This is a genomic window from Streptomyces lincolnensis (assembly GCF_021173675.1).
Classification (GTDB): Bacteria; Actinomycetota; Actinomycetes; order Streptomycetales; family Streptomycetaceae; genus Streptomyces; species Streptomyces lincolnensis_B.
Map to the genome: position 1 here is coordinate 400,957 of NZ_JAIHON010000005.1, position 113,061 is coordinate 514,017.

The window sequence follows — 113,061 nt, forward strand, 5'->3', positions numbered from 1 at the left end:
CGTCATCGACGGCGGCATGGTCAAAGCCCTCTGATCCTCCGTCACCAACTTCGCGTCCCGAACTGCCCCTCACTTAGCACCACTCCACCTGGAGCCTCGTCATGTCCCAAACCTCCGACAACACGCTTGGAACAGCCAGAGCGTCCGCCCTCCCGCCCGTCAACTCATCACATCGCCATCGCTGGTGGATCCTCACCGTCATCTGCGCGGCCCAGCTCATGGTGGTCCTGGACGCGACCATCGTGAACATCGCCCTCCCCTCGGCACAGCAGGACCTGGGCTTCTCCGACGGCAACCGGCAGTGGGTCGTCACCGCCTACGCGCTCGCCTTCGGTAGCCTGCTCCTGCTCGGCGGCCGCATCGCCGACCTCTTCGGCCGCAAAGCGACCTTCCTGGCCGGGCTGGTCGGCTTCGGCGGAGCATCCGCCCTGGGAGGTGCCGCGACCAGCTTCGAGATGCTCGTCGTCGCGCGAGCCGGGCAGGGCCTGTTCGGTGCCCTGCTCGCCCCGGCCGCACTGTCCCTGCTGACCACGACCTTCACCGACGCCAAGGAACGCGCCAAGGCGTTCGGCGTCTTCGGCGCCATCGCCGGGGCCGGCGGCGCCGTCGGCCTGCTGCTCGGCGGCCTGCTCACCGAGTACATGGACTGGCGCTGGACCCTCTACGTCAACCTCGCCTTCGCCGCCGTGGCCTTCGTCGGCGGCGTGATCCTGCTGCAGCGCACCACCCGCGACAAGAGCGCCACCATCGACATCCCCGGTGCCGTACTCGTCAGCGCCGGCCTGTTCGCCCTGGTCTACGGCTTCTCCAACGCCGAGACCCACGATTGGAGTTCTGCGGCCACCTGGGGCTTCCTGACCGGCGGTGTCGTCCTGCTCGGCGTGTTCGCCTGGTGGCAGACCCGCTCCACCCACCCCCTGCTGCCCCTGCGCGTCCTGCTCGACCGCAACCGCGGCGCCTCCTTCCTCACCATCCTGATCACCGCTATCGGCATCTACGGCGTCTTCCTCTTCCTCACCTACTACCTGCAGCAGAGCCTCGGCTACACCCCCATCAAGACCGGACTGGCCTTCCTGCCTCTGGTAATCGGACTCGGCGCCGCAGCGTCCCTCGCCTCCACCGTGCTGATCCCCCGCATCGGCCCCAAGGCAACCGTGCCGCTGGGCATGGGCACCTCCGTCGCCGCCATGGTCTGGCTGACCACTCTCGACCTCCACAGCAGCTACCCGACCGACATCATGCTCCCGCTGCTCGTCGCCGGACTCGGCCTCGGCCTGCTCATCGCCCCGGGACTGGCCCTGGCCACCGCCGGCGTGGGAGCCGAGGACTCCGGTGCCGCCTCCGCCGCCGTCAACACCATGCAGCAGGTCGGCGGCTCCCTGGGAACCGCACTTCTCAACACCCTCGCCACCAGCGCCGCCACCGACTACCTCGACGGCCACGACCCCAAGGACCCCGCTGTCCTCGCCCAGTCCAGCCTGGAGGCCTACTCCACCGCCTATTGGTGGTCCGCCGCCTTCTTCACGGCCGGCCTGATCGTCACCGCCGTCCTCTACCGGCGTGGCGTACCGGCCACCGACACCGACGCGGCCCCCGTCGTGCACATGTGAGGGTCCTGCTCAGGGACGGCGCCCATCGTTCGATTCGCCGGCCCCACCCAGCCTGGCGAGCGCCCTGTCTCGTACGGGGCTGGGTGCGACTCCTTCGCCCGGCGCTGCACCCGGACGCCGGAGACACCCACAGCAAGGCCCGCATGCGGGTGAGGGAACTGATTCCAGAGCGACGACCAGCCATGTGGACGTGAGAACCCGTGACGTGACGCCACGCCTCCTCGGACATCGCTACGACGCGCTCGGCACCGTCCACGGCGGCGTTCTGGCAACCTCGCCGACAATCCGCTGGGCGCTTCACCCGCTTCCCCGCCGGAACCGGCTACACCACGCAGGCCTCACCATCACCTTCCCGCGCCCGGTCAGCATCGACACGAGCCGCATCCGCTGCGAAGCCACCCCAGTGCATGTCGGCCGGCGCACCGCGCACGCGACCGCCGCCATCGCCGATCCCGCCGGCAGACTGCTCGCCCACGCAACCACCACCTGCCCGATCTTCCCGGCTTGCGGCCGGCAGCCTGCGCGCACCAGCCACCACGCTGCCCACGTCAGCCCGACCGCCTGATCCATCACTGACCAACAGTCAGTCACGGTTACCGCCGCAAGTCGACCAGCACTTCCTTCCCCTTTCATCACCTGCACCAAAGGGGCCACACGAGAGGGTCGAGCAACCCACCTGGGCCGTTTCCTCTTCGGGCAGTTCCCTTGGCCCTCGGTCACCGCCGGGAAGCTCTCTCAACAGCGACAGGCTCCACAGCACAGACAGCAGCCGACGTCGCCCTACCCGCGTCCCCACACCCGCCGCGCCGGTATCAGCACTGCTTCCGCCGCCGACCCGGTACCCAGCTGACCGCCCTGTAGATGGCTGCCCCAGCCGCGCAACCGTCAAATGGGACAACGAATCGATCTCGAGACACCGTCGGTCTGGACACATCTGCGCCATCCCGGCCCCTGGGTCTTGGCATCGCCCCTCAGGGCAGCCGCCCGGACCACGAGCGACAACCCTCGCGCGGTGACCGTGGCCGTCTCCCGACACCCAAGGTCACCGGGCAGCACTTCCGGATCCTCATGTCCAGCCAGCGTCCAGAATTCGACGTCCAGACGCTTGCGCAGCCCACCCACGACACCATCCTCCAGCCGTGGGCTGATACGTCTGTGCAGGTCAGAGTGACGTCAACTAACTCTGTTGGCAGCGGAGCCGAACTCACGAGCAGCGGATTCAGCCCCGTAAACCAACGCCCTGAATCCGCACCCCAGATGAGACGTTTCCGCAGGTCACAGGGGTGCGCAGTGGGGCGGGTGGGACTCGAACCCACGGCCGACGGATTATGAGTCCGCTGCTCTAACCGGCTGAGCTACCGCCCCATAGCGGCGTGTCGCGTACATGTGTGCGCGCCGTCTGCCGCAGCATAGCCGCTCATACGATCTCCTGCTTCGGGTGGTCGACTTCGCACGGCGTGCACGACCTTGAGGACTGCACCCCGTCGCGCGCGGTTCCGCCGGACACGAAAAAGGACCCTCAAGGGGTCCTCGTTCGTCCTGCTCTCCCGACTGGACTCGAACCAGTAACCTGCCGGTTAACAGCCGGCTGCTCTGCCAATTGAGCTACGGAAGATCGAAGCTCCCCCGACTGGACTCGAACCAGTAACCTGCCGGTTAACAGCCGGCTGCTCTGCCAATTGAGCTACGGAGGATCGCCTCGTCGCATCGAACGTACCTCCCTGGGTATTCGCCAGGGGGCGGGCGTTCGCTGCGACACATACATTAGCGCAAGCAGGGGGGTGCTCCGCCAATCGGTTCCCCCCGGCACCGACGCCGCACCGCAGACCTACGCAAGGAAAGGGTGACCGCCATGCGCTACAAGCTCACGTTCGTGGTGGGGCTGGCTCTGGGGTACGTGCTGGGCACGCGTGCCGGGCGCGAGCGCTACGAGCAGCTGAAGAAGTCCGCACGCCAGGTCGCGCAGAACCCCGCCGTCCGCAACACCGCCGAGTCCGCCGCCCAGCAGGGCCGCCAGTTCGCCGGCAAGGCCTACCACTCGGTCACGGAGAAAGTCGGCGACCGAGTCCCCGACTCCGTCACCCAACGCGTCCGCAACCTCCGCGAACGCAACACCAACGGCACGGCAGGCGACGACTGGGGCACCAGCAACACCTAGCGGTACTCCTCACACACCGGCCAAGCCCCCAACCTCAGGGGCGCGGGGCTGTATCGATGTGCGGCTCCGCCGCGTGGGCGCGACCAGCCACAACGGACCCACACCCGAAGCACCACCCGCACCCCAACGACGCCCACGGCCCAAGCAAGCGCAGCGCTACGGCAGAATTCGAGCCATGGGGATAGTCGCCGGGTTGGACAGTGCACCCGATTTCACTCGCATCGTGGTCTGCGACACGGACACGGGTGCCGTGCTCAGGCAGGGGTACGCACCGCATCCGATCGAGGGCGCCGAAGGCACCGCGCGGCCTTCGGACGTCGACCCGCAGGCCTGGCTGCTGTCCCTGGGCGAGGCCGCGGGCGGCGGGCTGCTGGAAGGCGTGCAGGCGATCGGGGTCTCGGCCCAGCAGAACGCCCTCGTGCCGCTGGACGCGCAGGGCAACACCGTGCGCCCGGCGATGGTCGGCGGGGACAAGCGGGCGCAGGTCGCGGCCGCCGATCTGGTGGACGCGCTCGGCGGGCGCGAGGCATGGGCGCAGGCGGTGGGGTGTGTTCCGCAGGCCGCGCAGCCGGTGACCAAGCTGCGCTGGCTGGCCAAGACCGAGCCGGAGGCCGCGCAGCGCACCGCCGTGCTGCTCCAGGCGCACGACTGGCTGGTGTGGCAGCTGCTCGGGCGGCCGGTCCGGCGGACCACCGACCGGGGCGGCGCCTCGGGGACCGGGTACTGGTCGGCGGCGACCGGCGGCTACCGCCCGGACCTGGTCGAGCTGGCGCTCGGGCGGCAGGCGATGCTGCCCGAGGTGATCGGCCCCTCGGACGCCTCCGGTACGACACCGGAGGGGCTGCTGATCTCGGCGGGCACCGGCGAGACGATGGCCGCCGCGTTCGGGCTGGGGATCGGGCTCGGCGACGCCGTGGTGTCGCTCGGGGCCTCCGGGTCCGTGATGGCCGTGCATCCCGAGGCGCTGGTGGACCAGAGCGGGATGATCACCTCCCTGGCGGACGCGACCGGCATGCACCTGCCGGTCGTGACCACGCTGAACGCCGTACGGACCCTGCGCGGGGCGGCCGAGATGCTCGGGGTGAGTGATCTGCAGGGGCTGTCCGACCTGGCGATGAAGTCGACGCCGGGGGCGCACGGGCTGGTACTGCTGCCCTATCTGGAGGGTGAGCGCACCCCCCATCTGCCGCACACCGCGGGCTCCCTGGTCGGGCTCAGGCGGGAGTCGATGAAGCCGGAGCATCTGGCGCGGGCCGCGTTCGAGGGCATGCTGTGCGGGCTCGCGGACGCGCTGGACGTGCTGCGCGGCCGGGGCGTGGAGGTGCGGCGGATCTTCCTGCTGGGGGCCGCCGCCGAGCTGCCCGCCGTGCAGGCCGCGGCGCCCGCGCTGTTCGGGACGCAGGTCGTCGTACCGCAGCCGGCGGACTACGCGGCGATCGGTGCCGCCCGGCAGGCCGCTTGGGCGCTGGGGGTCTCGCAGGGCATGCTCGACCCGCGCACCCCGCCGGCCTGGCAGGGCGCGGCGGCGCAGGTCCTGGAGCCGGGCGAGGAACTGGCGGTGGGGCAGGCGGTGCGCCAGCAGTTCGTGTCGGTCCGGGAGCAGACCCACCCGGGGGCGTTCCGCGTGTAGCCGCCGCCCGCCCGGGTGTTCCGGGCGAAGCGGAATGTGAGACGCCGGTAGGAATCCGCGCCCAGAAGGACCCGTAAGGCCGTACGAAGCACTGCTCTCGGCTTAATCGGTTGAGGTAACGCGGGTGGAGTGTCCGACGATAGGGGCCAGGGGCAACCAATGGCCCCGTCGTCGACTCCGAGAGACGTAGCGTGCTCATACGACTTCTGCGGACCTATCTCAGGCCCTACAAGAAACCCATCTGGCTGCTGGTGCTGCTCCAGTTCCTCCAGACCTGCGCCACGCTGTATCTGCCCACGCTCAACGCGGACATCATCGACAACGGCGTCGTGAACGGGGACACCGGCTACATCCTCGGCTACGGCGCCCTGATGATCGGCATCTCCCTGGTGCAGGTCGTGTGCAACATCGGTGCCGTGTACTACGGCGCCAGGACCGCCTCGGCGGTCGGCCGGGACCTGCGGGCGGCCGTCTTCGACCGGGTGCAGTCCTTCTCGGCGCGCGAGGTGGGCCAGTTCGGCGCGCCCTCGCTGATCACCCGTACGACCAATGACGTGCAGCAGGTTCAGATGCTGGCCCTGATGACGTTCACCCTGTTGGTGTCGGCGCCCATCATGTGCGTGGGCGGCATCGTGCTGGCGCTCGGCCTGGACGTGCCGCTGTCCGCGGTGCTGGTGGCCGTGGTGCCGACGCTGGGCATCTGCGTGACGTTGATCGTACGGCGGCTGCGCCCGCTGTTCCGGTCCATGCAGGTGAAGCTGGACACCGTGAACCGGGTGCTGCGCGAGCAGATCACCGGCAACCGGGTGATCCGCGCCTTCGTGCGGGACGGCTACGAGGAGGAGCGCTTCCGGAAGTCCAACACCGACCTCACCGACGTCGCGCTGAAGACCGGCAACCTGCTCGCGCTGATGTTCCCGATCGTCATGACGGTGGTGAACCTGTCGTCGATCGCGGTGGTGTGGTTCGGTGCCCACCGGATCGACAGCGGCGGGATGCAGATCGGTGGTCTGACCGCGTTCCTCGCCTATCTGATGCAGATCGTCATGTCCGTGATGATGGCCACCTTCATGTTCATGATGGTGCCGCGCGCGGAGGTGTGCGCCGAGCGCATCCAGGAGGTGCTGGACACCTCGTCGTCCGTGGTGCCGCCGGTGGCGCCGGTCCGGGAGCTGCGGCGGCACGGGCATCTGGAGATCCGCGGGGCCGGGTTCTGCTATCCGGGTGCCGAGGAGCCGGTGCTCAAGGCGATCGACCTGGTGGCCCGGCCCGGTGAGGTGACCGCCGTGATCGGCTCGACCGGCAGCGGCAAGTCCACCCTCCTCGGGCTGGTGCCCCGGCTGTTCGACGCGACCGACGGCGAGGTGCTCGTCGACGGGGTGCCGGTGGCGGACGTCGACCCCGAGCTGCTGGCGAAGACCGTCGGACTCGTCCCGCAGAAGCCGTACCTGTTCGCGGGCACGGTGGCGACCAATCTGCGCTACGGCAATCCCGACGCCACCGACGAGGAGCTGTGGCACGCGCTGGAAGTGGCGCAGGCCAAGGGCTTCGTCAGCGGGCTGGAGAACGGCCTCGACTCGCCCGTCGCGCAGGGCGGCACCAACGTCTCCGGCGGTCAGCGGCAGCGGCTCGCGATCGCCCGGACGCTCGTGCAGCGCCCGGAGATCTACCTCTTCGACGACTCCTTCTCCGCCCTGGACTACGCGACCGACGCGGCCCTGAGGGCGGCGCTGGCCGCCGAGACCTCGGAGGCGACCGTCGTGATCGTCGCCCAGCGGGTGGCCACCATCCGGGACGCCGACCGGATCGTCGTCCTCGACGAGGGCCGGGTCGTCGGCACCGGCAGCCACCACGAACTGATGGCGGACAACGAGACCTACCGGGAGATCGTGCTCTCCCAGCTCACGGAAGCGGAGGCCGCCTGATGGCCGGGCCCATGGGGCGCATGATGGCGGGCACCGGCCCGGAGAACCGCTCGCTGGACTTCAAGGTGTCCGGCAAACGGCTGCTCACCCACTTCCGGCCGGAGCGGTTCACCCTCTACGCGATGCTGGTCTGCGTGGTGCTGAGCGTCGGCCTGAACGTGATCGGGCCGAAGATCCTCGGCAAGGCCACCGACCTGGTCTTCGCGGGCATCGTCGGACGGCAGATGCCGGAGGGTGCCAGCAAGGAGCAGGTCCTCGAATCCATGCGCGAGCGCGGCGACGGCTCCGCCGCGGACATGCTCAGGAGCACCGACTTCACGCCCGGCAAGGGCATCGACTTCACCGCCGTAGGACATGTCCTGCTGTTCGCGCTCGGGGTGTTCCTCGTCGCCGGGCTGTTGATGGCGGTGGCGACGCGGCTGGTCAACCGGGCCGTCAACCGCACGATGTTCCGGATGCGGGAGGACGTGCAGACGAAGCTGTCGCGGCTGCCGCTGTCGTACTTCGACAAGCGCCAGCGCGGCGAGGTGCTGTCCCGGGCGACCAACGACATCGACAACATCGGCCAGACCCTCCAGCAGTCGCTGGGCCAGCTCATCAACTCGCTGCTGACGATCATCGGCGTGCTCGCGGTGATGTTCTGGGTCTCCTGGCTGCTCGCCCTGGTCGCGCTGGTCACCGTGCCGCTGTCGGCGGTCGTCGCGACGCGGGTCGGCAAGCGGTCGCAGCCGCACTTCGTGCAGCAGTGGCGTTCGACCGGGAAGCTCAACGCCCACATCGAGGAGATGTACACCGGGCACACGCTGGTGAAGGTGTTCGGGCGCCAGGAGGAGTCGGCCGCGCAGTTCGCCGAGCAGAACGAGGCGCTGTACGAGGCGGGCTTCAGGGCGCAGTTCAACAGCGGGGTGATGCAGCCGCTGATGATGTTCGTGTCGAACATCAACTACGTGCTGGTGGCCGTCGTCGGCGGCCTGCGGGTCGCGTCGGGGTCGCTGTCGATCGGTGACGTGCAGGCCTTCATCCAGTACTCCCGCCAGTTCTCGATGCCGCTGACCCAGGTCGCGTCCATGGCGAACCTCGTGCAGTCGGGCGTCGCCTCCGCCGAGCGGATCTTCGAACTCCTCGACGCGGAGGAGCAGCAGGCGGATCCGGTGCCGGGCGTGCGGCCCGAGGAACTGCGCGGGCGGGTGGCGCTGGAGCACGTCTCCTTCCGCTACGACCCCGACAAGCCGCTCATCGAGGACCTCTCCCTGACGGTGGAGCCGGGACACACGGTCGCGATCGTCGGCCCGACGGGCGCCGGCAAGACCACCCTCGTGAACCTCCTCATGCGGTTCTACGACGTCTCCGGCGGGCGTATCACCCTCGACGGCGTCGACGTCGCGAAGATGTCCCGGGACGAACTGCGCGCCGGGATCGGCATGGTCCTCCAGGACACCTGGCTGTTCGGCGGCACGATCGCGGAGAACATCGCGTACGGGGCCTCCCGGGAGGTGACCCGGGGCGAGATCGAGGAGGCCGCGCGGGCCGCCCACGCCGACCGCTTCATCCGCACCCTGCCCGACGGCTACGACACCGTCATCGACGACGAGGGCAGCGGGGTGAGCGCGGGCGAGAAGCAGCTCATCACCATCGCGCGGGCCTTCCTGTCCGACCCGGTGATCCTGGTCCTGGACGAGGCGACGTCGTCCGTGGACACGCGTACGGAGGTGTTGATCCAGAAGGCGATGGCCAAACTCGCGCACGGGCGCACGTCGTTCGTCATCGCACACCGGCTCTCGACGATCCGGGACGCGGACACGATCCTGGTGATGGAGAACGGGGCGATCGTGGAACAGGGCACGCACACGGACCTGCTGACGGCCGACGGGGCGTACGCACGGCTGTACCAGGCGCAGTTCGCGCAGGCGGTGGCGGAGGTGGACTGAGGGTTGTCTGCCGGGTGCGGCCCGGTGGGTGCTGGTCGCGCCCACGCGGCGAAGCCGCAAATCGATACAGCCCCGCGCCCCTAGGTGGGGTGCAGCTGGGCGGACGTGACTGCACCGACCTCAGGGGCGCGGGGAACTGCGCGACCAGCCCCCACAACCGCACCCGGCATCAGTCCAGATAACCCCGCAGCTGGTCCGCGAAGGCGTGGTCCCGGAGCTTGTTCAGCGTCTTGGACTCGATCTGCCTTATCCGCTCCCGCGTGACGCCGAAGATCCGTCCGATCTCCTCCAGGGTGCGGGGGCGGCCGTCGGCGAGGCCGTACCGGAGTTGGACGACCTTCCGTTCCCGCTCCCCCAGGGTCGACAGCACCGCTTCCAGGTGCTCCCTGAGCAGCAGGAACGCCGCCGACTCGACGGGGGACGCCGCGTCGCCGTCCTCGATGAGGTCACCGAGGGCGACGTCGTCCTCCTCGCCGACGGGCGCGTGCAACGACACCGGCTCCTGGGCCAGCCGCAGGACCTCGCTCACGCGTTCCGGCGCGAGGTCGAGGTGGGCGGCGACCTCGTCCGGCGTGGGTTCGTACCCGCGTTCCTGGAGCATCCGCCGCTGCACCCGCACCACGCGGTTGATCAGCTCGACGACGTGGACCGGGACGCGGATCGTCCGGGCCTGGTCGGCGAGGGCCCGGGACATGGCCTGGCGGATCCACCAGGTGGCGTAGGTCGAGAACTTGTAGCCGCGGGCGTAGTCGAACTTCTCGACGGCCCGGATGAGGCCGAGGTTGCCCTCCTGGACCAGGTCGAGCATGGTCAGGCCGCGGCCGACGTACCGTTTGGCGACGGAGACGACGAGCCGCAGGTTGGCCTCGATGAGGCGGCGCTTGGCCATCCGGCCCATCACGACCAGCCGGTCGAGGTCCAGGGCCAACTGGCTGTCCAGGTCGGGGGTGTTGCTCAACTTCTCCTCGGCGAAGAGTCCGGCCTCCACCCGACGGGCGAGCTCGACCTCCTCGGCCGCGGTGAGCAGCGGGATGCGGCCGATCTCGCGCAGGTACTGGCGGAACAGGTCCGAGGAGGGGCTGCCGGTGTCGGCGCGGGCGCGCACGGGTTCCACCGGCTCGGGAGCCTCGGTCTCCAGCGCCTCGGCGGGCGGCTCGGCCGGCTCGGGCGAGGCCTCGGGCTCCGCTTCGGGATGGTGCGCGACACGGTTCTGCGGGGGGACCGCGACCAGTACGTCGGTCTCGGCGTCCGGCTCTGTGCTGTCCGCGCCGGCGGCGGTCCTGCTGTCGGTCTGTGTCAGGGTCTGGGTCTGCACGGGGGCGACCTCCAGGATGATCGCTGCTGAGGTGTGCGGCAGCGCTGCTTCGGGGGCGGAGTCGGCGGCCTCGCCGCTGTCCGTCCCGTACGCGATGAGCGGAACCGCGGGGGTGTGGGACCCGCTGGGGACGGATCGGCCGCGCTCCGAGGACTCAGGCACCGGAACCCAGTGTGGAGTACGACACATCACCGCCACGAGGGGCGTGCGGTGACTTTTTGAGTCCGGTCCGTGACCGCGTGGTTACCGTCACCAAAAACCCGGATGCTCGTCCCGGCCCTGATCTGCTGTGTGGTCGACCACGGCCGGCCTGGTCGCGTCTCCGGCCGCGGGCTCACCTGTCGGGTCCCCGGTCGGGCGCGAGGAAATCCCTCCGGGCCCGACAAGTCGCAACCCGGCGCCCCCGCCCTGCCCGCAGGGGTCAGAGCGCCGCGGTGCCGAGTTCGCGGAGGGCCTGGCCGTACTGCTGGAGGGTCCAGAGTTCGTTCTGGACGGCGGCGAGGTGGGCCGGGTCGCCGGAGGTGCCGAGGCGGATGAGGGTGCCCTGGATTTCCTGGATGCGGCGGTCGACGGCGCGGCGGCGGACGGTGACCAGCTGGTCGCCCGCGTAGTTCTCGTCGACCGTCTTGCGCATGATCGCCTCGACGGCCAGCTCCGTGACCATCGCGCGGACCGCGTCGTCGGGGGCGGCCTCGCGGACGCGGACGAGGTAGTCCTGGGCGTCCTGGACGCCGTACTCGGCGCCGCCCGCGTCCATGATGGCCTGGCGTACGGCGGCGTAGGGCGGGGCGGTGAACTCGTCGATGCCGTACGCGTCGAAGGCCGGGGAGACCAGCTCGGGGCGCTGGAGGGCGAGCTTGAGCAGTTCGCGTTCGGTGGCGTAGACGGGGTTGCGCAGGGTGAGGGCGGGGCCGGTGACGGCGGGGCGGTGGGCCGCGTCGTACGACGGCTGCTGCGGGCCGCGGCCCGCCGGGGCCGGGCCCCTGCCGCCGCGGTCGCGGGCCCAACGGGCCAGTTGGGCCACGCGTTTGACCACGAACTGGGTGTCGAGGATGCCGAGCATGCCGGCGAGCTGGACGGCGACCTCGTGCTGGGCGCCGGAGTTCTTGATGCGGGCGACGATGGGGGCGGCCTCGTCCAGGGCGGCGGCGCGGCCGGCCGGGGTGTCCAGGTCGTAGCGGACGACGATCTGGCGGAGGGCGAACTCGAAGAGCGGGGTGCGGGGTTCGACCAGGTCGGCGACCGCCTCGTCGCCCTTGTTCAGGCGCAGGTCGCAGGGGTCCATGCCGTCGGGGGCGATGGCGATGTACGTCTCGGCGGCGAACTTCTGGTCGTCCTCGAAGGCGCGCAGCGCGGCCTTCTGGCCGGCCGCGTCGCCGTCGAAGGTGAAGATCACGCGGGCCGAGCCGTTGTCCATCAGCAGCCGGCGGAGGATCTTGATGTGGTCGGTGCCGAAGGCGGTGCCGCAGGTCGCGATGGCCGTGGTCACTCCGGCGAGGTGGCAGGCCATGACGTCGGTGTAGCCCTCGACCACGACCGCGCGGCTGGACTTGGCGATGTCCTTCTTCGCGAGGTCGATGCCGTAGAGGACCTGCGACTTCTTGTAGATCGCGGTCTCGGGCGTGTTGAGGTACTTGGGGCCGTTGTCCGCCTCGTAGAGCTTGCGGGCGCCGAAGCCGACGACCTCGCCGCCGATGTCGCGGATGGGCCACATCAGGCGGCCGCGGAAGCGGTCGATGGGGCCGCGGCGGCCCTCCTGCGACAACCCCGACAGCAGGAGTTCCTTGTCGGTGAAGCCCTTGCCTCGCAGGTAGCGGGTGAGGTGGTCCCAGCCCTGGGGGCTGTAGCCGACGGAGAAGTGCTGGGCGGCGCCCTGGTCGAAGCCGCGCTCGGCGAGGAACTGGCGGCCGGTGTCGGCCTCCGGGCTCATCGCGAGCTGTTCCATGTACCAGTCGGCGGCGATCTTGTGTGCCTCGACCAGCCGGATGCGCTCGCCGCGCTGGTGGGAGGGGTTGTAGCCGCCCTCCTCGTACCGCAGGGTGATGCCGGCCTGGGCGGCCAGGCGCTCGACCACCTCGGAGAAGGAGAGGTGGTCGACCTTCATCACGAACGTGATGGTGTCGCCGCCCTCCTGGCAGCCGAAGCAGTGGAAGAGTCCCTTGCTCGGGCTGACCTGGAAGGACGGCGACTTCTCGTCGTGGAACGGGCACAGTCCCTTGAGGTTGCCGCCGCCCGCGTTGCGCAGCTGGAGGTACTCGGAGACCACGGCGTCGATCGGGACCGCGTCCCGTACCGCCTTCACGTCCTCGTCGTTGATCCGTCCTGCCACGCGTGAATTCTACGGGGACGGTGTGACAGTGGAGTGCCGCCGTCGGGTCAGGAGCCCAGGCTGTCCAGCGGAACGTGCGGGTCCGCGAGCGCCTCGGTGTCCACGGGAGCCTTGGTACGAATCAGCCGCTGGATGGGCTCTGTGACGTCCCACACGTTCACGTTCATCCCGGCCAGCACCCGGTTCTCCTTCACCCAGAACGCGATGAACTCCCGCTTGCCCGCGTCTCCCCGGATCACCACTTCGTCGTAGCTGCCCGGGGGCGCCCAGCCCGAGTACTCCATGCCCATGTCGTACTGGTCGGAGAAGAAATAGGGCACACGGTCGTAGGTGACGTCCCGGCCGAGCATCGCGCGCGCCGCGGCCGGCCCGCCGTTCAGGGCGTTGGCCCAGTGCTCGACGCGCAGCCGGGCGTCGAACAGGGCGTGGTGGAAGGAGGCCACGTCACCGGCCGCGTAGACGTCGGGGTCGGAGGTGCGCAGCCGCTCGTCGACCACGACCCCGCCGCCGTGCGCCCGGTCGGCGATCTCCAGGCCGGCCGCCTCCGCGAGCGCGATGCGGGGGGCCGCCCCGACCGCCGCGAGGACGTCGTGCGCCGGGTGCTCCTCGCCGTCGTCGGTACGGGCCGCCAGGACCATGCCGTCCTGGCCGACGATCTCGGTCAGCCGTGCGCCGAAGTGGAAGCGGACGCCATGGTCGCGGTGCAACTCGGCGAAGAGCGCGCCCAGTTCGGGGCCGAGGACCGAGTGCAGCGGGGTCGGCAGCGGCTCGACGACGGTCACCTCGGCGCCGTACTCACGGGCCGCCGCCGCGACCTCCAGGCCGATCCAGCCGGCGCCCGCGATCACGATGTGGCCGTTGTCCCTGCCCAGGGCGGCCAGGACGCCCTTGAGGCGTTCGGCGTGGGCGAGGCGGCGCAGATGGTGGACGCCCGCGAGGTCCGTGCCGGGGATGTCCAGGCGGCGGGGCTCTGCACCGGTGGCCAGCAGCAGCTTGTCGTAGCGGACGACGGTGCCGTCCTCGCCGAAGCGGACCGTCTTCGCCGTACGGTCGACGGCGTCCACGGTCTGGCCGAGGTGCAGCTCGATGTCGTTGCGCGCGTACCAGGCGGGTTCGTGCACGAAGACGCTGTCGCGCTCCTCCTTGCCCAGGAGGTAGCCCTTGGACAGCGGCGGGCGCTCGTAGGGATGGTCGCGCTCGTCGCAGATCAGTATCACGCGGCCGGTGAAGCCCTCCGCTCGGAGCGTCTCGGCCGCCTTCGCGCCGGCGAGACCGCCTCCGACAATCACGAACGTCTGATCAGCGTCGACCACTTGATGCCTCCTGCCAGGGGTCCGGGGGGTGTCGCCCCGGAAAACACTGCGGGTGCCGCCACATGGGAGCGTCCCGCACGGAGTGTGATGGGGGAAGAGGGAGTGGCCCGATCAGGCCACGGAGTGTCACATTCGGGCGCGATTCATGTCACGGGGGCCTCCTCCGCCTCACGCCTTCCCCGTCAAGCGTGCGTGAAGCGAACGGGCGGACGCGTCGGTGAGGGAGGCGATCTGGTCGACGATCACCCGCTTGCGCGCACGGTCGTCCGCCGCCCGGTCGAAGAGCGCGCGGAACTGCGGATCCAGGCCGTCCGGGGCGCGCGCGGTGAGCGCCTCGGCGAGTTCGGCGACCACGATCCGCTGGTCGGCGCGGAGCAGCTCCTGCTCGGCGCGCTGCATGACGTACCGGTCGGCGACGGCCTTGAGGACCGCGCACTCCAGCCGCGTCGGACGGGGTACGACGAGTTCGGCGTCGTAGCGCGTCAGCCGCCCGGTGCCGTACGCGGCGCGGGTGGCCGCCTCGGCGGCGAGGCAGAAGCGGCCGATGAGCTGGCTGGTGGCGTCCTTCAGGCGGGCCTGGGCGACCGCCGAGCCGTCGTAGCCGTGCGGCCACCAGGGCTGGTCCTGGAGCCGGTCCAGGGCCTCCGCCAGTTCCGCGGGATCGGTGTCCTCGGGGACGTAGCGGCCCAGGGCGACCGCGAAGACCGCCTGGCGTTCCGGTTCGGCGTGCAGGCAGTTGGGGTCGATGTGGCCGGCGTGCAGGCCGTCCTCGACGTCGTGCACGGAGTACGCCACGTCGTCGGACCAGTCCATGACCTGGGCCTCGAAGGTGGTGCGGGTGCCGGGAGCGTCCTTGCGGACCCAGTCGAAGACGGGGCGGTCGTCCTCGTAGACCCCGAACTTGGGGGAGCCGGGGTCCGTGGGGTGCGCGCCGCGCGGCCAGGGGTACTTGGTGGCGGCGTCCAGGGCGGCTCTGGTGAGGTTGAGGCCGACCGAGCCCTCCGGGGTGAAGCGTTTGGGTTCGATGCGGGTGAGGAGTCTGAGGGACTGGGCGTTGCCCTCGAAACCGCCGCAGTCCTCGGCGAATTCGTTCAGCGCCTGTTCGCCGTTGTGACCGAAGGGCGGGTGGCCGAGGTCGTGGGAGAGACAGGCGGCTTCGACCAGATCCGGGTCGCAGCCGAGGGCCGCGCCGAGTTCGCGACCGACCTGGGCGCACTCCAGGGAGTGGGTGAGTCGGGTGCGGGGGCTGGCGTCCCACGCGGAGGCGCTGCGCTCGCCCGGGGTGACGACCTGGGTTTTTCCGGCGAGCCTTCTGAGCGCGGAGGAGTGGAGGACGCGGGCGCGGTCGCGTTGGAAGGCGGTGCGGCCGGGGCGTTTGTCCGGCTCCGGGGCCCAGCGTTCGGTTGAGGACAGGTCGTACGGCATGTCTCGACAGTAAGGGCAGGGACTGACAATTCGCCTGTACGACCGCCGAGATGTGTTGAGCGGCTAGGCGGCTGTCGTCACCCGGACCGCCATGGCCTGGTCGTAGCGGTGGAGGAGCAGGTCGGCCATCGCGGGGTGGGTGCCCAGGGGGGCCGAGGCGATCCACGGGGCCTTCTCGGCGCACTGGGTCGCGAACAGGCCCGGGGCCGTGAAGTACGACGCCACCGCCACCCGGTGACGGCCGCGGGCCGCCAGGGCGCGCACCGCCGTGTCGACCGTGGGGGTCGCCGCGGAGGCGTAGGCCGGGACGACCGGGACTCCCAGGCGGGCGGACAGGAGCTGGGCCGTGCGGCGGGTGTCCACCGCCGCCTCGGGGTCGCGGGAGCCGGCCGCGGCGAGGACGACCGCGCTGGTGCGGCGGGTCTCCTCGTCCATCCCGGTGCGCCAGCCGGCCTCCACCAGACGGGCGTACAGGGTTTCCACCAGCAGGGGGTGCGGGCCCAGCGGCGCCGCCACGCGGGTGCGGGCCGGGGAGGCCGCCGCCATCTCGGGGATGTCGCGCTTGACGTGGTAGCCGCGGCTCAGCAGAAGCGGGACGAGGACGGCCTCCGCGTCGCCCAGGGACGCCAGCGTGTCCGGGAGCAGGGGCGCGTTGAGCTCGATGTGACCCAGGTGCACGGACAGGCCGGGGCGCTGCTCACGGACACGGTCCAGGAGCCGGTGGACCGTGCTCAGGGTGCGCGGGTCCCGGCTGCCGTGGGCCACGACGACGAGCGCGGGCCGGTCGGCGCGCCGGGTGCCGTCGAGCGAGACGAGGCTGAGCTGGGTGGAGAGCTGGCTGCTGATCCGGTTCATGAGATGCGCCGTACTGTCGAGGTGGTCGCGAGGAGCTTCCGACTTGCCCGTCTTACTCGTCGCCGTCATGCACCGATCGTGACGGGGGCAGGTTGCCTCCCCATTGCACAGGAATGACGGGTCTTTTCCGAGGGTTCACGGTGGGGTGCAGGGGGTCTGTGAGGTGGAGTGACCTGCGGTTTCGCCGGGGGAAGTGAAGCTGGTCACGCTATGGACGGTGAACCGCGGGGCTGTACGGGACGTCTCTGGCTGTCGAAGCGACCGACCGGGGAGGGACCGTCCGATGCGCCTACCGAAGCCCCGCAGACCCCGTCTGCCCCGCACGCGCGCGGGGCGGCGGCGGCTGGTGCAGGCGGTGATGGCCGGGTGCGTGCTCGCCCTGCTGCCGGCGACCTGGATGTACGTCGTGACCGGCGACCGGCTGCGGACGGCCGAGGACGTGCCGCGCACCGAGGTCGCGGTGGTCTTCGGCGCCGGACTGTGGGCCGGTGAGCCCTCGCCGTACCTCGCCCACCGGCTGGACGCGGCGGCGAGGCTGTACCGGGAGGGGCGGGTCGAGGTCGTGCTCGTCACCGGGGACAACAGCCGCAGGGACTACGACGAGCCGGACGCCATGCGGACCTATCTGACCCGGCACGGCGTGCCGGACCGGCGGATCGTCAGCGACTACGCGGGCTTCGACACCTGGGACTCCTGCGTCCGCGCGAAGAAGATCTTCGGCGTCGACGAGGCCGTACTGATCAGCCAGGGCTTCCACATCCGGCGCGCGGTCGCGCTCTGCCAGGAGGCGGGAGTGTCGTCGTACGGCGTCGGCGTCGACGCCCGGCACGACGCCACCTGGTACTACGGGGGCGCCCGGGAGATCCTCGCGGCGGGCAAGGCCGCGCTGGACGTGCTCTTCGAGCCGGACCCCCGGTTCCTGGGCCCGAAGGAGACGGGCGTGGCAAAGGCCCTCGCGGACGCCCGGTGAGCACCGGGGCCGGAGGGCCGACCGTCACATGATCCGTCCTACAGGTCAGGCCTGACCGCAGGACCAGCGGCCGAACAGACCCCACTCGCCGGAGCTGTACTCGCCCATGCCGGCCTGGATGCACACGTTCGTGCCCTCGGCGTAGTTCTTGTTCACTTCCTTCGTGGAGCCGTTGCCACCCGGGTTCCAGATGGTGAAGTCGTAGCCTCCACCGCTCTGGTAGGGGGCCACGTCCACCTTGATGACCGCGGACATGTTGTCGGCGCAGACGTCCTTGACGTAGAACCAGTCACCCTCGTCCTCGAAGGTGCCGATCGAACTGCTGTCGCATGTGGGCTTGCTGCTCTGGCCCCACGACGTGGCGTTCGTGCCCGCCGAGGCGGGCGAGTTGGCCAGCATGACCATCGCCGCCGCCGCGACGACGATTCCTCCGGTACGGAACCTGCTCATGAGATGCCCCCCAGGACCTTGATCTGGAACGGGTCGTGCGACCCGCTCGGCTCAAGTGTGGAGTCGTCGTCCCGGCGGAACCACGGTGCACAGTGGCCACTTTCGTCCCTGGGGTGTGCACGGTGATCAGTGGCGGTCAGCGCGTGCACGACGTCGTGAAGGCCGGAGGCGGTCGTCAACAGGTCGCGGTTGAGGAGGCGTTCCGCGGTGCGGAGGCGGGCCCGTACCGTGTTGCGGCTGAGACCGAGGGCCTGGGCGGTCCGCTGGGCGTCCGCGTCGTGGTCGACCCAGGTCCGCACGGTCGTGTGCAGGTCGCGGTGGCGGGCGCCGTGGAGCGGCTGGAGGAAGGCCGTCGCCCAGTCGACGACGGACGCGTCGCGCAGGAGGTGGCCGAGGGACGGCGGGGCGTGGTGGGCCTCGTGTCCGGGTTCGGGCGGGAGGCCGACAAGAGAGAGGGCGAGGTCCAGTTCGGCGCGGTCGCGGACGTCACCGAGGTCTGCGCCCAGCGCTCGTTCGGCCCGGCCGCAGTGTGCCGCGACGGTGGTGCGGCTGATGCCGAGCAGTCGGGCCACGGCGACTCGGGGGAAGCTCACGGCGAGGCGGACGACCTCACGGGTGAGTTTGGGTTCCGCGAGCAGCGGCTCGACGTGGGCGCGGGCCCAGGCGAGGGCCGCCGGTCGCGGCAGCACGGGGATGAGGGAGGTGTGGCCGTGGTAGACGGCCAGACGGTCCGGGGAGTTCCGGGCCACGGCGAGGGCGTGGACGGCCTCGCCGTAGGCCGTGGCGGTGGCGGCGATCGGGTGCGGTCTGCTGACGCCGAGCGAGTAGCCGGGGTTCTCGCGCACCAGCTGTCGCAGCACTCCCGCCAGCCGGTCCCGCGGGGTGTCGGCGCCGGTGTCGCCGCCGCTGTCCTCCCGCTCGGCGATCGGGCAGATCAGGTGGTCGAGGTAGGCCGGGCAGTGCACCATCAGGCCGGCACCGTGGTAACCCGAGACGTCCTGGAAGGTGCTGGCCAGCCGGTCGCGGTCGGCGGGCGGGGCAGTGCAGGAGGTGGACGCGGACACGCTCGGCGTCCAGGAGGGGCGGGACATCCCGATGAGTCATCCGGCGGGCCATGGGGACGTCCCCGGCCATCAGGGCGGTCAGTACCGCGAAGCGCAGGACCCGCGCCTTCTCCTCGTGGCCGCGGACGCTGTGGTCGGCTCGACGCACCTCTTCGAGCAGGTGTAACACCCCGCCGGCACGGGAGACGAGGGCCGCGGCCTCGCGGGACAGGCCGGCCGCGCCGACGGTGGCGAGTACCGGGCGCGGCACGCGCCGACCGCAGGCTTCGAGGCGTACCTCCCAGTCGTCCAGGCGGGTGGTGACCGCGCCGAGCCGGCCGTCGGCGAGGCGCTCGACCTGCTTCCCCAGCGCCTCGGGGGCCTCCCAGGGAAAGCCTGCGGTGGCCAGGTCGATCCCGCCGCCCGGACCGATCCAGGCCACTTCTGTCCCCGTTCGTCGCCCGAGCCATTCCAGCGCCTCCTCCGGACGACCACCCCGCCGCACGATCCGCAGCAGGTCGTCCAGCCCCTCGTCCCGCCCGGGTTCCCCCACCGCCGCCCCTCACCCTCCACGTTTCGCTCACGCGTTCGCGCGTTTCAGCGCAGGAAAGCACAGATCCACCTGGCGTACAGCTTTTCCCTTCCGGCCCGAAGTCCCCTTGAAGCGCCCGGTGTTGCGCCGCCGGGCCTGCTCTAGCTCCCCGTGAGATGCAGCGCACGCTCCAGGGCGTGGGGCGCGGGCTCGTCGATGCGGCCGAGGTGTTCGAGTTCGCCGTCGGGGGTCCAGCGGCCCAGGGCTCCGGTGCGGGCCATGCGGCGGTCGCCGCCGAGGAAGGGGTCGGGGGCGTAGGGGCCGGTGCCGAGGTCGTCGGGGGTGTCGAGGCCGGCGTGGGGGCGGAGGGCCGCCGGGACGCAGTCGCCGCCGGTCCACAGTTCGCCGGTCTCGCCGATGGGGAGGGGTCGGCGGCCGGCGTCGAGGACGTACACCGTGTTGTTGGGGGTCGGGCGGCCGAGGGTGAGCAGGGGGGCGGCCGGGTCGTGGCGGTGCGGGGTGGCGGCGGCGGGTGTCCCCGTCGGGCCCCAGCAGTGCAGGAGGTCGGTCCGGCGGGCCCAGCGGTCGGCGAGCGGGCGCGGACAGGGCGCCCCGGTGTCCGCCGCGACGGCGACCGTGCGGACCCGGGGGCAGGTCGCGGGGTCCAGGCCGGACAGGACGGCCGGGGTGGCGACGATCACGTCGGCCGTGCGGGCCGCCGCGGTGTCCTCGCCGCCGATGACGAGGGTGCCGCCGTGGGCGAGGCAGCCGAGGATCTCCCAGGCGGCCGTGGCGGAGGCGAGGTCCAGGAGCTGGGCGACGCGGTCGCCGGGGCGGATGCCGAGGCCGCCGACTCCGGTGAGCAGCAGGTTGGCGATGTTGCGGTGGGTGACCTTGACGGGGTGCGGGCGGCCGTCGGCACCGTCGGTGAAGTGGATGTGGCAGCCGTCGTCCGGGCTCACCCCCGGGCGCGGGGTGCCGCGTCGCGGGTCTCGGGGCAGGGGGCCGTCGAGGGCGATCAGGCGGTGGCCGGCGGGCAGCGGCACGCGGTGGGCGTGTTGCTCGACGGTGAGGACGACCCGGGTGCCGGCCGCGTGGACCACGTGGGCGAGCCGGGTCCGGGGAGCGCGGCCGATGTCCTGCGGGACGTAGGCGGCGCCGCTCTTCAGGATGCCGAGCAGTCCGACGAGCATCGGGATCGAACGGCGTACGAAGAGTCCGACGTGGTCGCCGGGGCGGACGCCCTCCCTGGCCAGGCGGACGGCGAGGGCGTCGGCGTAGCGGTTGAGCTCACCGTAGGTGATGGTCCCGCCCAGGTGTTCGGCGGCGACGGTGTGGGGGGCCTGGGTGGCGTGGCGTTCCACGGCGTGGTGGACGAGGGGGTCGGGGAGGGGGACGGCGGGGCCGTGGCCGTACTGGCGGAAGAGGCGCTGGTCGTGGGGGCTCAGGTCGCGCAGGGGCATGGCTGGGGGACCTCCTGGCTGGCTGTTCCGAGGGACGGGGTGCCACATGGGGCGCAGCCGCACGGGCGGCTGCCGGGGTGAGCGGCGGGCATGCCCGGTATGCCGAACGCCGTGCGGGGTGGGCGGCGGTCGTGCCGTGCTGGATGTCGGCTCGACTGTAGTCCTGGTGTTTCCACTCTCAACAAGGCGTGATCGGCCAACGACGCGACGGAATGAGCCACATGTGGCGTCTTTCACGCCAGGGGCAACTCCCCTCCCCTCCGGCGGCGACCTAGGGGTTGGGCAGCCCCGCGCCTCACGGTCGCCGACCGGCCGCCGGGAGGTCCCCGCACCGGGCGCGTAACAGACAGCCCCCGTCGGCGTAACACGGCCGAAGCACGCTGAGAGGCATGCCGAACTCCGCGACGCCCACGCACTGCCCGTACTGCGCCCTGCAGTGCGGGATGAATCTGACGCCCGTCGAAGGCGGGACCGTCGAGGTGAGCGAGCGCGCGGACTTCCCGGTGAACCGGGGCGCGCTGTGCGGCAAGGGCCGTACGGCGCCGGCGGTGCTCTCGTCCCGGGTGCGCCTCACCTCCCCGCTGGTGCGCTCCGGGGGCACGCTCGTGCCCGCCTCCTGGGACGAGGCACTCGACCGGATCGCCGCGGAGTTGTCCCGCACGCGCGCGGAACATGGCCCGGACGCGTGCGGGGTCTTCGGCGGCGGCGGTCTGACGAACGAGAAGGCGTACACGCTCGGCAAGTTCGCCCGGATCGTGCTCGGCACCTCGCAGATCGACTACAACGGACGGTTCTGCATGTCGTCCGCGGCGGCCGGGGGCATCAAGGCGTTCGGCCTGGACCGGGGGCTGCCCTTCCCGCTGGAGGACATCCCGCGGACGGGGTGTGTGATCCTCGTCGGCTCCAACCCCGCGGAGACCATGCCGCCGTCGCTGCGGTACTTCACCGAACTGCGCGAGAACGGCGGCACGCTGATCGTCATCGATCCGCGCCGCACGAAGACGGCCGAGCAGGCCGACCTGCATCTGGCGCCCCGCCCCGGCACCGACCTCGCGCTCGCGCTCGGCCTGCTGCACCTGGTCGTCGCCGAGGGGCGGGTGGACGAGGAGTACGTCCGTGAGCGCACGGTCGGCTGGGAGGAGGCCCGGGCGGCAGCGATGGCCCACTGGCCGGAGTACGTGGAGCGGATCACGGGGGTGTCCGTGCCCCAACTGCGGGAGACGGTACGGATGTTCTGCGAGCCGGAGGCCGCGATGGTGCTGACCGCGCGCGGGCCCGAGCAGCAGTCCAAGGGCACCGACACCGTGGGCGCCTGGATCAACCTGTGCCTGGCGACCGGCCGCGCGGGGCGCCCGCTGTCCGGGTACGGCTGCCTGACCGGGCAGGGCAACGGGCAGGGCGGGCGCGAACACGGCCAGAAGGCCGACCAGTTGCCCGGCTACCGCAAGCTGGACGACCCGGCGGCACGGCGGCACGTGGCCGAGGTGTGGGGCGTGGACCCGGACAGCCTCCCCGGGCCGGGACGCAGTGCCTACGAACTTCTGGACGCCCTCGGTACGGACATCAGGTCACTGCTGCTGATGGGGTCCAACCCGGTGGTGTCGGCGCCGCACGCCGCGCACATCGAGGAGCGGATCAAGTCCCTCGACTTCCTCGCCGTGTGTGACGTCGTGCTGTCGGAGACCGCCGCGCTCGCGGACGTCGTCCTGCCGGTCACGCAGTGGGCGGAGGAGACGGGCACGACGACCAACCTGGAGGGCCGCGTGCTGCTGCGGCGCCAGGCGATCACCCCGCCCGAGGGCGTCCGCAGCGACCTGGAGATCATGCACGAACTGGCCGACCGGCTCGGCGTGGAGAAGGGCTTCCCGACCGACCCCGAGGAGGTCTTCGAGGAACTGCGACGCGCGAGCGCGGGCGGGGCGGCGGACTACTCCGGCATCACCTACCGCCGCCTGGCCGAGGAGAACGGCGTGTTCTGGCCGTGCCCGGCACCGGAGGCGGGCCTCGCGGACATCGGGGGCACGGCGGACACCGAGGGCGCCCAGGACCTCGGGGACCTCGGGGATGTCGGGGATGTCGGGGGCACCGCGGACACCCGGGGCGCCCGGGACAGCGGGAACGGCGAGGTCCATCCGGGCACCCCGCGCCTCTTCCTCGACCGGTTCGCGACGCCGGACGGGCGGGCCCGGTTCGTGCCCGTCTCGCACCGGGCGTCCGCGGAGGAACCCGACGCCGAGTACCCGGTGCTGCTGACGACGGGGCGGGTGGTGGCGCAGTACCAGTCCGGCGCCCAGACCCGCCGCGTGGACGAGCTCAACGCCGCCGCGCCCGGCCCGTTCGTCGAACTGCACCCGCGTCTCGCGGAACGGCTGGGCGCGACCGAGGGCGACCCGGTGGCCGTGGTCTCCCGGCGCGGCCGCGCCGTGGCACCGGCCCGCATCACCACCGCGATCCGCCCGGACACCGTCTTCATGCCCTTCCACTGGTACGGCGAGGGCCGGGCCAACTCCCTCACCAACCCGGCCCTCGACCCGACCTCCCGCATGCCCGAGTTCAAGACATGCGCGGTACGACTGGAAACGGTGAAGCGGTAGAACACGCGCCGCGATCCCGAACTACCTGACGCCATCGGGCCGGTGCGGCGACTCCGCCCCGGCGTGGGACGTCGGAGGGCGCCGCAAAGCCCTGCTCGCGGCCGAACGGGGTTATCGCGCCCGGGACTTGTCAGGTCGGCGCCCGTGCCGCTCCGCTACATCAGGTCGTGGGACTGCCAGTCGCCGCCGGCGATCGGTGTGCCGTGGGTGCGTAGGTGGATGGTGAGGGTGGGGGCGGCGAGGTACACCCAGGCGGGTGTGCGGTGGCCGTTGGGGAGGAGGGTGACCTTGCGCTCGACGCGTTCGTAGAGGTTGTGGGTGTCGCCCGGGGTGTACTCCTCCAGGCGGTCCAGCGCGGCCAGCAGCTCCGTGTAGGTCTCGGGGAGGGCGGTGACGAGGTCGCCGTGCACGACGGCCCCGGGCTGCTCCACGGCGTAGGGATAGCCGGGACCGTCGTAGAGCATCGCGTCGGGGAGGCGGGCGGGGAGTTCGGAGAGGGTGCGGCCGCGCAGGAAGAGGTCGTGGTTGACCTCGCCGGGGCGGAGGGTGCCGTAGACGAAGAAGGGGAGCCGGGGAGCCGTCACAGAAACGATTCTCTCCCCTCACACACCTCCTCAGACGCGCCCTGGACATGACATGTCCGGAGCACCTTGACTCGTCGTCACCAGCATCAGCGCCGCGCCCTCGCGCCTCCGGGCGCCCTCCTTAGGAGATCGATGAGTCGGATACGGCCGTATGTCCGAGGTTCCCGTCTCGCCACCGCCGGTGTGGCACTCACCGGCGCCACCCTGGTGGCCGCCGCGCTCTCCCCCACCGCCGACGCGGCCGACCGGCCGACCCGGGCCACCGCTGTCGACAACGCCGCCGCGGTGCTCGTGGAGCGGGCCGCGCAGCTCGGTCTCACCTCCGCCCAGGGGACGAAGGTCCGGGACGTCGTCGTCGACAAGGACGGCACCCAGCACGTCCGCTACGACCGGACCTACCGTCACCTGCCCGTGCTCGGCGGTGACTTCGTGGTCCACCTGGCCCCGGACGGCTCGTACCGCGGCGCCGACCGCGCGACGAGGAGCGCGGTGTCCCTGCCCGACGTCACTCCCGCGCTGTCGGCACCGAAGGCCGCCGATCTCGCGGTCAACGCCCTCAAGGCCGTGAACCTCGGCGAGACCCTGAAGCGGCTGACGGCCAGGCCCCGGCTGGTCGTGGACGCCCTGCACGGCGCCCCGAAGCTGGCCTGGCGGACCGACGCCGTCGCCCAGGACTCCCACGGCAACCCGGTCGCCCGCACGGTCCTGACCGACGCCGGCACCGGCGGCCAGATCGACGCCTGGGACTCCGTCGAGACGGCGACGGGCGACGGCAGGTCCCTGTACGGCGGCACGGTCCCGCTGGAGACGACCCTGTCGGGATCGACGTACCAGTTGAAGGACGCGACGCGCGGGAACACGTACACCGGTGACGCGGCCAACAAGACCGACCTGTGCCTGCTGACCGTGTGCCTCAACCGTGCGCCCTCGACGGTCTTCACCGACGCGGACAACCACTGGGGCACGGGGTCCACCGCGGACCGCGCCACCGCCGCCGTCGACGCGCAGTACGGCACCGACGTCACCTGGGACTACTACAAGGACGTCCACGGCCGCAACGGCATCGCGGGCGACGGCAAGGGCTCCTACAACCGCGTCCACTACGGCACCAACTACAACAACGCCTTCTGGGACGACACCTGCTTCTGCATGACCTACGGCGACGGCGACGGCACCCAGCTGGGCCCGCTGGTGTCGCTGGACGTGGCGGGCCACGAGATGACACACGGCGTGACCTCGAAGACGGCCGCGCTGACCTACTCGGGCGAGTCAGGCGGCCTGAACGAGGCCACCTCCGACATCTTCGGCACCCTGGTGGAGTTCCACGCCGACAACGCCTCCGACCCCGGCGACTACCTCATCGGCGAGAAGGTCGTCCGCTCCGGCTTCGCGCGGGACGCCCTGCGGTACATGGACAAGCCCTCCAGGGACGGCAGCTCGGCCGACTACTGGAGCGGTTCGCTGGGCGACCTCGACGTCCACTACTCCTCGGGCGTCGCGAACCACTTCGCCTACCTGCTGGCGGAGGGCAGCGGACCGAAGACCGTCAACGGGGTCGCCTATGACTCCCCCACCCACGACGGCTCCACGGTCGAGGGCATCGGGCGGGACAAGCTCGGCGCCATCTGGTACCGGGCTCTCACGGTCTACATGACGTCCTCGACGAACTACACGGGAGCGCGTACGGCGACGCTGAGCGCGGCGAAGGACCTGTACGGGGCGGGCAGCACCGAGTACGGCGCGGTGGCGGCGGCCTGGAGCGCGGTCAACGTGAAGTGAGCGGGCGCGGGCCTCCCTGGTTTCGTCGGGGAGGCCCGCCGCGCTACCGGTCCGCGCCGAAGTCCGGCAGGGTGACCGTGCCGTCCTCGGCCAGCGGGAAGGCCGGGTTGTGGGCGACCTCCCAGGCGTGGCCGTCGGGGTCGGTGAAGGCGCTGGAGTAGAAGCCGATGGCGTTGACCGCCGGGGGCTTGGTGACGGTCCCGCCGGCCTTCTCCACCAGCGCGAGCAGGGCGTCGACCTCCGCGTCCGAGCGGACGTTGTGCGCGAGGGCGATCCCCCCGAAGCCGCTCGGCGGCGGCCCGGCCTCCAGGCCGCAGTCCGCGGCCAGCTTCTCACGGCTCCACAGGACCAGTCCCAGGCCGCCCGCCTGGAAGAAGACGGTCTCCTGGACCTCTTGTCCCCGCCAGCCGAGGGCCTCGTAGAAGGCCTTGGAGCGGGCGAGATCGGACACTCCCAGCGTGATCAACGTGATGCGCTGCTCCATGGAAACACCGTACTGCGGGGCCCCGCTCCCGGCAGGGCGTCACCCGTTCACACCCCCGCCCGGCACCCTTCGGACCCACTTTTCCGGGGCACCCTCCAGACCTTGGTGACCTGCTGAAACACCGCGCGGACCACCCCTGGGCGCCTGTTTCCTGACACCCATTCATCCTATTTCTGACGCTCTCTCAGGGAGCGCTTCGGGCCCGCTGCCACTTACCTCGGAAGGGCAGCCCCACCGAGAGCCAGAGGGAGCACCGATGCGCCGTACCGCCCGCCTGCTGACCACTGCCGTGTGCGCCGTGGCCGTCGCGGGCCCGGCCGCCGCGCCCGCGTACGGCGGTGACACCGGGACGCTGGAGGTGTACCCCTCCACGGTCGTGCCGGGCGGGCAGGTCACGGTGAACACGGCGGCGTGCGGGAACGGCGGCACGGTGGCGGGCGACGCCAGCGCGGTGGGCGCGGGCGCGTTCACGCTGGCGCCGAGCGCGCGCGACGGCGAGGCGATCGGGCGGTTCCGGGTGCCGCCGAGCGCGCAGCCGGGGACGTACGAGATCGCCGGGACCTGCGCGGAGAGCGGTCGGCGGGTCGCGGGCGACCTGGTGGTCACGCTCACGTCCGCACGGCAGCAGGTGTCTCCCCGGGGCAGTGTGAAGACGGGGGTCGGCGGCGCTCTGGGCCCCGATCCCGTGCAGACCGCGGCCGGCGTGGCGGCTCTCGCCGTCGCCGCCGCGGGCGGTACCTGGCTCCTGCATCGCCGGGCGAGAGGCGACGGGATCTGACGGACACCCTCCGCTGTCCGTCCGCCGGTACCGCATGTCCCCTCCCCCTCCGGGTCCGACGCCCCTCGCGGCCCGGAGGGGGAAGGAGGGCGCGGCCGAAGTCACCATGCCCGGGTCGGGAGAGGGTCGCCATGCGCAGGTTCGGCAACACCGCCATAGCGGGCGTGACCGTGGTGGCCCTGTGTTCCGGGGCGTGGCTGTTGCGCAGTGGTGCCGAGACGCACGCGCCGCCGCAGCCGTCCGCCGCGCAGGCGCACGTCGGCCGGGACGACGGCCCGGCGCGGTCCGCACGGTACGAGCGCTCCGCACCGGCCCTGCCGCCCTCCCCGCCCGACCGGATCCGCATCCCCTCGATCCGGGTGGACGCCCCGCTGACGGGGCTGGGGCTGACCGGGACCGGCAGTCTCGACGTGCCGCCGGCGCGGCACGAGAACCTCGCGGGCTGGTACGAGGCCGGGACCACTCCCGGTGAGACGGGCACCGCGATCGTCGCCGGGCATGTCGACAACGCCGACGGGCCCGCCGTCTTCTACGCCCTCGGCGCCCTGAAGAAGGGCGATGCCATCGAGGTGGACCGTCGGGACGGCGGGGTCGCGGTGTTCACGGTGGACGCGGTGGAGGTGTACAAGGCCACCGGCTTTCCCGACGCGAAGGTGTACGGGGCGGCCGCGCGGCCCGAGCTCCGGGTGATCACCTGCGGGGGCGGCTACTCACGGACGACCGGCTATCAGGGGAACGTCGTCGTCTTCGCGCACCTGACGGGGAGCAGCCGCTGACGCCGGAGCCTCCGGTGTTCCGCCGGCTCCGAGGACGTTCTCCCGGCCCCACGCCCCCAGCGGCGCCAGCGCCTCGTTGAGCGTGGCCCCCCGTGGTGTGAGGGAGTACTCCACGCGTGGCGGCACCTCGTCGTACGCCTCCCGGTGCACGATGCCGTCCGCCTCCAGCTCCCGCAGGTGCGCCGCCAGCACCTTCTCCGTCACCCCCGGCAGCTCCCTGCGCAGCTCGCCGAAGCGGCACGGGCGCACGTGCAGCGCCCACAGGATCAGCACCTTCCACTTGCCGCCGATCACGTCCATCGCCGCGTCGATCCCGCAGACGTACGCTCCCGGCCGTCGTCCGGTCACCCCTGCCACCCCGGTCACCCCTCCCCTGCCTGGATCCTTTCCCGGCGGTAACCACCCACTCCGAAGTGCGTACTTGAGCAGGTCGTTCACCACCGACGAGCCTAAACGCCATGACTGACAACGCACCCGTATCAAGCACCCGCACGCCCCGGACCCCGCTCACCCTCCTCGGCACCGGTGCCATGGGCACCGCCCTGGCCCGCGCCTGGCTCGCCGCCGGGCACCCCGTCACCGTCTGGAACCGCACTCCCGCCCGCGCCGAGGCACTCGCGGCCGAGGGCGCGACGGTCGCCGCGAGCGCCGCCGGGGCGGTGGCCGCGAACCGTCTCGTGATCGCCTGCCTGCTCGACGACGCCTCCGTGGGCGAGGCCCTCGACGGAGCCGACCTCACCGGCCGCGACCTGGTGAACCTGACCACCGGCACGCCCGCGCAGGGCCGGGCCCGGGCCGCCTGGGCCGAGGAGCGCGGCGCGCGTTTCCTGGACGCCGGGATCATGGCCGTACCGCCGATGATCGGGGCCGCCGATTCAGGGGCGTACGTCTTCTACAGCGGTTCCGCCGCGCTCTTCGAGGAGCACCGGGACACCCTCGCGGTGCCCGCCGGGACGTCCTACGTCGGGGCGGACCCGGGGTTCGCCGCGCTGCACGACGTGGCGCTGCTGAGCGCGATGGAGGGGATGTTCGCGGGCATCACGCACGCCTTCGCGCTGATCCGCCGTGAGGACATCGCGCCGAAGGACTTCGCCCCGCTGCTCCAGGGCTGGCTCACCGCGATGGCGCCCATGGTCCACACCGCCGCCGACCAGCTGGAGAGCGGCGACTACGGCAAGGGGGTCGTCTCCAACCTGGCCATGCAGGTCGCGGGCAACGCCACCCTGCTGCGCACGGCCGAGGAGCAGGGTGTGAGCCCCGAGCTGCTGACGCCGTACATGGCCCTGATGGAGCGCCGTCTCGCGGCCGGGAACGGCCACGAGGACACCAGCGGACTGGTCGACCTGCTCACCACCGGGTCCTAGGCCAGCCACTGCTCGTACGCCAGGTTCGCCACCAGCGCGAACACCACCGTCAGCAGGACGACACGGACGAATCCGCTGCCCTTCTTCAGGGCGGTGTGGGCGCCGAGCATGCCGCCCGCGAGGTTGAACAGGGCCATGAGGGCGGCGAGTTTCCACAGGACGGTGCCCTGCCAGGCGAACGTGGCCAGGGCGCCCGCGTTGGTGCAGCAGTTGACGATCTTGGCGGTGGCGGAGGCGGTGACCAGGTCGAGGTGGAGGACGGCGGTGAGGGCGAGCACCAGGAACGTGCCGGTGCCGGGGCCGATGAGACCGTCGTAGAAGCCGATGCCGATGCCCGCGAGTCCGATCGCGGCGAGGATCTGGCGGCGGGTGGCGGGGCCGGTCGCGGGGGCCGTGCCGAAGGCGGGGCGCAGGATCACGAAGGCGGCGACCGCGAGCAGCACCACCATGATGAGCGGCTTGAGGACGTCCGTGCTCATCCCGGCCGCGAAGAACGCCCCCGCCGAGGACCCGGCGAGGGCCGCGAGGCCGATGCGTACGGCCAGCCGTACGTCCACGGGGGCCTTGCGGGCGTACGTCACCGCCGCGCCCGAGGTGCCGACGATGGCGACCGCCTTGTTGGTGCCGAGGGCGTAGGCGGCCGGGGTGTTCGCCGGCAGCCCGAGGAGCAGCACGGGCAGGAGCAGCAGGCCTCCGCCGCCGACCACGGCGTCGATCCAGCCGGCCGCCAGGGCGGCGAGGCAGAGGGCGACGACCATGGTCAGCGATATGTCGGGCATGATCGCGACCCTAAGGACGGGATAAGTGGCCTGTCCAATGACCTGAGCATCCTCTGAGGGTCCTCTGAGGGGTTCCTCCGCTCGGGGTGTGCCGCCCCCTGTCGTAGACGATGCCGTCTGCACGGAAACCCGAGGTGCGGGTGGGTGTCGCCCGAGGTGCGGGCCGGGATGCCCGCTTCCGCCTCACAGCGCGCCCCCGAGGCCCGTCACGAACCCTCACATTCACCCGCCGGCTCCGAAGAGGGCAGCGTTCCTCGCGGGAAACAGAGGTGATGCCACCGGGTAACACCGAGCACGCACGCTCCTGAACATGACCTCGAATACGCGTGTGGTGGTGATCGGCGCCGGACTCGCGGGCGTCCGTCTCGCCCGGCGGCTCGGAGAGCTCGGCACGGCCGTGACGCTCATCGGCGACGAGGAGCACCGCCCGTACAACAGGGTGCTCCTCGCCGAGGTGCTGGCCGGCCGCTACAGCCCCGAGGTGATCGCGCTCCCGGCGCCCGCCGACCTGGTCCGCGCCCGGGTCACCGGCATCGACCGCGCGAAGCGGACCGTCGAGTGCGCCGACGGCACCAAGATCGCATACGACACCCTGGTCCTGGCCACCGGCTCCAACCCGGTGCTGCCACCGCTGCGCGGTCTGTTCGCGAACGCGTACCTCGCACCGGCACATCGGGCAGGCGGTCCGACCCGTTCTTCCGGCCGGGGGTCCGGGGGTCGTCCCCCGGGAAGGCACAGCACCCCCGACCACGTCCTGCCGGACGGCGTCCACGCCTTCCGCACGATGGACGACTGCCTGGGCCTGTCCGAAGCGGTCCGGCCGGGTGTGCGGGCGGTCGTCATCGGCGGCGGCCTGCTCGGGGTCTCCGCGGCCCGCGCGCTCGCCCTGCGCGGCGCCCAGGTCGTCCTCGCCCAGCAGTCCGAGCGGCTGATGGAACGGCAGCTCGACCCGGGCGCCTCCAAGCTGGTCCGGCGGCACCTGACGGACCTCGGCGTCGAGATCCACACCCACCTGCGCGTGCGGGACGTGCGCTGCGTCGGCGGCACGGTCCGCTCGGTGGAGATGGCCGACGGATACGCCATGGACGCCGACCTCGTGGTCCTGGCCTGCGGGGTCCACCCGCGAGTGGGTCTGGCCCAGGTCGCCGGCCTCGACGTCCGCAAGGGCATCGTCGTGGACGACGAGCTGCGCACCTCCGACCCGCACATCCGGGCCCTCGGCGACTGCGCGCAGCACGACGGCACGGTGTACGGGCTGGCCACCCCGGCGCTCGAACAGGCCGACGTGCTGGCCGAGTTGCTGGCGAGCGAGGCGGGCGCCGCGGGCGACCCGGCCGCCCGTTACACCGGCACCCGGTCGCTGACCCGGCTGACGCTGGCCGGTGAGGGCTTCTTCGACCTCGCCGCGTTCGGCGAGACCGAGGCGCTCCCCGGCGACGACGTGGTTCAGCTCGCCGACGCCACCCGCGGCACCTACCGCAAGGTCGTCGTCCGCGACGACCGTCTGGTCGGCGGGGTCCTCGTCGGCGAACTGGGCACCGTCGGCGCACTCGCCCGCGCCTGGGAGGGAGCAGAGCCGCTCCCCGCCGACGGTGCCCCTCTGCTCCACCTGCTCACCAACGATGGAGGCTCCTGATGACCGCCACCCCGGAGGCCACGGAGGCCACCCCCACGATCGTCCTCGTCGGCCACGGCATGGTCGGCCAGCGCTTCCTGGAGGCGCTCGCCGAGCGCGGCCTGACCGCCACGCACCGCGTGGTCGTGCTGTGCGAGGAGCCCCGTCCGGCGTATGACCGCGTGGCGCTGACCTCGTACTTCTCGGGCAAGACGCCCGAGGACCTGTCGATGACCGACATGGCGTTCATCGAGACGCACGGCATCGAGCTGTACGTCGGCGACCCGGCCGAGACCGTCGACCGCGAGGCCCGCAAGGTCACCGCGCGCTCCGGTCAGGTCTTCGAGTACGACGTCCTCGTCCTCGCCACCGGCTCGTACCCCTTCGTGCCGCCGGTGCCCAACAAGGACGCCGAGGGCTGCTTCGTCTACCGCACGATCGAGGACCTGCTCGCGATCGAGGCGTACGCGAAGTCGAAGGCGACCACCGGTGCCGTGGTCGGCGGCGGTCTGCTGGGGCTGGAGGCCGCGGGCGCGCTGAAGGGCCTGGGCGTCGAGGCGCACATCGTGGAGTTCGCGCCGCGCCTGATGCCGGTGCAGGTCGACGACGGCGGTGGCGCGGCCCTGCTGCGGACCATCGAGGAGATGGGCCTGAGCGTCCACACGGGCGTCGGTACGCAGGAGATCGTGGTCGGTTCCGACGGCGCGGTCACCGGTATGAAGCTGTCCGACGGTTCCGAACTCGCCACCGACATGGTGGTGTTCAGCGCCGGTGTCCGCCCCCGCGACCAGCTCGCCCGCGACTGCGGTCTGACGGTCGGCGAGCGCGGCGGCATCTCCGTCGACGAGCAGTGCCGTACGGTCTCCGACCCGCACGTCTTCGCCATCGGCGAGTGCGCGCTGGCCTCCGACGGCCGGGTCTACGGCCTGGTCGCCCCCGGCTACGAGCAGGCCGAGACGGCCGCCGCGACGATCGCCGCCGACGAGGCCGAGGAGCTGACGTTCACCGGCGCCGACCTGTCCACCAAGCTGAAGCTGCTCGGCGTGGACGTGGCGTCCTTCGGCGACGCGCACGGCACCGCCGAGGACTGCCTGGACGTCGTCTACTCCGACTCCCGCTCCGGCCTGTACAAGAAGCTGGTCATCGGCCGCGACGGCACGCTGCTCGGCGGCATCCTGGTCGGCGACGCGGAGGCGTACGGCACGCTGAAGGCGTTCACCGGCTCGGTCCCGCCGGTCTCGCCCGAGTCGCTGGTGCTGCCGGCCGGTGCCGGGGAGTCCGTCCAGCTCGGCCCGACCGCGCTGCCGGACGACGCGATCATCTGCTCCTGCAACAACGTCCGCAAGGGCACGATCCGCGCCGCGGTCACCGACCACCAGTGCACCACCGTGCCCGAGGTGAAGAAGTGCACCAAGGCCGGTACCACCTGCGGCAGTTGCGTCAAGGTCCTCGGCCAGCTGGTCACCGCCGAGCTGGAGGCGTCCGGCGTCGAGGTCGACAAGGGCCTGTGCGGCTGCTTCTCGCAGACCCGCGAGGAGCTGTACGAGATCGTCCTCGCCCTGCGCATCAACTCCTACCAGGACCTGCTGGACCGCTACGGCCGCGACGGCGCCAAGGGCGGCGACGGCTGCGAGATCTGCAAGCCGGCGGTCGGCTCGATCATCGCCTCCCTCGCCCCGACGATCGGCGCGAGCAACTACGTCCTGGACGGCGAGCAGGCGGCCCTCCAGGACTCCAACGACCACTTCCTGGCCAACCTCCAGAAGAACGGCTCGTACTCGGTCGTCCCGCGCATCCCCGGTGGTGAGATCACCCCCGAGGGCCTGATCGTGATCGGCGAGATCGCCCGCGACTTCGGCCTCTACACGAAGATCACCGGCGGCCAGCGGATCGACATGTTCGGCGCGCGGGTGGAACAACTCCCGCTGATCTGGACGAGGTTGGTGGACGCCGGCTTCGAGTCGGGACACGCCTACGGAAAGTCCCTCCGTACGGTGAAGTCCTGCGTCGGCCAGACCTGGTGCCGCTACGGCGTCCAGGACTCCGTCCGCATGGCGATCGACCTGGAGCTGCGGTACCGGGGGCTCAGGTCCCCCCACAAGCTCAAGTCCGCGGTGTCGGGCTGCGCCCGCGAGTGCGCCGAGGCCCAGTCCAAGGACTTCGGCGTGATCGCCACCTCGGGCGGCTGGAACCTCTACGTCGGCGGCAACGGCGGCGCCACCCCGCGCCACGCGGACCTGCTCGCCCAGGACCTGTCCGACGCCGAACTGATCAAGCTGATCGACCGGTTCCTGATGTTCTACATCCGCACCGCGGACCGCCTGGAGCGCACCTCGACCTGGCTGGAGCGGATCCCCGGCGGCCTGGACCACGTGCGCGACGTGGTCGTGGAGGACTCCCTCGGCATCTGCGAGGAGCTGGAGTCCCTGATGACGGCCCATGTCGCCCACTACGCCGACGAGTGGGCGACGACCATCAACGACCCCGAGAAGCTCGCCCGGTTCGTGTCCTTCGTGAACGCCCCCGACACCCCCGACCCGGTCGTCGGGTTCGTCCCCGAGCGCGACCAGATCAAGCCCGACCTGCCGCTGCTGACCATCGGCCACCGCCCCCTGGAAGGAAGCGCCCAGCGATGACCCTGGCACCCGAGACCACCGACCTCAAGATCCAACTCCAGCTGGAGGACGGCTGGTTCACGGTCTGCGAGCTGGACCGGCTGCTCCCCGGCCGGGGCGTGGCGGCACTGCTGCCCGACGGCCGCCAGGCCGCCCTGTTCCGCGACCGCCACGGCAAGCTGTACGCCGTCGACAACCGTGACCCCTTCGGCGGCGCGGCCGTCCTCTCCCGCGGCCTGACCGGCACCCACCAGGGCCGCCCGTTCGTCGCCTCGCCCCTGCTGAAGCAGCGGTTCGACCTGGAGACGGGGCAGTGCCTGGACGAGGAGTCGGTGCGGATCGCGACGTACGAGGTACGGGTGGCGTAATCCGGTTTCTTGACCGTTCGTTCTGGATGGGCCTAGGCTGCGGTACATGGCCAGGACCAAGGAGTTCGATCCGGACGCCGCGCTCCAGTCAGCCCTTGAGCTGTTCTGGCGGCGCGGCTACGAGGCGACGTCGATGTCCGACCTCGTCGAGCACCTCGGCATCGGGCGGGCCAGCATCTACGCCACCTTCGGCAACAAGCACGAGCTGTATCTGCGGGCGCTGGACCGCTACCAGGAGTCCTGCGACCCGCAGTTGCTGCGGGAGCTGTCGCAACCGGGCCCGGCGCTGCCCTCCGTCCGGTCGGTGATCCGCCGTTTCGCGGCGGAGTCGGCGGACGCGGGTCGGCGCCTGAACGGCTGTTTCGTGGTCAACACGGCCGCCGAACTCGCCCCGCACGACCCGGCCGCGGCCCGGCGGGTCGAGCACAGCTGGGACCACTTCGAGACCCTGCTGCACTCGGCGCTGACGCGCGCGCAGGCCCAGGGCGAACTGGGCGAGGACCGCGATCCGCGCGCCCTCGCCCGCATGCTGCTGGTCCTGATGCAGGGCATGCGGGTCGTCGGCAAGGCGTCGGCGGACCCGGCCCGGGTGCGGGACGCGGCGGAGCAGGCGCTGACCTTGCTCGACTGAACCGGCCCCTGCCCCGGCAGGGGCTTTTCCCCTGCCCTCATATTGAACCGATCGGTCAAATAAGGGAGACCATGATCATGCCCGACACCACACGCACCACCCGCTTCACCGGCCGTACCGCCCTCGTCACCGGCGCGGGGTCCGGCCTCGGGCGGGGCATCGCGCTCGCGTTCGCCGCCGAGGGCGCGAACGTCGTCGTCGCCGGACGCCGACGCGAACCCCTCGACGCGACCAAGGCCCTCGTCGAGCAGGCGGGCGGCAAGGCACTGGCCGTCACCGCCGACGTGACCAGCGCCGACGACCTGCGGGCGCTCGTCCAGGCCGCTGTGGACCACTTCGGCTCACTGGACATCGCGGTCAACAACGCGGGCGTCCTGGAGGGCGCCGGCCTGCCTCTCGCGGACGTGGACGAGGACGCCTGGCGCCGGATGCTCGACATCAACGTCACGGGCGTCCTGCTCGCCCTCCAGGCCGAGGTCCGCCAGATGCGCACCCAGCCCGGCGGCGGCGCGATCGTCAACATCGCCTCGCGGATCGGCGTCCACGGACGCATCCCCGGCACCACCGCCTACGGCGCCACCAAGGCGGCCGTCTCGATCCTCACCCGCGGCGCGGCCCTGGACCACATCGCGGACGGGGTGCGCGTCAACGCCGTCAGCCCGGGCGCCAGCGCGACGAGCATGTCCCTCCAGCCGGGCGAGACGGAGGCCGGGCGCGCCGAGCGGATGAGGACCGCGGTGCCCCTCGGCCGCGTCTCCACCGTCGAGGAGGTGGCGGCCGCGGTGCTGTACCTGTCCTCGGACGAGGCGGCCTCGGTGGTGGGGACGGACCTGGTGGTGGACGGCGGTTCCACGGCCTGAGAAAACCACTGGAGGCGGGATCCCCGACGTGCTTGCATGACGGCCATGGTGTCCACCGACCGTCTTCTCGCCTTCGCCGCGATGTCGTTCCTGCTGATCGTGGTCCCCGGACCCAGCGTGCTGTTCGTGATCGGGCGGGCGCTCGCCCAGGGCAGGCGCGCCGCGCTGACCACGGTGGCGGGGAACACGGCCGGCGCCTATGTGCTGGTCCTGGCCGTCGCGTTCGGGGTCGGCTCGATCGTGGAGCGCTCGGTCCTGGTGTTCACCGCGCTCAAGCTCGCCGGTGCCGCCTATCTCGTGTACCTGGGCGTCAGGGCGTGGCGGGGACGCGGGTCGCTGCGGGAGGCCTTCGCCGAGGACGTGTCGGGGGCCGGGTCGGGGCCCGGCGGGCTGCGCACCTTCTGGGAGGGGTTCGCGGTCGGGGTGACCAACCCCAAGACGATCGTGTTCTTCGCCGCCGTGCTGCCGCAGTTCGTGGACCGCGCCCAAGGGCATGTGGCCGCGCAGATGCTGCTGCTCGGGCTGGTGTTCAACGTCATCGCGCTGGCGTCCGACGCCGTGTGGGGCCTGGTCGCGGCGACCGCGCGGGGCTGGTTCGCGCGCTCGCCGCGACGCCTGTCCCTGGTGGGCGGGGTCGGCGGGCTCACCATGATCGGGCTGGGTGTGACGGTGGCCGCGACCGGCCGCAAGGACTGACAGATCCTGGGGGCCTTCTGGGCTACACCTTCAAGGCCTGGTACGTCACTCCCGTCAGTCGCTCCGACGCCTCCCACAGCAGCTCCCCCGCCCGGTCGTCGCGCGTCCACGGCGCCCGCCAGGAGGGTTTCGGCGCTCCACGCCACCCTCCGAAGGCCGGCCCGATGAACGCGTCGGGGCGTACGTCGGGTGCCGTCGCCGCGTAGAGCGTGGGCAGCGCGCCCGCGTCCGCGGACTGCGCGAAGAAGCGGTTGCCGATCCGCATGAACCGCTCGCTGCCCTTGCGGCCGGACATCCGGGGGCCCGCGGTCTGGAGGTTGGTCGCCGCGTACCCCGGGTGGGCCGCCGCCGCGATCACGTCCGAGTCGTGTGCCGCCAGCCGGCGCGCCAGCTCGTGGGTGAAGAGCAGGTTGGCGGTCTTGGACCGGGCGTAGGCCGTCCAACGGCGGTACCGGCGCTCGCTGTTGAGGTCGTCGATGTCGATGTTCGCCAGTACGTGGGTCGTACTGGAGACGGTCACCACCCGGGCTCCCCCGGTGGCCAGCAGCGGGGACAGCAGCAGTCCGGTGAGCGCGAAGTGCCCCAGGTGGTTGACGCCGAACTGCGTCTCGAACCCGTCCGCCGTCGTCCCGTACGGCAGCGCCATCACGCCCGCGTTGTTGACGAGCAGGTCGAGACGGTCGTACGAGAATGCCTGCGCGAACTGCCGGACGGAGACCAGGTCCCCGAGGTCCAGGCGGGTGAACTCCACCTCCGCGCCCGGGACTTCGGCGGCCAGCCGGTCACCGGCCGCGTTGCCCCGCGCCTCGCTGCGGCAGGCGAGCACCACCCGGGCGCCGCCGCGCGCCAGCTCCCGCGCGGCGGCGTACCCGATGCCGCTGTTGGCCCCGGTGACCACGGCGACGCGGCCGCTCTGGTCGGGGATGTCCTTCTCGCTCCAGCCGGACATGGCCGGCCTCCCTCCGCCGAAGGGTGCGGTTCAGAGGGTTCAGCGTACGAGCGGCGGGCGCTGGGCGTAATCGTCCGGGAGGGGCCGGGTGTCCAGGTAGAACCATTCGGCGGTGGGGCCGGGGGCACCGGTGTCCAGGGCGGGGTCCCGCGTCTCCGGCTCGGGGAGGTCCGGCACGGTCGTCGCCGTCCTCGCCGGTCCCGGCATCAGCAGCTCCACCCGCAGCCCCATCCCCCGCTGCTGGGCGGTGAACTCCTCGACCTGGTTGCGGCAGGCGTGGTCCAGGTGGGTCACGCCGGTCAGGTCGAGGCGGATACGGGGCTTGCCTGCGGCGGCCGCGGCCTCCAGGGCCTCGATGACCTTGGGCAGCCGCAGGAAGGTGGCGTTGCCGGCCATGACGACCTTGGCGGTGTCCTCCTCGACGTGCTGGCGGACCACGGTCTGGGACATCCGCAGCGCGGCCAGCACGATCCCGGCGGCGAGCCCGATCAGTACGCCTTCGAGCAGCGCGGTCGCCACGATGACCAGCGTGGTCGTCGTCATCACCACGAACTCGCCCCGGTCCTGGCGCCACATCTTGGGGAACTCCTCGGGCGCGAACAGCTTCCAGCCGCTGTGCACCAGGACACCGGCGAGCACCGAGATCGGGATCAGCGCGAGCACCTGCGGCAGCAGCAGCGCGAACGCCAGCAGCCACAGGCCGTGCAGGGTCCGCGAGAGCCGGGTCTTCGCACCGGCCTGGACGTTCGCCGAACTCCGGGCCACCACGGCCGTGATGGGCAGCGAGCCGAGGATGCCGGCCACCGTGTTGCCGGCGCCCTGGGCGATCAGCTCAGTGTTGTAGCGGGTGCGCGGTCCGCTGTGCATACGGTCCACCGCGGCCGCCGTGAACAGGCTCTCCGCGGACGCGATCACCGTGAAGGTGAGGATCGAGGTGATGATCGCGGCGTCCGCGAGCCCCGCGAACTGCTCCCCGCCCGGCACCTGTACGGCCGCCAGCAGATCGCCGACCTGGAGCGTCTTCACGTCCGCGCCGGGCAGTGCGGCGACCCCGATGCCGATGGCCACGGCGACGAGGGCCGCCGGGACCTTCTTGACCGGACCCGGCACCTTCTTCCACAGGAAGCTCAGCACGACGGTGACGACACCGAGCAGTGTGGCGATCATCGCCTGCCGGTCGGTGAGGATGTCGGCGAGCAGCCCGGGGACCCCGGCCATGTTCTCGATCGGGGTGCCGGGCGCCTTGCCGTCGGCCATCGGGTACAGCTGGCTGAACATCAGCGGGAGCCCGATGCCGGCCAGCATGCCCTGGACCACGGCGAGCGAGATCGCCTGGAACATCCGGCCCAGCCGTACGACACCGAGGACGATCTGAAGGATCCCCGAGCCCAGGACGATCACGCCCAGCATCGCCACGCCGTGTTCGGCGACGGTCTCCGCGACGAGCGCGGCGAGTCCGGCGGCGGGGCCGCTGACCTGGAGCGTGCTCCCCCGCACCGCGCCCACCACCAGCCCGCCGATCACCCCGGAGATGATCCCCAGCTCGGCCGGCACCCCCGAGGCGACGGCGACGCCGATGCACAGCGGGAGGGCGACGAGGAAGACGACGAGGGAGGCGGTGATCTCGGTGCCGAGGTCGGACTTGGGGGGCTTGGGGCCACCGGCGGTTGTGACGGTCCCGGCGATTTTGATGGTCCCGGCGGTTTTGACGCCGCCGGCGGACTTGACGGTCCCGGCGGCCTTGACGCTCCCGACGATCTTGGAGGCCCTCGCCCCCCGCGCGTGCGCCCCGCTCATGCGGCGTGCACCCGGAAGCCGCCGTCGTCGTCCAGCTCGTACACCCGCCCGGTGTCGACCTCGTAGTACCAGCCGTGCAGTCGCAGCCGCCCGTCCCGCACCCGCTGCCGCACACTCGGGTAACTGCGCACCGCGGCAAGCTGGTTGACGACGTTGTGCTGGGCCACGTCGGCCAGGGACGGGTCGTCGTCCGCGCCGGTGAGGACGGGGGTGAGCTCGGGGCGGGCGATGCCCAGCCAGGCGTCCACACCCGGCAGCGCGGTGAGGTCGTCACCGGACTTCAGCGCGCCCATCGCTCCGCAGTGTGAGTGACCGCACACGACGACGTCCTGAACCCCGAGCACCTCCAGTGCGTATTCGAGGGTGGCCGCTTCACCCGAGGCCCCATGCCGCCCGTAAGGCGGCACGATATTGCCCGCGTTCCGCAGCTCGAATATCTCTCCGGGCCGCGCTCCGGTAATGAGCGCCGGTATCACCCGTGAGTCCGAGCAGGTAATGAACAGGGCCTCCGGGTATTGCCCCTCTGCCAGTTTCCGGAATTCTCCGAGATCGTCCTCGACCCGCTGTGTGAACGCACGGGCACGGTCCAGCAATGCCTTCAACGGTGGCTCCTCGGTGGGGAGTTCGGCCAGGTCACCTCACCGTAGAGGGGTCCGGGCCAGAGGAAGGTTAAGTGAAAGCCAGAGCCCGGACAGGAATTGAACATTCTTTGCCCCATTACCCGGACGCGGGATCATCTTGTAACGTGTCGAGTCCAATTCACGGAGAGACAGGACGTATGGGCATACGCATACTGCTCATCGAGGACGACGAAACGATCGCCGAACCACTCACCGAGGCGCTGGGCCACTTCGGGCTGACGGTGGATCACGTCGCCACCGGCACCGACGGGCTGAGAGGTCCGTACGGCGATGTCGTCCTGCTGGACCTCGGGCTGCCGGACATGGACGGCATCGACGTCTGCCGGGGCATCCGGCAGGTCTCCGACGTCCCCATCCTCATCCTCAGCGCGCGTGGGGAGGAGGCCGACCGGGTACTGGGGCTGGAGCTCGGCGCCGACGACTATCTCGCGAAGCCGTTCAGCGTACGGGAGTTGGTGGCGCGGGTCAGGGCGGTGACGCGGCGGAGCGGACGGGCGCGGGGGGTGTCAGCGCCGGGTGCCTCGCCGCTCTCGGGTGCCTCGGCGGCCTCACCGCTCCCCTCACCCGATCCGTCGGCTTCTCTGGCGTACGACCCGGAGCCCGCGGTGCCGCCGCAGTCCCCGTCCCCGTCCCCGTCCCCGTCGCCGTACGAGACTCAGCCCTTCCCCTCCTACGAGGCGACGGCGCCCCCCGTCGCCGAGCCCGGTCCGCTGGTGGTCGACCGCCGTACCCGTCAGGTGTGGGTGGGAGAGGCCCAAGTGCCGCTCACGCCCAAGGAGTTCGACCTGCTGGCGCTGCTCACCGAGGATCCTGGCGCGGTGCGTTCCCGGCAGGAGATCCTCGACCGGGTGTGGGATCCGCACTACGAGGGACCGACGAAGACGCTGGACGTCCATGTCGCTGCGCTGCGGCGGAAGTTGGGGCACCCGGGGTGGATCCAGACGCTGCGCGGGGTCGGCTTCCGGCTGGCGGTGCACACCGGGCCGGGCGTACGTGCCGGGTCGGGCGGGGCGGGTGCGCGCAGTGGGCCGAACGCGCACACCGGGCCGGGCGCGCGGCCATGACCCGTCGTCTGCTGCTCAGTTACCTGGGCCTGGCCGCGCTGCTCCTGCTCTGTCTGGAGATCCCGCTCGGCTTCGTGTACTCGCGGGGCGAGCGGGAGCGAGTGGTCAACGCGGCGAAGGACGAGGCCGAGTCGGTCTCGGCGTACGCCGCGCTGTCGCTGGCCGCGGGCCGGGCGGAGCGGGACCTGCCCGGCCGGGTGGCGCACTGCGCGGCGCGGATCGGCGGGAAGGTGGTGATCGTCGACGGTTCGGGCACGCCGCTGGCCACCTCGCATCCGCTGACGCCCGACGCCTCCCGTGCCCTCGCCTCCCGTCCGGGGATCGTGGCCGCGCTCCGGGGCACCTCCACGGCGGACGTCCGGACCTCCACCATCGGCGGGGTCCAGTACCTGTCGGTGGCCGCGCCCGTCGGCCAGGGAGCCCGGCCGGAGGGGGCCGTGTGGCTGACCGTGCCCACCGAGATGGTGCACGAACGCGTGCACCACGTCTGGCTGTTGCTCGCCCTGGGCGGACTCGGCGTCCTCACCGGGGTCACCTTCGTGGCGTTCGCCGTCGCCCGCTGGACCGGCCGCCCGATCCGCGAACTGGAGCGCGCGACACACGAGTTGGCGGAGGGCGGCCGGGCCGCGCCGGTGACGGTGACGAAGGGCCCGCCCGAAGTGCGCAGCCTGGCGGCGACGTTCAACCGCACGGCCGCCCGGCTGGCCCATCTCCTCGCCTCCCAGCGCGCGTTCGCCGGTGAGGCCTCGCACCAGCTCAAGACCCCGCTGGCCGCCTTGCGCCTGCGGCTGGAGAACCTGGAACCCAATGTCTCCGCCCGCGGCCGGGCCAGCCTCACCGCCGCCGTCACGGAGACCGACCGTCTGGCCCGGATGGTCGAGGGCCTGCTGGCGATGGCCCGGCTGGAGGAGAACGCGGCCACCCCGGGCCCGGTCGACATCGGCGCGATCTGCGCCGAACGGCACCGCACCTGGTCCGCGCTCTTCGCCCGACAGGACGTCTCCCTGGTCCTGTTCGCGGGCAGCGTGGGCCCGGTGCTCGCCGTCCCCGGGGCGATCGAACAGATCCTGGACAACCTCCTGTCCAACGCCCTGCGCGCCTCCCCGCCCGCCACCACGGTCACCATCGACCTGCGCCTGCACGCCCCGGCCCGCCGCGCCCTGCGCGACGCCCGCCCCTGCTGGGTCGACCTGCACGTCACCGACGAGGGTCCCGGTATGACGGCCGAGCAGCGCACCCGCGCCTTCGACCGCTTCTGGCGCGCCCCCGGCGCCCCCAAGGGCGGCACCGGTCTCGGCCTGCCCCTCGTCCAACGCCTGGCCCACGCCAGCGGCGGCGAGGCGAGTCTGCACCCGGCCACCACGGGCGGCCTGGACGCCGTCATCCGCCTCCCGTCCGCGGAAGCGGGTCCCCGCCGGCGGGAGGTGCCGGTGCTTCCGGTACGGCATGCCTCCGGCGGCCATGCGAACCGTACGGCCACGTCACGCCTTGTCCATGACACGTCAACCCCACAGGTCTAGGGTCCGTGACCGCGCGTCCCTGTCACCGATCGGTGGCAGGCGGTCACGACTCACCTTGGAGCAAGCGTGGAACGTCGTAGCCCCAACCGCCCGACCCCTCTCCGAACCCCCCTCGGCGTGGAGCGCCGCGCCTTCCTCCGCGCGGCCGTGATCGGCGGTTCCGCCGCCGCCTTCGGCGGAACCCTGTGGCGCGGCGCCGCGTACGCCGCCCCCGCCCAGCCCGGCGCCGGCCCCTACGGGTCGCTCGGCGCGGCCGACGCCAATGGCATCAGACTCCCGGCCGGCTTCACCAGCCGCGTGATCGCCCGCTCCGGCCGGACGGTCGCCGGAACGTCGTACACCTGGCACAACGCCCCGGACGGCGGCGCCTGTTACGCCGACGGCACGGGCTGGATCTACGTCTCCAACTCGGAGATCAACCCGTCGGGCGGCGCGAGCGCGGTGCGCTTCTCGTCGAACGGGACGATCACGTCGGCGTACCGGATCCTGTCGAACACCCGCACCAACTGCGCGGGTGGGAAGACCCCTTGGAACACCTGGCTGTCCTGCGAGGAGGTGGACCGCGGCTACGTCTACGAGACGGACCCGTGGGGCGTCACGGCCGCGGTCCGCCGGGACGCGATGGGCCGCTTCAAGCACGAGGCCGCCGCCGCGGATCCGGTCCGCCGGGTCATCTACCTGACCGAGGACGAGTCCAACGGCCGCCTGTACCGCTTCGTCCCCACCACCTGGGGCGACCTCTCCGCCGGCACCCTCCAGGTCCTGGTCGCGGGCACCGCCACGTCCGGCTCCTTCACCTGGACCACCGTCCCCGACCCCGACGGCTCCCCCACCTCCACCCGCACCCAGGTCTCCGGCTCCAAGTCCTTCAACGGCGGCGAGGGGTGCCACTACGCCGACGACAAGGTCTGGTTCACGACCAAGGGCGACAACCGGGTCTGGCAGCTCAACCTCACGTCCAACACCTACGAGTTGGCCTACGACGACTCCCTGGTCACCTCCGGCACCGCCCCGCTCACCGGCGTCGACAACATCACCGGCTCCTCCTCCGGCGACCTCTTCGTCGCCGAGGACGGCGGCTCCATGGACATCTGCGTGATCACCCCCGACGACGTGATCGCCCCCTTCCTCCGCATCGACGGCCAGTCCGGCTCCGAGATCACCGGCCCGGCCTTCTCCCCGGACGGCACCCGGCTCTACTTCTCCAGCCAGCGGGGGACGAGCGGGAGTTCATCGGGCGGGATCACGTACGAGGTGACGGGGCCGTTCCGCCAGTAGCACCCCGCGGACAGGGCGCCAGGGATTGCACGCCGGGCACCGGACGCCGGACTTACGGAGAGCTACCTTCCGGTCACGTCACAGTCACATCACAGGTCCTTCATATCTCCACCACACCTTCCGCCCCTCAATAGGTTCGTCACCTCATTTCCGGCCGATCGCCCATCAGTGATCAGCCACATGGTTTTCACCACGAACCGCGAACCTGGAAGGACCAGTTGTGAACCTGCTCCCGCTCCGTAAGCCCGGCGCCATCGCCGTAGCCGCGCTCGCCCTGGCCGCCCTCCCGGCCACCGCCTCGGCCCACGACGGCAACCACCCCTTCACCAACTGCACCGAGGCCTACTCCAGCGGCTACGCCAACATCTCCGCGGGCGACGAGCACTACGGCAAGCACCTGGACCGCGACGGCGACGGCATCGGCTGCGACAGCCCACCCCCGGGCTTCGAACAGGCCGACGACGACAAGACGGACACCGGGAACACCGGGAACACCGAGACGACCGACCCCGCCACCCCCCAGACCCCGGACCTCGCCGAAACCGGCGGCAGCGACACCACCGTCTACCTCGCCACCGGCGGCTCGGTCGCCCTCCTCGCGGGCGGCGCGGTCCTCATGGCGGCCCGCAGGCGCCGGACGGACCGCTGACACACGGCAAAGGGGCGGCACCCCTTCCAGGATGCCGCCCCGAGCACCACACCCCGCGCGACCCTCAGTCCCTCCGGATCAACTCGGGATCGATCCGCCGCCCCACCAACGGCAACGCCACCTGCACCGCCCGCAACGGGCGGACTCAGCCACGGCCGGGCCTGTACTGGTAGGCGTAGCGCTGCGTGGGCGAGCAGTTGTCCGGGCGCGGTGGTCGCAGCCGCCGATGATCACGGAATGCAATGCACCGAAAGCGCAGAGAAACGATCGCTCTGCCTCATCACCACCGCATCAGGTGACACCGGCTCACCTGCGCGAAGCTCAACCGTCGCGTCTCCCAGATCAGCTCAGCCGCGTCGATGAGCATCGGTCCAGGGGCCGACTCTCCGGGGAGGGGGAGATCGGCCAGGGCTGCCAGGTGACCGGCGGGGATGCCGAGGGTGTGGGCGGAGGCCACCAGGAAGTCAGGGGTGATGGGTAGCCGGCCGTGGCCCATCTGCCCGACGGTGGCTGCGGACAGGTAGAGGCCCGACATCGAGTACAGCGCGCGGGCGCCGCCCGACCAGGTCAGGTTCCGGTTGGCCAGCATCCGTACCAGCACGGCTCCGAAGCTCGGTTCGTAGCGTTCGTAGGGGCGCGGCGAAGGAACCGGACGGGTCCGCTCCTCCTGGGGCAGCCCTCGTACGAAGGCGAGCAGCGCCGCTCTCCGCCCCGGCGACAACCGCCTCGCCTTCATGACCAGCCGGGGCACACCGGACCCGGCCGTGGAGTCCAGCGGGGCCAGTTCCTCGGGAACGTCCACCCCGGCGAGGGCGAAGACGTCCGGGGTGCGCAGATTCAGCGCGGGCGCGAGCCGGTGCAGCAGTGCCGGATCGGGGGCCGCGCCGTCGAGCACCTCGCGCAGATCGGGTTCCGGCACTCCGGCCAGTCCCGCCAACCCGCCCGCATCCAGCCCACGGTGACGCGACGACCGTGCCAGCAGCGCACCGAATCCAGGATGTTCCGTCATTCCGCCAGGGTAGGCAGCACGAAAGGGCGGCACCCCCCGCACGGGACACCGCCCTCTCTTCGTGATCCGGAGCCGCCGACCATCGGTGAGGGTCGGTCGGGGACGATCGGCGGCTCCGGGGTCTCGAACAGGCCGCGTGGGCTACCGGTGGTCGCTCCCCGCGGACTGCGACGCCGCGCGTCCCGCCTCCAGTCGGGCGACCGGGATGCGGAAGGGGGAGCAGGAGACGTAGTCGAGGCCCACCTCGTGGAAGAAGTGGACGGACTCGGGGTCGCCGCCGTGTTCGCCGCAGACGCCGAGCTTGAGGTCGGGGCGGGTGGCTCGGCCCGCCTCGACGGCCAGCTTGACCAGCGAGCCGACGCCGTCCTTGTCGATCGTCTCGAAGGGGGAGACGCCGAAGATGCCCTTCTCCAGGTACGCCGTGAAGAAGGAGGCCTCCACGTCGTCGCGGCTGAAGCCCCACACGGTCTGGGTGAGGTCGTTGGTGCCGAAGGAGAAGAACTCCGCCGCCTCGGCGATCTGACCGGCGGTCAGCGCGGCGCGCGGGAGCTCGATCATCGTGCCGATGGCCAGCTTCAGGGAGGTCCCCGTGGCGGCCTCGACCTCGGCGACGACCTGGTCGGCCTCCTCGCGGACGATCTCCAACTCCTGGACGGTGCCGACGAGCGGGATCATGATCTCCGCGCGCGGGTCGCCCTTGGCCGCCTTGCGTTCGGCCGCGGCCTCGGCGATGGCCCGTACCTGCATGGTGAACAGGCCGGGGATGACCAGGCCGAGGCGCACACCGCGCAGACCGAGCATCGGGTTCTGCTCGTGCAGGCGGTGGACGGCCTGGAGCAGGCGCAGTTCGTTCTCGTGGGGCTCCTGACGGGACTCGGCCAGCGCCACCCGGACGGACAGCTCCGTGATGTCCGGCAGGAACTCGTGCAGCGGCGGGTCCAGCAGACGGATCGTGACCGGGAGGCCGTCCATCGCCGAGAACAGCTCCACGAAGTCCTGCTTCTGGAGCGGGAGCAGCGCCTTCAGCGACTCCTCGCGCTCGTCCTCCGTGTCCGCCAGGATCAGCCGCTCCACCAGCTCACGCCGGTCACCGAGGAACATGTGCTCCGTACGGCAGAGCCCGATGCCCTGGGCGCCGAAGCGCCGCGCGCGCATCGCGTCCTCGGCGTTGTCCGCGTTGGCGCGGACCCGCAGGCGCCGCTTGCGGTCCGCGAAGGCCATGATCCGGTGGACGGCCTCGACCAGTTCGTCGGCGTCCTGGGCGCCGGCGTGCATCCGGCCCTCGAAGTACTCGACGACCGGGGAGGGGACGACGGGCACCTCGCCCAGGTAGACCTTGCCGCTCGACCCGTCGATCGAGATCAGGTCGCCCTCCTCCACCACATGACCGCCCGGCACCGTCATCCGGCGCCGCTTGGTGTCGACCTCCAGCTCCTCCGCGCCGCAGACACAGGTCTTGCCCATGCCGCGCGCGACGACGGCCGCGTGGGAGGTCTTGCCGCCCCTCGACGTCAGAATGCCCTCGGCCGCGATCATGCCGTCGAGGTCGTCGGGGTTGGTCTCCCGGCGGACCAGGATGACCTTCTCGCCCGACCGCGACCACTTGACGGCCGTGTACGAGTCGAAGACCGCCTTGCCGACCGCCGCACCCGGCGAGGCCGCGATGCCCCGGCCGACCTGCGCGACCTTGGCGTCCTCGTCGAAGCGGGGGAACATCAGCTGGGCCAGCTGCGCACCCGTGACCCGCTGGAGCGCCTCCGCCTCGTCGATCAGGCCCTGGTCCACCAGCTGGGTCGCGATACGGAAGGCGGCGCCCGCGGTCCGCTTGCCCACGCGGGTCTGGAGCATCCACAGCTGCCCGCGCTCGATGGTGAACTCGATGTCGCAGAGGTCCTTGTAGTGGTTCTCCAGGGTCTCCATGATCTGCATCAGCTGGTCGTACGACTTCTTGTCGATCGACTCCAGCTCGGCGAGCGGGACCGTGTTGCGGATGCCGGCCACCACGTCCTCGCCCTGGGCGTTCTGGAGGTAGTCGCCGTAGACGCCCTGGTGGCCGCTGGCGGGGTCGCGGGTGAAGGCGACGCCGGTGCCCGAGTCGGGGCCGAGGTTGCCGAAGACCATGGAGCAGACGTTGACGGCGGTGCCCAGGTCGCCGGGGATGCGCTCCTGGCGGCGGTAGAGCTTGGCGCGGTCGGTGTTCCAGGAGTCGAAGACCGCGTGGATGGCGAGGTCCATCTGCTCGCGCGGGTCCTGTGGGAAGTCCCGGCCGGCCTGGGCCTTGACGATCTTCTTGAACGTGGTGACGAGCTTCTTGAGGTCGGCGGCCTCCAGCTCGGTGTCGACCGTGACCTTCTTGGCCGACTTGGCCGCCTCCAGCGCGTCCTCGAAGAGGTCGCCGTCGACGCCGAGGACGGTCTTGCCGAACATCTGGATGAGGCGCCGGTAGGAGTCCCAGGCGAAGCGGTCGTCGCCGGCCTGGGCCGCCAGGCCCTTCACGGACTTGTCGGAGAGGCCGATGTTGAGGACGGTGTCCATCATCCCGGGCATGGAGAACTTGGCGCCGGAGCGGACGGAGACCAGCAGCGGGTCGTCGGCCTGGCCGAGCTTCTTGCCCATGCGCTGCTCCAGCGCGTCGAGGTGCGCACTCACCTCGTCACGCAGTGCCGCCGGCTCCTCGCCACTGTCGAGGTAGACCTTGCAGGCCTCGGTGGTGATCGTGAACCCGGGAGGGACCGGAAGACCCAGATTGGTCATCTCCGCGAGGTTCGCGCCCTTGCCGCCGAGGAGGTCCTTGAGGTCCTTGTTGCCCTCGGTGAAGTCGTAAACGAACTTCACGCCCTCAACGCGCGCGGTCTGATCGGCTCCATGGGGTTCTTTGTTTTCCGACACGGGTCTCGACTCCTCGAGGACGCGGTGGCTGCCCTGACGGCGAGGAACATACCCAGATCGAAGGCTTCTGGGTACGTCCACTCGCGCGTCATACGCCCGTAACCAGTCGTCCGCCAGCGGATCGAAAGTCAAGGCTTGGCAAGCGTCGACGGGCGCATGTTTTCACTTCTTGAACGCACCACCACCCAAACGACCCGGATTGCGCTCACCTGAGCGGTCATCGGCACGTCTGATTTCGATCGATGAACGATCAAGGGGTGGCACTCAGTGCCACCCCTCCACGAAGTGCAGTCGCGCATGATCCGCTCATCTGAGCGGTACCCCTATCAAGGGTGGCGAGAATCACGCTTCCACAGTCGCCCGGATTTCACCATGCGGACGGCGGTCCGGGACCGAAACCCGTCCGTCACACGCCCAGCACCGACAGCCGTTCCTCCACCCGCTCGGGCGCGTACAGGTGCTCCACGACCATCGCCCCCGCCCCCACCAGCCCGGCCCGCTCCCCGAGCCGCGAGGTGACGACATCCAGGTGGGCGGTGGAGCGGGGCAGCGCCCGCTGGTAGAGCAGTTCCCGCACGCCCGTGAGGAAGGCGGTTCCGGCCAGATCTCCCGCGATCATCAGCACGCCCGGGTTCAGCAGGGTCACCACGGTCGCCAGCACGTCCCCCACCTGGCGCCCGGCCTCACGGGCCAGCGCGGCGGCCTCGGGATCGCCCGCCGCCAGCAGATCGCGCACGTCCGAGCCCGACGCCGCCGGCACCCCGGCCTCCGCCAGCCGCCGGGCCACGGCACCGCCGCTCGCGACGGCGGCCAGACAGCCGCGGGAACCGCACCGGCACAGCGCGTCCGCCCCGACCCGGATGTGACCGATGTCCCCGGCGCCGCCGTCGACGCCCCGGTAGACCGAGCCGTGCACCACCACGCCGGCACCGATACCCGTGGAGACCTTGACCAGCACGAACGCGGAGCAGCCGGGGTAGGTGGTGCGCTGTTCGCCGTACGCCATGAGGTTGGCGTCGTTGTCGACCAGGACCGGGACCGCCCCGGCTCCGGTGTGCTCGCTGAAGGCTCTGGCCAGGCGCGCTCTTATGTCGTAGCCGTCCCAGCCCGGCATGATCGGCGGCTGGACGACCCGGCCGGTCTCGGTGTCGACCGGGCCCGGGACCGCGAGCCCGATGCCGCAGACCTCCTCGGCACGGCGGCCCGCCTTCTCCAGCAGCTCGGCGAACCAGTGCCCCAGCTCACCGAGGACGACGTCCGGGCCGTCCTCGACGACCGCCGTGCCGCTGTGCTCGGCCAGGATCTCGCCGGTCAGCGACAGGACGGCCGCGCGGGCGTGCCGGGTGTCCAGGTCGGCGGCGAGGACGACGGCATGGGCGTCGTCGAATTCGAGGGTGATCGAGGGCCGGCCGCCCAACGGGGAGTCCACCGGGCCCCCGGCGCCCTCGCGCAGCCAGCCCGCGCGGAAGAGCCGGTCCAGGCGCTGGCCGACGGTGGCGCGGGAGAGCCCGGTCACCTGCTGGAGCGCTCCACGCGTGACCGCGCGTCCGCTTCGCACCAGTTCGAGCAGATCTCCGGCGCTCCCCTGACCTCGCCCAGCCATGCGCACCCCCTTGTGTTTCTCAAGACTGCATTACATATTGAGTTTTGCGTGTTAAATAGACGTAACCCTACGGTAGCCAAGACCGAACCGATCGGCCGAACATCTTCGGGGAGCCCCGAGTGGATCGCACTGCCCAGCTGACCGCACCCGCTGTGCCGCACACCGTCGTATACGAACCGGACACCGCGACACATCCGCTGCACGTCAGGGCCGCCCGGGTGCTGGCGGACAACTGGACGGGCGCGTCCACCGTTCCCTCGCACGGCCTGTACCCGCACCAGTGGTCCTGGGACTCGGCGTTCATCGCGATCGGCCTCAGGCACCTGTCGCCGTTACGGGCCCAGACGGAGCTGGAGACCCTGCTGGACGCCCAGTGGGGCGACGGGCGGATCCCGCACATCGTCTTCAACCCCTCCGTACCGCTCGACGCGTACTTCCCGAGCCCCGACTTCTGGCGCTCCTCGACCGCGGGGCGCGCCGCGGGCGCCCCGCGCACCGTACAGACCTCCGGCATCGTGCAACCACCGGTGCACGCGCTGGCGGCCTGGCTGGTGCACCGCGCCGACCCCGGCCTGTCCCGGGCGCGCGGCTTCCTCACCCGGGTCTATCCCCGCCTGGCCGCCTGGCACCGCTATCTGCTGCACCGCCGCGACCTGGGCGGCGCCGGCCTCGCCTCCGTGGTGCACCCCTGGGAACAGGGTATGGACAACAGCCCCAGCTGGGACCTCCCGCTCTCCCGCGTCACCCCGGCCCCGGCCCGCTCCTTCCGCCGCGCCGACCTCGCCCACGGAGCCCCCGAGGACCGCCCGACCGACCTCGACTACGGCCGGTACGTACGCCTGGCGACGGACTACCGGGACGGCGAATACGCGGACGGCGACGGCGAGTTCGCGGTCGAGGACCCCGCCTTCAACGCCCTGCTGATCGCCTCCGAACACGCCCTGGCCCGCATCGCACGCGAACTGGGCGCCCCCGGCACGGCCCGCCACGCCCGCGCGGAACGCCTGACGACAGCCCTGGTGGAACGGCTCTGGGACCCCGCGGAGGGCATGTTCTTCTGCCGGGACGTACGCGAGGGCGGCCTGATCCCCGAGCGCGGGGTCTCCGGCCTGATCCCCCTCCTCCTGCCAGGCCTACCGCGCGAGACGACGGCCGCGCTGATCCGCACAACCACCGGCCCGCACTTCGGCCTCGGCTCCACCACCCGCCTCGTGCCCAGCTACGACCTGCTCGGCGAGGCCTTCGACCCGCACCGCTACTGGCGCGGCCCGGCGTGGTTCAACACCGCCTGGCTCATGGAGCGCGGACTGCGCACCCACGGCGAGCACGAGCGGGCCGACGCACTCCGCCGGGCCGTCCTCGCCACCGCCGACAGCTCCGACTTCGCGGAGTACGTCGACCCGTACACCGGCGAGGCCTGCGGCGCGACGGGCTTCAGCTGGACGGCGGCGCTCACGCTCGACCTGCTGCACGACGATTCCATGCACAGCACCGGCCATGTCACGGACGTCAGGGGAGGGAACCGGGGATGACACAGCGGCAGCATCTGCTCGTGCACGGCGGAACGTTCGCCGCCGTGGGCGACGGCGGAGACATCAGCGGCGTGCGGGGCGGCACTTCCCCGGACGGCTTGTTCGTGCGGGACGCCCGGCATCTGAGCCGTTGGCAACTGACGGTCGACGGCGCGGTGCCGGAGTCGCTCACGCCGGTCGCGGACGGGGACACGGCACGCTGTGTCCTCGTCCCGCGCGGCGGCCGCAACGAACCCCCCGCCCACACCCTCTTCCGCGAACAGGCCGTCGGCGACGGCTCGTTCGTCGAGTCCCTGCGGGTCACCAGCAACCGCCCGGTACCGACGACGGTCCGCCTCGCCCTCACCGTGGACGCGGACTTCACCGACCAGTTCGAACTGCGCTCCGACCACCGCACCTACGCCAAGATCGGCGTCACCCGCTCCCGCGAGGTCCTCGACGACGGCGTGGAGTTCACCTACCGCCGCGGCGAATGGCGTTCGTGTACGACGGTGAAGACCGAGCCCGCCCCGGACGGCGTCGAGGAGACCGGCACCGGCGCCCGCCGCCTGGTCTGGACGCTCGACCTCGACCCGCACGGCTCGGCGGAACTCCTGCTCCGCGTGATGGCCCGCCCCCACGGCGACAAACGAGCCCTCCGCGTCCCCCGCGACCCCGCCGCCGTCAACCGCCAACTCCTCTCCCTGGAGGGCGAGTTCGTGGAGGGCATCGCCTTCCCCACCGGCTGGCCCGAACTCGCCGCCGCCTGCGCCCGCGGCCTGGCCGACCTCGCCTCCCTCCAGGTCCCGGCAACGGGCCTGGACGGCGAGGAGTTGCGCGTCCCGGCCGCCGGAGCCCCCTGGTTCCTCACCCTGCTGGGCCGCGACGCCCTCCTCACCTCCCTCTTCGCCCTCCCCTACCGCCCCCAGCTGGCCGCAGCGACCCTCCCGGCACTCGCCGCGACCCAGGCCACCAACACCGACCCGGAGTCCGTCGCCCAGCCCGGCAAGATCGTGCACGAGGTCCGGCACGGCGAACTGGCCCACTTCGCCCAGGTCCCCTACGGCCGCTACTACGGCTCGGTCGACGCCACCCCCCTCTTCCTCGTCCTCCTGGGCGCCTACGTCGAACAGACCCGGGACCTCACCCTCGCCCGCCGCCTCGAACCCCACGCCCGCGCCGCGATCGCCTGGATGCTCGACCACGGCGGCCTCACCTCTCGCGGCTACCTCGTCTACCGCGCCGACCAGGGCGGCCTGGCCAACCAGAACTGGAAGGACTCCCCCGGCGCGATCTGCTCCGCCGACGGCACCCGGGCGAGCGGCCCGGTGATGGCCGCGGGCGCCCAGGGCTACGCCTACGACGCCCTGCGCCGCACCGCCTGGATCGCCCGCACCGTCTGGGAGGACGAGACCTACGCGGCCCTCCTGGAACAGGCCGCCGCCGACCTGCGCGACCGCTTCCAACGGGACTTCTGGATGCGGGACCGCGCCTTCCCCGCCCTCGCGCTCGACGGCGAGGGCCACCAGGTCGACGCCCTGGCCTCCGACGCGGGCCACCTCCTCTGGTCCGGCCTGCTCGACAAGGAGTACGGCGAACTCGTGGGCCGCCGCCTACTGGAACCCGACTTCTTCTCCGGCTGGGGCGTCCGCACCCTGGCCTCCGGCCAGTCGGCCTACCACCCCCTCTCCTACCACCGCGGCTCCGTCTGGCCCCACGACAACGCCCTGATCACCCTGGGCCTGGCCCGCTACGGCCTGCACGACGAGGCCCGCACGGTGGCCCACGCCCTGGTCGACGCGGCGACGGCGACGGGCCACCGACTCCCGGAGGTCCTGGCCGGCTACGGCAGGGAGACCCACGGCGAACCGGTGCCGTACCCGCACGCCTGCGTGCGGGAGTCCCGGTCGGCGGCGGCACCGCTCGCTCTGCTGACGGCGGTCGGGGGCGCGTAGCGGCCCGGGGGACCGTTGGTCAGCCGTTTGCCCGGTGTTTGCCCAGTTCTGTGAACGGGGGCCGGGAGCGCGCCGTACGGGAATGTGGCGGGTCGCCGGCCTCCTCGCGTGGCCCGCCCTCTCCTCACGGGCTCGCGCGGAAGGACCTTCGGGTGACCGGGACCATCACAGAGAACTCGGCGACCGAGCCCGAGACCGGGACGACCACCGACGACAGACCGACGGCCAAGCTCCCCCTCCGCTCCCGGCCGGCCCGCTGGCGGACCGCCCACCCCACCGCCGTACGCACCTTCCACCTGGCGACGACGATCCTCGCGGCCGTACTCGTCCTGGGCGCACTGCTCTTCCCCAACCGCCTGATGGCACTCCAGCCCAACCGCTTCACACGGATCCCGGTGGAGGCGATCATCGGAGCGGCGGTGGCACTCGTGCTCCCCCGCAGACCACGCCTCGTCATCGCCGTGCTCTCCGGGATCGGACTCGGCGTGATGACCATCCTGAACATGCTCGACATGGGATTCCTGGAGTACCTGGGCCGGGGCTTCAACCTGATCCTGGACTGGGAGTTGCTGGACGACGCGCAGGCCTACGTCGAGGACTCCATGGGCAAGGGCGTGGCGGTCGGAGCCACGATCGGGGCGGCGGCAGCCGTTCTCCTCCTCCTACTGGTCATGGCACTGGCGATGGTCAGGCTGAGCAACCTGCTCGCGGACCACCGGCAGACCGCCACCAGAGGCACCCTCATCGCCGCCACCGTGTGGGTCGCGTGCTCGGCACTGGGCGTCCAGGTCTCGGGCATGCCGGTCGCCTCCGAACGCACCGCGGGCGCCGCCAAGGTCCAGACCCGGCGGGTGCTGGACACCCTGCGGGACGAGGCGGAGTTCCGGAAGGTGGCCAAGGTCGACACCTTCGGCGCCACACCGCCCGCCCAACTCCTCCCGGACCTGCGCGGCAAGGACGTGATCTTCACCTTCATCGAGAGCTACGGCCGCAGCGCGATCGAGGATCCCGCCATCGCCCCCGGCGTCGACAAGACCCTCACCACCAGCACCGAAGCCCTCGCGAAAGCCGGCTTCCACGCCAAGAGCGGCTGGCTGACCTCGGCGACGTACGGCGGCAGCAGCTGGCTGGGCCACTCCACCACGATGTCCGGCCTGTGGATCGACAACCAGCAGCGCTACCGCACCGTCATGGCCAGCGACCGTCTCAGCCTCACCAAGGCGTTCCAGAAGACCGGCGCGTGGGACACCGTCGGTGTCATGCCCGGGGTCCAGAAGGGGTGGCCCGAGCAGGAGTACTACGGCCTCGACAAGGTCTACAACGCCTTCCAACTCGGCTATCAGGGGCCGAAGTTCAGCTGGTCCACGATGCCCGACCAGTACGCCCTCGAAGCGTTCCAGCGCCAGGTCCACGGCAAGAAGCGCGACAAGCCCCTGATGTCGGAGATCATCCTCACCTCCAGCCACCAGCCCTGGGCGCCCATCCCCACGATGGTCGGCTGGGACGACCTGGGCGACGGCTCCGTCTTCGGCCCCATCCACAAGGCCGCCCTCGACCCCTCCGACGTCATCACCGACTCCGGTCGCTCCAAGCGCGAGTACGGCAAGTCCGTCCAGTACTCCGTCACCAGCCTCACCCAGTGGCTGGAGCGCTACGGTACCGACGACACCGTGCTCGTCTTCCTCGGGGATCATCAGCCCATCGCCCGTGTCAGTGGCACCGGTGCCAGTCGTGACGTGCCGGTCTCCCTCGTCGCCAAGGATCCTGCGGTCCTTGACAAGATCGCCTCCTGGAACTGGACGGACGGTCTCAAGCCGGCGTCGGACGCCCCCGTCTGGAAAATGAGCGCCTTCCGCGACCGCTTCCTCACGGCCTACGGCTCAACACCCCGCCCCTCCGGGGACTGACCCAGATGTTTCTCGCCCCCGCCGCCCCTACCCGTCCCATCCCCCAGGGGCTCCGCCCCTTCGACCCCGGCGGGTCAGGGGGTGCCACGGACCGTTGTGGGCCGGGTGCGGGTGGGTGGGGGCTGGTCGCGCAGTTCCCCGCGCCCCTCAGGTGGGTGCCAGGGAAGGTCGTAGGGCGGCTGCGGGTGCGATGTGGCTGGTCGCGCAGTTCCCCGCGCCCCTAAAAGAAGGCACCTGCAGTCGCCCTGGGACATCAAGCACCGTCGGCCGTTGGCGTCGTAGCCGCCCACGGCGGCGAGGGGACGGGGCGGGGGGTGTCCGCCCGCAGCGGCCGGCGTCCGACACGCAGGACCTCTTGCCGGAACAGTTCCGCCGGACCGAGGACGGAGACCCCCCGACCCGGCCCCGACCCACCCACCGGACAGGAGGCGCTACATCCGCCCCCACCGGACCCGCACAGCGCGCCGCAGGCATCGCATCAGCCTCCGGAGGTGTCCAGCTCCGCGTCCTCGCTGATGCCGGCGCAGTCGTACGGGTCCTTGAGCCAACCGTCGGGCAGGACGACGCGGTTGTTGCCGGAGGTGCGGCCGCGGGGCCCGTCGGCGCCGGTGGGCCAGGGCTGGTCGAGGTCCAACTCGTCGAGGCCGGAGCGGAGTTCGGACAGGGAGGACGTGATGGCGAGCCGCTTGCGCATCTCGCTGCCGACGGCGAAGCCCTTCAGATACCAGGCCACGTGCTTACGGAAGTCGATGACCCCCCGAGCCTCGTCCCCGATCCACTCACCGAGCAGCGTGGCATGCCGCACCATGACATCGGCCACCTCCCGGAGGGACGGCCGTGCCACATCGTCCACCCGCCCCTCGAACGCCGCCACGAGGTCCGCGAACAGCCACGGCCGCCCGAGACAGCCACGCCCCACGACCACCCCGTCACACCCCGTGGCCCGCACCATCCGCAGCGCATCCTCCGCCGACCAGATGTCCCCGTTCCCCAGCACGGGAATCTCCGGCACATGCTCCTTGAGCCGAGCGATCGCGTCCCAGTCCGCCGTACCGCCGTAGTGCTGAGCGGCGGTACGCCCGTGCAACGCGATCGCGGTCACGCCCTCCTCCACGGCGATCCGCCCGGCGTCGAGATACGTCATGTGGTCGTCGTCGATGCCCTTGCGCATCTTCATCGTGACGGGAAGATCCCCGGCCCCGGCAACCGCCTCGCGCAGGATCCCCCGCAGCAGATGCCGCTTGTACGGCAGCGCCGACCCACCCCCCTTGCGCGTCACCTTCGGCACGGGGCACCCGAAGTTCAGATCGATGTGATCGGCCAACCCCTCCTCCGCGATCATGCGGACGGCCTTGCCGACGGTCGCGGGATCGACGCCGTACAACTGCACGGACCGCGGCTTCTCGCTCGCGTCGAAGTGGATCAGCTGCATGGTCTTCTCGTTGCGCTCGACCAACGCCCGGGTGGTGATCATCTCGCTGACGAACAGCCCTTTGCCCCCACTGGCTCCATCCTTTGATTCGCCTCCGGCGAAGGAACGGCACAACGTGCGGAAGGGCGCGTTGGTGATCCCGGCCATGGGAGCGAGAACGACAGGCGGCTGGACGACGTGCGGACCGATATGCAGCGGCGTGGACGTGGACATCCCTCCATTGTGCCGTGCGACGCAGCATGCAATGCCTTGGCAAAAATGATTAGTTAGACGCACTATCGAAATCGGCGTACCCTGGACCGCATGCCCGAGCTCACCCACCGCCGCCGCCTGCTGGTCCTCGCGATCTGCTGTATGAGCCTGCTGATCGTGAGTCTCGACAACACGGTCCTGAACGTCGCGCTGCCGTCCATGCAGAAGGAACTGCACGCGACCACGGCGGGCCTCCAGTGGACGATCGACGCCTACACCCTGGTCCTGGCCTCGCTGCTGATGCTGGCCGGCTCCACCGCCGACCGCCTCGGCCGCAAGCGCGTCTTCATGACCGGCCTGATCGTGTTCACCCTCGGTTCCGCCCTGTGCTCGATCGCGCCGAACCTCCAGACGCTGGTGATCTTCCGCATGATCCAGGCGGTGGGCGGTTCGATGCTCAACCCGGTCGCCATGTCGATCATCACGAACACCTTCACGGACACCAGGGAGCGGGCGCGGGCGATCGGGGCGTGGGGAGCCGTGGTGGGCATCTCCATGGCCGCGGGCCCCCTGGTCGGCGGCCTGCTCGTGGAGTCGGTCGGCTGGCGGTCGATCTTCTGGCTCAACCTCCCCGTGGGCCTGGCCGCGCTGCTGCTCACCCTGCGCTACGTACCGGAGTCCCGGGCACCGAAGGCCCGGCGCCCGGACCCGGTCGGCCAGGTGCTGGTGATCGTGCTGTTCGGGGCGATGACGTACGGGATCATCGAGATGCCGAACGCCGGGTTCACCTCCGTCCTGCCGTACGTGCTGCTCGCGCTGGCCGCCCTCGCGGGACTGCTCTGGTACGAGCCGCGCCGCGACGAACCCCTGATCGACCTACGGTTCTTCCGGTCGGCGCCGTTCAGCGGGGCGACGGTGATAGCGGTGTGCGGCTTCGCGTCGCTCGGCGGGTTCCTGTTCATGTCGACGCTGTACCTCCAGAACGTCCGGGGGCTGGACGCGCTGCACGCGGGCCTGTGGATGCTGCCGATGGCTGTGCCGACGTTCCTGTGCGCACCACTGGCCGGGCGCCTGGTCGGCAACCGTGGGCCTCGGCTCCCGCTGCTGATCGCGGGTACGGCGATGACGGCGTCCGGGGTCCTGTTCGCCGGGTTCGAGGCGGAGACGTCCGACGCGGCGCTGTTCCTCGGGTACGTGCTGTTCGGGATCGGGTTCGGGTTCTTGAACGCGCCGATCACCAACACGGCGGTGTCGGGCATGCCGCGCAGCCAAGCGGGTGTGGCGGCGGCGGTGGCGTCCACGAGCCGCCAGCTGGGGCAGACGCTGGGTGTCGCCGTGATCGGAGCGGTGTTGGCGGCCGGCGTTGGTTCCTCCTCTTATCGCGACGCGTTTGTTTCAGCCGCCGTGCCGGGTTGGTGGATCCTCGCGGGGTGTGGGTTCGCGGTGTTGGTGCTCGGAGCGGTGACGAGTGGGGCGTGGGCTCGGAGTACGGCCGAGCGGACGGCTGCGCGGTTGGAGGCGCCGGAGGTTCAGGAAGCCGTTCGCGCCTGATCGCCGTAGGGGTGATCTCCGTACGCGACTACCGGTCGGCTGTGGCTGGTCGCGCCCACGCGGCGGAGCCGCAAATCGATACAGCCCCGCGCCCCTCAGGTCAGTCCACTCACCCCAGCTTCGAAGCCAGCCCCGGCCACCTCTTCGCCACCGCCTCCTCCACCGCCGGCAGCGCCCGCTGCCCCGCCAGCGCCAGCGTGATCGCCGCTGCGACCCCCGCCCAGGCGACCGGCCCGAGAGGCGTGCAGCCGAAGAGCTGACTCACACCCGGCGTCTCCACCAGCGCGACGAGAACGACGGCCGACCCCAGGGACGTGACCCGTACCAGCGGGCTGTCGCGGCGGTCGGCGAGCGTCTGGGCGAGCTGGGTACCGACGACCGCGCACAACGCCATCGTGGTGGAGCGGCGGGCCGTGCCCGGGGTGAAGCGGCCGAAAAGCCAGGCGGCGGTCGCGCCGAGGCAGGTGGTGAGGGCGCGGTGGCGGATCTGGCGGATGAGGGGCGCGCCGAGGACGGACGTACCGAGGGGGGCGTCGCCGGGGTCGTCCGGGGTGGTGTCCTCCGTGGGGGTCACGGCGACGGCCATGGCCGGGAAGAGGTCGGTGAAGAGGTTCACCAGGAGCATCTGGCGGGTGGACAGGGGCGCGGACCCGGCGAGGAGCGTGCCGACGATGCCGAAGCCGACCTCGCCCGCGTTGCCGCCGATGAGGATGGCGATGGCGTCGGCGACGCTGTGCCACAGGGCACGGCCTTCCCGTACCGCCTCGATGAGGACGGTGAGGTCGTCGCCGGTGACGACGAGGTCCGCCGCGTTGCGGGCGGCGGCCGAGCCGCGGGCGTTGATGCCCACGCCGATGTCGGCGGCGCGGATGGCGGCGGCGTCGTTGGCGCCGTCGCCGACCATGCCGACGACCCGGCCGGCGTCCCGCAGGGCCTCGACGACCTGGAGTTTCTGTTCGGGCGCGACGCGGGCGACGACGTCGGCGTCGCGCAGCATGCGGGAGCGGGCGGTGCGGTCGGCGGCGGCGAGTTCGTCGCCGGTGACGACGGTCGCGTCGTCGGGCCAGCCGAGGTCGGTGGCGATGGCGTGGGCGGTCTGCGGATGGTCGCCGGTGAGCACGACGGGCCGTACGCCTGCCTCGCGCAGCCCTCGGACGAGGGCGGTGGAGGTCTCGCGGGGCACGTCGGCCAGGGCAAGGAGTCCGGTGAACTCCAGGTCCCGCAGGTCCTGTTCGAGGACGTCGGTGGCCTGCTCGCCCTCGTGCAGCGGGCGCCTGGCCACCGCCAGGACGCGCAGTCCGTCGCCGGCCAGGGAGTGGGCGGTGTCGGAGGCGTGGGAGGGCAGGTCGGCGCAGGCGGGCAGGACGGTCTCGGGGGCGCCCTTGACGACGAGGACGGGCGCGCCGCCCCGGTCGCGGCCGACGGCGGCGGCGTAACCGCGGGCGGCCTCGAAGGGCAGGCCCTCGCTCTGCTCCCAGGCGTCGTCGGGCCCGGCGGCGTCCAGGACGGCCTCGTCGGTGGCGTGGGCCGGGCGGGCCGAGTCGCCGTTGAGGGTGGGGCAGGCGCGGGCCGCGTCCCGCAGGGGGCCGTCGGCGCCGGGTGCGTCGAGCTTGTGGACGGTGCCGTCGGAGTCGGCGACCCGGACCAGGCGGAGCCGGTTCTCGGTGAGGGTGCCGGTCTTGTCGAAGCAGATGGTGTCCATCCGGCCCAGCGCCTCCAGGGTGCGCGGGGCGCGGACGAGGACGCCCTCGCCGCTGAGCCGGCGGGCGGCGGCCAGCTGCGCGACCGTGGCCACCAGCGGCAGCCCTTCCGGTACGGCGGCCACCGCGACGGCCACGCCACCGCTGACCGCCTGCCGGATGGGGGTGCCCCGCAGCAGGGACAGACCGGTGACCGCGGCCCCGCCCGCCATCGTCAACGGCATCGCCTTGCGGGTGAGTTCCTGGAGGCGGGCCTGTACTCCGGCGGCCGGCGGGACGCGGGCGGCGAGGGCGACGGCGCGGGCGGCCTCGGTGCGGTCGCCGGTGTCGACGACGACGGCCTGGGCGCGTCCGGCCACCACGGTCGTGCCCTCGAAGACCATGCAGCGCCGCTCGGCGACCGGGGCGCGCGGGGTGGGGTCCATGCCCTTGTCGACGGGCAGGGACTCGCCGGTCAGCGCGGACTCGTCCACCTCCAGGCCGTCCTCCCACAGCAGGCGGGCGTCGGCGGGGACCACGTCGTCGGCCTTGAGGTCGATGACCTCGCCGGGGTCGAGCCTGGCCGCGTCGACCACATGGGTGGTCGCCTCCTCGTCGGGGCTGTCGGCGACCCGGGCCTTCTGCTTCTGCTGGGCGAGCAGCCCGGACAGGGCGCGTTCGGCGCGCAGCCGCTGGATGCCGCCGACGAGGGCGTTCAGGTCGAGGGCGCCGACGACGAGCAGGGCGTCGACGGCCGAGCCGAGGATCGCGGAGGCGGCCGAGCCGACGGCCAGGACCGGGGTGAGCGGATCGTCCAGCTCCTCCCGTACGGCGCCGGTGAGCTGCAGGGTCCAGCAGGCCGGGGCGAGCGCGGGCAGTCGTAGGACGGTGTCGGCGGCCGTGCGGACGCGGGTGGTCGCCTGTTCGACGACCGTCGGCTCCGGGGGTGTCTCCCGCTTCAGCCGGTCCTGGACGTCGTCCGGGTCCAGGGCGTGCCAGGCGACCCGAGGCCGGGGGTGCGGGGGGCGGGCCGTCGCGACGCCGAGGGCCGCGCGGGCCCCGGTGTAGAGGGCCGCCACCGTGCTGACGTCGACGGGCATGTGCCGCAGGCCGGGGAGCGGCGTGGGAGTGCCCCGGCGGGACTCGCCGACGGCGACGAGCAGGCCGGACAGGGCGGCGCCGGAGCGGGCGAGGGTCTGGGACCGGCGGCCGACCGAGCGGGCCACCGGGACGGCCCGCAGCAGCCGCCACACGTCGGCCAGGCCGTGCGCGGCCAGGACGTCGGCGCCCCACACCACCTGGCCGTCGCCGTCGGTGAGGGCAATGGCCACGTCGCCGTGGAGCAGGCCGGAGGTCACGTCGACGTCGTCGTGCGGGCGGGGGCGGGCGACGGTGACGACCCCGCCCTCGTCGCGCAGTTCGTCCACGACCTCGCTCAACGGCCGGTCCGCGCCGACCACCTGGTCGGCGAGGCCGGTGAAGTCGGCGAGCGCGGGGTCGTCCACGACCACGACCCGCAGTCCCGCGCGGCGGGCCGCGTCCAGGACGGGTTCGGTCCAGGGGTCGGCTCCGTCGCCCGGGATCCTGAGCGCGCTCGGGTGCAGGACGACGGTGCCGGCCATCTCCAGCTGGCGCAGCCGGTCGGGGTCGCGCACCAGCACCCCGCCGCGCGAGAGGGAGGCGCTCAACAGGGCGTGGAAGGCGGCGGGGCCGTAGCGGGCGGCCTTGGGCGAGCCGGCGAGGACCGCCTCGGCCGCCTCGGCGATGTCGTGCTTGACGAGGAGGGCGGCCACGGCTCCGGCGATGCTGCCGGTGGAGGCGTGGGCGGCGTACTCCTGGGCCGGGGAGGTGCGCAGCGGCGGGCGTACGGACGGGTCCGCCGGGACACTGTCGCGGCCGGGCGCGCACAGCTGGTCGTGCACGCTCTCGAAGGCGGCGGTACGGACCACCGCCTCCGCCAGCTGGCAGGTGCGCAGCACGCCGTCGAGCAGCAGGGAGGTGGGGGTGTGGCCGGCGCCGTGGACGGCCGCGTTGGCGACGGCGAGGGCGACCTCCATGCGCACGTTGCCGAGGCGGGCGCGCAGCCAGGACCGGAAGCGGGGGTTCTCCCGCAGCAGCGTGACGACGGCCGTCACCAGCCGGGGCGAGGGCGGCAGCCGCAGCAGGGAGCCGATCAGCGCGGCCCCGGCGCCCACCGCGTCGGCGGCCAGCGCCTCGGCGGCGGTCCTGACGGACGCGGGGTCGCCGGGATGCCCGAGTTCCTCCACCGGATCGTCGGCGGGCACCAGCCCGTGCTTCACCGCCAACGCCTCCGCCCGCGCCCGCACCCGGTCCCCGACGGCCTCCTCGGTCGCCGCGACCACCAGCCGGGCCAGCCCCCGGTCCCAGTACGCGAAGGCCACATCCGGGTGCTCCGCGAGCGCTACGGCGACCCGGCGGGCCAGGTGTTCGACGCGGCGGCGTGGCTCCGGCGGCCGGGCGGAGGGCTCGGCGCCGCCGGTGCCGAAAGGCTCCGCCGGCCGGTCGCGACGCCCGCCGCTGTCGGCCGCGGGCCACTGCGGTTCGGGGGGACCGGCTGTCTGAGGGGCCTCGGGGGTGCCTGCGCGAGCGGGTTCGGCGTCGGGCACTTCGTGCTGCCGGACACCGTGCTCGGGCGCATCACCCTGCCGGACACCGTCCTCGGGCGCTTCGCCCTGCCAGACGCCGCGCTCGGGCACATCACCGCGCCGGGCACCATGGTCGGGCACGTAGTCCCGCCGGACACCGCGCTCGGTGGTGCCCGCACGCTCGGCCGCGTACACGCCGGGATCTGCCTGCCCGGCACCGCGCTTCGCCGCAGCGCCGCCGCGCTCGGCCTCGCCCTGGAGCGGCTCATCCCGGAGCGCCTCACCCTGGAGCCCCGCGTCCCGGAGCCCCGCATCCCGACGCGCCTCACCCCGAGACGCCCCACCCACGGGCGGCGCCCCCGTCCGCCATGCCGTGTGTTCCGCCGTCTCCGCCTCGTCCACGCGCTGTGCGGCGGCCCTCGCCTGTCCCGCCGCGCGCAGTTCCTCCGCCGTGCCCTCGCGGAGGGCCAGGTGGGTGCGGGTGCGGGTGTGCCAGGTGCGGGGGGCGCCGGGGAGGGCGGCGCGGGTGACGCGGGCGGCGCGGAGGGCGAAGTCCGCGCCGCGTACGCCGGCCCGTGCCGTACCGGCCACCGCGCCGGCGGCGGCTCCCACGGCGGGGGCCGCGCCCCGGACGAGCAGGCGCGGCCCGCCGAGGACCAGGCCGGCGGCGAGGGCCGAGGGACGGCTGATAAGTCCTCGGCTCATCGCTGGTCCTCGGCCGTCGACGCGGCCGTGCGGTGCGTGGGCAGCTTGTCGGAGGGCGAGTCGGGCGTCACCGCGCCGGGCGCGGACTCCGCGAGGACCTGCGGCGTGGGCGGGCCGGACGGGCCGGACGTCCGGTGCGTGACCGCTCGGGCCCCCGTCTCCCCCTCGGCGGTCCCGGCCCTTGCCGCCGTTGCCCGCTCCCCCGTTTCCCGCTCCCCCGTCTCCTCGCCTCGCGGCTGGGTCAGCCACGCCACCGCCGCCCCGGTGATCGCGACGGGCCACTCCACGACACCGGCGACACCGAGGACCCCGGCGCCGGTGTACACCGCGATGCGCCGCCCGCGCGGCGACACCGCCCCGACCTTGTCCAAGGCGCCCTCGGCGACCCGGCCCACCGTCCCGGCGCCGGGCACGTGCCGCAGCACGGAGGCGGCAGCCCGCAGCGGCTGGGGCAGTTCCTGCCCCCACTCCTGCTCCCGCTTCCGCTCAGCCATCTGTTCGGTCATGGCTTCCTCGACTCCCCTCGCGCGGAGACCTCACCTTTCGGATCGCCCGAGTTCCCGCAGTTCGGAGAGTCATCCCGCACTCCGCCCGGTCTTTGTCCATCACGCCCGCGTGAACACCCCGTGGAGTTCCCCCGTTGATGTTGACCTTGCTGCACACTCCATGCGGACAGCGTTGAACCGGACCCGGAGGCGTCATGCCGCAGATAGACACCAGCAAGGTGAGCCGCTGGGACCAGCACGGGCGGGAGCACGTCGTCCGGGTACAGCGGAAGGGCGCTCAGCGCACGATCAGATGTGACACCTGCGGCTGGTCCAAGGGCGCGCAGTTCCTGCCGTGGCTGAAGGCGGAGGAACATCTGGCGGAGGAACACCAGGCGACGGTGGACCCGACGGCGAGCTGAGCGCGGTCACAGGCGAGCCGAACGCGGTCACAGCCGAGCAGAGCCGTCACAAGGGGCCGCTCACTCCCCGAAGCGGTACTTCAGGTGGGTGGCGAGGCCCGTGTCGACCACCCGCACCGGCTCCAGCCGCCGCGGGCCCAGATCAGGCCCGTCGAAGAGCCGCAGTCCGTCCCCGAGCAGCGCGGGCACCACGTGCAGCTGCATCTCGTCGATGAGCCGCGCCGCGAGGTACTGCCGTACCGTGCTCGCCCCGCCCGCGATGTCGACGTTCCGGCCCCCGGCCACCGCCTTCGCCCGCTCCAGCGCACTGTGGATGCCGTCGGTGACGAAGGTGAACGTGGTGCCGCCCTCCTTGACCAGCGTCGGCCGGGGCCGATGGGTCAGCACGAAGACCGGGGTCCTGAAGGGCGGGTTGTCGCCCCAGAACTCCTCCCCCGTGTCGTACATCGTCCGCCCCATGACCACCGCCCCGGTGGCGTCGAACCACTCCCGCATCAGCTCGGAGTCGCGGTTGTCCTCCCCGCCGGTCATGCCCTGGCGCTCCCGCCAGCTCGCGAGGTTGTGGATCCACTCGAAGAGCGGCTCGGCGCCGTCGCCTCCCGGGTTGTCGGGAGAGACGCCGGCGCCGGCGATGTATCCGTCGAGCGAGACGGCCAGATCCGTGGTCACGATCATGATGAGGGGCTCCTGAAACGGTGAGAGGTACTGCCTTCGCTGCCTTCACCCTCACGTCGATCGGGAACCACCGCATTCGACACCGGCGGCCATTCCAGCGGTGAGTCCCCCAGTTCAGGCCCGCAGCCCCCGCAGCAACAGCTCCACGACCGCCTCCAACTCCCGCTCCACGCCCGGTTCTTTCCACTCACGGGAGTGGCAGGGGTCGTGGAAGCGGGCGGTGGCCTGGAAGACGGCGCGGGCGGAGGTGGCCGGATCGTCGACGGCGAAGGCGCCGGAGCCGACGCCGTCCTGGAGGATCCGGGTCAGCTGGCCGGTCAGTTCCGCGATGTGCTCGCCGACCACGCCGCCGTTCTCGTCGGTCAGCACCGAGTACGTGGCGAACAGCTCGGGATCGTCGCCCGCCTTGCGGCGCTTGGCGTCGAAGAGGGCGAGGAGCCAGTCGCGCAGCCGGGCCTCCGGGTCGCGGTCCGGCGCGTCGGCCACGGCCGCCAGGGCGTCCGTCGCCCGGTCCAGCCACCGCTTGGTCACCGCCGCGCGCAGCGCCGCCTTGGTCCGGAAGTGCCGGTAGACGCTGCCGTGGCTGACGCCGAGCGCGCGGGCCACGTCGACCACGGTGGCCTTGGCGGGGCCGTGGCGGCGCAGTACCTCCTCGGTGGTTTCGAGGATGCGCTCGGCGGTCAGGGTCTCGCTGGTCGGTGGCATGAGCTGACCGTACCCGGCCGCCCGTCAGCGCTCGACCTGGGCCAACTGCGCCGCCGCGTAGCGCTCACCGGCGGCCGCCCCGGCCGGTACGGCCTCCTCGATCGCCGCGAGGTCGGCCGCGTCCAGCGTCACGTCCAGCGCGCCGAGCGACTCCGCCAGCCGCTCCCGGGTGCGGGCGCCGACGAGCGGCACGATGTCCTCGCCGCGCGAGAGCACCCAGGCGATGGCGGTCTGCGCGACCGAGACGCCCTTGCGCTCGGCGATCTCGCGCAGCGCCTCGACCAGGTTCAGGTTGTGCCGGAGGTTCTCGCCCTGGAAGCGGGGCGAGTGGGCGCGGAAGTCGTCCGCGGCGAGCTGCCGGTCGGCGCTGAAGTGGCCGGAGATCAGCCCGCGGGACAGCACGCCGTACGCCGTGACGGAGATGCCCAGTTCACGGGTGACGGGCAGGATCTCGGCCTCGATGCCGCGCGAGATCAGGGAGTACTCGATCTGGAGGTCGGCGACGGGCGCGACGGCGGCGGCCCGGCGGATGGTCTCGGCGCCGACCTCGCTCAGGCCGACGTACCGGACGTACCCCTTCTCGATCAGTTCGGCGATCGCGCCGACCGTCTCCTCGATGGGTACGTCGGTGTCGAGGCGGGCGGGGCGGTAGACGTCGATGTGGTCGACGCCGAGGCGCTGGAGCGAGTACGCGGCGAAGTTCTTCACGGCGGCAGGCCGGCCGTCGTAGCCGGACCAGCCGCCGTCGGGGGCGCGCAGGGCGCCGAACTTCACGCTGACGAGCGCCTGTTCGCGCCGGACGGCGGGCGCGGTGCGCAGCGCCTCGCCGATCAGGAGTTCGTTGTGGCCCATGCCGTAGAAGTCGCCGGTGTCGATCAGGGTCACGCCCGCTTCCAGGGCGGCGTGGATCGTGGCGATCGACTCGGCGCGGTCGGCGCCGCCGTACAGGGCGGACATGCCCATGCAGCCGAGTCCGAGAGCGGAGACCTGGGGGCCGGTGGATCCGAGGGTTCGGGTGCTCATCGTCATGACACCAAGCTTGGCATGACAGCTGACAGATTTCAATATCTGTCAGCTGTCATTCACGGACACCTCAGCCGTCGTACGCCAGCTTCCCCCCGAGCATCACGAACGACCCCGCGAACCCCCGCCGCAGCCACGCCATCACCCTCGGGCGGGAGATCACGTGCTGCCGCACCGAGGCCGCGAGCAGGCCGTACACCACGAAGACGAGAAACGTGACCACCATGAACACCCCGCCCAGCGCCAGCATCCGCAGCCCGGAGTGCGGCCGATCGGCGTCCACGAACTGCGGCAGGAAGGCCAGGAAGAAGATCGTCACCTTGGGATTGAGCACGTTGATCAGCACGGCCCGCGCGACCACCTGCCGCGCCGAGGCGGGTGTGGCGTCCTGGGAGACGTCGAGCGCGCTCTTGTCCCGGGCCATGGCCCACGCCATGTAGAGCAGATAGACGACCCCGGCGTACTTCAGTACCTGGAACGCCGTCGCGCTCGCGTGCAACAGGGCGGCCAGGCCGGTCACGGTCGCCAGCACATGCGGAACGATCGCCAGCGTGCAGCCCGCCGCCGCGACCACACTGGCCCGGCGACCACGGGAGAGCCCGGCGGCGAGGGTGTAGACGACCCCGGTCCCGGGGGTGACACAGACGATGAGGGTGGTGAGGAGAAACGCGATACTCATGCGCCCACCCTGGACATGCGTCGGCCCCCGATACAGGACCACCCGGGTACCCGTATCGAGGGCCAATCGGCGCGGAGCGCCCAGCAGCCGATCGGAGCGGAGTGCCTAGCAGCCGACGAGCCGCCCGGCCAGGTAGCCCTCGATCTGGTCCAGCGACACGCGCTCCTGCTTCATGGAGTCCCGCTCGCGCACCGTCACGGCGTTGTCCTCAAGGGTGTCGAAGTCGACCGTCACGCAGTACGGCGTACCGATCTCGTCCTGGCGCCGGTAGCGGCGGCCGATCGCGCCCGCGTCGTCGAACTCGATGTTCCAGTTCTGGCGCAGCGCCGCGGCCAGCCCCTTGGCCTTCGGGGACAGCTCCGGGTTCCGGGACAGCGGCAGCACCGCGACCTTGACGGGAGCGAGCCGGTGGTCGAGGCGCAGCACCGTGCGCTTCTCCAGCTTGCCCTTGGCGTTCGGCGCCTCGTCCTCGATGTAGGCGTCGAGCAGGAACGCGAGCATCGCGCGTCCGACACCGGCCGCCGGCTCGATGACGTACGGCGTCCAGCGCTCGCCGGCCTCCTGGTCGAAGTAGGAGAGGTCCTGGCCGGAGGCCTTGGAGTGGGCGCCGAGGTCGTAGTCGGTGCGGTTGGCGACACCCTCCAGCTCGCCCCACTCGTTGCCGCCGAACTGGAAGCGGTACTCGATGTCAGCGGTGCGCTTGGAGTAGTGGGAGAGCTTCTCCTTCGGGTGCTCGTACCACCGCATGTTCTCCTCGCGCAGGCCCAGGCCGGTGTACCAGTTCCAGCGCTGCTCCATCCAGTACTCCTGCCACGTCTCGTCCTCGCCCGGCTTGACGAAGAACTCCATCTCCATCTGCTCGAACTCGCGGGTGCGGAAGATGAAGTTGCCGGGCGTGATCTCGTTGCGGAAGGACTTGCCCATCTGCGCGATGCCGAACGGCGGCTTGCGGCGCGAAGTGGTCTGCACCTGGGCGAAGTTGGTGAAGATGCCCTGCGCGGTCTCGGGGCGCAGGTAGGCGATGGAGCCGGTGTCCTGGGTCGGGCCGAGGTGGGTGGAGAGCAGACCCGAGAACTGCTTGGGCTCGGTGAACTGGCCCTTGTTGCCGCAGTTGGGGCAGTTCACGTCCGCCAGGCCGTTCTCCGGGGCGTGGCCCTTCTTCGCCTCGTAGGCCTCCTCCAGGTGGTCCGCGCGGAACCGCTTGTGGCAGGAGGTGCACTCGGTGAGCGGGTCGGAGAAGGTGGCGACGTGACCGGAGGCGACCCACACCTCGGGGGCCAGGATGACGGACGAGTCGATACCGACCACGTCCTCGCGCGACGTCACCATGTAGCGCCACCACTGGCGCTTCAGGTTCTCCTTGAGCTCGACACCCAGCGGTCCGTAGTCCCAGGCGGCGCGCTGGCCACCGTAGATCTCACTGCACGGGAATACGAAGCCACGGCGCTTGCTCAGGCTGACGATGGTGTCGATCTTGTCGGCGGCCACGGTGCTCTCTTCATTACGACGACGGGCGACGAAGCAGTCTCTGGGGGAGCAGTGCTTCAGAGCGAATGCCTCAGGTTACCGGCGCGGCCTGCCCTCCAATCAAATCGGTCCGCCCTGGGGCCCCTACCACGCTTTGTTGACAACCGTTTCCAATTTTGTTGAAAATGAGTGTCATGAACGTACGTCGTCGACTCATACCCACCGTGGCCACGGCCGCCCTCGGCCTCACCACCCTCACCGCCTGCTCCAGCGAGGGCGACGCGGCGGGCAACACGGACAAGTTCGACGTCGTCGCGTCGTTCTACCCGATGCAGTTCCTCGCCGAGCAGATCGGCGGGGAGCATGTGAACGTCACCACGCTCACCGAGCCCGGTCAGGAGCCGCACGACCTGGAGCTCTCCACCCGGCAGACCGCCGACCTCGGCGAGGCGGACGCGGTGCTCTACCTCAAGACGCTCCAGCCGGCGGTCGACGAGGCCGTCGCGCAGTCCGGCGTCAAGACGAAGATCGACGCGGCCACGCTGACCAAGCTGGAGGACCACGGCTCGGTCGAGCACGAGCACGAGGGCGAGGAGGCCCCCGCCGAGGAAGCTCCCGCCGAGGAGGAGGAGCACGCCCTCGACCCGCACATCTGGCTCGACCCCGTGAAGTACGCCGAGGTCGCCGAGGGCGTCGCCAAGGCCCTGGAGAAGGCCGACCCGGACCACGCGGCCGACTACCGCAAGAACGCGGACGCGCTGGCGAAGAAGCTGGCCGACCTGAACACGCAGTTCACGGACGGCCTGAAGAACACCAGGACCAAGGTCTTCTTCACCAACCACGCCGCCTTCGGCTACCTCGCCGAGCGCTACGGCCTGACCCAGGAGGCCATCTCCGGCCTGGACCCGGAGAGCGAGCCCAGCCCGGCCCGGATCAAGGAACTCCAGACCGAGGCCAAGGCCGACGGCGTCACCACCGTGTTCTACGAGACCCTGGTGTCGGACAAGACCGCGAAGACCCTCGCCCAGGACGCCAACCTCAAGACCGATGTCCTCGACCCGCTCGAAGGCATCACCGACAAGTCCAAGGGCGAGGACTACTTCCAGGTCATGGAGTCCAATCTCAAGTCGCTGAAGACGGCTCTGGGAGCCAAGTGACGTTGGGAACCAAGTGACGAACGGCAGTACGGAGGACGACTCATGAGCGAGCCCGTCATATCGATGCGCGGCGTCCACGCCGAGCTGGGCTCGCGGCCCGTCCTGCGCGGCATCGACCTCACCGTCCGGCGCGGTGAGGTCGTCGCGCTGCTCGGAGCCAACGGCTCCGGCAAGTCGACCGCGATCCGCAGCATCATCGGCCAGGTGCCCGTCGGCGCCGGCGAGATCACGCTGTTCGGGACCCCGCGCCGCCGCTTCCGCGACTGGGCGCGCGTGGGCTACGTCCCGCAGCGCACCACGGCCGCGGGCGGTGTGCCCGCCACCGTGACCGAGATCGTCTCCTCCGGCCGGCTCTCCCGGGCCCGCTTCGGGGTGCTGCGCGGGGCGGACCGGAAGGCCGTGCGCGCCGCCCTGGAGCTGGTCGGCATGGCCGACCGCGCCAAGGACTCCGTGAACGCCCTCTCCGGCGGCCAGCACCAGCGGGTCCTGATCGCCCGCGCCCTGGCCTCCGAACCCGAACTGCTGATCATGGACGAGCCGATGGCGGGCGTGGACCTGGCCAGCCAGGAGGTGCTCGCGCGGACCCTTGAGGAGCAGGTCTCCCAGGGCACGACCGTGCTGCTCGTGCTGCACGAACTCGGCCCCCTCGAGCCCCTGATCGACCGGGCGGTCGTCCTGCGCGACGGCTGCGTGCTGCACGACGGCCCGCCCCCGCGCGCGGTCGGCCAGCACGCCCTGCCCGGCCACGACCATGTCCACCCGCACGCGGCTCACGACGCCGAACCGATCCGGACGGGACTGCTGAGCTGATGGAATTCCTCGACTACGCCTTCATGCAGCGGGCCCTGCTCGCCGCCGTCCTGGTCGGCATCACCGCCCCCGCGATCGGCATCTACCTCGTCCAGCGCCGCCAGGCCCTGATGGGCGACGGCATCGGCCACGTGGCGATGACCGGCGTCGGACTCGGCTTCCTGCTCTCCTGGTCCCCGGTGTGGACGGCCACGATCGTGTCCGTCCTCGGCGCCGTCCTGATGGAACTGATCCGCTGGTACGGCAAGACCCGCGGCGACATCGCGCTGGCAATGCTCTTCTACGGCGGTATGGCCGGCGGCGTGATGTTCATCAACCTCGCGCCGACGGGCTCCAACGCCAATCTGACGTCGTACCTCTTCGGCTCGCTGTCGACGGTGTCGGAATCGGACGTCACGGCGATCTGTCTGCTCGCGGCCTTCGTGGTGCTGGTCACCCTCGGTCTGCGCCGCCAGCTCTTCGCGGTCAGCCAGGACGAGGAGTTCGCGCGGGTCACCGGTCTGCCGGTGCGGGCGCTGAACCTGCTGACGGCGATCACGGCCGCGGTGACGGTGACGGTCGCGATGCGCGTGGTGGGCCTGCTGCTGGTCAGCGCGCTGATGGTGGTCCCGGTGGCTGCGGCCCAGCAGCTGAGCCGCAGCTTCGCGGCCACCTTCGCGATCGCGGTGGCCATCGGCGTCGGCGTGACGATCGGCGGTACGGTCACCTCGTACTACCAGGACGTGCCGCCCGGCGCGACGATCGTGCTGCTGACCATCGCGGCCTTCATCGTGCTGACCGCGCTGGCGACCCCGCTGGCCCGGCGCCGGGCACGCTCACTGGCCGCCCGACAGCCCGCCGGGGACCCCGCGGAGTGTGCGATTCCGGCCAGTCGGGGAACCGGGGGAAAGGTCGGCGTCTGACTCGGCACAGTCCGGGCTGGCACAATGGCCCGGCAAGTGCAGACGCGAGGAGGCAACGGTGACGACCGCTGGACCGTCCGTGAAGGGCCGCGCCACCCGGCAGCGTGCCGCCGTGGCGGCGGCGCTCGACGAGGTCGACGAGTTCCGCAGTGCGCAGGAACTGCACGACATGCTCAAGCACAAAGGTGACTCCGTCGGCCTGACCACGGTCTACCGCACCCTGCAGACGCTCGCCGACGCCGGCGAGGTCGACGTCCTGCGGACCTCCGACGGCGAGTCCGTCTACCGCCGCTGCTCCACCGGCGACCACCACCATCACCTCGTCTGCCGCGTCTGCGGCAAGGCCGTCGAGGTCGAGGGCCCGGCCGTCGAGAAGTGGGCCGAGGCCATCGCCGCGGAACACGGCTATGTGAACGTGGCCCACACGGTGGAGATCTTCGGTACGTGCGCGGAGTGCGCGGCGAAGAAGTGACACTGTGAACGCATGAAGGGGCGCCCGGATCACCACCGGGCGCCCCTTCGTGCGTGACTACTCCTGCTTGCCCTCCATGGCGAGCAGCTCCTCGTTCGGGACGGCGCCGCCGAACCGCCGGTCCCTGGAGGCGAACTCCACGCACGCGCGCCAGAGATCGCGGCGGTCGAAGTCGGGCCACAGGACGTTCTGGAAGACCATCTCGGCGTAGGCGCTCTGCCAGAGCAGGTAGTTGGACGTGCGCTGCTCGCCGCTGGGGCGCAGGAAGAGGTCGACGTCCGGCATGTCCGGGTAGTACAGGTACTTCTGGATCGTCTTCTCGGACACCTTCGCCGGGTCGAGCCTGCCCGCCTTCACGTCCTCGGCCATGGCCTGCATCGCGTCGGCGAGTTCGGCGCGGCCGCCGTAGTTCATGCAGAAGTACAGGGTGAGTTTGTCGTTGTCCTTCGTCTGTTCCTGGGCGACCTGGAGCTCCTTGGCGACGGACTTCCACAGCCGGGGCATCCGGCCGACCCAGCGCACCCGGATCCCGAGTTCGTCGAGCTGGTCGCGGGTCTTGCGGATGAAGTCGCGGTTGAAGTTCATCAGGAACCGCACCTCCTCCGGCGAGCGCTTCCAGTTCTCGGTGGAGAAGGCGTACAGCGAGATGTTGCCGACGCCCATCTCGACCGCGCCCTGCAGGACGTCCAGCACGCGCTCGGCGCCGACCTTGTGGCCCTCGGTGCGCGGCAGGCCGCGCTCCTTCGCCCAGCGGCCGTTCCCGTCCATGACGATCGCCACATGGTTCGGGATCAGCTCACCCGGGAGTTTCGGCGCGCGGGCACCCGACGGGTGCGGCTCCGGCGTCTTGTACTCGCGGCGCTGGCGACCCAGGATCCCGCGTACGGCCATGTGCTTCTCGTCTCCTCTTACGGCTTACTTCTCTACGTAACGCAACGAACGCAGCCCGCGTTCCAGATGCCAGTGCAGGTAGGCGGACACCAGCCCGCTGCCCTCCCGGACATGCCGCGGCTCGCTCGCGTCCGCGGTCTCCCAGTCTCCCGTAAGCAGCGCCGCGAGGAGTTCCAGGGTCTGCGGCGACGGTACGACGCTCCCCGGCACCCGGCAGTCCACGCAGACCGAGCCTCCGGAGCCGACCGAGAAGAACCGGTTCGGCCCGGCCATCCCGCACTTCGCGCAGTCGCTGAAGCTGGGCGCGTACCCGTTCACGGCGAGGGAACGCAGCAGGAAGGCGTCCAGGACGAGGTGCGGGGCGTGCTCGCCCCGGGCCAGCGTCCGCAGGGCGCCGACGAGGAGCAGATACTGCTGCACCGCCGGTTCGCCCTCGTGGTCGGTGAACCGCTCGGCCGTCTCCAGCATGGCCGTCCCGGCGGTGTAGCGGGCGTAGTCGCTGACGATCCCGCCGCCGTACGGAGCGATGGTCTCGCTCTGCGTGCACAGCGGCAGGCCGCGCCCGATCAGCTCGCTCCCCCGCGCGAAGAACTGCACGTCGACATGGGAGAACGGCTCCAGCCGGGCCCCGAACTTCGACTTCGTCCGCCGCACCCCCCGAGCCACGGCCCGCACCCGCCCGTGCCCGCGCGTGAGCAGCGTGATGATCCGGTCCGCCTCACCCAGCTTCTGGGTGCGCAGCACGATGCCGTCGTCGCGGAACAGACTCATCGCACACCACCGCAGCCCTGCCGGGGGTACAGGGGTCGCCCCCCGGAAGATCGCAGCATGATCCGGTCCGCCTCACCCGGCTTCTGGGTGCGCAGCACGATGCCGTCGTCGCGGAACAGACTCATGGACCCATTCTCGCCTACGGCGGCCGCGCCCCGTGCCCCCTGCGCCCACGGGGTTCCCTACCGCTTCACAGGGTCCCCCACCGCTTCAAGGGACCTCGCCCCGGCTCCGGGCGTTGGCGTACGCCGTCGCCGCGCTCAGCCGCTCCGCCGGGGTGGCGTGCCGCACCGCGCCGGGGTCCGCGTCCCACTCCCGGCCGCCGCCGTACGGTCTCAGCTGGATGTAGGGCCCCTCGTGCCCCATGACGACTCCCACCCTTCCGCTGCGGGTGTCCATCACATACGCGCCGACCGGCGGCTTCATCATCGCCCCACCAATTCCACGAGCGGACACGGCTCCTTCCCTGCAAGGCCCACCTGATCGAGCCTTATTGACGGCAGCGTAATTCCCGTCATAGCCCGCACCCCACGCAATTCCTTCACCGTTTCCTCCGCTTCTCCGACGCGGACCGCCGAGACGTGCGACTCCAGCGTGCTCCCCTTTCCCTCCGAGTTTCACTCTTCACATCTCCACGACGACTCTCTGCGCCTACACTCGGCAGGAGTCTGTGGACTACAAGTGCAGGTCAACGGAGCGCGGTTGGCTGTGGCCAATGGTTCGCGGCAGGCGGTCGGGGAGTTCTTCGGGGCAGAGCTGAGGCGGAGAAGGGAAGACGCGGGGATCCCCCAAGTGGAGCTTGGGTTACGTGTCTTCGTCTCCGGAGCTTATATCGGTCAGTTCGAGCAGGCCATTCGATAGCCCCAGCTCGATATCGCCCAGAGGATTGACGAGGTGCTGCAAACCGACGGTATTTTCGAGCGGTTGTGCAGGAAGCTCATCAAGGGCGGGTGATACGCGAGTACTTCGCGCATGTCATACCGGAGTTCGTGCGTACGGTCAGCGACCGACGCCGAAGACGTCCAGGAGCGTGTCGACGCGCAGGCTCAGGGCGGAGTCGTCGGACCCGGTGACGACGACGGAGACGGTGTCCGACTCGACGGCTTCGTAGGAGTCGCGCGGCCGGGCATGCGCGAGGCGGACTCGGACCAGGTGCATCGAGCCCTCCATCGTGTGCGTGTACCACGCGGCCACGCTGTCGTCGGTCGGTTCGAGACCGCGGGCGATCTCGTCCCAGGCCAAGTCGTCCCCGTACTGGCCCACATAGCCGGAGAGCACTTCCAGGAAGCGGCGGACGTCACCGAGGCGGATCCGGCCCTCCAGGTCGTGCGGGGCCGGGCTGCCGGACAGGCCGTCGCTGACCGGGTGCCGGTCGTTGATGTAGAGGTGCCGGCGGGCCCAGAGGTCGAGGCTGCGGACGGCGCCCTTGGGGTCGTAGGCACCGGCCGGAAGCAGGGTGACGATCTTGCGGCCGGTCGGATCGAGCCGGCGCGGTGTCGCGAGCGCCTCCTCCCAGCGGGCGAGGGCGGGCGCGAACCGCTCCTCCGCCTCGGCCGGGCCGAGCTCCAGGTACCGCCCGATGTCCTCCCAGGACGCGCCCCGCTCCCGCTCGTACACGACCGCCCGCGTCAGCGCGCACTCGGCGAGCCGGATCAGCGAGAGCGCCTCGCCGGCACGCCCGCCCGGCCCGGTGTCCACGTCGTTTCGGGTCACCACCAGCACGCTCGCGGTGCGCGCGGTGCTCACGGCCTGCGAGCAGAGGGCGATTCGGGCGAGCGCCTCGCGGGAGTAGGCGGAGCGGTCGGCGTCGTAGGGCGTGGTGGCGGGCAGCGTCACGCAGGTCAGGGTGACACGGTCCCGCGCGGGCGTCGCCCGGTTTTTCCACCGCCGGGAGTAGGCCCGAAGCCTCAGAACGGCTCGGTCCCGCCTCGGTCCCGCCTCGGTCCCGCCTCGATCTTGCGCACGATGACGGGCGCGCCCCGGATGCGCGAGAGTCGTCGTACCGAGCAACGCGTCACGAGCCGCGAAGGGGACCCGCACATGTCGTATCCGGAGCCGCGCTACCTGGGTGAGAACGGCGAGATCAACGCCGTGTTCCGTTCCGCCGACACACCGCCCGACATCGTCTCGCCCGGGGGCACCCGCACGCACTACCTCGCCAGTCACACGTCCACGGGCGGGGAGTTCGGGCTGTACAAGGTGGACATGGGGCCGAGGGCCCCGGGGGCGAAGACGCACTTCCACCGGTCGATCTCGGAGTCCTTCTACGTCCTGTCCGGCGAGATCGCGCTGTACGACGGCGAGAAGTGGGTCACCGGCCGGCAGGGGGACTTCCTCTACGTGCCGGTCGGCGGCCTGCACGCCTTCAAGAACGACAGCGACGACCCGGTGTCGATGCTGATGCTCTTCTCACCGGGCGCACCGCGCGAGGAGTACTTCGAGCAGGTCGCGGAGTTCGCGCGGAAGGGCGGGGAGGAGCTGCGGGAGTTCCAGGTGCGGCACGACAGTTACTTCTTGTGAGTCAAGGGACATCCCGGAGGCGCGTTCCTGGGGTAAACCCCAAGAGAATTACGGCTGTTCCCCCGATGTCACGCTGCGTGATGTTCCGGCAGGCTGCTGTGCATGAAGCAGACCACGAAGAGCCTCACCCTGATCGCCGTCGCCTCGGGAGTCGTGTTCGGGCTCGTCGCGCCGCTCACCGCGTCCGCCGAGGACGGGCCCGCTCCGTCGTCGCCGGCGTGGGCCAAGTGCGAGGGGGAGGGGCTCGATCCGCGTCAGGAGTGCGCGACGGTGTCGGTGCCCCTGGACTACGCCGATCCGGGCGGGCGGACGATCGGCATCGCCGTCTCCCGGATCAGGAGCGAGGATCCGTCGGCCCGTCGTGGCGCGTTGCTCATCGTCCCCGGCGGGCCGGGCGGGGACAGTCTGACCGAGCCGTCCACCAAGGGGCAGAAGCTGCCGCAGAAGGTGCGGGACGCCTACGACCTGATCGGCTTCGCCCCGCGCGGCATGATCCCCTCCACCTCCGTGACCTGCGACTTCGCCCCCGGTGACCTGGCCCGGACGAAGCTGTTCCCCTGGCCCGACGCGGACGGCTCGCTGGACGGGACCATGGCGACCGCGCGACGCCAGGCCAAGGCCTGCGAGCGCAACGGCGGCGAGCTGATCCGGCACATCAGCACCCTGAACGAGGCCCGGGACCTGGACCGCGTCCGCGCCGCGCTCGGCGAGCGCAGGATCTCCGCCTGGGGCCTGTCGTACGGCAGCTACGCGGCCGCCACCTACGCCCAGTTGTTCCCGCACCGCACCGACCGTTTCGTGCTGGACAGCAACCCCTATCCCGACCCCGCCGTCGGGGCGGGCCGGGCCACCTACGCCGGGTTCGAGGCGGGCGTGGAGGACACCTTCCCGGTGTTCGCCGCATGGGCCTCCGCACCCGAGCGGGGCAAGGACCGCGTCGCCCGCACGGCCGCCGAGGTCCGCCCCCTCTTCCTCCGCCTCGCCGCCCGCCTGGACCGCGAGCCGATCCCCTGGCCCGGCGCCAACCCCGAGGAGCTGAACGGCACCGAACTGCGCCAGGCGATGATCGACGCCTTCTACGACCCCGAGGGCTTCCCCGGTCTCGCCGAACTGATCAACGCGGCCCGCAAGGTCACGGTCCCACCCGCTCCCGAGCCCCCGCCCGCGGATCTCCTCCAGAACGGCTACGCGGTCGCCCACGCCACCCTCTGCAACGACGCCGCCTGGCCGCGCGATGCCGCCGGGTACGAGAAGGGCGTCGCCGAGAGCCGCGCGACGTTCCCCCTCACGGCCGGCATGCCCAGGAGCGCCACGGCGTGCGCCGCCTGGCCGTGGACCCCGAAGGAGCCCCCGGTCCGCATCACCGACCAGGGCCCCTCGAACATCCTGCTCATACAGAACCGGCGGGACGTCGCCACCCCCGTGAGCGGCGCCCTCAAACTCCGCACGGCCCTCGGCGAGCGCGCGGTCATGGTCCTCGTCAACTCCACCGGCCACGACGCCTACCTCGGCAACGGCAACGCCTGCGGCGACGCCAAGGTCTCCCACTTCCTGGCCACCGGGGAGCGGCCGGCCCGCGACACCTACTGCCGCTGAGCCCCCTACGGCTTCCGACCCGCCCGGCACGCCCTGGCGTACCGCCGCGCCAGGGCGTGGAAGGCCTCCTTCGGCTCCCGGCGCCAGGGGGAGTCCGGGTCGTCCGGGCGGTCCCTGACGGCCTTGGTGATGCCGTAGCCGGCCAGGTCGAGGTCGTGGAGGGGGTCGTGGGGGTGGTGCGGGGCGTCGGCGGTGAGGAACTCGAAGGCCATCGCCGCGTAGAGGTTCATGGACTCGAAGACGTCCAGGAGGTCGGTGACGTAGGCGGCCTGGACGCGTTCGCTGCGGACCGGGTTTCCCTTGATCTCCGGTGGGTTCTTGTCGTAGTCGACGATGTCCCAGCCCATGCCGCCCGCCTCGGGGGCGCCGACGTAGGTGCAGGTGCCGAACTCGGTGATGGCGACCGGCTTGCCCCAGCGCAGGTAGCTCTTCAGCTCCTTGACGTACTCGCGCCGGTCGCGGTGGTACGAGTAGTAGTCGATGCCGACGACGTCGAAGAGGTTCCAGTCGACCCGGTCGTCCTGGGCGGCGGCGTAGCTCAGCCGGCCGCGGAAGACGGAGCGGCCCACCCGCGCGGCCTCCGCGGTGAAGCGGTCGAGGCGGCGCTGCATCTGCTCCCAGTCGACGGTGCCGCTCAGCAGGTTGCGGATGCGCTCCATGACGTCCGCGCCGGGCACGATGCCGGGGACGAGCAGCCAGAACTCGCAGCCCACGCTGAACTCCACGCTCGCGCCCTGCCGGCGCAGCCGCTCCGCGAACCGGCCGCACTCCGCGAGGTGTTCCAGAGTCTCCTTCTGCGGTCGGTCGGTGAGGGTCGGCTGGAGCCAGACGTGCATACCGCGTTCGGCGACCTCGGCGGCGGTGGCCGTCAGGCGCTCCACGCCGTCGCCGGTGACGTCCACGGTGTCGGCGTGCAGGTCGTCACGGATGACGCGGATGTCCTCGCGCATCCGGGCGAGGCTGAAGGCGGTGGCCGGGGTCTCCCCCTCGACCAGGGTGTAGACGACACCCCGCCGGGTGAGACCCCGGCCGCCGCCTCCCTCTCCTCCAACTCCCTCTCCCCCGACTTCTTCTCCCCCGCCGCTCGCCTCGGCCCGCCCCGTCGGCAGCAGCGCCCCCGCGAGCCCGACGGCCGCCGCCCCTGCCAGGAACTGCGCCCGGTTGATCCCCTTGATCCCGTTGGTTCCGCTGGTCCCGTTGGTCTTCTCCATGTCCGCCACTGTGCCGAGACCGCCTTCCCGGCGCCGTCCGCCGATGGTCTACGGCGCGGCTACCAAGGGATGAGGTGCGGCTCCCCGAGGACTCCTTAGGGGGTAAGCCCCAGTAAATACAGGGTTGTTGCCCGGATGTGGCGGACGGGCGGGATGGCCGAGGCTCGTGGGCATGAAGCAGATCACGCAGAGCGCGGCCCTGATAGCCGCCGCCTCCGGCATCGTCTTCGGTGTCGTCACGCCGCTGACCGCGTCCGCCGCCGACAAGTCCTCGTCCTCGCCGCTGAAGTGGAGCACGTGCGCGGGCACGGGCCTCGACCCCAGACAGGAATGTACGACCGTCGCCGTGCCGATGGACTACGCCGACCCGGACGGCCCGAAGATCGACCTCGCCGTCTCCCGCATCCCCGCCGAGAAGCCGTCGGCCCACCGTGGCGCCTTACTCCTGATCCCCGGCGGGCCGGGGGGCACGAGCCTCGACGCCCCCTCGGGCAAGGGACAGAAGCTGCCGCAGGAGGTGCGTGACGCCTACGACCTGATCGGGATCGCCCCGCGCGGGAACGCCCCCTCGGCCCCGGTGAGTTGCGGCCTCGCCCACGAGGACCTGGCGCTGTCCAGGCTGCGGCCCTGGCCCGCCCCCGACGGCTCCGTCGCCGAGAACATGGCCACCGCCCGGCGCGTGGCGGACGCCTGTACGGGCAACGGGGGTGAGCTGATGAAGCACATCAGCACCAAGAACAACGCCCGTGACCTGGACCGCGTCCGGGCCGCGCTGGGCGAGCAGAGGATCTCGGCCTGGGCGGTCTCGTACGGCACGTATGTCAGCGCCGCCTACATGGAGATGTTCCCGTACCGCACCGACCGCGTCGTGCTGGACAGCAACGACAATCCGGACCCGGTCCGGGCGGAGCGCGCCTGGCTCCAGGCGTACGAGGTGGGTGTCGAGGACAACTTCCCGGTGTTCGCCGAGTGGGCCTCCGCACCCGAGCGCGGCAAGGACCGCGTCGCCCGCACCGCGGCCGAGGTCCGCCCGCTCTTCCTCCGCCTCGCCGCCCGCCTGGACCGCGAGCCGATCCCCTGGCCCGGCGCCAACCCCGAGGAACTCAACGGCAACGTCCTGCGCCAGACCATGCTGGACGCCCTCTACGACCCCGACAACTACCCGGCCCTGGCCGAGCTGATCAACGCGGCCCGCAAAGGCACGGTCCCGCCCCTTCCCCCGGCCCCGCCGGAGCAGACCGCGCAGAATCTCGTCGCGGTCGGTTCCGCCACCCTCTGCAACGACGCCGCCTGGCCGCGCGACGCCGCCGGGTACGAGAAGGGCGTCGCCGAGAGCCGCGCGAAGTACCCGCTGACCGCGGGCCTGCCGAGGAACGCCATGGTGTGCGCCGCCTGGCCGTGGACCCCGAAGGAGCCTCCGGTGCGCGTCACCGGCCGCGGGCCCTCCAACGTCCTGCTCATCCAGAACGAGCGGGACGTGGCGACCCCCCTCAGCGGCGCGCTCAAGCTGCGCGAGGCCCTCGGCCGTCGTGCCGTCATGGTCACCGTGGACTCCACCGGCCACGGCGCCTACCTCCGCAACGGCAACGCCTGCGGCGACGCGACCGCCTCCCGCTTCCTCGCCACCGGCATACGGCCCCCGGCGGACCTGCACTGCGACTGAGCCCACCTCACCTCACCTCATCTCACCGGGAAGTACTCCCGCGGCGTCACCCCCACCAACCGATGGAAAGCCGCCGTAAAAGAACTGGCCGTGGCGTATCCGACCCGGTGCGCCACGGCCTCCACGGGCAGCCCCGCCGCCAGGTACGGCATCGCCGCCTCCATCCGCGCCCGCTCCCGCCACTGCCCGAACGCGAGCCCGGTCCCGGCGACGAACAGCCTGGCCAGCGTCCGGGCGCTCGCCCCGGCCACGGTGCCCCAGTCCGCCAGTGTCCGCGCGTCCGCGGGGGCGTCCCGCAGCGCCTCGGCGACCGCGCGGGCCCGTGGATCACGGGGCAGGGGCACGGCGACGCCGGCCACGGGCACGGGGTGCAGTTCGTCGAGGAGGACGGCCTCGGCGCGACGGCGGGCGTCCTGGGGGAGGTCGGTGCGGACCAGGTGGTCGATGAGGGCCCGCAGCAGGGGCGTGACCGCGAGGACGGTCGGATCGCGCAGGTCGATGTGGGGCCAGCACACCGGGTCGACGTACGGGCTGCGCATGACGGCGTCACTGGCCGACTCCGTCCGGTGCGGAACTCCCGCCGGGATCCACAGGGCCAGCGACGGCGGCAGCAGCCACACGCCCCGCTCGCCGCGCACCCGCAGCAACCCCCGCGCGGACCAGGCGAGTTGGTGCAGGGAGTGCCAGTGCGTGGGGTAGGCGGTACCGCGCGGCATGGTGAAGTGGCCGACGACGATGCCGGCGGGAGCGACCACGACGGGCTGCTGTCCGTTTCGCGACATGGGTCGGCAGCCTAGCCCGTGGCGGACACTCCCGGACCGCGCCTAGCGTCGCCCTCATGCCGATGAACCGCGTTCACCGCAAGCTGTGCAGCTCCGAGAAGTGGGCCAGGACCACCCGGGAGCTGATCCTGCCCTGGGCTCTGGAGGGCGTCGACCTCGGCGAGGACGTCCTGGAGATCGGGCCGGGCTACGGGGCCAACCTCCGCGTCCTGGTGGAGCGGGTGCCCCGGCTGACCGGCGCCGAGATCGACGCGGACACGGTCCGCCTGCTCCGGGAGCAATGGGGCGACCGCGTCCGGATCCTGCACGCCGACGGGGCCGAACTCCCGCTCCCGGACGGCTCCTTCGACTCCGTGCTCTCCTTCACGATGCTCCACCACGTGCCCACGGCCACTCAGCAGGACGGCATCTTCGCCGAGGCGTTCCGCGTGCTGCGCCCCGGCGGCACCTTCGCCGGCAACGACAGCCTCTCCAGCTTCGGCTTCCGGGTCCTGCACCTCTGGGACACCCGCACCACCCTGGACCCGGCCGTCCTGCCGGCCCGTCTGGAGAAGACCGGCTTCACCGACGTACGCGTCGACCGCCACCCCCGCTCCAACGGCATCCGCTTCCGCGCGCGCAAGCCCTGACAGGGCCCGGCACGGGCTGGACAGTCCCGAACCGCCGTACATCTAGACGGTCCCGAACCGCCGTACATAACGCTTCTGCCAGGGGGTCTCCACCGCGTGCCGGTCGTAGTGCTCCCGCACATACGCGACGGCCTCCTCGGCGGGTACGCCGTCCAGGACCGCCAGACAGGCCAGGGCCGTCCCCGTGCGGCCGCGTCCGCCGCCGCAGGCGAGTTCCACGCGCTCGTCGGCGGACCGCTCCCAGGCCTCGGTGAGCAGCGCGCGGGCGGCCGCGCGGTCGGCCGGGAGGCGGAAGTCGGGCCAGCGCAGCCAGCGGGACTCCCAGGAGACCTCGGGAGGCCGCTTGCCGAGCAGATAGACGCCGTACGACGGGCGTGGCGCTCCGGGGTCCAAGGGGTGCCGCAGTCCTCGGCCCCGCACCAGTCGTCCGGAGGGCAGCCGGAGCACTCCCTCGTCCTGTTCGTCCCACCGTTTCGCACTCACCATGGGCCCATTCGATCCCGCTGCGGGATCCCGGGCAACCGAATCCGCGGCAACGGTGGTCTGGAGGGCGAGGGAGGGTGCTTGATGCAGGCCGAACAAGAGGCCCAGTTCCAGGAATTCGTCCGGGCCCGCTGGACCCGGCTCGTGCGGACCGCGTACCTGCTCACGGGCGACGCCCACCACGCCGAGGACCTGACACAGACGGCGTTGGCGAAGGCGTACCGCTCGTGGCGGCGGGTGTCCCGCAGCGACAACCCGGAGGCGTACGTCCGCCGGATGCTGGTCACCTGCAACAGCGACCGGTTCCGCAAGCGGCGCGTCGCGGAGGCACTGACCGCGGCGCCGCCGGAGCGCGCGGGGCGGGACGAGGCCGTGTCGCGGGTCGACGAGCGGGGGGTGCTGCTCGGCGCGCTGGCCGGGCTGCCGCCGAAGCAGCGGGCGGTGATCGTCATGCGGTACTGGGAGGACCTGTCCGAGGCGGAGGTCGCCGAGATCCTCGGCTGCTCCCCCGGCACGGTGAAGAGCCAGGCGTCCAAGGGGCTGGCGAAGTTGCGTACGTATCCGGGGCTCGCGCAGGTCATGGACCGCGCCCCGCAGGGAGGCACCAGGTGAGCGAGGACCAGCGGCGGCAGGAGCCGTCGGAGCAGGGGGACTTCGGGGAGACCACGGACGCGGAGGCGGGTGCGGGGCCGCTGGGCGACCGGGACTTCGAGGAGCAGTTGCGCGGGCTGCTGGCCGAGGACGCGTACGCGATCCGGCCGTCGCCGGTGCCGTATCCCGTCATCCGCCGCAAGGGCGTGGTCGAGCGGCGGCGCCGGGCGGCGGCGGCCGGGGCGGTCCTGGTGACGCTGGCGGCGGCACCGGTGGGCGCGTACGCGTTGGGCGGTCCGGACGGGGCCGCGCACACGACGGCCGCGACACCGTCGGTGAGCGCGACCTATGCCCCGACGCCGACGCCCTCCCCCACCCCGTCCGGACCGGCGGGCCCGGCCACTCCGGGCCAGTTGCTCGACGGGATCACCCTCGCGCAGGCGGCGGACGGGCTGGAGAAGTGCCTGGCATACGACCGGGACATCGCGGCCAACCGGGTCTCGCCAGGGCCCGATTCGTTCGACCAGGACCTGGGCGCGGCCGACGACTACCGGATCATCCTGGCGCTGAACAGCACCGGTGACTCCAACTCGCCCGGTGACGGCCGGTACATCGTCGCCGTCAAGGAGAAGCCGACCGAGACCCGGTTGATCTGCCACATCAAGGACGGTGAGGCGTCCGGGCTCAACACGAGTGTCGGCGGCGACCGGCAGCCGGACTCCCCGCCGGTGCTGGCCGACAGCAACGGCGGCAAGCTGTTCCGCCAGTCGGCCATCGACCAGGGCAACTGGAAGCTTCCGTTCCGCTGGGGTGTCATCGGGACGGTCGAACCGTCGGTGGCCAGGGTGACCGTCTCCTACGGCGACACGACCGCCGAAGCCGCCCTGGACCACGGCTGGTTCATCGCCGCCGGCGTCCTGGAGCAGCAGGTCACCAGGACGCCCCGGATCAAGGGCTACGACGCGAAGGGCACGCAGATCTACGACTCCGATCAGGATCCGACGTACCAGAAGACCATCCAGTAGCCCTGCCCGAACGAAAGCCAATCGGTGGCAGGAGGCCCGGGGGCGCCGTACAGGGGTCGGCGCCCCCGGGCCGCCGTTCTCCGGACGCGGCCTTTCCGGGCTTGCCATTGGGCCGACCTGTGGCAGATGCACCCATTCGCGTGTGTTTCCTTGACCGCCCCCATACCCCCACCTAAGGTCGCGCTGACGCCAGGACGTAGGACGTCCTATCTCCCCCTCTCGCTGGAGGAACCGTGCGCGACGCGAACCGCCGGGCCTTCCTGAAGCACACCGGGGCGCTCGGGGCGGGCGCCGTACTCCTCCCGTCGGTGGCGTCCTGCGGCCCGGAGTCCACGATCGAGTACGGCGACTCCGGCGGCGCGAGCAGCACGCTGACGGCGGTCATCGGCTACGGCAACGACGGCAGCTGGGATCCCACGCAGACCGCGTCCGCGTTCTCCATGGCCGCCAACCACCATGTCTACGAAGGGCTGCTGGACACCGACCCGATCTCCCGCGAGCCGTACCCGGCGCTCGCCACCGGCCTGCCGGGGCCGCGGGAACTCGCGGGCACGTCCTGGAGGTTCACCCTGCGGGAGGGTGCCGTCTTCCACGACGGGCGGCCCGTCACCGCCGACGACGTGGTCTTCACCTTCGACCGGATCCTCGCCCCGGACACCCGGACCCTCGCCCAGGGCTTCTTCGCCGGCTGGCTGGAGAGCGTCCGCAGGACCGGCGCCCGCGGGGTCGAGCTGGTGCTCAGGTTTCCCTTCCCCGAGGGGGTCTCGCGGCTCACCCTGGCGAAGATCATGCCCCGGCACGTCTTCTCCCGGCCCGGCGCCTGGGACGAGGCGATCAAGGGCCTCGCGGTGGGCTCGGGACCGTACCGGCAGACCGCTCACCACCCCAGGTCGAACACCACGTTCGCCGCCTTCGACGGCTACAACGGCCCGCGCCCGCCCGCCTTCCGGAAGATGAACTGGCTGACGATCGTGGACGCCGCCCCGCGCGTCGCGCGGATCTCCGGGTCGCACGCGGGCGCGCAGGTCGCCGACAACATCCCGTACGCCAACATCGAGCAGCTGCGGGGCACCGGTCTGTCGGTGGCGGGCGCGGCGGGGATGAACAACCTGTTCCTGATGTTCAACACCGGGCACCGGCCCTTCGACGACGTGCGTGTACGCCAGGCGCTGCGCTACGCCATCGACACCGAGAAGATGGTCGAGGTCGCCCTCAAGGGCCACGGCACCCCCGCCTCCTCCTTCCTGGACGAGGGCAACCCCGCGTACCGGCGCGCGAAGACGGTCTACGACCACGACCCCGACCGGGCCAGGGCGCTGCTGAAGGCGGCCGGGGTGAGCGGTCTGAAGGTCGACATCCTCTCGGTGAACGTGAGTTGGATCGTCGACTGTCTGCCGACGATCAAGGCGTCCTGGGACGCGATCGGCGTCCGCACGACCCTCTCGCCGCAGGAGACCACGGCAGTCTTCACCAAGCTGGACCAGAAGCGGGACTACCAGGTGGTCGCCGCGGCCTCGAACCCCAACCAGTTCGGCCTCGACGCGGATCTGATCATGCGGTACAACCACGGCCCCGCCAACCTCTGGACGGGCTACACCAGATGGGCCGACGACCCGGTCGCCCGCCGGCTCTTCCGCGACATGGACCGGGCGACCCGGGAGCCCGACCCGGAGCGGAAGAAGGCGATGATCCAGGACTACGTCGACGTCGTCGCCGAACAGGCCGTCCTCTACCCGGTCGTGCACAACGAGCTGATGACCGCGTGGGACCCGCGCGGGCTCACCGGCATACGCGCCCAGCCGTATCCCGGCATCAACCTCCTTCAGGCCGAACCGGTATAGGACGAGGGGAGTCGACCGCCCGTGGTCGCCATCGTCAGGATCCTGCTGCGCCGGCTCGCCCTGCTGGTGCCGCTGACGCTCGGCATCGTGCTGTTCGTGTTCGTGGTGATGCGGTTCTCCGACGTCGACCCGGCGTCCGCGTTCTTCCAGGGCGCCAACCCGACCCCGGAGCAACTGCACGACTTCCGTGAGCAGCACGGCCTGCTGGACCCGCTGCCCGTGCGCTACGCCGGTTTCGTCGGCGATCTGCTCCACGGCGACCTGGGCACCAGCGCGCTGACCCGCGCCCCGGTCGCCGACCAGGTCCTGACCGCCCTGCCGCTCACCCTCCAGCTCACCTTCCTGGGCCTCGGCATCGCGGTCGTCCTGGCGCTCGTCGCGGGGGTGACGGCGGCGATCCACCGCGACCGGCTGCCCGATCAGATCATCCGGGTGCTGTCCCTGACCGGCGTCGCGGCCCCCGGCTTCTGGCTGGCGCTGCTGATGATCCAGTACCTGGCCGTCGGCCGCGGCTGGTTCCCGACCGGCGGTTACGTCAACCCGGCGGACTCCCTCACCGGCTGGCTGTGGACGATGACCCTGCCCGCACTCGCGCTGTCGCTCCCGGTTGCGGCCCAACTCACCCGGATCGTGCGGACGTCGGTGGTGGAGGAGCTGGACAAGGACTACGTCCGTACGGCGATCGGCAGCGGTCTGCCGCCCCGGGTCGTGGTCGGCCGCAACGTCCTGCGCAACGCCCTGGTCAACCCGCTCACCGTGCTCGGTCTGCGCGTGGGCTATCTCCTCGGCGGCGCGGTCGTCATCGAGACGATCTTCGCCCTGCCCGGTATGGGCAAGCTGATGATCGACGCCGTGAAGAACGGCGACCCGGCCGTCGTCCAGGGGGTCGTGCTGACCACGGCGGCCGGCTTCGTCGTCGTGAACCTCGTCATCGACATCCTCTATCTGCTGGTCAACCCGCGGCTGAGGGAGACGACCGCATGATCCTCACGCGCAAGAGGCTCACCGAGGCGCTCTCCCGGCCGGGCGTCCGGCTGCGCGGGCGTCTCCCCCTGGCGTCGAAGGCCGCCGTCGGTTTCCTGGCGGTCGTCACGCTCACCGCCCTGTTCGCCCCGCTCCTCGCACCCCACGACCCGCTCGACCAGCAGCCCCTGGCCGACACCACCGGGCATCCGACCGCCGGTCACTGGATGGGCCAGGACAGCCTGGGCCGGGACGTCCTCAGCCGGCTGATGTACGGCGCCCGCTGGTCCCTGGCCATCGGGCTCGGCGCGACCGCGCTCGCCCTGGTGACGGGCGCGCTGCTGGGCGCGGTCGCGGCGACCTCCCGCAAGGGCGTCGACGAGACGCTGATGCGCTGCCTGGACGTCGTGATGGCGTTCCCGGGGATCGCCCTGGCCGCCGTACTGGTGGCGGTCTTCGGCGGCGGGATCACCGTGCTGATCTGCGCGATCGCGTTCCTGTTCACCCCGCCGGTGGCGCGGGTGGTGCGGGCCAACGTGCTCGACCAGTACGGCGAGGACTACGTCACCGCGGAGCGGGTGATCGGGGCGCGCACCACGCACATCGTGGTTCGGCACGTGGCCGTCAACTGCGCCGCCCCCGTCCTGGTGTTCTGCACGGTCCAGGTCGCCGAGGCGATCGTCTTCGAGGCGTCGCTGTCGTTCATCGGGGCGGGGGTACGGCCGCCCGATCCGTCCTGGGGCAGTGTCATCGCGGACGGCAAGAACCTGGTGCTGACCGGGGGTTGGTGGGCGACCGTCTTCCCGGGGCTGCTGATGCTGTTCACCGTGCTGGCGCTGAACGTCCTGTCCGAGGGCGTGTCCGACGCGTGGGCGGCCCCCTCCGCGCGGGAGGTGCCGGCCGCCGACGAGGACGACCGCTGGGAGGCACCGGAGCCCGGCACCGGCGAGGTGCTCGCGCTCCCCGGTCTCACGGCGGCCGCGGAACGGCTGCGCGCCCGGGCCCGCCCCCTGCCCGACCCGGACGGGCCGCCCGTGCTCGCCGTGGAGAACCTCGCCGTCGGCTTCGAGGGCCACCACCACGGCGTGGACATCGTCGACGGCATCGGCTTCGAGGTGCGGCCCGGCGAGGTCCTGGGCCTGGTCGGCGAGTCGGGGTGCGGGAAGTCGCTGACCGCGCTGACCGTGATGGGCCTGGCCCCGAAGGGCGCGCGGATCCGCGGCCAGGTCCGCTTCGGCGGACGGGACCTGCTTGCCGAACCGGCGCGGGTTCGCCGGCGCCTGCTCGGCCACGAGATGGCGATGATCTACCAGGACGCCCTGTCCTCCCTGAACCCGGCGATGACGGTCCGCTCCCAGCTCGGGCAGCTCGTCCGCCGGGGCGGCCGGCGCTCCCCCGCCGAGTTGCTGACACTGGTCGGCCTCGACCCCGAACGCACCCTGCGCAGCTACCCGCACGAGCTCTCCGGCGGTCAGCGCCAGCGCGTCCTGATCGCCATGGCGCTGTCCCGCGAGCCGAGGCTGATCGTCGCCGACGAGCCGACGACCGCCCTGGACGTGACCGTGCAGGCCCAGGTGATGGAGCTGCTGCTGCGGCTGCGCGAGGAGCTGGACTTCGCCCTGATCCTCGTCTCGCACGATCTCGCCCTGGTCGCCGACGTCACCGACCGGGTGGTGGTGATGTACGGCGGGCAGATCGTGGAGACGGGCGTGACCGCCGACCTGGTCCAGGACCCGGCCCACCACTACACGCGCGGGCTGCTGGGCAGCGTGCTCTCGCTGGAGTCGTCCGAGGAGCGGATGACCCAGATCAAGGGCGTCGTGCCGTCCCCGGCCGACTTCCCGCCCGGCTGCCGCTTCGCCGACCGCTGCCCGCTGGCGAGCGAGGTGTGCCGCACGACGGCCCCGGTCCTGACGGGCCCACCGACGCACACGGTGGCCTGCCACCACCCGGCGGTGGAGCCTGTGACGGCGGAGGTGGCGACGTGACCGAGAGCCCGAACGGAGACGGCCCGACGACCGCGATCGTGGAGCTGTCCGACGCCCACGTGGTCCACAGGGCCCGCAGCGGCGGCGTCTTCACCCGGGACCGGGTGTACGCGCTGACCGGCGCCGATCTGAGCATCGCCCCCGGCGAGACGGTCGGTGTGGTCGGCGAGTCGGGCTGTGGCAAGTCGACGCTGGCGAAGGTGCTGGTGGGCGTGGAGCGGCCGACGTCCGGCACGGTGTCCTTCGGGGGCCGCGACCTGTGGACCATGCCGCCCACGGAACGCCGGGCGACCGTGGGCGCGGGCACCGGCATGATCTTCCAGGACCCCTCGACCGCCCTGAACCGCCGCCTGACGATCCGCCGCATCCTGCGCGACCCGCTGGACGTCCACGACCGCGGCACCAGGGCCCAACGGGAGGAGCGGGTCAGGGAGTTGATGTCTCTGGTCGGTCTCCCCCGCGCCCTCGCGGACGCCCTGCCCGGTCAGTTGTCCGGCGGCCAGCGCCAACGGGTCGCCATCGCACGGGCGTTGGCGCTGGACCCGGCCCTGGTGGTGGCCGACGAGCCGACCAGCGCGCTGGACGTGTCGGTCCGCGCCCAGATCCTCAACCTCCTGCTGGACCTGAAGGAACGCCTGGGCCTGGCGCTGGTGTTCGTCTCCCACGACATCCAGACGGTACGGCGGATGAGCGACCGCGTGATCACCATGTACCTGGGCCGGATCGTCGAGGAGTCCCCGGCCGCGCGGGCCACCGCCCGGCACCCGTACACCCGCGCCCTGTTCTCCGCCACCCCCGGCCTGCTCACCCGCTCCGACTCGATCCCGCTCACCGGCCCGGTCCCCTCGGCGACCCGCCCACCGACCGGCTGCCCCTTCCGCACCCGCTGCTGGAAGGCGGACCCGCTGTGCGCGGAGGTCATGCCCGGCTTCTCGGCCGCGTCGGTGCCCGATCACCGCTTCCGGTGCCACCATCCGTTGGAGGAGGACCGGACCGCCGACGAGAACCCGAGGGAGCCTCGATGACCCTTCCCGCCCCGCCGACCGGTGTCGTCCCGCCCGTCTGCACCCCCCTGACACCGGACCGCGAGGTGGACGTCCCCTCGCTGCGCTCGCTCGTGGACCATCTGGTGGCGGCCGGGGTGGACGGCCTGTTCGTCCTCGGCTCCACCTCGGAGGCCGCGTTCCTGACGGACGGGCAGCGCAGGCTGGTGGTGGAGACGGTCGTCCAGCACGTCGGCGGCCAACTCCCCGTCCTGGCGGGCGCGATCGACATGACGACACCCCGCGTCCTGGACCACGTCCGCGCGGTGACGGCGGCGGGCGCCGACGCCGTGGTCGTCACCGCCCCCTTCTACGCCCGCACCCACCTCGCCGAGATCGCCCGCCACTTCCGTCGGGTCGCCGCCGGCAGCCCGGTCCCGGTCGTCGCCTACGACATCCCGGCGGCCGTCCACACCAAGCTCCCCACGGACCTCGTCCTGGAACTCGCCGCGGACCACACCATCAGCGCCCTCAAGGACTCCAGCGGCGACCTGGCCGCCTTCCGCGCGGTGGTCTCGGGCGCCCGGACCCTGACCGGTTTCAGCGCCCTGACCGGCTCCGAGGTCGTCGTGGACGCGGCGATGGCGCTGGGCGCGGACGGCGTGGTCCCGGGCCTCGCCAACGTCGACCCGCACGGCTACGTCCGCCTCCACGCCCTGTGCCGAGCCGAAGACCAGGACGCCGCCCGCGCCGAACAGGAGCGCCTGTGCGCCCTGTTCGGCATGGTCGGCGTCGGCGACCCCACCCGCATGGGCGGCAGTTCCTCCGCCCTCGGCGCCTTCAAGGCCGCCCTCCACCTGCGCGGCGTCATCGCCTGCCCGGCCACCGCGGACCCCCAGATCCCGCTGTCGGAGGCCGAGGTCGAACGGGTGGGCAAGTACCTGGCGGCGGCGGGGCTGCTCTAGAGCTCGCCGACCGGCAGCCGCCGGAACTCGATCGAGGCGTACGGTCCCGTGGTGCCCGTCTCGTAGAGCACCCCGACCGTGTCCCGGTCGACGGCCACCAGGTCCGAGTAGGCGGCGGGCCGGTCGGACAGGGTCAGGGCCTTGGTGAAGGTCCGTCCGCCGTCGTCGCTGCGCCAGAGGGCCATCGCCCGGCGCGCGGTGGGCACCGACGGTCCCGAGAACAGCAACGGGGCGTCCGGGCCGGGGAGTTGGAGGACGCTGCCCTGCACCACGGGCACGTCGTTCAAGGTGGGCTGCACGGCGTAGGGCCCCTCAAGGCTTGCGCCGCCGTCGCCGGAGTACGCGTCGAGCCGGTTGCCGGGGACCGTGCCGTGCTGGTCGCGGGAGCTGACGTAGAGGCGGCCGTCGGGGAGTTGGGCGGCCGAGGACTCGTTGGCGTTGGTGAGGCCGTCGTAGGAGGAGTCCACGAGGCCGAGCTGCCAGCTGCCGCCGCCGTCGTCGCTGTAGAGGATGTGGCCGCCGTAGTACCGGGGCTCCTGGCCCGTGTCGGCGGAGCCCGCGGGCGGGGCCGCGGAATGGTTCGCCGGGACCACCAGGCGTCCGGCGTGCGGGCCCCGGGTGAGGGCGACGGCGTGGCCGGGGCCGGTGGCGTACCAGCGCCAGTGCGGGGGTTTGACCTGGTCGGTGATGTCGTGGGGCGGGGTGAAGCTGTGGCCGTCGTCCCAGCTGTGCTGGACGAACACCCGTCGGCCCTGTTCCGGGGTGACCTCGCCCCGCATGATCTGCGCCTCGGTGACGGCCCCGCTGTTGGAGCAGGTGACGAGGACGATGGCGCCCGTGCCGGGGTCGACCACGGGCGCCGGGTTGCCCCGGGTGTCGCCGTCCCCGGCGGCCACGACCGTCGCCGGGCCCCAGGTGCAGCCGCCGTCGGTGGAGCGGCGCAGCACGACGTCGATGTTCCCGGTGTCCCCGGCCCCGTCGTGGCGTCCCTCGGCGAAGGCGAGGACCGTGCCCCGGGGCGTGGTGAGAGCGGCGGGGATGCGGTAGGTGTCGTAGCCGCCCTCCCCGGAGGCGTAGGGCACCGAGGCGGCGCATCCCCGGGCGGGGGCCGCGTGGCCGGTGGTGGTGAGCGGGGTGAGGAGGACGGCGGCGGCGAGGAGGGTGCGGCGCAGGGGGATCATCGGTCTCCCTCGACGGAAGGTCGGACGCGGTCCGTCACATCGTCCCCGGTGTCACCATTCCCGACTCGTACGCCACGATCACCAGCTGCGCCCGGTCCCGGGCCCCCAGTTTGCCCATGATGCGGCTGACGTGGGTCTTCGCGGTCAGCGGGCTCAGCCCGAGCGCCTGGGCCACCTCGGTGTTGTTCAGGCCGCGCGCGACCAGCGCGAGCACCTCGCGCTCCCGCTCCGACAGGCACTCCGGGCCGCCGACGGCCACCGGTGCGGCGGACGGGGCCTGCAGGAACCGCGCGATCAGGCGGGCCGTCGGTCCCGGTGACAGCAGCGCCTCCCCGGCGGCCACCGTGCGGATCGCGTCGAGGAGTTCGGCCGGACGGGTGTCCTTGACGAGGAATCCGGAGGCGCCGGCGCGCAGCGCGTCGACGATGTTCTCGTCGGTGTCGTAGGTGGTCAGGACGAGGACGCGGACATCGGCGAGGTCCTCGTCGGCGGCGATCAGCCCGGTGGCCTCGATGCCGTCCAGGTCGGGCATGCGGATGTCCATCACCACCAGGTCGGCGCGGGTGGCGCGGGCCAGCTCCACGGCCTCCCGCCCAGTGGCCGCCTGTCCGACCACCTCCATGTCCCGTGCCGACTCGACCAGCATCGCGAACGCCTCCCGTACGAGGGTCTGGTCGTCGGCGAGCAGTACGCGGATGGTCATCCGGTCCCTTCCCCCACTGCGGCGGCGGTCAGCGGCAGCACCGCGGTCACCTCGAAGCCGCCCCCGTCCCGCGGCCCGGCGTCGAGTGTGCCACCCACGCTGCGGGCCCGCTCCCGCATGCCGACGAGCCCGAACCCGGAGCTGCCGCCGCCGGCAAGGCCCGTGCCGTCGTCGGTCACCGACACCTTCAGGCCGCCCCGCTCCTCGTACAGCTCGACGCGTACGGCGGGTTCGGGCCCCGCGTGCCGCACCGCGTTGGTCAGCGCCTCCTGCACGATGCGGTAGGCGGCGGCGCCGACGGCGGGCGGGGCCTCGGCCACCCGTACGTCCTGCTCGACGCGGGCGCCCGCGAGCCGGGCCGTCTCGACCAGGTCCGGCAGCCCGTCGAGCCCGGGCAGCGGGCCGCGGATGTCCACGGGGCCGTGCTCCCGCAGCACCTCCAGCGTCGTACGGAGTTCACCGCGGGCCGTGCGGCAGGTCTCGGCGATGTCGTCGAGGGCCTTGCCGACCGTCTGCCGGTCCAGGCGTTCGGGATCGGCGGCCAGGACGTGGGCGGCGACGGAGGTCTGGACGCCGATGAGGGTGATGCTGTGCGCGAGCAGGTCGTGCAGGTCCCGGGCGATCCGCAGCCGCTCCTCGGCGACCCGGCGGCGGGCCTCCTCCTCGCGGGTGCGCTCGGCGCGCTCGGCGCGTTCCAGGGCGGCGGCGATGTGCAGACGGTGGAACCGCACGGCCGTGCCGAACAGCAGGGTCGCGATGATCCAGCCGGAGATCCGCAGGAACTCCAGCGCCCCGTCCGGGTTGGTGAACGCGTTGACGACCAGCGTCGGCCCGAGCACGAACACGGCCGTGCCCAGCGTGCGCGGTCCGGTGCCGGTCACGGCGACCGTGTAGAGCACCAGCAGGGTCACGGGGATCGGCGCGGCGTGGTTGTTGTCGAGCATGTGGTACGGCGCGACGCAGGCCACGACCGCGACGAGCACCGCCAGCGGACGGGCCCGCCGCCACACCAGCGGGATGTGCGCGACCAGCAGCAGCGTCCAGCCGAGCGCGTCGGGCCTCGGCCCGTCCTTGCCGGTCAGGCCGATCGCCGTGGCGAGGAGGGCCAGCGCCACGGCGGTCAGCGCGTCGTTGCGGGTGCCGTGCGGGGCGGTGCGCGGGTCGCGGTTGATCAACGCCATGATCCGCTCGCCCCAGTGGGGCCGGGGTGTGGTGGGTGCCTGCACGAGGCTCATCCTCCGCCAGGAGGGCGCCCCTCCGGGAGGGAGGGGCGCCGGTCGGTCAGTGGGTGGAGGCGGCCACGGGCTCCGGTTCCTTCGGCGGACCCGCCGCCTCCGGCTCTCGGGAGAGCCGACCCGGCCACCACACCTTGCGCCGCAGCGCGACACTCGCGCTGGTCACCAGGTAGGTGCGGACGAGGAAGGTGTCCAGCAGCACACCCACCGCGATCACGAAGCCCAGCTCGACCAGCGGCACCAGCGGCATGTTGATGAGCACCGCGAAGGTGGCGGCGAGGACGAGCCCGGCGGAGGCGATCACCCCGCCCGTCGTGCGCAGCGCGGTCAGCGCGGCGGTGGCGGGCTCGGTGCCCTTCAGGGACTCCTCGCGCATCCGGTGCATCAGGAAGATGCCGTAGTCGACGCCGAGGGCGACCAGGAACACGAAGGACAGCAGGCCGAGCCCCGGATCCGTGCCCTCGAAGCCGAACAGCGGCCCGAAGACGAGTCCGCCGATGCCGAGGGCCGCGCCCCACACGGCGACCACGGCGGCCCCCAGGATCAGCGGCGCGACCAGCGAGCGCAGCAGGGCGACCAGGATCAGCAGGACGGACAGGAGGACGAGCGGGACGACGACCAGCCGGTCCCGGGCGTTGGTGTCCTTCAGGTCGAGCTGCTCGGCGCTGGGTCCGCCGACGTAGGAGCCGTCGAGCCGGTCGCGCAGGGCCTTGATGGTGGCGGTCTCGCCGGCCGACTGGGGCGCGGCGGTGGCGGTGACGGACAGCTCGGTCCAGCCGTCCCCGCTGCGGCCGCGCTCCACGCTCTCCACGCCCCGGGTGTCCCGGGCCTCGGCCAGGGCGCTGTCGGCCCGGTCGGTGGGCGTGATGACGGCGATGGGCTGGGTGCCCTGCTCGGGATACGCCTTGCCCAGCGTCTGCATGGCGGCGACCGCCTCCGGCTTGCTGGTGAAGGAGTCCTCCTGCTTGAGGCTGCCGGGCAGGTTGAAGGCGCCGAGGGCGAGCGCGCCGAGCAGGACGGCACCGCCCACGAGCACGGTGATGGGCCGCCGCCCGGCCGAGGTGCCCATCGCGGCGAACAGCGACCGGCGGACCTTGGGCGTGCTGCCGTAGCGCGGTACGAGCGGCCAGAAGACCCGGCGGCCCAGCAGGACGAGGAGCGCGGGCAGCAGCGTCAGCATCGCGAACAGGGCGACCAGGATGCCGACCGTGCCGAGCGGTCCCATGCTCCGGCTGGAGTTGAGGTCCGCGGCGAGCAGGCACAGGAGCCCGGCGGCGACCGTCCCGGAGGAGGCGAGCACGGCCGGCCCGCAGCCCTTGAGCGCGGCGACCATCGCGTCGTACGGCCGTTCGATGCGCCGTAGCTCCTCGCGGTAGCGGGAGACCAGCAGCAGCGCGTAGTCGGTGCCGGCGCCGAACACGAGGATCGTCATGATGCCGGAGCTCTGGCCGGAGACGGCGGTCCCGAAGCCCTGGTTGAGCCCGTAGGCGACGGCCCGCGCGAGAAACTCCGAGAGGCCCGCGACGACGAGCGGCACCAGCCACAGCAGCGGGCTGCGGTAGATGACGATCAGCAGCAGGGCGACCACCGCGGCCGTGGTGAAGAGCAGTGGCCCGTCGAGCGAGTCGTAGACCTCGTCGGCGTCCGTGGCCAGCGCCCCCTCGCCGCCGACGTCGACGCTCAGTCCGCCGCCGCCCTCGGCGATCTCCCGCACGTCGTTGACCAGCACGCCCCTGGCGTCCTCGTCGGTGCCCGGCTCGCTGCTGGCGACCGGGTACATCAGGGTCGTGCCGTCCTTCGACGGCACTCCTCGCGGTTCGGCGGTGAGCCGGTGCTCCCCCGCGATCCGCCCGATCTGCTCGGCGGCGGTCGCCCGGTCGGCCGCGGTCAGCCCGCCGTCCCGGTGGTAGACGACCACCATCTGGGTGGTCTCGCCGCCCGGCAGTCGCTCCTCGATCTTGGCGACCTGCGTGGAGTCGGCGCTCGCCGGCAGATAGTCGACGGCCCGGTCCCTCTGCACGTCCGTGAGTTTCGAGGCGAACGGCGAGGCGATCGCCAGGACGGCGATCCACAGCCCCAGCACGAGCCAGGGCACGGCCCGGCGTCGCCGTACAGATGTCGTTGCGGACCCCATCACGGGCCCCCCTCCGGTCGGGTGTCTGGCTGGATCTCCAGACTCCCGGCGCCGGGGAGGCGATTCGTCGGGCGGGAGGGCGAGTTGGGGGGTACTGCCCGGGGTGGCGCGGGGCGCCCACTACTCCCCGGGGAGTATCAGGAGGGCGTGCGGGCGGCGGCCAGCAGCCGGCTCACGTCGTCCGCGCAGATCGTGAGCGCGGCGCCGACGGTGGTCAGGGCGTCCCGCTCGGCCGGGGTGTACGGCCCGTCCGCGAGGGCGATCCGCGCGCCCTGCAGCAGGATCGATTCGCGGCCCGCCGGAGCGAGGTGCGGAGCCAGCGGGTCCAGCGCCTCGTGCAGCTCTATGGCCAGCCCGGCTCCGCAGGCGCGGCCGTAGACCCGGCCGGTGTCCGCGGCCAGCGCCTCGACCAGGGCGCCGAGCTGTTCCTCCGTGCAGTCGTCGAACCCGGCCGCCCGGACCGCGCTCGCGGCGGTCTCCAGGGACGTCCGGGCACAGGTCCCGCCGGCGGCGAGCACCGCGAGGGCGACGGTGTGCACGGCGTCGCGGAGCATCGCGGAGAAACGGGTCGTGGTGGGGTGGTCCAGGACGTCGGTGCCGTAGTGGCGGCGACAGGCGGCGCACTCCACGACGGGCCCGGTCTCACCGCGCGGCAGCACGGGCATCCCGAGCAGGGTGAAACGGCGACGCCCCGTCAACCGCTGGAAGTTGCGGTCACCCCCGCACCCGGGACAGAAGAACTCGCCGTCCCCGACGGTCGTCCACGCGGTACGGGTGCCCAGGAGGCGCACAGGCCTGGCGGCACGGCCGTTTCGTCCCCGTCCTGGCAGCACGTCAGCACCTCCGTAACCTCGCGGCAACATCGCCGCGCTTGCGTGATGTTAGCCACATCGAGGATGCCGAGTCATTACCCCGTACGAGACCTTTCCGTGACCTGCACAGACGGTTGGCCGGAAACAGACGGGCCCCCGCCCACCGCGATACGGCGGACGGGGCCTTGTAACGCCGGGCGCCGGCAGTGCCGGCAAGGGGCGCGGGGCTGTGACATCAGCGGCTCCGCCGCGGGGCGCGACAAGCCACGATGGCGCCGCACTCGCACGACGACCGATCGAGGCAATCTCTACCGCGCCCCCTCGACAGAGCGACCCGCCCGGTTGACGGCGGAGACGACCGCCTTCAGCGAAGCCCGAGTCGTGTTCGCATCGATCCCGATACCCCACAGCACCTTGTCGTCGATCGCACACTCGATGTAGGACGCGGCCTGCGCAGACGCCCCCTCGCTCATCGTGTGCTCCTGATAGTCCAGCAGCCGAGCATCCACACCGACGGACTGCAGCGCGTCGAAGAAGGCCGAGATCGGACCATTGCCCGACCCCGTCAGCACCGTGTCGACGCCGTCCACCGTCGCCTCGACCCTCAGCGTGTCCACCCCGTCCGTGTCGGTCGTCGACTGACCGTTGCGGACCTGGATACGCCCCCACGGGTTCTCGGGGTTCGGCAGGTACTCGTCCTGGAATACGGCCCAGATGGCCGACCCGGTGACCTCGCCGCCCTCCGCGTCCGTCTTCGCCTGGATGATCTTCGAGAACTCGATCTGCATCCGGCGGGGCAGTTCCAGCTTGTGGTCGTTCTTCAGGACGTACGCGATCCCGCCCTTGCCGGACTGCGAGTTGACGCGGATGACGGCCTCGTACGAACGACCGACGTCCTTGGGGTCGATGGGCAGATACGGCACCGCCCACTCGATGTCGTCCACGGTGACCCCGCGAGCCGCCGCGTCGGCCTCCATCGCGTCGAAGCCCTTCTTGATGGCGTCCTGGTGGGAGCCGGAGAAGGACGTGTAGACCAGGTCGCCCACGTACGGGTGGCGCGGGTGGACCTCCATCTGGTTGCAGTACTCCCACACCCGGCGGATCTCGTCGATGTCGGAGAAGTCGATCTGCGGGTCGACGCCCTGGGAGAACAGGTTCATGCCCAGGGTGACCAGGTCGACGTTGCCGGTGCGCTCGCCCTGTCCGAACAGGCAGCCCTCGACGCGGTCGGCGCCGGCCATCAGCGCCAGTTCGGCGGCGGCGACGGCGGTGCCGCGGTCGTTGTGCGGGTGGACGGAGATGACGACGTGCTCGCGGCGGGAGATGTTGCGGCTCATCCACTCGAAGCGGTCCGCGTGCGTGGACGGCGTCGAACGCTCCACCGTGGCGGGCAGGTTGAGGATGATCTCGCGGCCCGGGCCGGGCTGGTAGACGTCCATCACCGCCTCGCAGACCTCCAGGGCGAAGTCCAGCTCGGTGTCGGTGAAGATCTCGGGGCTGTACTGGTATCCGAACTCGGTCTCCGGGCCCAGCAGCTTCTCCGCGTACTCCATGACCAGCCGCGTGCCGTCGACGGCGATCTGCTTGATGTCGTCCTTGGAGCCGCGGAAGACCACGCGGCGGAAGACGGGCGCGGTGGCGTTGTACAGGTGCACGGTCGCGCGCTTGGCGCCCTTCAGGGACTCCACCGTGCGCTCGATCAGGTCCTCGCGGGCCTGGGTCAGTACGGAGATGGTGACGTCGTCCGGGATCGCGCCCGGCTCCTCGATGATCGACCGCACGAAGTCGAAGTCCGTCTGTCCCGACGCGGGGAAGCCGACCTCGATCTCCTTGTAGCCCATCTTGACCAGCTGGTCGAACATCCGGCGCTTGCGCTCGGGCGACATCGGGTCGATCAGGGCCTGGTTGCCGTCACGCAGGTCGGTGGAGAGCCAGCGGGGGGCGACGGTGATCCGGTTGTTCGGCCAGGTGCGGTCCGGGATGTCGACCTGGTCGTACCGGCCGTACTTGTGGATCGGCATGGTGCTGGGCTGCTGGCGGTTCGCCATGATGCGGGGGCTCCTCAGGATGTCCGGAAGGACGGCCGACGACGCAACGCCAAGCTCCGCGGGGAGGGAGTCGACCTGGACTACAGGCCCTCGCCGCGGCAGCTAAGAAGAAGCAGCCCGAAACGCATGATGCGAAGCATGCTAGCCGAGCCCTTCCGGATCCGCGGCTCCGTATCAATATGCGGGACTGCAACCCCCTAGGGGCGCGGGGCTGTGTCGATATGCGGCTCCGCCGCGTGGGCGCGACCAGCCACCCACAACCCGCAGCCAGTAGCACAGAGCAACCAACCACGGTGCCATGTATCCGCACATTTCACCAATCATGGTTGCTGCTAGTGACACCGGACTAACGCAGTGCAATGGTGCCGGGCATGACGACAAACGGGGGCTTCCAGCCCGTCTTCTGCACGGTCGTACCACCCCACGTCCTCGACAAGCTCGCCCGCAACGAGGACCCCGCACTCTCCGGCCCCGCCCAGCGCACCCTGCTCCGCGACAGCGAGCTGCGCAGCAAACGCCGCGTGACCACCGAGTTCCACCTCGCCGCAGCGCCGCAGGCCAAGGCACCGTCGGACCAGCCGCTGCGGACGATCTACGACGCGGAGCACAAGACCGACCTGCCCGGCACCGTCGTACGCCGGGAGGGTTCGGAACCCGGCCAGGACGCCACGGTCAACCGCGCCTACGCCGGGCTCGGCGCCACCTTCGACCTCTTCCTCAAGGCCTACGGCCGCCACTCCATCGACGGCGACGGCCTGCCCCTGGACGCCACCGTCCACTACGACGAGAACTACGGCAACGCCTTCTGGAACGGCGAGCAGATGGTGTTCGGCGACGGCGACGGCGAGATCTTCCTCGACTTCACCATCCCGATCGACGTCATCGGCCACGAGCTGGCCCACGGCGTCACGCAGTACACCGCGAACCTCACCTACTTCGGCCAGCCGGGCGCCCTGAACGAGTCGATGTCCGACGTCTTCGGCTCGCTCATCAAGCAGTACACACTCGGCCAGACCGCCGCCGAGGCCGACTGGCTGATCGGCGCCGGCCTGCTCGCCCCCAGCGTCTCCGGCAAGGCCCTGCGCTCCATGAAGGAGCCCGGCAGCGCCTACGACGACGACGTCCTTGGCAAGGACCCGCAGCCCGCGACCATGGACGACTACGTCCGCACCGGCCGCGACAACGGCGGCGTCCACATCAACTCCGGCATCCCCAACCACGCCTTCTACCTGGCCGCCACCGCCCTCGGCGGCCACGCCTGGGAGAAGGCGGGCCAGATCTGGTACGACGCCCTGGCCGGCGGCGAACTGGGCGAGCGGGCCTTCTTCGCCGACTTCGCCAAGCTGACCGTCAAGGCCGCGCGCGAGCGCTTCGGCGACGGCGGCGAGGAGCTCCAGGCCGTGGAGAAGGCCTGGGAGCAGGTGGGGGTGCGGATTCTCTGAGTCCGTACTAGACACGGACCCATGCGTATTCAGGTGAGGCGCACGGGCGGATTCGCGGGCATCGAGCGGCACGCCGAGGTGGACACCTCGGGGCGGCCCGATGCCCACGAGTGGCACGCCCTGGCCGAGAAGGCGGTGGCCGCCGGCCGGGGCACGCCCCCGATCGGGGTTCCGGACGGCTTCAGCTACCAGATCACGGTGGACGGGAAGACGGTCTACGCGGCGGATCCACGGCTGACGGAGGAGCAGCGCAAGCTGATCTCGCGCGTGCTGAAGGAAGGCGCGTGAAGATGCTCGGGGCAGACCCGTGAAGATACTCGGGGCAAGCGCGTAACTCGTTCTTCACGCCTGCCCGTTGACTTCCGTTACCGCTGGTACGGATGATCCGGCCCATGGCGACTGATCCGATACCGCAGTTCCCGGCCGGCTTCCTGTGGGGCGTCTCGACGTCCGCCCACCAGATCGAGGGGGCGGTGGACGAGCGGGAACCGTCCGTCTGGGACGCCTTCACGGCCGAACCGGGCCGGGTGAAGGACGGCTCGACGGCCGCGGTGGCCTGCGACCACTACCACCGCTACCCCGAGGACGTGGCCCTCCTGGCCGACCTGGGCGTGGACGCGTACCGCTTCTCGGTCTCCTGGCCGCGGGTGCTGTCGAAGGGCGGTCTCGACTTCTACGACCGTCTGGTCGACGAGCTGGGCGCGGCGGGCGTACGACCGGTGCCGACGCTCTTCCACTGGGACCTGCCGTCGGAGTTCCAAGAGGCGGGCGGCTGGCTGACGCGCGACACGGCCTCCCGTTTCACCGAGTACGTCTCCGTCGTCGCCGACCGCCTCGGCGACCGCGTGCAGAAGTGGATCACCATCAACGAGCCCGCCGAGCACACCCTGTTCGGGCACGCGCTCGGCGCCCACGCGCCCGGCAAGCAGCTGATGTTCGACGCGCTGCCGGCCGCCCACCACCAGCTCCTGGCCCACGGCCTGGGCGTCCAGGCCCTGCGCGCGGCGGGCGCCACCGACATCGGCATCGCCAACTCCCACGGCCCGACCTGGTCGGCGTCGCGGGAGCAGGCCGACGTGGAGGCGGCCGACTTCTACGACCTGCTGCTGAATCGCCTGTTCGCCGACCCGCTCCTGCTCGGCGAATACCCCTCAGGACTCGGCGAGATGATGCCCGGAGACGTCTCGGCCGACCTCAAGGTCATCTCCGAGCCGCTCGACTTCTACGGCGTCAACTACTACGCCCCGACCCGCGTGGGAGCCCCGCAGGGCGCGGACATCGAGTTCGGCGGCCTCACCATCCCCGCCGAACTTCCCTTCTCCGTCCGGGAGATCGAGGACGTCCCGGTGACGGACTTCGGCTGGCCGGTGGTCCCGGAAGGCCTGACCGAACTGCTCACCACCTTCCACGAGCGCTACGGCGACCGCCTCCCGCCCGTCGTCATCACCGAGAACGGCTGCTCGTACGAGGGGCTGGACGACCAGGACCGGATCACCTACCTGGACGCCCACGTCCGCGCGCTGCACCGGGCGGTGGAGGCGGGCGTGGACGTACGCGGCTACTTCGTGTGGTCCCTCCTGGACAACTTCGAGTGGGCGGAGGGGTACGCGCGCCGCTTCGGCCTCGTGCACGTGGACTTCGAGGACGCCGCGACGCTCAAGCGCACCCCCAAGGCGTCGTACCGCTGGTACCAGGAGCTGCTGCGGGCCCAGAAGTGACCGCGGGCCCAGAAGTAACCGAGGACTGACCCGGGGATGGCATCGGCGCTCGCGGAGCCGGTCGAGCACGTCGGCCGGGGCTGGACCGCGTCCCTGTCGCTGGCCAACGTGGCGATCTGGGTGGGCTGGTACGGCCCGCTCCAGATCCTGCTGGCCCGCCAGGCGGAGGACTTCGCGCCCGGCACCGGCATGTCCAAGGAGACGCTGCTGGCGTGGGTGACGGGCGCGGGCGCGGTGGTGTCCCTGGCCGCGAACCCCTTCTTCGGCGCGCTGTCCGACCGCACCACGGCCCGCTGGGGCCGCCGCAGCCCCTGGATCGTGGCCGGTGCGGCGGGCGGCGCGCTGTCGCTGCTGCTGCTCGCCGGTGCGGACGGACTGTGGACCATGGCGGCCGCCTGGTGCCTGGTCCAGCTGACCCTGAACGCGGCCTTCGCGGCGGTGACGGCGGCCGTGCCGGACCGGGTGCCACGGCTCCAACGGGGCACGGTGGGCGGCTGGTTGGGCGCCGCGCAGATCCTCGGCGCGGTCGTCGGAACGGGCCTCGCTACGGCGGCCGGCGGGATCGCGGCGGGCTATGCGGCCTGCGCGGTGTTCACGCTGGCGGGCGTGCTGCCGTACGTCCTCCGGCACCGGGACCTGAGACTCGGGGCCACGGACCGGCCGCCGTGGTCCGCCCGTTCCTTCGTGCGCGGCTTCTGGCTGAGCCCGCGCCGCCACCCGGACTTCGCCTGGGCCTGGCTGACCCGGTTCCTGATCAACCTCAGCAACGCGCTGGTGATCCTCTACCTCCTGTACTACCTGCGGGACCGCCTCCACCACGACGACCCCGAACAGGGCGTCCTGATCCTCACCGCGGTCAACAGCGTCACCCTGCTGGCCACGGTCGTGGTCGGCGGTGCCTGGTCGGACCGCGTGGGCCGCCGCAAACCCTTCGTGATGTGGTCCGGCGTCCTGATGGCGGCGGCCACGGCCCTCCTCGCCGCCTGGCAGACCTGGCCGAGCGCGATCGTCGTAGCGGCGCTTCTGGGGCTGGGCCTCGGCGTGTTCATGTCCGTCGACTTCGCCCTCATGACCGACGTCCTCCCCAAGGCCCTCGACCGCGGCAAGGACCTCGGCGTCATCAACATCGCCAACTCCTTGCCGCAGGTGGCCGCCCCGGCCTTGGCGGCGCCGATCGTCACGCACCTAGGGGGATACCGGGTTCTGTACGGGGTGGCGGCGGTGGCGGGTTTGGCGGGGGCAGTCCTGGTCGGCCGTATAAAAGGCGTCGACTAGAACACGCCCCTTCTTTTAGGGGCGCGGGGCTGCATCGATATGCGGCTCCGCCGCGTGGGCGCGACCAGCCTCCACCGGCCTGCAGCCGACAACCGGCCCCTCACAGAGCCCCAGCATCCCTCGCGGCATAGGCAGACGGATACACCGCCCGATACCCCAACTCCCGCCGAATCCGCTCCGTGGACATGATCACCAGCCACGGATCAGGATCCACCCGCTCATACAACTCCCCCGGCACCTCAACCCCGTTCAGCTGATGCAACTCCACCGCCGTCACAGGCGCATCGTCGGCGATGTTGTACACCCGCCCACCAACCCCCCGCGCATACAGAATCCGCAACAACCCCTGCGCTACATCCGCGTGATGCCCCATATGCAACCGCTGCGTGTGAGCCCACTCCCCCGCCCACATCAACGACTGCGCCAGATGCGGATCCCCCTCGCCGTACACGAACGGCAGCCGCCCGACCCGCACATCCAACCCCTCCAGCCCCAGCAACTCCCGCTCGGCCGCCAGCTTGGACTCGGGGTACGCACCCCACATCGTCCCGCCGGGCCGGCTCTCGTCCTCCTCGGTCACCGGCCGCCCCCGCCCCGAGCCGTACACCAGCCCCGTACTGACCTGCACGAACCGCTCCACCCCCGAGGTCAGTGCCGCACGCCCCAGCTCCACGGCCGCGTCCCGGTTGACAGCCCAGGCCTCCTCGTCCGGCACGCCCCGGAAGGACGCGGCGACGTTCACGACCGCGTCCACCCCGGCCACCGCCTTGCCGAGCGCCTCGGTGTCCCGCAGATCTCCTACGACGACCTCGGCGCCCAGCGCGGCGAACGGCTCGCCCCGCTCGGCGTCCCGCACCAGCACCCGTACCCGCTCCCCGTGCCGGGCCTGCGCCAGCAGCCTCGGCACGAAGCGCCTGCCCACCTGACCTGTCGTACCGGTGACCAACGTCAGCATCCTGTGCTCCTCTCGTCGGAACCCAGCCTTCGCCGGAAGCGGGGGCGGCGGGAGAGACCTCCTGATCGGGGGACCGGCAGTCCCTGGATAAGCCGGGCGGCATGCAGCAGCCTGGAGAGGTGAACCGAGCCGAATTCGCCGACTTCCTGCGCCGCGGCCGCGGCCGCCTGGTCCCCTCCGACGTGGGCCTGGCACCGGGCAGCCGACGCCGTACGCCCGGCCTGCGCCGCGAGGAGGTGGCCCAGCTGGCGGGCATGTCGGTCGACTACTACACCCGCCTGGAGCAGTCCCGGGGCCCGCGCCCGTCCCGCCAGATGCTGACGGCGCTGGCCCGCGCGCTGCGCCTGAGCGACATCGAGCAGGACCATCTGTTCCACCTGGCCGGCGAGGAGCCGCCGCGGCGCGAGACGGCGTCCGCGCATGTCCGTCCCGGGCTGCTGCTGATCCTGGACCGGCTGCACGACACCCCGGCCCAGGTGGTGAACGACTGCGGCGAGGTGCTGGCCCAGAACATGATGGCCAAGGCGCTGGTCGGCGACGTGATGTCCCGCCCGCGGCGCGAGCGCAACCTGACCCGTCTGTTCTTCCTGGACCCGGCCGCGCGCACGCTCTTCCCGGAGGAGGACCTCGCGGGCCACGCGCGCGCCCACGTGGCCACCCTGCGCGCGGTGGCCGCGGCCCGCCCCGACGACCCGGAACCGGCCGCGCTGGTCGCCGAACTCCGGGCGTCCAGCGAGGAGTTCGCGCGGCTGTGGGACGAGCACGAGGTGTCCCAGCGCAAGCGGGCGACGAAGCGCTTCGCGCACCCGCTGGTCGGCCTGCTGGAGCTGGAGTGCGAGGTCATGGTCAGCCACGAGTACCACCACCTCCTGGTCGTCCACTCGGCCCGTCCGGGCACCGAGGCCTACGAACGCCTCCAACTGCTGCGGGTGCTGGGTCTGCAGGACATGTCGTCCAGCGCGTCCTGACGGCCGTCCTCCCCCGCTCGGGGGAGCCGGTCCCCACCCGCGGGGGATCTCCCGGTGCCGTGCGTCCGGCTGTACTGAAGCGGCCGACGACCGGACGACACGGGAGGGACCGCGATGCGTACGAGGAGCAGGCGTCTGCTGACACCGGTGGCCGTGGCGGGGGTGCTGGCCCTGACAGCCGCGGCGGCGCCCGCGGCCGACGGCACCCGCCACCAGGACACGCGGAACACACAGGACACGCGGGACATCCTCGCCGCCCTCAAGGCCCTGCCCGGTCTCCGGGTGATCGAGGAACGGCCGGCGCAGGACCCGGGGTACCGGTTCTTCGTCCTGGGCCTGCGCCAGCCGGTCGACCACACCGACCCCTCGGCCGGCACCTTCGAGCAGCGGCTGACCCTGCTCCACAAAGCGACGGACCGTCCCACCGTGCTCTTCACGACGGGCTACGAGGTGCCGCTGTCACCGCGGCGGGCCGAGCCGACGGAGGTGCTGGACGGCAACCAGATCGGGGTCGAGCACCGGTTCTTCGGTACGTCACGCCCGGCGACGGTGGACTGGTCCCGGCTGACCGTGCGCCAGGCCGCCGACGACCACCATCGGGTCGTACGGCTGTTCAAGAGGCTGTATCGGGGCGCCTGGATCTCGACGGGCGGCAGCAAGGGCGGGACGACCTCGGTCCACCACCGGCGTTTCCACCCGGACGACGTGGACGGCACGGTGGCGTACGGGGCGCCCAACCACGTCGACGACCGCGACGACTCCGCCTACCTGCGGTTCTTCGAGACGGTGGGCACACCCGTCTGCCGTGCGGCGCTGCGGACGGCGCAGCGGGAACTGCTGCTGCGGCGGGAGGAGTTGGTCGCCCGGTACACGGCCTGGGCGGAGTCGTCGGGCGCCACGTTCCGTCTCATCGGCGGCGCGGACAAGGCGTTCGAGACGGCGGTGCTGCGGGTGCCGCTGATGTTCTGGCAGTACCGCGGGGTGGCCGACTGCGCCACGGTGCCGGGCCCGGACGCCACATCGGAGGAGCTCTGCACCTGGCTGGCGACCACGGCGGTCCTGTCGGTGTACACGGACGCGTCCCTGGAGGCGACGGTCCCGTACTTCTACCAAGCGGGCACCCAGCTGGGGTACTTGGCCGTCCCCACGGCCCACCTGGCGGGCCTCCTCCGCCACCCCGACGCCATCGCCCCGCGCAACTTCGTCCCCCGCCACATCCCGCTGCGCTTCGACCACCGCGCCATGCCCGACATCGACCGCTGGGTCCGCGAGCACGGCGACCGCCTGCTGTTCCTCCACGGCACCGACGACCCCTCGGTCGCCGACCGCTTCCACCCGGGCGGCCACGACTCCCGTGCCTACTGGGCCCCGAACACCAACCACCGCGTCAGGCTCACGTCGTTCTCCCCCGAGGACCGCGCCGCCATCACGACCACGATCCTCCGCTGGGCCTCACCCGACTAGAACCCCAGCTTCCGCAACTGCCGCGGATCCCGCTGCCAGTCCTTCGCCACCTTGACGTGGAGGTCCAGGAAGACGGGTGTGCCGAGCAGCGCCTCGATCTGCTTGCGGCTCTTGATGCCGACCTCCTTCAGGCGCTTGCCCTTGGGGCCGATGATGATGCCCTTCTGGCTGGGGCGCTCGATGTAGACGAAGGCGTGGATGTCGAGGAGGGGCTTGTCGGCGGGGCGGTCCTCGCGGGGGAGCATCTCCTCGACGACGACGGCGATGGAGTGCGGGAGCTCGTCGCGGACGCCTTCCAGGGCGGCCTCGCGGATGAGCTCGGCGATCATGACCTGCTCGGGCTCGTCGGTGAGGTCACCCTCGGGGTAGAGCGCGGGGCCCTCGGGCAGCAGCGGGACGATGAGGTCGGCCAGCAGGCTCACCTGCTGGTCGCCGACCGCCGAGACGGGCACGATCTCCGCCCACTCGAAGCCGAGCTCCTTGCCGAGCTGGTCGATCGCGATGAGCTGCTCGGCGAGGGTCTTGCTGTCGACCAGGTCGGTCTTGGTGACGATCGCGATCTTCGGCGTCTTCTTGATGGACGCCAGTTCCTTCGCGATGAAGCGGTCACCGGGGCCGAGCTTCTCGTTCGCGGGCAGGCAGAAGCCGATCACGTCGACCTCGGCCCAGGTCGTACGGACGATGTCGTTGAGCCGCTCGCCCAGGAGCGTGCGCGGCTTGTGCAGCCCCGGGGTGTCGACCAGGATCAGCTGGGCGTCGGGCCGGTGCACGATCCCGCGCACCGTGTGCCGCGTCGTCTGCGGCTGGTTGGCGGTGATCGCCACCTTCTGCCCGACCAGAGCGTTCGTGAGGGTGGACTTGCCCGCGTTGGGGCGGCCCACGAAACAGGCGAAGCCCGCGCGGTGGGCGGTCTCCGACGATTCCGACGGCTCGGATGACTGGCTGCGAACGCTCATGGCGCCCATTCTCCCTGATCCACAAGCCCCTGCCGTACAGGAGACCGATCACTCCCCTGCACGTGAGCTTTCGGAAACCCTCACGCAATGAAACACCCAGGAAACACACCCGTAGACGTCCGGAAACGCACGACGGTGACCCTCTGACGAGCCCCCACCCCGTTGGAGACCTCCATGCCCCTCGCCGCCTCACAAGCCGCCGCACACGCCGCAGAGATCGACACCGGCGACACCGCCTGGCTGCTCGCCGCGACCGCCCTCGTCCTGCTGATGACCCCGGGCCTGGCCCTGTTCTACGGCGGCATGGTCCGCACGAAGAGCGTCCTCAACATGCTGATGATGAGCTTCGTGTCGATCGCCCTGGTCACCGTGGTCTGGCTGGCCGCCGGCTACTCACTCGCCTTCGGGGAGGACATCGGCGGCGGGCTCATCGGCGGCCTCGACCACGCCGGAATGGCCGGCCTCGGCCCGGACAGCGTCCAGGGCACGGTCCCCACCCTCCTCTTCGCCACCTTCCAGCTCACCTTCGCGATCATCACGGCGGCCCTGGTGAGCGGCGCGATCGCGGACCGCGCGAAGTTCGGCGCCTGGCTGGTCTTCGTACCGGTATGGGCGCTGCTCGTATACGTTCCCGTGGCCCACTGGGTCTGGGGCCCGGGCGGCTGGATCCTCGACAGGCTCGGCGCCCTCGACTTCGCGGGCGGTCTCCCCGTCGAGATCACCTCGGGCGCCTCCGGCCTCGCCCTCGCGCTCGTCCTCGGCCCGCGCCTGGGCTTCAAGAAGGACGCCATGCGCCCCCACAACCTCCCGATGGTCATGCTGGGCGCGGGCCTGCTCTGGTTCGGCTGGTTCGGCTTCAACGCCGGCTCCGCCCTCGGCGCCAACGGCCTCGCCGCCGCCGCGTTCCTCAACACCCTCGCCGCCGGCTGCACCGGCCTGCTCGGCTGGCTCTTCGTCGAGCAGAGGCGCGACGGCCACCCGACCACCCTGGGAGCCGCCTCCGGCGCGGTCGCCGGCCTGGTCGCGATCACCCCGTCCTGCGGCTCGGTCTCCCTCCTCGGCGCGCTCGTCGTCGGCCTCGCCGCCGGTGTCGTCTGCTCGTACGCCGTGGGCTGGAAGTTCAGGCTGAACTACGACGACTCGCTCGACGTCGTCGGCGTCCACCTGGTCGGCGGAGTGATCGGCACACTCCTCATCGGCGTCTTCGCCGTCGAGTCGATGACCGGCGGTACCGAGGGTCTCCTGTACGGCGGCGGCCTCGCCCAGCTCGGCAAGCAGCTGGTGGCCGTGGTCGCCGTGGGCGCGTACGCCTTCACGGTGACGTACGGCATCGGCAAGCTGATCGACAGGACGCTGGGCTTCCGCGCGGACGAGGAGCAGGAGCACACCGGACTGGACCTTACGGTGCACGCCGAGAGCGCATACGATCACGGCGTCCTGGGCCACGGCGCCCCGGTCGGCGCAGTCCCATCGGCCCTCCCCTCCTCCCCCACACAGAAGGTCAGCAGCCAGGCATGAAGCTCATCACCGCGATCGTCAAGCCCTACCGCCTCGACGAGGTCAAGACCGCCCTCCAGGAGCTCGGCGTGCACGGCCTGACCGTGACCGAGGCCAGCGGCTACGGCCGGCAGCGCGGCCACACCGAGGTGTACCGCGGCGCCGAGTACCAGGTCGACCTGGTGCCCAAGGTCCGCATCGAGGTCGTCGTCGACGACGCCGACTCCGACGCCGCCATCGACGCGATCGTCAAGGCCGCGCAGACCGGCAAGATCGGCGACGGCAAGGTGTGGGCGCTGCCGGTGGAGACGGTCGTACGGGTACGGACGGGCGAGCGCGGCCCCGACGCGCTCTGATCGGCCGGGGCCGCGCTCACACGCGGTTCAGTCGCACACGGTCCCTCAGTCGAAGACGAACGGCCCCGGCGACTGCGGCCCGGTCGCCGTGCAGGTGACGGTGATCCCGAGCACGACGATCTGGAGCGATCCGCCGAACGCCTCCAGGCTGTCGCCGGAGGCCACCGTGCCGTTCAGCGGGCCGACCGTGACCGCGTCACCCGCCGCGAGGGCCGGGTTCTCGGTGCCGGTGAAGGCGGTGGTGCCGCCGGCGGCGTTCACCAGGGTGAGGGTGGAGCTGATCGAGTCCTCGGCCAGCGCGACCGGCGCGGTGATCGAGGACGTGACGGTGACGGTCGCCGCGGTGCCGTCCTGGGTGGCGGTGAGCGTGGCCGCCCCGCTGCCGAACGCGCCGCAGTCGGCGGTGATCGTCGCGGTCTCCGGGGTGACGGCCACGGCGGTGGGGGCGAGGGCGAGTCCGGCGACCGCGAGGGCCCCGGCCGCCAGTGCCGCACCTGTTGCTGTTCTCTTGCCTCTCATGGAATCCGGTTCCCTTCCCGTGGTGGGGATGACCATGTGGGGATGGACGGGAGAGGTACGACCGACGGGACCGCCGCTCCGTGAGCGCGGTGCGGGGCGCTTCACGGTGCTGGAATCTGACGGTCCGTCGGAACTACCGGTTCCATTGATGCGCAGGGGACGACGCCTGGCAAGGGCCGTGTTTCGGCCACGGCGGCTTTCCGACGCCGTCCAGGCACCCTCAGCGGCCCAGGCACTCCCAGCCCGTCCGGCGTTTGAGGACGAGGCCCCTTCAGGGCCGAAGCGGGGGTCTGGGGGCGGCAGCCCCCAGGGGACCTCAGCCCGCGGGAACGGTCAGCCGAACAGCCCCGTCCGGCGCAGCCAACAGCACCGGCGTCCCGGCCCCACCGAGATCCCGCACCGCCGCCAGGTCCTCGGCCGAGACGGACTCCGCCTCGGTCACCACCGCGGCCGCCTCCAGAGCCGTCGCCCCCGAGGCCACCGCCATCGCCACGGCCGTACGCAACGCGCTCAACCGCAACGACTCCAGAGCCACCGTCCCGGCGACATACGTCCGCCCCGTCTCGTCGCGTACGGCCGCCCCCTCGGGCACACCATTACGGGCCCGGGCCGAACGGGCCAGGGTCACGATCTTGCGGTCCTCGGGGCCAAGCGCGCTGCTGTCGGTCATGCCCCGAGCATACGGAGCCGTGCCGAGCGCGTGCCGCTCAGGGGCGGTCGAGCCGGAGCCGTTCCGCGCGCGGCAGACCGGCGACGACCAGGTCGTAGGAGTCCTCGACCAGCTCCCGCACCAGCCGGTCGGGGAGCCCCCCGTCAACCGTCACCGTGTTCCAGTGCCGCTTGTTCATGTGGTAGCCGGGGATGATCAGTTCCGGGTGCTCCTCCCGGAGCCGGACCGCGTCCTCCGGGTCGCACTTGAGGTTGACCGTCAGGGGCCGGGCGTCGAGCCGGCTGAGGGCGAACACCTTGCCCAGGACCTTGAAGACGGAGACCTCGGGGGCGAACGGGAAGTCCTCCACGGCCTCGTTGAAGGACAGGCAGAAGGCGCGCAGTTCCTCGGCGGTCACTCCGGCTTCCTCTCCTCGCCCTCGGCGGGTCCGGCCGGCCCCACCGGCTCCACGAGCACCGTCACGATCTTGTTCCGGCGGCCGGCGGCGGCCTCGGCGGTGAGCCGGAGCTCGCGGCCGTCGGGCAGCTCGACCATCGCGGAGGCACCGGCGATCGGGACCCGGCCCAGGGCCTTGGCCAGCAGCCCGCCGACGGTCTCGACGTCCTCGTCGTCGTACTCCTCCAGGCCGTACAGCTCGCCGAGGTCGGTGATGTCGAGGCGGGCGGTGACGCGGAAGCGGTCGTCGCCGAGGTTCTCCACGGGCGGGAGTTCGCGGTCGTACTCGTCGGTGATCTCGCCGACGATCTCCTCCAGGATGTCCTCGATCGTCACGATGCCCGCCGTACCGCCGTACTCGTCGATGACGACGGCGACGTGATTGCGGTCCCGCTGCATCTCGCGCAGCAGGTCGCCGGCGTTCTTGGTGTCGGGCACGAAGGCGGCGGGCCGCATGGCCGTGGACACCAGCTCGCTCTCCGCGTCCCGGCTGATGTGCGTCTTGCGGGCCAGGTCCTTCAGGTACACGATCCCGACGATGTCGTCCTCGCTCTCCCCGCTGACCGGGATGCGGGAGAAACCGGAGCGCAGGGCGAGGGTCAGGGCCTGGCGGATCGTCTTGTAGCGCTCGATGACGACGAGGTCGGTCCGCGGGACCATCACCTCGCGCACGAGCGTGTCGCCCAGTTCGAAGACCGAGTGCACCATCCGGCGCTCCTCGTCCTCGATGAGCGACTCCTTCTCGGCGAGGTCGACCAGCGCGCGCAGCTCCGCCTCGGAGGCGAAGGGGCCGCGGCGGAAGCCCTTGCCGGGGGTGAGCGCGTTGCCGATGAGGATCAGCAGGGACGGGATCGGGCCCATGATCCGCGCCAGCGGCAGCAGGACGTACGCCGCCGCCGTGGCCGTGTTCAGCGGGTGCTGGCGGCCGATGGTGCGCGGGGAGACGCCGACGGCGACGTAGGACACCAGGACCATGACGCCGATGGCGACCAGGAGGGCCTCGGTGGTGCCGTCGAACTCCCGCAGACAGGCGTAGGTGATCAGGGCCGCGGCCGCCATCTCGCAGGCGACGCGGACCAGCAGCGCCACGTTCAGATAGCGGGTCGGGTCGGCGGCGACCTGCGCGAGCTTCGCGCTGCCGCGTCGGCCCGTCCGTACGGCCTCCTCGGCACGGAAGCTGGAGACGCG

General features: G+C 71.7%; 98 protein-coding genes, 3 tRNA genes and 1 pseudogene (2 of these 102 cut by a window edge). 53 read left to right on the plus strand and 49 right to left on the minus strand.

Going from position 1 to position 113,061, the window contains the following annotated elements; all coding sequences use genetic code 11:
• From K4B79_RS16090 to K4B79_RS16100, 3 genes are all read left to right on the plus strand, one after another.
• Nucleotides 1–34, plus strand: partial view of an SDR family NAD(P)-dependent oxidoreductase gene (locus tag K4B79_RS16090; RefSeq protein ID WP_232027269.1) — the 3' end only. Its footprint begins 698 nt before the window's first position; only the last 34 of its 732 coding nucleotides appear in the window; its start codon lies beyond the left edge, outside the window; its stop codon occupies nt 32–34.
• A gap of 67 nt (nt 35–101) precedes the next feature.
• A complete protein-coding gene (locus tag K4B79_RS16095) occupies nt 102–1,610 on the plus strand; it encodes an MFS transporter (protein WP_232027270.1) in 1,509 nt (502 codons plus the stop codon).
• A gap of 205 nt (nt 1,611–1,815) precedes the next feature.
• Nucleotides 1,816–2,175, plus strand: a complete 360-nt coding sequence (locus K4B79_RS16100) for a PaaI family thioesterase (protein ID WP_232027271.1) — start codon at nt 1,816–1,818, stop codon at nt 2,173–2,175.
• A gap of 726 nt (nt 2,176–2,901) precedes the next feature.
• On the opposite strand, the gene K4B79_RS16105 is transcribed toward K4B79_RS16100, so the two are convergent.
• The 3 genes from K4B79_RS16105 to K4B79_RS16115 form a co-directional block, all read right to left on the minus strand.
• Nucleotides 2,902–2,975, minus strand: a tRNA-Ile gene (locus tag K4B79_RS16105).
• A gap of 177 nt (nt 2,976–3,152) precedes the next feature.
• Nucleotides 3,153–3,225 (minus strand) — tRNA-Asn (locus tag K4B79_RS16110).
• Between the two features lie 6 nt (nt 3,226–3,231).
• Nucleotides 3,232–3,304, minus strand: a tRNA-Asn gene (locus tag K4B79_RS16115).
• 158 nt (nt 3,305–3,462) lie between these two features.
• Between K4B79_RS16115 and K4B79_RS16120 the strand changes: the two genes are divergently transcribed.
• The 4 genes from K4B79_RS16120 (at nt 3,463) to K4B79_RS16135 (ending at nt 9,251) form a co-directional block, all read left to right on the plus strand.
• Nucleotides 3,463–3,768, plus strand: coding sequence for a YtxH domain-containing protein (locus tag K4B79_RS16120; RefSeq protein WP_232027272.1), 306 nt, complete (start codon nt 3,463–3,465; stop codon nt 3,766–3,768).
• A gap of 175 nt (nt 3,769–3,943) precedes the next feature.
• Nucleotides 3,944–5,398: an FGGY family carbohydrate kinase gene (locus tag K4B79_RS16125; RefSeq protein ID WP_232027273.1), complete on the plus strand. Its 1,455-nt coding sequence runs from the start codon at nt 3,944–3,946 to the stop codon at nt 5,396–5,398.
• 191 nt (nt 5,399–5,589) lie between these two features.
• Nucleotides 5,590–7,323 carry an ABC transporter ATP-binding protein gene (locus K4B79_RS16130; protein ID WP_232027274.1) on the plus strand — a complete coding sequence of 578 codons (1,734 nt, stop codon included), beginning with the start codon at nt 5,590–5,592 and terminating at the stop codon, nt 7,321–7,323.
• A complete protein-coding gene (locus tag K4B79_RS16135; RefSeq protein ID WP_232027275.1) occupies nt 7,323–9,251 on the plus strand; it encodes an ABC transporter ATP-binding protein in 1,929 nt (642 codons plus the stop codon). The genes K4B79_RS16130 and K4B79_RS16135 overlap by 1 nt, the downstream gene beginning before the upstream one ends.
• Before the next feature lie 169 nt (nt 9,252–9,420).
• Here K4B79_RS16135 and K4B79_RS16140 read toward each other — a convergent pair whose 3' ends face one another.
• The 5 genes from K4B79_RS16140 to K4B79_RS16160 form a co-directional block, all read right to left on the minus strand.
• Nucleotides 9,421–10,728 (minus strand): RNA polymerase sigma factor, encoded by a 1,308-nt coding sequence (locus tag K4B79_RS16140; protein ID WP_232027276.1) that lies wholly within the window; start codon nt 10,726–10,728, stop codon nt 9,421–9,423.
• Between the two features lie 259 nt (nt 10,729–10,987).
• A complete protein-coding gene (dnaG, locus tag K4B79_RS16145; RefSeq protein ID WP_232027277.1) occupies nt 10,988–12,895 on the minus strand; it encodes a DNA primase in 1,908 nt (635 codons plus the stop codon).
• Between the two features lie 47 nt (nt 12,896–12,942).
• The gene (locus K4B79_RS16150; protein ID WP_232027278.1) at nt 12,943–14,208 is read right to left on the minus strand and encodes an NAD(P)/FAD-dependent oxidoreductase; all 1,266 of its coding nucleotides are present in this window, start codon (nt 14,206–14,208) and stop codon (nt 12,943–12,945) included.
• 168 nt (nt 14,209–14,376) lie between these two features.
• Nucleotides 14,377–15,633 (minus strand): deoxyguanosinetriphosphate triphosphohydrolase, encoded by a 1,257-nt coding sequence (locus K4B79_RS16155; protein WP_232027279.1) that lies wholly within the window; start codon nt 15,631–15,633, stop codon nt 14,377–14,379.
• A 63-nt stretch (nt 15,634–15,696) separates the two neighbouring features.
• Nucleotides 15,697–16,557 (minus strand): sirohydrochlorin chelatase, encoded by an 861-nt coding sequence (locus K4B79_RS16160; RefSeq protein ID WP_232027280.1) that lies wholly within the window; start codon nt 16,555–16,557, stop codon nt 15,697–15,699.
• 214 nt (nt 16,558–16,771) lie between these two features.
• Here K4B79_RS16160 and K4B79_RS16165 point away from each other — a divergent pair, with 214 nt between their 5' ends.
• On the plus strand, nt 16,772–17,458 hold the full coding sequence (locus tag K4B79_RS16165; RefSeq protein WP_232027281.1) for a SanA/YdcF family protein: 687 nt from the start codon (nt 16,772–16,774) through the stop codon (nt 17,456–17,458).
• Nucleotides 17,459–17,503: 45 nt separating this feature from the next.
• Here K4B79_RS16165 and K4B79_RS16170 read toward each other — a convergent pair whose 3' ends face one another.
• Nucleotides 17,504–17,908 carry a hypothetical protein gene (locus K4B79_RS16170; protein WP_232027282.1) on the minus strand — a complete coding sequence of 135 codons (405 nt, stop codon included), beginning with the start codon at nt 17,906–17,908 and terminating at the stop codon, nt 17,504–17,506.
• Complete coding sequence (locus tag K4B79_RS16175) at nt 17,905–18,972, minus strand: helix-turn-helix domain-containing protein (protein WP_232027283.1); 1,068 nt, start codon at nt 18,970–18,972, stop codon at nt 17,905–17,907. Before K4B79_RS16175 ends, K4B79_RS16170 begins: the two co-directional genes overlap by 4 nt.
• On the opposite strand from K4B79_RS16175, the gene K4B79_RS16180 reads away from it, so the two are divergent.
• Nucleotides 18,959–19,138, plus strand: a complete 180-nt coding sequence (locus K4B79_RS16180) for a hypothetical protein (RefSeq protein ID WP_232027284.1) — start codon at nt 18,959–18,961, stop codon at nt 19,136–19,138. The two genes, K4B79_RS16175 and K4B79_RS16180, sit on opposite strands and share 14 nt — an antisense overlap.
• Nucleotides 19,139–19,644: 506 nt before the next feature.
• Here the strand turns inward: K4B79_RS16180 and K4B79_RS16185 are convergent.
• On the minus strand, nt 19,645–20,946 hold the full coding sequence (locus tag K4B79_RS16185) for an AMP-binding protein (protein ID WP_308280439.1): 1,302 nt from the start codon (nt 20,944–20,946) through the stop codon (nt 19,645–19,647).
• A gap of 389 nt (nt 20,947–21,335) precedes the next feature.
• On the opposite strand from K4B79_RS16185, the gene K4B79_RS16190 reads away from it, so the two are divergent.
• Nucleotides 21,336–23,540 (plus strand): molybdopterin oxidoreductase family protein, encoded by a 2,205-nt coding sequence (locus tag K4B79_RS16190; protein WP_232027285.1) that lies wholly within the window; start codon nt 21,336–21,338, stop codon nt 23,538–23,540.
• A 155-nt stretch (nt 23,541–23,695) separates the two neighbouring features.
• Here K4B79_RS16190 and K4B79_RS16195 read toward each other — a convergent pair whose 3' ends face one another.
• A complete protein-coding gene (locus tag K4B79_RS16195; protein WP_232027286.1) occupies nt 23,696–24,124 on the minus strand; it encodes a gamma-glutamylcyclotransferase family protein in 429 nt (142 codons plus the stop codon).
• A gap of 132 nt (nt 24,125–24,256) precedes the next feature.
• Between K4B79_RS16195 and K4B79_RS16200 the strand changes: the two genes are divergently transcribed.
• Nucleotides 24,257–25,903 carry a M4 family metallopeptidase gene (locus K4B79_RS16200; protein WP_232027287.1) on the plus strand — a complete coding sequence of 549 codons (1,647 nt, stop codon included), beginning with the start codon at nt 24,257–24,259 and terminating at the stop codon, nt 25,901–25,903.
• A gap of 43 nt (nt 25,904–25,946) precedes the next feature.
• On the opposite strand, the gene K4B79_RS16205 is transcribed toward K4B79_RS16200, so the two are convergent.
• On the minus strand, nt 25,947–26,387 hold the full coding sequence (locus tag K4B79_RS16205; RefSeq protein ID WP_232027288.1) for a VOC family protein: 441 nt from the start codon (nt 26,385–26,387) through the stop codon (nt 25,947–25,949).
• A 256-nt stretch (nt 26,388–26,643) separates the two neighbouring features.
• Between K4B79_RS16205 and K4B79_RS16210 the strand changes: the two genes are divergently transcribed.
• Entirely contained in the window at nt 26,644–27,165 is a 522-nt protein-coding gene (locus K4B79_RS16210) for a hypothetical protein (RefSeq protein ID WP_232027289.1), read from the plus strand.
• A 131-nt stretch (nt 27,166–27,296) separates the two neighbouring features.
• Nucleotides 27,297–27,941 carry a class F sortase gene (locus K4B79_RS16215; protein WP_232027290.1) on the plus strand — a complete coding sequence of 215 codons (645 nt, stop codon included), beginning with the start codon at nt 27,297–27,299 and terminating at the stop codon, nt 27,939–27,941.
• Here K4B79_RS16215 and K4B79_RS16220 read toward each other — a convergent pair.
• Nucleotides 27,876–28,241 carry a winged helix-turn-helix transcriptional regulator gene (locus tag K4B79_RS16220; protein ID WP_232027596.1) on the minus strand — a complete coding sequence of 122 codons (366 nt, stop codon included), beginning with the start codon at nt 28,239–28,241 and terminating at the stop codon, nt 27,876–27,878. The genes K4B79_RS16215 and K4B79_RS16220 overlap by 66 nt on opposite strands.
• Before the next feature lie 158 nt (nt 28,242–28,399).
• Between K4B79_RS16220 and K4B79_RS16225 the strand changes: the two genes are divergently transcribed.
• The gene (locus K4B79_RS16225) at nt 28,400–29,305 is read left to right on the plus strand and encodes an NAD(P)-dependent oxidoreductase (RefSeq protein WP_232027291.1); all 906 of its coding nucleotides are present in this window, start codon (nt 28,400–28,402) and stop codon (nt 29,303–29,305) included.
• On the opposite strand, the gene K4B79_RS16230 is transcribed toward K4B79_RS16225, so the two are convergent.
• Nucleotides 29,302–30,084: a sulfite exporter TauE/SafE family protein gene (locus K4B79_RS16230; RefSeq protein WP_232027292.1), complete on the minus strand. Its 783-nt coding sequence runs from the start codon at nt 30,082–30,084 to the stop codon at nt 29,302–29,304. The two genes, K4B79_RS16225 and K4B79_RS16230, sit on opposite strands and share 4 nt — an antisense overlap.
• Before the next feature lie 310 nt (nt 30,085–30,394).
• Between K4B79_RS16230 and K4B79_RS16235 the strand changes: the two genes are divergently transcribed.
• From K4B79_RS16235 to K4B79_RS16260, 6 genes are all read left to right on the plus strand, one after another.
• Nucleotides 30,395–31,720 (plus strand): NAD(P)/FAD-dependent oxidoreductase, encoded by a 1,326-nt coding sequence (locus tag K4B79_RS16235; RefSeq protein ID WP_232027293.1) that lies wholly within the window; start codon nt 30,395–30,397, stop codon nt 31,718–31,720.
• Nucleotides 31,720–34,335: a nitrite reductase large subunit NirB gene (nirB, locus tag K4B79_RS16240; protein ID WP_232027294.1), complete on the plus strand. Its 2,616-nt coding sequence runs from the start codon at nt 31,720–31,722 to the stop codon at nt 34,333–34,335. Before K4B79_RS16235 ends, nirB begins: the two co-directional genes overlap by 1 nt.
• On the plus strand, nt 34,332–34,682 hold the full coding sequence (gene nirD / locus K4B79_RS16245; protein WP_232027295.1) for a nitrite reductase small subunit NirD: 351 nt from the start codon (nt 34,332–34,334) through the stop codon (nt 34,680–34,682). Before nirB ends, nirD begins: the two co-directional genes overlap by 4 nt.
• Nucleotides 34,683–34,728: 46 nt before the next feature.
• Nucleotides 34,729–35,313, plus strand: coding sequence for a TetR/AcrR family transcriptional regulator (locus K4B79_RS16250; protein ID WP_232027296.1), 585 nt, complete (start codon nt 34,729–34,731; stop codon nt 35,311–35,313).
• A gap of 77 nt (nt 35,314–35,390) precedes the next feature.
• Nucleotides 35,391–36,173 carry an SDR family NAD(P)-dependent oxidoreductase gene (locus K4B79_RS16255; RefSeq protein ID WP_232027297.1) on the plus strand — a complete coding sequence of 261 codons (783 nt, stop codon included), beginning with the start codon at nt 35,391–35,393 and terminating at the stop codon, nt 36,171–36,173.
• 45 nt (nt 36,174–36,218) lie between these two features.
• Nucleotides 36,219–36,869, plus strand: a complete 651-nt coding sequence (locus K4B79_RS16260) for a LysE family translocator (RefSeq protein ID WP_232027598.1) — start codon at nt 36,219–36,221, stop codon at nt 36,867–36,869.
• 22 nt (nt 36,870–36,891) lie between these two features.
• On the opposite strand, the gene K4B79_RS16265 is transcribed toward K4B79_RS16260, so the two are convergent.
• From K4B79_RS16265 to K4B79_RS16275, 3 genes are read right to left on the minus strand one after another with little or no spacing between them, the layout of a single operon-like run.
• Nucleotides 36,892–37,818 (minus strand): oxidoreductase, encoded by a 927-nt coding sequence (locus K4B79_RS16265; RefSeq protein WP_232027298.1) that lies wholly within the window; start codon nt 37,816–37,818, stop codon nt 36,892–36,894.
• Nucleotides 37,819–37,857: 39 nt separating this feature from the next.
• Nucleotides 37,858–39,615: a SulP family inorganic anion transporter gene (locus tag K4B79_RS16270; protein WP_232027299.1), complete on the minus strand. Its 1,758-nt coding sequence runs from the start codon at nt 39,613–39,615 to the stop codon at nt 37,858–37,860.
• Complete coding sequence (locus K4B79_RS16275) at nt 39,612–40,217, minus strand: carbonic anhydrase (protein WP_232027300.1); 606 nt, start codon at nt 40,215–40,217, stop codon at nt 39,612–39,614. Before K4B79_RS16275 ends, K4B79_RS16270 begins: the two co-directional genes overlap by 4 nt.
• 176 nt (nt 40,218–40,393) lie before the next feature.
• Here K4B79_RS16275 and K4B79_RS16280 point away from each other — a divergent pair, with 176 nt between their 5' ends.
• From K4B79_RS16280 to K4B79_RS16295, 4 genes are all read left to right on the plus strand, one after another.
• Entirely contained in the window at nt 40,394–41,320 is a 927-nt protein-coding gene (locus tag K4B79_RS16280; protein WP_232027301.1) for a response regulator transcription factor, read from the plus strand.
• Nucleotides 41,317–42,840, plus strand: a complete 1,524-nt coding sequence (locus K4B79_RS16285; protein WP_232027302.1) for a sensor histidine kinase — start codon at nt 41,317–41,319, stop codon at nt 42,838–42,840. The genes K4B79_RS16280 and K4B79_RS16285 overlap by 4 nt, the downstream gene beginning before the upstream one ends.
• Nucleotides 42,841–42,957: 117 nt before the next feature.
• Entirely contained in the window at nt 42,958–44,118 is a 1,161-nt protein-coding gene (locus tag K4B79_RS16290; RefSeq protein WP_232027600.1) for an alkaline phosphatase PhoX, read from the plus strand.
• A 226-nt stretch (nt 44,119–44,344) separates the two neighbouring features.
• Nucleotides 44,345–44,767 carry an excalibur calcium-binding domain-containing protein gene (locus K4B79_RS16295; RefSeq protein ID WP_232027602.1) on the plus strand — a complete coding sequence of 141 codons (423 nt, stop codon included), beginning with the start codon at nt 44,345–44,347 and terminating at the stop codon, nt 44,765–44,767.
• Nucleotides 44,768–45,047: 280 nt separating this feature from the next.
• On the opposite strand, the gene K4B79_RS16300 is transcribed toward K4B79_RS16295, so the two are convergent.
• The 3 genes from K4B79_RS16300 to K4B79_RS16310 form a co-directional block, all read right to left on the minus strand.
• The gene (locus K4B79_RS16300) at nt 45,048–45,776 is read right to left on the minus strand and encodes a hypothetical protein (protein WP_232027303.1); all 729 of its coding nucleotides are present in this window, start codon (nt 45,774–45,776) and stop codon (nt 45,048–45,050) included.
• Between the two features lie 141 nt (nt 45,777–45,917).
• Complete coding sequence (gene ppdK, locus K4B79_RS16305) at nt 45,918–48,665, minus strand: pyruvate, phosphate dikinase (protein ID WP_374208472.1); 2,748 nt, start codon at nt 48,663–48,665, stop codon at nt 45,918–45,920.
• A 406-nt stretch (nt 48,666–49,071) separates the two neighbouring features.
• Entirely contained in the window at nt 49,072–50,268 is a 1,197-nt protein-coding gene (locus K4B79_RS16310; RefSeq protein WP_232027305.1) for an ROK family protein, read from the minus strand.
• A 119-nt stretch (nt 50,269–50,387) separates the two neighbouring features.
• Between K4B79_RS16310 and K4B79_RS16315 the strand changes: the two genes are divergently transcribed.
• The 3 genes from K4B79_RS16315 (at nt 50,388) to K4B79_RS16325 (ending at nt 55,641) form a co-directional block, all read left to right on the plus strand.
• Nucleotides 50,388–51,800: an MGH1-like glycoside hydrolase domain-containing protein gene (locus K4B79_RS16315; protein ID WP_232027306.1), complete on the plus strand. Its 1,413-nt coding sequence runs from the start codon at nt 50,388–50,390 to the stop codon at nt 51,798–51,800.
• Complete coding sequence (locus K4B79_RS16320) at nt 51,797–53,734, plus strand: amylo-alpha-1,6-glucosidase (RefSeq protein WP_232027307.1); 1,938 nt, start codon at nt 51,797–51,799, stop codon at nt 53,732–53,734. Before K4B79_RS16315 ends, K4B79_RS16320 begins: the two co-directional genes overlap by 4 nt.
• Before the next feature lie 152 nt (nt 53,735–53,886).
• On the plus strand, nt 53,887–55,641 hold the full coding sequence (locus K4B79_RS16325; protein ID WP_232027308.1) for a CDP-alcohol phosphatidyltransferase: 1,755 nt from the start codon (nt 53,887–53,889) through the stop codon (nt 55,639–55,641).
• Between the two features lie 478 nt (nt 55,642–56,119).
• Here K4B79_RS16325 and dusB read toward each other — a convergent pair whose 3' ends face one another.
• Complete coding sequence (dusB, locus tag K4B79_RS16330; RefSeq protein ID WP_232027309.1) at nt 56,120–57,286, minus strand: tRNA dihydrouridine synthase DusB; 1,167 nt, start codon at nt 57,284–57,286, stop codon at nt 56,120–56,122.
• Between the two features lie 90 nt (nt 57,287–57,376).
• Between dusB and K4B79_RS16335 the strand changes: the two genes are divergently transcribed.
• Nucleotides 57,377–58,816 carry an MFS transporter gene (locus tag K4B79_RS16335; RefSeq protein ID WP_232027310.1) on the plus strand — a complete coding sequence of 480 codons (1,440 nt, stop codon included), beginning with the start codon at nt 57,377–57,379 and terminating at the stop codon, nt 58,814–58,816.
• 109 nt (nt 58,817–58,925) lie between these two features.
• Here K4B79_RS16335 and K4B79_RS16340 read toward each other — a convergent pair whose 3' ends face one another.
• On the minus strand, nt 58,926–63,806 hold the full coding sequence (locus K4B79_RS16340) for an HAD-IC family P-type ATPase (protein WP_232027311.1): 4,881 nt from the start codon (nt 63,804–63,806) through the stop codon (nt 58,926–58,928).
• Entirely contained in the window at nt 63,803–64,312 is a 510-nt protein-coding gene (locus tag K4B79_RS16345) for a hypothetical protein (protein WP_232027312.1), read from the minus strand. Before K4B79_RS16345 ends, K4B79_RS16340 begins: the two co-directional genes overlap by 4 nt.
• Before the next feature lie 194 nt (nt 64,313–64,506).
• Here K4B79_RS16345 and K4B79_RS16350 point away from each other — a divergent pair, with 194 nt between their 5' ends.
• Nucleotides 64,507–64,713, plus strand: a complete 207-nt coding sequence (locus K4B79_RS16350) for a hypothetical protein (protein WP_232027313.1) — start codon at nt 64,507–64,509, stop codon at nt 64,711–64,713.
• Between the two features lie 60 nt (nt 64,714–64,773).
• Here the strand turns inward: K4B79_RS16350 and K4B79_RS16355 are convergent, their stop codons facing one another.
• The 5 genes from K4B79_RS16355 to K4B79_RS16375 form a co-directional block, all read right to left on the minus strand.
• Nucleotides 64,774–65,388, minus strand: a complete 615-nt coding sequence (locus K4B79_RS16355) for a dihydrofolate reductase family protein (protein ID WP_232027314.1) — start codon at nt 65,386–65,388, stop codon at nt 64,774–64,776.
• Between the two features lie 114 nt (nt 65,389–65,502).
• Complete coding sequence (locus K4B79_RS16360; RefSeq protein ID WP_232027315.1) at nt 65,503–66,093, minus strand: TetR family transcriptional regulator; 591 nt, start codon at nt 66,091–66,093, stop codon at nt 65,503–65,505.
• A gap of 24 nt (nt 66,094–66,117) precedes the next feature.
• Nucleotides 66,118–67,122, minus strand: coding sequence for an aldo/keto reductase (locus K4B79_RS16365; RefSeq protein WP_232027316.1), 1,005 nt, complete (start codon nt 67,120–67,122; stop codon nt 66,118–66,120).
• Nucleotides 67,123–67,186: 64 nt separating this feature from the next.
• Nucleotides 67,187–67,795, minus strand: coding sequence for a LysE family translocator (locus tag K4B79_RS16370; RefSeq protein ID WP_232027317.1), 609 nt, complete (start codon nt 67,793–67,795; stop codon nt 67,187–67,189).
• Nucleotides 67,796–67,900: 105 nt separating this feature from the next.
• A complete protein-coding gene (locus K4B79_RS16375) occupies nt 67,901–69,283 on the minus strand; it encodes a glycine--tRNA ligase (RefSeq protein WP_232027318.1) in 1,383 nt (460 codons plus the stop codon).
• A 173-nt stretch (nt 69,284–69,456) separates the two neighbouring features.
• Between K4B79_RS16375 and K4B79_RS16380 the strand changes: the two genes are divergently transcribed.
• Genes K4B79_RS16380 through K4B79_RS16395 form a run of 4 tightly spaced genes read left to right on the plus strand, consistent with a single transcriptional unit; the run spans nt 69,457 to nt 72,603 of the window.
• Nucleotides 69,457–70,419 (plus strand): zinc ABC transporter substrate-binding protein, encoded by a 963-nt coding sequence (locus tag K4B79_RS16380; protein ID WP_232027319.1) that lies wholly within the window; start codon nt 69,457–69,459, stop codon nt 70,417–70,419.
• Nucleotides 70,420–70,461: 42 nt separating this feature from the next.
• Complete coding sequence (locus K4B79_RS16385; RefSeq protein WP_232027320.1) at nt 70,462–71,229, plus strand: metal ABC transporter ATP-binding protein; 768 nt, start codon at nt 70,462–70,464, stop codon at nt 71,227–71,229.
• Complete coding sequence (locus tag K4B79_RS16390) at nt 71,229–72,131, plus strand: metal ABC transporter permease (RefSeq protein WP_232027321.1); 903 nt, start codon at nt 71,229–71,231, stop codon at nt 72,129–72,131. Before K4B79_RS16385 ends, K4B79_RS16390 begins: the two co-directional genes overlap by 1 nt.
• Nucleotides 72,132–72,189: 58 nt before the next feature.
• Nucleotides 72,190–72,603: a Fur family transcriptional regulator gene (locus K4B79_RS16395; RefSeq protein WP_232027322.1), complete on the plus strand. Its 414-nt coding sequence runs from the start codon at nt 72,190–72,192 to the stop codon at nt 72,601–72,603.
• A 57-nt stretch (nt 72,604–72,660) separates the two neighbouring features.
• On the opposite strand, the gene K4B79_RS16400 is transcribed toward K4B79_RS16395, so the two are convergent.
• The 4 genes from K4B79_RS16400 to K4B79_RS16415 form a co-directional block, all read right to left on the minus strand.
• Nucleotides 72,661–73,494, minus strand: a complete 834-nt coding sequence (locus K4B79_RS16400) for an isoprenyl transferase (protein WP_232027323.1) — start codon at nt 73,492–73,494, stop codon at nt 72,661–72,663.
• A 24-nt stretch (nt 73,495–73,518) separates the two neighbouring features.
• Nucleotides 73,519–74,265, minus strand: coding sequence for a DNA repair protein RecO (recO, locus tag K4B79_RS16405; RefSeq protein WP_232027324.1), 747 nt, complete (start codon nt 74,263–74,265; stop codon nt 73,519–73,521).
• Complete coding sequence (locus K4B79_RS16410; RefSeq protein ID WP_232027325.1) at nt 74,262–74,390, minus strand: recombination protein O N-terminal domain-containing protein; 129 nt, start codon at nt 74,388–74,390, stop codon at nt 74,262–74,264. The genes recO and K4B79_RS16410 overlap by 4 nt, the downstream gene beginning before the upstream one ends.
• Before the next feature lie 85 nt (nt 74,391–74,475).
• Nucleotides 74,476–74,691: a hypothetical protein gene (locus K4B79_RS16415; protein ID WP_232027604.1), complete on the minus strand. Its 216-nt coding sequence runs from the start codon at nt 74,689–74,691 to the stop codon at nt 74,476–74,478.
• Between the two features lie 282 nt (nt 74,692–74,973).
• Here K4B79_RS16415 and K4B79_RS16420 point away from each other — a divergent pair.
• Nucleotides 74,974–75,207, plus strand: a pseudogene (locus K4B79_RS16420) (helix-turn-helix domain-containing protein); the annotation flags it as partial.
• Between the two features lie 57 nt (nt 75,208–75,264).
• On the opposite strand, the gene K4B79_RS16425 reads toward K4B79_RS16420, so the two are convergent.
• Nucleotides 75,265–76,101 carry a hypothetical protein gene (locus K4B79_RS16425; RefSeq protein WP_232027326.1) on the minus strand — a complete coding sequence of 279 codons (837 nt, stop codon included), beginning with the start codon at nt 76,099–76,101 and terminating at the stop codon, nt 75,265–75,267.
• A 204-nt stretch (nt 76,102–76,305) separates the two neighbouring features.
• Here K4B79_RS16425 and K4B79_RS16430 point away from each other — a divergent pair, with 204 nt between their 5' ends.
• Together K4B79_RS16430 and K4B79_RS16435 are read left to right on the plus strand one after the other, a co-directional pair.
• Nucleotides 76,306–76,785, plus strand: a complete 480-nt coding sequence (locus K4B79_RS16430) for a cupin domain-containing protein (RefSeq protein WP_232027327.1) — start codon at nt 76,306–76,308, stop codon at nt 76,783–76,785.
• A 102-nt stretch (nt 76,786–76,887) separates the two neighbouring features.
• The gene (locus tag K4B79_RS16435; RefSeq protein ID WP_232027328.1) at nt 76,888–78,381 is read left to right on the plus strand and encodes an alpha/beta hydrolase; all 1,494 of its coding nucleotides are present in this window, start codon (nt 76,888–76,890) and stop codon (nt 78,379–78,381) included.
• Between the two features lie 5 nt (nt 78,382–78,386).
• On the opposite strand, the gene K4B79_RS16440 is transcribed toward K4B79_RS16435, so the two are convergent.
• Complete coding sequence (locus K4B79_RS16440; protein WP_232027329.1) at nt 78,387–79,592, minus strand: abortive phage infection protein; 1,206 nt, start codon at nt 79,590–79,592, stop codon at nt 78,387–78,389.
• A 172-nt stretch (nt 79,593–79,764) separates the two neighbouring features.
• Here K4B79_RS16440 and K4B79_RS16445 point away from each other — a divergent pair, with 172 nt between their 5' ends.
• Nucleotides 79,765–81,255 (plus strand): alpha/beta hydrolase, encoded by a 1,491-nt coding sequence (locus tag K4B79_RS16445; protein WP_232027330.1) that lies wholly within the window; start codon nt 79,765–79,767, stop codon nt 81,253–81,255.
• 17 nt (nt 81,256–81,272) lie between these two features.
• Here the strand turns inward: K4B79_RS16445 and K4B79_RS16450 are convergent, their stop codons facing one another.
• Entirely contained in the window at nt 81,273–82,037 is a 765-nt protein-coding gene (locus K4B79_RS16450) for an AraC family transcriptional regulator (RefSeq protein ID WP_232027331.1), read from the minus strand.
• Nucleotides 82,038–82,093: 56 nt separating this feature from the next.
• Between K4B79_RS16450 and K4B79_RS16455 the strand changes: the two genes are divergently transcribed.
• On the plus strand, nt 82,094–82,666 hold the full coding sequence (locus K4B79_RS16455) for a class I SAM-dependent methyltransferase (RefSeq protein ID WP_232027332.1): 573 nt from the start codon (nt 82,094–82,096) through the stop codon (nt 82,664–82,666).
• A 42-nt stretch (nt 82,667–82,708) separates the two neighbouring features.
• On the opposite strand, the gene K4B79_RS16460 is transcribed toward K4B79_RS16455, so the two are convergent.
• Nucleotides 82,709–83,152 carry a phosphatase domain-containing protein gene (locus tag K4B79_RS16460; RefSeq protein WP_232027333.1) on the minus strand — a complete coding sequence of 148 codons (444 nt, stop codon included), beginning with the start codon at nt 83,150–83,152 and terminating at the stop codon, nt 82,709–82,711.
• 81 nt (nt 83,153–83,233) lie between these two features.
• Between K4B79_RS16460 and K4B79_RS16465 the strand changes: the two genes are divergently transcribed.
• The 7 genes from K4B79_RS16465 to K4B79_RS16495 all read left to right on the plus strand — a co-directional run bounded on the left by K4B79_RS16465 (nt 83,234) and on the right by K4B79_RS16495 (nt 91,505).
• On the plus strand, nt 83,234–83,761 hold the full coding sequence (locus K4B79_RS16465) for a SigE family RNA polymerase sigma factor (protein ID WP_232027334.1): 528 nt from the start codon (nt 83,234–83,236) through the stop codon (nt 83,759–83,761).
• Between the two features lie 80 nt (nt 83,762–83,841).
• Nucleotides 83,842–84,765 carry a hypothetical protein gene (locus tag K4B79_RS16470; RefSeq protein WP_232027606.1) on the plus strand — a complete coding sequence of 308 codons (924 nt, stop codon included), beginning with the start codon at nt 83,842–83,844 and terminating at the stop codon, nt 84,763–84,765.
• A gap of 233 nt (nt 84,766–84,998) precedes the next feature.
• Nucleotides 84,999–86,606, plus strand: a complete 1,608-nt coding sequence (locus K4B79_RS16475; RefSeq protein ID WP_232027335.1) for an ABC transporter substrate-binding protein — start codon at nt 84,999–85,001, stop codon at nt 86,604–86,606.
• A gap of 21 nt (nt 86,607–86,627) precedes the next feature.
• Nucleotides 86,628–87,590 carry an ABC transporter permease gene (locus tag K4B79_RS16480; RefSeq protein ID WP_232027336.1) on the plus strand — a complete coding sequence of 321 codons (963 nt, stop codon included), beginning with the start codon at nt 86,628–86,630 and terminating at the stop codon, nt 87,588–87,590.
• Nucleotides 87,587–89,557, plus strand: coding sequence for a dipeptide/oligopeptide/nickel ABC transporter permease/ATP-binding protein (locus K4B79_RS16485; protein WP_232027337.1), 1,971 nt, complete (start codon nt 87,587–87,589; stop codon nt 89,555–89,557). The genes K4B79_RS16480 and K4B79_RS16485 overlap by 4 nt, the downstream gene beginning before the upstream one ends.
• Nucleotides 89,554–90,582 carry an oligopeptide/dipeptide ABC transporter ATP-binding protein gene (locus K4B79_RS16490; RefSeq protein ID WP_232027338.1) on the plus strand — a complete coding sequence of 343 codons (1,029 nt, stop codon included), beginning with the start codon at nt 89,554–89,556 and terminating at the stop codon, nt 90,580–90,582. The genes K4B79_RS16485 and K4B79_RS16490 overlap by 4 nt, the downstream gene beginning before the upstream one ends.
• Nucleotides 90,579–91,505, plus strand: a complete 927-nt coding sequence (locus K4B79_RS16495) for a dihydrodipicolinate synthase family protein (RefSeq protein ID WP_232027339.1) — start codon at nt 90,579–90,581, stop codon at nt 91,503–91,505. The genes K4B79_RS16490 and K4B79_RS16495 overlap by 4 nt, the downstream gene beginning before the upstream one ends.
• Here the strand turns inward: K4B79_RS16495 and K4B79_RS16500 are convergent.
• From K4B79_RS16500 to leuA, 6 genes are all read right to left on the minus strand, one after another.
• The gene (locus K4B79_RS16500) at nt 91,502–92,686 is read right to left on the minus strand and encodes a sialidase family protein (RefSeq protein WP_232027340.1); all 1,185 of its coding nucleotides are present in this window, start codon (nt 92,684–92,686) and stop codon (nt 91,502–91,504) included. The two genes, K4B79_RS16495 and K4B79_RS16500, sit on opposite strands and share 4 nt — an antisense overlap.
• 34 nt (nt 92,687–92,720) lie before the next feature.
• The gene (locus K4B79_RS16505) at nt 92,721–93,389 is read right to left on the minus strand and encodes a response regulator (protein WP_232027341.1); all 669 of its coding nucleotides are present in this window, start codon (nt 93,387–93,389) and stop codon (nt 92,721–92,723) included.
• Nucleotides 93,386–94,624, minus strand: a complete 1,239-nt coding sequence (locus K4B79_RS16510; protein WP_232027342.1) for a sensor histidine kinase — start codon at nt 94,622–94,624, stop codon at nt 93,386–93,388. The genes K4B79_RS16505 and K4B79_RS16510 overlap by 4 nt, the downstream gene beginning before the upstream one ends.
• 46 nt (nt 94,625–94,670) lie before the next feature.
• Nucleotides 94,671–96,758, minus strand: a complete 2,088-nt coding sequence (locus K4B79_RS16515) for an MMPL family transporter (protein WP_232027343.1) — start codon at nt 96,756–96,758, stop codon at nt 94,671–94,673.
• 137 nt (nt 96,759–96,895) lie between these two features.
• Nucleotides 96,896–97,591 (minus strand): TerB family tellurite resistance protein, encoded by a 696-nt coding sequence (locus tag K4B79_RS16520; RefSeq protein ID WP_232027344.1) that lies wholly within the window; start codon nt 97,589–97,591, stop codon nt 96,896–96,898.
• A gap of 287 nt (nt 97,592–97,878) precedes the next feature.
• Nucleotides 97,879–99,618 carry a 2-isopropylmalate synthase gene (gene leuA, locus K4B79_RS16525; protein ID WP_232027345.1) on the minus strand — a complete coding sequence of 580 codons (1,740 nt, stop codon included), beginning with the start codon at nt 99,616–99,618 and terminating at the stop codon, nt 97,879–97,881.
• A gap of 371 nt (nt 99,619–99,989) precedes the next feature.
• Between leuA and K4B79_RS16530 the strand changes: the two genes are divergently transcribed.
• The 4 genes from K4B79_RS16530 to K4B79_RS16545 all read left to right on the plus strand — a co-directional run bounded on the left by K4B79_RS16530 (nt 99,990) and on the right by K4B79_RS16545 (nt 104,053).
• On the plus strand, nt 99,990–101,060 hold the full coding sequence (locus tag K4B79_RS16530; protein ID WP_232027346.1) for a M4 family metallopeptidase: 1,071 nt from the start codon (nt 99,990–99,992) through the stop codon (nt 101,058–101,060).
• A gap of 21 nt (nt 101,061–101,081) precedes the next feature.
• Nucleotides 101,082–101,348, plus strand: a complete 267-nt coding sequence (locus K4B79_RS16535) for a protealysin inhibitor emfourin (protein WP_232027347.1) — start codon at nt 101,082–101,084, stop codon at nt 101,346–101,348.
• Between the two features lie 104 nt (nt 101,349–101,452).
• Entirely contained in the window at nt 101,453–102,778 is a 1,326-nt protein-coding gene (locus K4B79_RS16540) for a GH1 family beta-glucosidase (RefSeq protein ID WP_232027348.1), read from the plus strand.
• A gap of 36 nt (nt 102,779–102,814) precedes the next feature.
• A complete protein-coding gene (locus K4B79_RS16545) occupies nt 102,815–104,053 on the plus strand; it encodes an MFS transporter (RefSeq protein WP_232027349.1) in 1,239 nt (412 codons plus the stop codon).
• 100 nt (nt 104,054–104,153) lie between these two features.
• Here the strand turns inward: K4B79_RS16545 and K4B79_RS16550 are convergent, their stop codons facing one another.
• The gene (locus tag K4B79_RS16550) at nt 104,154–105,008 is read right to left on the minus strand and encodes an NAD-dependent epimerase/dehydratase family protein (protein ID WP_232027350.1); all 855 of its coding nucleotides are present in this window, start codon (nt 105,006–105,008) and stop codon (nt 104,154–104,156) included.
• A gap of 119 nt (nt 105,009–105,127) precedes the next feature.
• Here K4B79_RS16550 and K4B79_RS16555 point away from each other — a divergent pair, with 119 nt between their 5' ends.
• Together K4B79_RS16555 and K4B79_RS16560 are read left to right on the plus strand one after the other, a co-directional pair.
• Nucleotides 105,128–105,976, plus strand: coding sequence for a helix-turn-helix transcriptional regulator (locus K4B79_RS16555; protein WP_232027351.1), 849 nt, complete (start codon nt 105,128–105,130; stop codon nt 105,974–105,976).
• Between the two features lie 114 nt (nt 105,977–106,090).
• The gene (locus tag K4B79_RS16560; RefSeq protein WP_232027352.1) at nt 106,091–107,440 is read left to right on the plus strand and encodes a S28 family serine protease; all 1,350 of its coding nucleotides are present in this window, start codon (nt 106,091–106,093) and stop codon (nt 107,438–107,440) included.
• Here the strand turns inward: K4B79_RS16560 and era are convergent.
• Nucleotides 107,437–108,405, minus strand: a complete 969-nt coding sequence (gene era / locus K4B79_RS16565; protein WP_232027353.1) for a GTPase Era — start codon at nt 108,403–108,405, stop codon at nt 107,437–107,439. The two genes, K4B79_RS16560 and era, sit on opposite strands and share 4 nt — an antisense overlap.
• A gap of 165 nt (nt 108,406–108,570) precedes the next feature.
• On the opposite strand from era, the gene K4B79_RS16570 reads away from it, so the two are divergent.
• Together K4B79_RS16570 and K4B79_RS16575 are read left to right on the plus strand one after the other, a co-directional pair.
• Nucleotides 108,571–109,914 carry an ammonium transporter gene (locus tag K4B79_RS16570; protein ID WP_232027354.1) on the plus strand — a complete coding sequence of 448 codons (1,344 nt, stop codon included), beginning with the start codon at nt 108,571–108,573 and terminating at the stop codon, nt 109,912–109,914.
• The gene (locus tag K4B79_RS16575) at nt 109,911–110,249 is read left to right on the plus strand and encodes a P-II family nitrogen regulator (protein WP_232027355.1); all 339 of its coding nucleotides are present in this window, start codon (nt 109,911–109,913) and stop codon (nt 110,247–110,249) included. The genes K4B79_RS16570 and K4B79_RS16575 overlap by 4 nt, the downstream gene beginning before the upstream one ends.
• Nucleotides 110,250–110,294: 45 nt before the next feature.
• On the opposite strand, the gene K4B79_RS16580 is transcribed toward K4B79_RS16575, so the two are convergent.
• The 4 genes from K4B79_RS16580 to K4B79_RS16595 form a co-directional block, all read right to left on the minus strand.
• Nucleotides 110,295–110,768, minus strand: a complete 474-nt coding sequence (locus tag K4B79_RS16580; RefSeq protein WP_232027356.1) for a hypothetical protein — start codon at nt 110,766–110,768, stop codon at nt 110,295–110,297.
• A gap of 316 nt (nt 110,769–111,084) precedes the next feature.
• Nucleotides 111,085–111,438, minus strand: coding sequence for a cytidine deaminase (locus K4B79_RS16585; protein ID WP_232027357.1), 354 nt, complete (start codon nt 111,436–111,438; stop codon nt 111,085–111,087).
• A gap of 37 nt (nt 111,439–111,475) precedes the next feature.
• Nucleotides 111,476–111,835 (minus strand): MmcQ/YjbR family DNA-binding protein, encoded by a 360-nt coding sequence (locus tag K4B79_RS16590; protein WP_232027358.1) that lies wholly within the window; start codon nt 111,833–111,835, stop codon nt 111,476–111,478.
• On the minus strand, nt 111,832–113,061 hold the 3' portion of the coding sequence (locus K4B79_RS16595) for a hemolysin family protein (RefSeq protein ID WP_232027359.1). The gene runs 81 nt beyond the window's last position; the window shows 1,230 of its 1,311 coding nt (coding positions 82–1,311); the start codon falls outside the window, past its right edge; the stop codon is at nt 111,832–111,834. The genes K4B79_RS16590 and K4B79_RS16595 overlap by 4 nt, the downstream gene beginning before the upstream one ends.

Excerpts from the sequence above, each read along its gene's own strand:
- K4B79_RS16545 (WP_232027349.1), top strand. The coding sequence starts at position 102,815 with ATGGCATCGGCGCTCGCGGAGCCGGTCGAGCACGTCGGCCGGGGCTGG.
- K4B79_RS16430 (WP_232027327.1), top strand. The coding sequence starts at position 76,306 with ATGTCGTATCCGGAGCCGCGCTACCTGGGTGAGAACGGCGAGATCAAC.
- K4B79_RS16300 (WP_232027303.1), bottom strand. The coding sequence starts at position 45,776 with ATGACGGAACATCCTGGATTCGGTGCGCTGCTGGCACGGTCGTCGCGT.
- K4B79_RS16575 (WP_232027355.1), top strand. The coding sequence starts at position 109,911 with ATGAAGCTCATCACCGCGATCGTCAAGCCCTACCGCCTCGACGAGGTC.
- nirB (WP_232027294.1), top strand. The coding sequence starts at position 31,720 with ATGACCGCCACCCCGGAGGCCACGGAGGCCACCCCCACGATCGTCCTC.
- K4B79_RS16170 (WP_232027282.1), bottom strand. The coding sequence starts at position 17,908 with ATGAGCAGGTTCCGTACCGGAGGAATCGTCGTCGCGGCGGCGGCGATG.
- K4B79_RS16390 (WP_232027321.1), top strand. The coding sequence starts at position 71,229 with ATGGAATTCCTCGACTACGCCTTCATGCAGCGGGCCCTGCTCGCCGCC.
- K4B79_RS16210 (WP_232027289.1), top strand. The coding sequence starts at position 26,644 with ATGCGCCGTACCGCCCGCCTGCTGACCACTGCCGTGTGCGCCGTGGCC.
- K4B79_RS16190 (WP_232027285.1), top strand. The coding sequence starts at position 21,336 with ATGCCGAACTCCGCGACGCCCACGCACTGCCCGTACTGCGCCCTGCAG.
- K4B79_RS16530 (WP_232027346.1), top strand. The coding sequence starts at position 99,990 with ATGACGACAAACGGGGGCTTCCAGCCCGTCTTCTGCACGGTCGTACCA.
- era (WP_232027353.1), bottom strand. The coding sequence starts at position 108,405 with ATGGGCGCCATGAGCGTTCGCAGCCAGTCATCCGAGCCGTCGGAATCG.
- K4B79_RS16285 (WP_232027302.1), top strand. The coding sequence starts at position 41,317 with ATGACCCGTCGTCTGCTGCTCAGTTACCTGGGCCTGGCCGCGCTGCTC.
- K4B79_RS16355 (WP_232027314.1), bottom strand. The coding sequence starts at position 65,388 with ATGATCGTGACCACGGATCTGGCCGTCTCGCTCGACGGATACATCGCC.
- K4B79_RS16560 (WP_232027352.1), top strand. The coding sequence starts at position 106,091 with ATGCGTACGAGGAGCAGGCGTCTGCTGACACCGGTGGCCGTGGCGGGG.
- K4B79_RS16505 (WP_232027341.1), bottom strand. The coding sequence starts at position 93,389 with ATGACCATCCGCGTACTGCTCGCCGACGACCAGACCCTCGTACGGGAG.
- K4B79_RS16385 (WP_232027320.1), top strand. The coding sequence starts at position 70,462 with ATGAGCGAGCCCGTCATATCGATGCGCGGCGTCCACGCCGAGCTGGGC.
- K4B79_RS16270 (WP_232027299.1), bottom strand. The coding sequence starts at position 39,615 with ATGAGCGGGGCGCACGCGCGGGGGGCGAGGGCCTCCAAGATCGTCGGG.
- K4B79_RS16410 (WP_232027325.1), bottom strand. The coding sequence starts at position 74,390 with ATGAGTCTGTTCCGCGACGACGGCATCGTGCTGCGCACCCAGAAGCCG.
- K4B79_RS16585 (WP_232027357.1), bottom strand. The coding sequence starts at position 111,438 with ATGACCGACAGCAGCGCGCTTGGCCCCGAGGACCGCAAGATCGTGACC.
- K4B79_RS16255 (WP_232027297.1), top strand. The coding sequence starts at position 35,391 with ATGCCCGACACCACACGCACCACCCGCTTCACCGGCCGTACCGCCCTC.
- K4B79_RS16365 (WP_232027316.1), bottom strand. The coding sequence starts at position 67,122 with ATGACGATGAGCACCCGAACCCTCGGATCCACCGGCCCCCAGGTCTCC.
- recO (WP_232027324.1), bottom strand. The coding sequence starts at position 74,265 with ATGAGTCTGTTCCGCGACGACGGCATCGTGCTGCGCACCCAGAAGCTG.
- K4B79_RS16320 (WP_232027307.1), top strand. The coding sequence starts at position 51,797 with ATGACACAGCGGCAGCATCTGCTCGTGCACGGCGGAACGTTCGCCGCC.
- K4B79_RS16125 (WP_232027273.1), top strand. The coding sequence starts at position 3,944 with ATGGGGATAGTCGCCGGGTTGGACAGTGCACCCGATTTCACTCGCATC.
- K4B79_RS16535 (WP_232027347.1), top strand. The coding sequence starts at position 101,082 with ATGCGTATTCAGGTGAGGCGCACGGGCGGATTCGCGGGCATCGAGCGG.
- K4B79_RS16570 (WP_232027354.1), top strand. The coding sequence starts at position 108,571 with ATGCCCCTCGCCGCCTCACAAGCCGCCGCACACGCCGCAGAGATCGAC.
- K4B79_RS16510 (WP_232027342.1), bottom strand. The coding sequence starts at position 94,624 with ATGAGCCTCGTGCAGGCACCCACCACACCCCGGCCCCACTGGGGCGAG.
- dusB (WP_232027309.1), bottom strand. The coding sequence starts at position 57,286 with ATGTCCACGTCCACGCCGCTGCATATCGGTCCGCACGTCGTCCAGCCG.
- K4B79_RS16220 (WP_232027596.1), bottom strand. The coding sequence starts at position 28,241 with ATGGACGTGATCGGCGGCAAGTGGAAGGTGCTGATCCTGTGGGCGCTG.
- K4B79_RS16515 (WP_232027343.1), bottom strand. The coding sequence starts at position 96,758 with ATGGGGTCCGCAACGACATCTGTACGGCGACGCCGGGCCGTGCCCTGG.
- K4B79_RS16360 (WP_232027315.1), bottom strand. The coding sequence starts at position 66,093 with ATGCCACCGACCAGCGAGACCCTGACCGCCGAGCGCATCCTCGAAACC.
- K4B79_RS16455 (WP_232027332.1), top strand. The coding sequence starts at position 82,094 with ATGCCGATGAACCGCGTTCACCGCAAGCTGTGCAGCTCCGAGAAGTGG.
- K4B79_RS16165 (WP_232027281.1), top strand. The coding sequence starts at position 16,772 with ATGCGCCTACCGAAGCCCCGCAGACCCCGTCTGCCCCGCACGCGCGCG.
- K4B79_RS16265 (WP_232027298.1), bottom strand. The coding sequence starts at position 37,818 with ATGTCCGGCTGGAGCGAGAAGGACATCCCCGACCAGAGCGGCCGCGTC.
- K4B79_RS16120 (WP_232027272.1), top strand. The coding sequence starts at position 3,463 with ATGCGCTACAAGCTCACGTTCGTGGTGGGGCTGGCTCTGGGGTACGTG.
- K4B79_RS16540 (WP_232027348.1), top strand. The coding sequence starts at position 101,453 with ATGGCGACTGATCCGATACCGCAGTTCCCGGCCGGCTTCCTGTGGGGC.
- K4B79_RS16095 (WP_232027270.1), top strand. The coding sequence starts at position 102 with ATGTCCCAAACCTCCGACAACACGCTTGGAACAGCCAGAGCGTCCGCC.
- K4B79_RS16380 (WP_232027319.1), top strand. The coding sequence starts at position 69,457 with ATGAACGTACGTCGTCGACTCATACCCACCGTGGCCACGGCCGCCCTC.
- K4B79_RS16235 (WP_232027293.1), top strand. The coding sequence starts at position 30,395 with ATGACCTCGAATACGCGTGTGGTGGTGATCGGCGCCGGACTCGCGGGC.
- K4B79_RS16280 (WP_232027301.1), top strand. The coding sequence starts at position 40,394 with ATGGGCATACGCATACTGCTCATCGAGGACGACGAAACGATCGCCGAA.
- K4B79_RS16160 (WP_232027280.1), bottom strand. The coding sequence starts at position 16,557 with ATGACGGCGACGAGTAAGACGGGCAAGTCGGAAGCTCCTCGCGACCAC.
- K4B79_RS16215 (WP_232027290.1), top strand. The coding sequence starts at position 27,297 with ATGCGCAGGTTCGGCAACACCGCCATAGCGGGCGTGACCGTGGTGGCC.
- K4B79_RS16440 (WP_232027329.1), bottom strand. The coding sequence starts at position 79,592 with ATGGAGAAGACCAACGGGACCAGCGGAACCAACGGGATCAAGGGGATC.
- K4B79_RS16550 (WP_232027350.1), bottom strand. The coding sequence starts at position 105,008 with ATGCTGACGTTGGTCACCGGTACGACAGGTCAGGTGGGCAGGCGCTTC.
- K4B79_RS16445 (WP_232027330.1), top strand. The coding sequence starts at position 79,765 with ATGAAGCAGATCACGCAGAGCGCGGCCCTGATAGCCGCCGCCTCCGGC.
- K4B79_RS16485 (WP_232027337.1), top strand. The coding sequence starts at position 87,587 with ATGATCCTCACGCGCAAGAGGCTCACCGAGGCGCTCTCCCGGCCGGGC.
- K4B79_RS16370 (WP_232027317.1), bottom strand. The coding sequence starts at position 67,795 with ATGAGTATCGCGTTTCTCCTCACCACCCTCATCGTCTGTGTCACCCCC.
- K4B79_RS16340 (WP_232027311.1), bottom strand. The coding sequence starts at position 63,806 with ATGAGCCGAGGACTTATCAGCCGTCCCTCGGCCCTCGCCGCCGGCCTG.
- K4B79_RS16345 (WP_232027312.1), bottom strand. The coding sequence starts at position 64,312 with ATGACCGAACAGATGGCTGAGCGGAAGCGGGAGCAGGAGTGGGGGCAG.
- K4B79_RS16500 (WP_232027340.1), bottom strand. The coding sequence starts at position 92,686 with ATGATCCCCCTGCGCCGCACCCTCCTCGCCGCCGCCGTCCTCCTCACC.
- K4B79_RS16250 (WP_232027296.1), top strand. The coding sequence starts at position 34,729 with ATGGCCAGGACCAAGGAGTTCGATCCGGACGCCGCGCTCCAGTCAGCC.
- K4B79_RS16415 (WP_232027604.1), bottom strand. The coding sequence starts at position 74,691 with ATGAAGCCGCCGGTCGGCGCGTATGTGATGGACACCCGCAGCGGAAGG.
- K4B79_RS16185 (WP_308280439.1), bottom strand. The coding sequence starts at position 20,946 with ATGCCCCTGCGCGACCTGAGCCCCCACGACCAGCGCCTCTTCCGCCAG.
- K4B79_RS16450 (WP_232027331.1), bottom strand. The coding sequence starts at position 82,037 with ATGTCGCGAAACGGACAGCAGCCCGTCGTGGTCGCTCCCGCCGGCATC.
- K4B79_RS16495 (WP_232027339.1), top strand. The coding sequence starts at position 90,579 with ATGACCCTTCCCGCCCCGCCGACCGGTGTCGTCCCGCCCGTCTGCACC.
- K4B79_RS16200 (WP_232027287.1), top strand. The coding sequence starts at position 24,257 with ATGAGTCGGATACGGCCGTATGTCCGAGGTTCCCGTCTCGCCACCGCC.
- K4B79_RS16400 (WP_232027323.1), bottom strand. The coding sequence starts at position 73,494 with ATGGCCGTACGCGGGATCCTGGGTCGCCAGCGCCGCGAGTACAAGACG.
- K4B79_RS16230 (WP_232027292.1), bottom strand. The coding sequence starts at position 30,084 with ATGCCCGACATATCGCTGACCATGGTCGTCGCCCTCTGCCTCGCCGCC.
- K4B79_RS16580 (WP_232027356.1), bottom strand. The coding sequence starts at position 110,768 with ATGAGAGGCAAGAGAACAGCAACAGGTGCGGCACTGGCGGCCGGGGCC.
- K4B79_RS16335 (WP_232027310.1), top strand. The coding sequence starts at position 57,377 with ATGCCCGAGCTCACCCACCGCCGCCGCCTGCTGGTCCTCGCGATCTGC.
- K4B79_RS16260 (WP_232027598.1), top strand. The coding sequence starts at position 36,219 with ATGGTGTCCACCGACCGTCTTCTCGCCTTCGCCGCGATGTCGTTCCTG.
- K4B79_RS16465 (WP_232027334.1), top strand. The coding sequence starts at position 83,234 with ATGCAGGCCGAACAAGAGGCCCAGTTCCAGGAATTCGTCCGGGCCCGC.
- K4B79_RS16460 (WP_232027333.1), bottom strand. The coding sequence starts at position 83,152 with ATGGTGAGTGCGAAACGGTGGGACGAACAGGACGAGGGAGTGCTCCGG.
- K4B79_RS16155 (WP_232027279.1), bottom strand. The coding sequence starts at position 15,633 with ATGCCGTACGACCTGTCCTCAACCGAACGCTGGGCCCCGGAGCCGGAC.
- K4B79_RS16350 (WP_232027313.1), top strand. The coding sequence starts at position 64,507 with ATGCCGCAGATAGACACCAGCAAGGTGAGCCGCTGGGACCAGCACGGG.
- leuA (WP_232027345.1), bottom strand. The coding sequence starts at position 99,618 with ATGGCGAACCGCCAGCAGCCCAGCACCATGCCGATCCACAAGTACGGC.
- nirD (WP_232027295.1), top strand. The coding sequence starts at position 34,332 with ATGACCCTGGCACCCGAGACCACCGACCTCAAGATCCAACTCCAGCTG.
- K4B79_RS16205 (WP_232027288.1), bottom strand. The coding sequence starts at position 26,387 with ATGGAGCAGCGCATCACGTTGATCACGCTGGGAGTGTCCGATCTCGCC.
- K4B79_RS16435 (WP_232027328.1), top strand. The coding sequence starts at position 76,888 with ATGAAGCAGACCACGAAGAGCCTCACCCTGATCGCCGTCGCCTCGGGA.
- K4B79_RS16225 (WP_232027291.1), top strand. The coding sequence starts at position 28,400 with ATGACTGACAACGCACCCGTATCAAGCACCCGCACGCCCCGGACCCCG.
- K4B79_RS16310 (WP_232027305.1), bottom strand. The coding sequence starts at position 50,268 with ATGGCTGGGCGAGGTCAGGGGAGCGCCGGAGATCTGCTCGAACTGGTG.
- K4B79_RS16135 (WP_232027275.1), top strand. The coding sequence starts at position 7,323 with ATGGCCGGGCCCATGGGGCGCATGATGGCGGGCACCGGCCCGGAGAAC.